General features: G+C 65.9%; 105 protein-coding genes and 3 pseudogenes (2 of these 108 running past the window's edge). 35 read left to right on the forward strand and 73 right to left on the reverse strand.

Translation table 11 applies throughout. From position 1 onward, the window contains the following. From LMQ14_RS15925 to LMQ14_RS15935, 4 genes and pseudogenes are all read right to left on the reverse strand, one after another. Window positions 1-388, reverse strand: the beginning of a protein-coding gene (locus tag LMQ14_RS15925) for an NAD-dependent epimerase/dehydratase family protein (RefSeq protein ID WP_267730535.1). Its footprint begins 575 nt before the window's first position; 388 of the gene's 963 nt are visible here — the first part of the coding sequence; it begins with the start codon at window positions 386-388; its stop codon lies beyond the left edge, outside the window. A gap of 409 nt (window positions 389-797) precedes the next feature. Next, window positions 798-1,376: a dTDP-4-dehydrorhamnose 3,5-epimerase family protein gene (locus LMQ14_RS28295; protein WP_420714521.1), complete on the reverse strand. Its 579-nt coding sequence runs from the start codon at window positions 1,374-1,376 to the stop codon at window positions 798-800. Between the two features lie 15 nt (window positions 1,377-1,391). Then, window positions 1,392-2,627, reverse strand: a complete 1,236-nt coding sequence (locus LMQ14_RS15930) for a class I SAM-dependent methyltransferase (RefSeq protein ID WP_267730536.1) — start codon at window positions 2,625-2,627, stop codon at window positions 1,392-1,394. A 165-nt stretch (window positions 2,628-2,792) separates the two neighbouring features. Further along, a pseudogene (locus LMQ14_RS15935) lies at window positions 2,793-3,081 on the reverse strand (IS256 family transposase); the annotation flags it as partial. 496 nt (window positions 3,082-3,577) lie between these two features. Here LMQ14_RS15935 and LMQ14_RS15940 point away from each other — a divergent pair. Further along, a complete protein-coding gene (locus LMQ14_RS15940; protein ID WP_267730537.1) occupies window positions 3,578-4,339 on the forward strand; it encodes an NAD-dependent epimerase/dehydratase family protein in 762 nt (253 codons plus the stop codon). Window positions 4,340-4,873: 534 nt separating this feature from the next. Beyond that, a complete protein-coding gene (locus tag LMQ14_RS15945; RefSeq protein WP_267730538.1) occupies window positions 4,874-5,671 on the forward strand; it encodes a cephalosporin hydroxylase family protein in 798 nt (265 codons plus the stop codon). Between the two features lie 22 nt (window positions 5,672-5,693). Here the strand turns inward: LMQ14_RS15945 and LMQ14_RS15950 are convergent, their stop codons facing one another. Beyond that, complete coding sequence (locus LMQ14_RS15950) at window positions 5,694-6,563, reverse strand: glycosyltransferase family 2 protein (RefSeq protein WP_267730539.1); 870 nt, start codon at window positions 6,561-6,563, stop codon at window positions 5,694-5,696. Window positions 6,564-6,565: 2 nt separating this feature from the next. After that, entirely contained in the window at window positions 6,566-6,793 is a 228-nt protein-coding gene (locus LMQ14_RS15955; RefSeq protein ID WP_267730540.1) for a hypothetical protein, read from the reverse strand. Window positions 6,794-7,366: 573 nt separating this feature from the next. Here LMQ14_RS15955 and LMQ14_RS15960 point away from each other — a divergent pair. Beyond that, window positions 7,367-8,626 carry a glycosyltransferase gene (locus tag LMQ14_RS15960; protein ID WP_267730541.1) on the forward strand — a complete coding sequence of 420 codons (1,260 nt, stop codon included), beginning with the start codon at window positions 7,367-7,369 and terminating at the stop codon, window positions 8,624-8,626. Between the two features lie 50 nt (window positions 8,627-8,676). Next, window positions 8,677-9,951 (forward strand): glycosyltransferase, encoded by a 1,275-nt coding sequence (locus tag LMQ14_RS15965; protein WP_267730542.1) that lies wholly within the window; start codon window positions 8,677-8,679, stop codon window positions 9,949-9,951. A 5-nt stretch (window positions 9,952-9,956) separates the two neighbouring features. Here the strand turns inward: LMQ14_RS15965 and LMQ14_RS15970 are convergent, their stop codons facing one another. From LMQ14_RS15970 to mutA, 12 genes are all read right to left on the reverse strand, one after another. Next, window positions 9,957-10,745, reverse strand: a complete 789-nt coding sequence (locus LMQ14_RS15970) for a TylF/MycF/NovP-related O-methyltransferase (RefSeq protein WP_267730543.1) — start codon at window positions 10,743-10,745, stop codon at window positions 9,957-9,959. A gap of 185 nt (window positions 10,746-10,930) precedes the next feature. Continuing rightward, on the reverse strand, window positions 10,931-11,731 hold the full coding sequence (locus tag LMQ14_RS15975) for a TylF/MycF/NovP-related O-methyltransferase (RefSeq protein ID WP_267730544.1): 801 nt from the start codon (window positions 11,729-11,731) through the stop codon (window positions 10,931-10,933). A gap of 273 nt (window positions 11,732-12,004) precedes the next feature. Further along, complete coding sequence (locus LMQ14_RS15980) at window positions 12,005-13,282, reverse strand: glycosyltransferase (RefSeq protein ID WP_267730545.1); 1,278 nt, start codon at window positions 13,280-13,282, stop codon at window positions 12,005-12,007. A 296-nt stretch (window positions 13,283-13,578) separates the two neighbouring features. Beyond that, complete coding sequence (locus LMQ14_RS15985) at window positions 13,579-14,847, reverse strand: glycosyltransferase (RefSeq protein WP_267730546.1); 1,269 nt, start codon at window positions 14,845-14,847, stop codon at window positions 13,579-13,581. A gap of 21 nt (window positions 14,848-14,868) precedes the next feature. Further along, complete coding sequence (locus LMQ14_RS15990) at window positions 14,869-15,675, reverse strand: TylF/MycF/NovP-related O-methyltransferase (protein WP_267730547.1); 807 nt, start codon at window positions 15,673-15,675, stop codon at window positions 14,869-14,871. Window positions 15,676-15,860: 185 nt separating this feature from the next. Next, window positions 15,861-16,961: a class I SAM-dependent methyltransferase gene (locus tag LMQ14_RS15995; RefSeq protein ID WP_267730548.1), complete on the reverse strand. Its 1,101-nt coding sequence runs from the start codon at window positions 16,959-16,961 to the stop codon at window positions 15,861-15,863. A gap of 179 nt (window positions 16,962-17,140) precedes the next feature. Further along, window positions 17,141-18,262 (reverse strand): NAD-dependent epimerase/dehydratase family protein, encoded by a 1,122-nt coding sequence (locus tag LMQ14_RS16000; protein WP_267730549.1) that lies wholly within the window; start codon window positions 18,260-18,262, stop codon window positions 17,141-17,143. A gap of 173 nt (window positions 18,263-18,435) precedes the next feature. Then, window positions 18,436-19,431 carry a sulfotransferase family protein gene (locus tag LMQ14_RS16005; protein ID WP_267730550.1) on the reverse strand — a complete coding sequence of 332 codons (996 nt, stop codon included), beginning with the start codon at window positions 19,429-19,431 and terminating at the stop codon, window positions 18,436-18,438. Window positions 19,432-19,693: 262 nt separating this feature from the next. Next, window positions 19,694-20,980 carry a serine hydrolase domain-containing protein gene (locus tag LMQ14_RS16010; protein WP_267730551.1) on the reverse strand — a complete coding sequence of 429 codons (1,287 nt, stop codon included), beginning with the start codon at window positions 20,978-20,980 and terminating at the stop codon, window positions 19,694-19,696. 63 nt (window positions 20,981-21,043) lie between these two features. Next, on the reverse strand, window positions 21,044-22,033 hold the full coding sequence (meaB, locus tag LMQ14_RS16015) for a methylmalonyl Co-A mutase-associated GTPase MeaB (RefSeq protein WP_267735541.1): 990 nt from the start codon (window positions 22,031-22,033) through the stop codon (window positions 21,044-21,046). Window positions 22,034-22,205: 172 nt separating this feature from the next. Continuing rightward, a complete protein-coding gene (gene scpA / locus LMQ14_RS16020) occupies window positions 22,206-24,458 on the reverse strand; it encodes a methylmalonyl-CoA mutase (protein ID WP_267730552.1) in 2,253 nt (750 codons plus the stop codon). Between the two features lie 4 nt (window positions 24,459-24,462). Then, complete coding sequence (mutA, locus tag LMQ14_RS16025; protein WP_267730553.1) at window positions 24,463-26,334, reverse strand: methylmalonyl-CoA mutase small subunit; 1,872 nt, start codon at window positions 26,332-26,334, stop codon at window positions 24,463-24,465. Window positions 26,335-26,524: 190 nt separating this feature from the next. Here mutA and LMQ14_RS16030 point away from each other — a divergent pair, with 190 nt between their 5' ends. The 3 genes from LMQ14_RS16030 to LMQ14_RS16040 are packed head-to-tail and all read left to right on the forward strand — an operon-like array spanning window position 26,525 to window position 28,665. Then, on the forward strand, window positions 26,525-27,283 hold the full coding sequence (locus tag LMQ14_RS16030) for a TVP38/TMEM64 family protein (RefSeq protein ID WP_420714522.1): 759 nt from the start codon (window positions 26,525-26,527) through the stop codon (window positions 27,281-27,283). 49 nt (window positions 27,284-27,332) lie between these two features. After that, window positions 27,333-28,331, forward strand: coding sequence for an endopeptidase (locus tag LMQ14_RS16035; protein ID WP_267730554.1), 999 nt, complete (start codon window positions 27,333-27,335; stop codon window positions 28,329-28,331). Window positions 28,332-28,380: 49 nt separating this feature from the next. Next, window positions 28,381-28,665: a hypothetical protein gene (locus tag LMQ14_RS16040; protein WP_267730555.1), complete on the forward strand. Its 285-nt coding sequence runs from the start codon at window positions 28,381-28,383 to the stop codon at window positions 28,663-28,665. 29 nt (window positions 28,666-28,694) lie between these two features. Here LMQ14_RS16040 and LMQ14_RS16045 read toward each other — a convergent pair whose 3' ends face one another. Genes LMQ14_RS16045 through LMQ14_RS16055 form a run of 3 tightly spaced genes read right to left on the reverse strand, consistent with a single transcriptional unit; the run spans window position 28,695 to window position 30,677 of the window. Continuing rightward, on the reverse strand, window positions 28,695-29,051 hold the full coding sequence (locus LMQ14_RS16045; protein WP_267730556.1) for a DoxX family protein: 357 nt from the start codon (window positions 29,049-29,051) through the stop codon (window positions 28,695-28,697). A 9-nt stretch (window positions 29,052-29,060) separates the two neighbouring features. After that, a complete protein-coding gene (locus LMQ14_RS16050) occupies window positions 29,061-30,197 on the reverse strand; it encodes an SPFH domain-containing protein (RefSeq protein ID WP_267730557.1) in 1,137 nt (378 codons plus the stop codon). 48 nt (window positions 30,198-30,245) lie between these two features. Continuing rightward, window positions 30,246-30,677: an NfeD family protein gene (locus LMQ14_RS16055; RefSeq protein WP_267730558.1), complete on the reverse strand. Its 432-nt coding sequence runs from the start codon at window positions 30,675-30,677 to the stop codon at window positions 30,246-30,248. Between the two features lie 57 nt (window positions 30,678-30,734). Between LMQ14_RS16055 and LMQ14_RS16060 the strand changes: the two genes are divergently transcribed. Continuing rightward, entirely contained in the window at window positions 30,735-31,679 is a 945-nt protein-coding gene (locus LMQ14_RS16060) for a hypothetical protein (RefSeq protein WP_267730559.1), read from the forward strand. Here LMQ14_RS16060 and LMQ14_RS16065 read toward each other — a convergent pair. Genes LMQ14_RS16065 through fabG1 form a run of 3 tightly spaced genes read right to left on the reverse strand, consistent with a single transcriptional unit; the run spans window position 31,676 to window position 34,301 of the window. After that, complete coding sequence (locus LMQ14_RS16065) at window positions 31,676-32,713, reverse strand: ferrochelatase (protein ID WP_420714523.1); 1,038 nt, start codon at window positions 32,711-32,713, stop codon at window positions 31,676-31,678. The genes LMQ14_RS16060 and LMQ14_RS16065 overlap by 4 nt on opposite strands. Window positions 32,714-32,719: 6 nt before the next feature. Continuing rightward, the gene (gene inhA / locus LMQ14_RS16070) at window positions 32,720-33,529 is read right to left on the reverse strand and encodes an NADH-dependent enoyl-ACP reductase InhA (protein WP_267730560.1); all 810 of its coding nucleotides are present in this window, start codon (window positions 33,527-33,529) and stop codon (window positions 32,720-32,722) included. A 16-nt stretch (window positions 33,530-33,545) separates the two neighbouring features. Continuing rightward, a complete protein-coding gene (gene fabG1, locus LMQ14_RS16075; protein WP_267730561.1) occupies window positions 33,546-34,301 on the reverse strand; it encodes a 3-oxoacyl-ACP reductase FabG1 in 756 nt (251 codons plus the stop codon). Between the two features lie 92 nt (window positions 34,302-34,393). Here fabG1 and LMQ14_RS28300 point away from each other — a divergent pair. After that, window positions 34,394-34,474, forward strand: a pseudogene (locus LMQ14_RS28300) (hypothetical protein); the annotation flags it as partial. Window positions 34,475-34,534: 60 nt separating this feature from the next. On the opposite strand, the gene LMQ14_RS16080 reads toward LMQ14_RS28300, so the two are convergent. The 6 genes from LMQ14_RS16080 to LMQ14_RS16105 all read right to left on the reverse strand — a co-directional run bounded on the left by LMQ14_RS16080 (window position 34,535) and on the right by LMQ14_RS16105 (window position 40,853). Then, entirely contained in the window at window positions 34,535-35,542 is a 1,008-nt protein-coding gene (locus LMQ14_RS16080; protein WP_267730562.1) for a VWA domain-containing protein, read from the reverse strand. A gap of 46 nt (window positions 35,543-35,588) precedes the next feature. Then, entirely contained in the window at window positions 35,589-36,551 is a 963-nt protein-coding gene (locus tag LMQ14_RS16085) for a DUF58 domain-containing protein (protein WP_267730563.1), read from the reverse strand. Then, a complete protein-coding gene (locus LMQ14_RS16090) occupies window positions 36,548-37,681 on the reverse strand; it encodes an AAA family ATPase (RefSeq protein WP_267730564.1) in 1,134 nt (377 codons plus the stop codon). Before LMQ14_RS16090 ends, LMQ14_RS16085 begins: the two co-directional genes overlap by 4 nt. Window positions 37,682-37,873: 192 nt before the next feature. Next, a complete protein-coding gene (gene ripB, locus LMQ14_RS16095) occupies window positions 37,874-38,599 on the reverse strand; it encodes an NlpC/P60 family peptidoglycan endopeptidase RipB (RefSeq protein WP_267730565.1) in 726 nt (241 codons plus the stop codon). A 10-nt stretch (window positions 38,600-38,609) separates the two neighbouring features. Then, window positions 38,610-40,049 carry an NlpC/P60 family peptidoglycan endopeptidase RipA gene (gene ripA / locus LMQ14_RS16100; protein ID WP_267730566.1) on the reverse strand — a complete coding sequence of 480 codons (1,440 nt, stop codon included), beginning with the start codon at window positions 40,047-40,049 and terminating at the stop codon, window positions 38,610-38,612. Window positions 40,050-40,289: 240 nt separating this feature from the next. Continuing rightward, entirely contained in the window at window positions 40,290-40,853 is a 564-nt protein-coding gene (locus LMQ14_RS16105) for a DUF6676 family protein (protein WP_267730567.1), read from the reverse strand. A 200-nt stretch (window positions 40,854-41,053) separates the two neighbouring features. Here LMQ14_RS16105 and LMQ14_RS16110 point away from each other — a divergent pair, with 200 nt between their 5' ends. Both LMQ14_RS16110 and LMQ14_RS16115 read left to right on the forward strand, forming a co-directional pair. Beyond that, the gene (locus LMQ14_RS16110) at window positions 41,054-43,888 is read left to right on the forward strand and encodes an aconitate hydratase (RefSeq protein WP_267730568.1); all 2,835 of its coding nucleotides are present in this window, start codon (window positions 41,054-41,056) and stop codon (window positions 43,886-43,888) included. 25 nt (window positions 43,889-43,913) lie between these two features. Then, window positions 43,914-44,489, forward strand: coding sequence for a TetR/AcrR family transcriptional regulator (locus LMQ14_RS16115; RefSeq protein WP_267730569.1), 576 nt, complete (start codon window positions 43,914-43,916; stop codon window positions 44,487-44,489). 24 nt (window positions 44,490-44,513) lie between these two features. Here the strand turns inward: LMQ14_RS16115 and LMQ14_RS16120 are convergent, their stop codons facing one another. From LMQ14_RS16120 to trxA, 4 genes are all read right to left on the reverse strand, one after another. Further along, on the reverse strand, window positions 44,514-44,705 hold the full coding sequence (locus LMQ14_RS16120) for a helix-turn-helix domain-containing protein (protein WP_267730570.1): 192 nt from the start codon (window positions 44,703-44,705) through the stop codon (window positions 44,514-44,516). Between the two features lie 103 nt (window positions 44,706-44,808). Beyond that, entirely contained in the window at window positions 44,809-46,437 is a 1,629-nt protein-coding gene (locus LMQ14_RS16125; RefSeq protein ID WP_267730571.1) for an ABC-F family ATP-binding cassette domain-containing protein, read from the reverse strand. A gap of 24 nt (window positions 46,438-46,461) precedes the next feature. Further along, window positions 46,462-47,307: an enoyl-CoA hydratase gene (locus LMQ14_RS16130; RefSeq protein ID WP_267735543.1), complete on the reverse strand. Its 846-nt coding sequence runs from the start codon at window positions 47,305-47,307 to the stop codon at window positions 46,462-46,464. A gap of 13 nt (window positions 47,308-47,320) precedes the next feature. Beyond that, window positions 47,321-47,671: a thioredoxin gene (gene trxA / locus LMQ14_RS16135; RefSeq protein WP_267730572.1), complete on the reverse strand. Its 351-nt coding sequence runs from the start codon at window positions 47,669-47,671 to the stop codon at window positions 47,321-47,323. A gap of 279 nt (window positions 47,672-47,950) precedes the next feature. Here trxA and LMQ14_RS16140 point away from each other — a divergent pair, with 279 nt between their 5' ends. Then, window positions 47,951-49,780 (forward strand): acyl-CoA dehydrogenase, encoded by a 1,830-nt coding sequence (locus tag LMQ14_RS16140; RefSeq protein WP_267730573.1) that lies wholly within the window; start codon window positions 47,951-47,953, stop codon window positions 49,778-49,780. 10 nt (window positions 49,781-49,790) lie between these two features. Here the strand turns inward: LMQ14_RS16140 and LMQ14_RS16145 are convergent, their stop codons facing one another. Next, window positions 49,791-50,762: a YihY/virulence factor BrkB family protein gene (locus LMQ14_RS16145; protein ID WP_267730574.1), complete on the reverse strand. Its 972-nt coding sequence runs from the start codon at window positions 50,760-50,762 to the stop codon at window positions 49,791-49,793. 48 nt (window positions 50,763-50,810) lie between these two features. Here LMQ14_RS16145 and LMQ14_RS16150 point away from each other — a divergent pair, with 48 nt between their 5' ends. Next, window positions 50,811-51,695, forward strand: coding sequence for a DUF5666 domain-containing protein (locus LMQ14_RS16150; RefSeq protein ID WP_267730575.1), 885 nt, complete (start codon window positions 50,811-50,813; stop codon window positions 51,693-51,695). A gap of 6 nt (window positions 51,696-51,701) precedes the next feature. Here LMQ14_RS16150 and LMQ14_RS16155 read toward each other — a convergent pair whose 3' ends face one another. From LMQ14_RS16155 to LMQ14_RS16185, 7 genes and pseudogenes are all read right to left on the reverse strand, one after another. Continuing rightward, entirely contained in the window at window positions 51,702-52,049 is a 348-nt protein-coding gene (locus LMQ14_RS16155; RefSeq protein WP_085221810.1) for a metal-sulfur cluster assembly factor, read from the reverse strand. Next, a pseudogene (gene sufU / locus LMQ14_RS16160) lies at window positions 52,030-52,492 on the reverse strand (Fe-S cluster assembly sulfur transfer protein SufU); the annotation flags it as partial. The pseudogene sufU and the gene LMQ14_RS16155, both read right to left, overlap by 20 nt. A gap of 18 nt (window positions 52,493-52,510) precedes the next feature. After that, window positions 52,511-53,764, reverse strand: coding sequence for a cysteine desulfurase (locus tag LMQ14_RS16165; RefSeq protein ID WP_267730576.1), 1,254 nt, complete (start codon window positions 53,762-53,764; stop codon window positions 52,511-52,513). 2 nt (window positions 53,765-53,766) lie between these two features. Then, complete coding sequence (sufC, locus tag LMQ14_RS16170) at window positions 53,767-54,540, reverse strand: Fe-S cluster assembly ATPase SufC (protein ID WP_267730577.1); 774 nt, start codon at window positions 54,538-54,540, stop codon at window positions 53,767-53,769. Next, on the reverse strand, window positions 54,540-55,715 hold the full coding sequence (sufD, locus tag LMQ14_RS16175; protein ID WP_267730578.1) for a Fe-S cluster assembly protein SufD: 1,176 nt from the start codon (window positions 55,713-55,715) through the stop codon (window positions 54,540-54,542). The genes sufC and sufD overlap by 1 nt, the downstream gene beginning before the upstream one ends. Beyond that, window positions 55,712-57,163 carry a Fe-S cluster assembly protein SufB gene (sufB, locus tag LMQ14_RS16180; RefSeq protein ID WP_267730579.1) on the reverse strand — a complete coding sequence of 484 codons (1,452 nt, stop codon included), beginning with the start codon at window positions 57,161-57,163 and terminating at the stop codon, window positions 55,712-55,714. Before sufB ends, sufD begins: the two co-directional genes overlap by 4 nt. Before the next feature lie 55 nt (window positions 57,164-57,218). Next, a complete protein-coding gene (locus LMQ14_RS16185; protein ID WP_267735544.1) occupies window positions 57,219-58,010 on the reverse strand; it encodes a helix-turn-helix transcriptional regulator in 792 nt (263 codons plus the stop codon). Between the two features lie 69 nt (window positions 58,011-58,079). On the opposite strand from LMQ14_RS16185, the gene mptB reads away from it, so the two are divergent. Genes mptB through LMQ14_RS16205 form a run of 4 tightly spaced genes read left to right on the forward strand, consistent with a single transcriptional unit; the run spans window position 58,080 to window position 62,546 of the window. Beyond that, window positions 58,080-59,804: a polyprenol phosphomannose-dependent alpha 1,6 mannosyltransferase MptB gene (mptB, locus tag LMQ14_RS16190; RefSeq protein ID WP_267730580.1), complete on the forward strand. Its 1,725-nt coding sequence runs from the start codon at window positions 58,080-58,082 to the stop codon at window positions 59,802-59,804. After that, window positions 59,801-60,763: an ABC transporter ATP-binding protein gene (locus tag LMQ14_RS16195; protein WP_267730581.1), complete on the forward strand. Its 963-nt coding sequence runs from the start codon at window positions 59,801-59,803 to the stop codon at window positions 60,761-60,763. The genes mptB and LMQ14_RS16195 overlap by 4 nt, the downstream gene beginning before the upstream one ends. Further along, window positions 60,760-61,545 carry an ABC transporter permease gene (locus LMQ14_RS16200; RefSeq protein WP_267730582.1) on the forward strand — a complete coding sequence of 262 codons (786 nt, stop codon included), beginning with the start codon at window positions 60,760-60,762 and terminating at the stop codon, window positions 61,543-61,545. Before LMQ14_RS16195 ends, LMQ14_RS16200 begins: the two co-directional genes overlap by 4 nt. Window positions 61,546-61,574: 29 nt before the next feature. Continuing rightward, on the forward strand, window positions 61,575-62,546 hold the full coding sequence (locus LMQ14_RS16205; RefSeq protein WP_420714524.1) for a COX15/CtaA family protein: 972 nt from the start codon (window positions 61,575-61,577) through the stop codon (window positions 62,544-62,546). Here the strand turns inward: LMQ14_RS16205 and LMQ14_RS16210 are convergent. After that, on the reverse strand, window positions 62,496-63,188 hold the full coding sequence (locus LMQ14_RS16210; RefSeq protein ID WP_267730583.1) for a hypothetical protein: 693 nt from the start codon (window positions 63,186-63,188) through the stop codon (window positions 62,496-62,498). The two genes, LMQ14_RS16205 and LMQ14_RS16210, sit on opposite strands and share 51 nt — an antisense overlap. Before the next feature lie 19 nt (window positions 63,189-63,207). Here LMQ14_RS16210 and LMQ14_RS16215 point away from each other — a divergent pair, with 19 nt between their 5' ends. Then, a complete protein-coding gene (locus LMQ14_RS16215) occupies window positions 63,208-64,182 on the forward strand; it encodes a quinone oxidoreductase family protein (RefSeq protein ID WP_267730584.1) in 975 nt (324 codons plus the stop codon). A 9-nt stretch (window positions 64,183-64,191) separates the two neighbouring features. Here the strand turns inward: LMQ14_RS16215 and LMQ14_RS16220 are convergent, their stop codons facing one another. After that, window positions 64,192-64,593, reverse strand: coding sequence for a hypothetical protein (locus tag LMQ14_RS16220; RefSeq protein WP_267730585.1), 402 nt, complete (start codon window positions 64,591-64,593; stop codon window positions 64,192-64,194). A gap of 185 nt (window positions 64,594-64,778) precedes the next feature. Next, window positions 64,779-65,705, reverse strand: coding sequence for a heme o synthase (locus LMQ14_RS16225; RefSeq protein WP_267730586.1), 927 nt, complete (start codon window positions 65,703-65,705; stop codon window positions 64,779-64,781). 264 nt (window positions 65,706-65,969) lie between these two features. On the opposite strand from LMQ14_RS16225, the gene tkt reads away from it, so the two are divergent. From tkt to pgl, 5 genes are read left to right on the forward strand one after another with little or no spacing between them, the layout of a single operon-like run. Beyond that, window positions 65,970-68,060, forward strand: coding sequence for a transketolase (gene tkt, locus LMQ14_RS16230; RefSeq protein WP_267730587.1), 2,091 nt, complete (start codon window positions 65,970-65,972; stop codon window positions 68,058-68,060). 15 nt (window positions 68,061-68,075) lie between these two features. Beyond that, a complete protein-coding gene (gene tal / locus LMQ14_RS16235; protein WP_267730588.1) occupies window positions 68,076-69,194 on the forward strand; it encodes a transaldolase in 1,119 nt (372 codons plus the stop codon). Continuing rightward, complete coding sequence (gene zwf / locus LMQ14_RS16240) at window positions 69,191-70,732, forward strand: glucose-6-phosphate dehydrogenase (RefSeq protein ID WP_267730589.1); 1,542 nt, start codon at window positions 69,191-69,193, stop codon at window positions 70,730-70,732. Before tal ends, zwf begins: the two co-directional genes overlap by 4 nt. Further along, window positions 70,729-71,640: a glucose-6-phosphate dehydrogenase assembly protein OpcA gene (opcA, locus tag LMQ14_RS16245; RefSeq protein WP_267735546.1), complete on the forward strand. Its 912-nt coding sequence runs from the start codon at window positions 70,729-70,731 to the stop codon at window positions 71,638-71,640. The genes zwf and opcA overlap by 4 nt, the downstream gene beginning before the upstream one ends. Beyond that, window positions 71,637-72,386 carry a 6-phosphogluconolactonase gene (gene pgl / locus LMQ14_RS16250; protein ID WP_267730590.1) on the forward strand — a complete coding sequence of 250 codons (750 nt, stop codon included), beginning with the start codon at window positions 71,637-71,639 and terminating at the stop codon, window positions 72,384-72,386. Before opcA ends, pgl begins: the two co-directional genes overlap by 4 nt. 56 nt (window positions 72,387-72,442) lie before the next feature. On the opposite strand, the gene LMQ14_RS16255 is transcribed toward pgl, so the two are convergent. After that, window positions 72,443-74,710: a PPE family protein gene (locus LMQ14_RS16255; protein ID WP_420714525.1), complete on the reverse strand. Its 2,268-nt coding sequence runs from the start codon at window positions 74,708-74,710 to the stop codon at window positions 72,443-72,445. 472 nt (window positions 74,711-75,182) lie between these two features. Here LMQ14_RS16255 and LMQ14_RS16265 point away from each other — a divergent pair, with 472 nt between their 5' ends. After that, window positions 75,183-75,581, forward strand: coding sequence for an ATPase (locus LMQ14_RS16265; RefSeq protein WP_267735548.1), 399 nt, complete (start codon window positions 75,183-75,185; stop codon window positions 75,579-75,581). 3 nt (window positions 75,582-75,584) lie between these two features. Continuing rightward, entirely contained in the window at window positions 75,585-76,883 is a 1,299-nt protein-coding gene (locus LMQ14_RS16270; protein ID WP_267730591.1) for a cytochrome P450, read from the forward strand. Here LMQ14_RS16270 and ppc read toward each other — a convergent pair. The 8 genes from ppc to LMQ14_RS16310 all read right to left on the reverse strand — a co-directional run bounded on the left by ppc (window position 76,867) and on the right by LMQ14_RS16310 (window position 86,892). Beyond that, entirely contained in the window at window positions 76,867-79,680 is a 2,814-nt protein-coding gene (ppc, locus tag LMQ14_RS16275; RefSeq protein WP_267730592.1) for a phosphoenolpyruvate carboxylase, read from the reverse strand. The two genes, LMQ14_RS16270 and ppc, sit on opposite strands and share 17 nt — an antisense overlap. Window positions 79,681-79,753: 73 nt before the next feature. Next, complete coding sequence (gene secG, locus LMQ14_RS16280; protein ID WP_085221793.1) at window positions 79,754-79,987, reverse strand: preprotein translocase subunit SecG; 234 nt, start codon at window positions 79,985-79,987, stop codon at window positions 79,754-79,756. 10 nt (window positions 79,988-79,997) lie between these two features. Further along, the gene (locus tag LMQ14_RS16285; protein WP_267730593.1) at window positions 79,998-81,800 is read right to left on the reverse strand and encodes an FUSC family protein; all 1,803 of its coding nucleotides are present in this window, start codon (window positions 81,798-81,800) and stop codon (window positions 79,998-80,000) included. Beyond that, a complete protein-coding gene (gene tpiA / locus LMQ14_RS16290; protein ID WP_267730594.1) occupies window positions 81,784-82,569 on the reverse strand; it encodes a triose-phosphate isomerase in 786 nt (261 codons plus the stop codon). Before tpiA ends, LMQ14_RS16285 begins: the two co-directional genes overlap by 17 nt. After that, on the reverse strand, window positions 82,566-83,804 hold the full coding sequence (locus LMQ14_RS16295; protein ID WP_267730595.1) for a phosphoglycerate kinase: 1,239 nt from the start codon (window positions 83,802-83,804) through the stop codon (window positions 82,566-82,568). The genes tpiA and LMQ14_RS16295 overlap by 4 nt, the downstream gene beginning before the upstream one ends. A gap of 2 nt (window positions 83,805-83,806) precedes the next feature. Beyond that, complete coding sequence (gap, locus tag LMQ14_RS16300) at window positions 83,807-84,826, reverse strand: type I glyceraldehyde-3-phosphate dehydrogenase (protein ID WP_267730596.1); 1,020 nt, start codon at window positions 84,824-84,826, stop codon at window positions 83,807-83,809. A gap of 171 nt (window positions 84,827-84,997) precedes the next feature. Further along, a complete protein-coding gene (locus tag LMQ14_RS16305; protein WP_267730597.1) occupies window positions 84,998-85,468 on the reverse strand; it encodes a hypothetical protein in 471 nt (156 codons plus the stop codon). A gap of 176 nt (window positions 85,469-85,644) precedes the next feature. Next, complete coding sequence (locus tag LMQ14_RS16310; protein WP_324291138.1) at window positions 85,645-86,892, reverse strand: helix-turn-helix domain-containing protein; 1,248 nt, start codon at window positions 86,890-86,892, stop codon at window positions 85,645-85,647. A 257-nt stretch (window positions 86,893-87,149) separates the two neighbouring features. Between LMQ14_RS16310 and LMQ14_RS16315 the strand changes: the two genes are divergently transcribed. The 3 genes from LMQ14_RS16315 to LMQ14_RS16325 are packed head-to-tail and all read left to right on the forward strand — an operon-like array spanning window position 87,150 to window position 90,778. Beyond that, window positions 87,150-87,890, forward strand: coding sequence for a lysophospholipid acyltransferase family protein (locus tag LMQ14_RS16315; RefSeq protein ID WP_267735549.1), 741 nt, complete (start codon window positions 87,150-87,152; stop codon window positions 87,888-87,890). A 3-nt stretch (window positions 87,891-87,893) separates the two neighbouring features. Then, window positions 87,894-89,522 carry an acyl-CoA ligase FadD12 gene (gene fadD12 / locus LMQ14_RS16320; protein ID WP_267730599.1) on the forward strand — a complete coding sequence of 543 codons (1,629 nt, stop codon included), beginning with the start codon at window positions 87,894-87,896 and terminating at the stop codon, window positions 89,520-89,522. Continuing rightward, the gene (locus LMQ14_RS16325; protein ID WP_267730600.1) at window positions 89,522-90,778 is read left to right on the forward strand and encodes an alpha/beta hydrolase; all 1,257 of its coding nucleotides are present in this window, start codon (window positions 89,522-89,524) and stop codon (window positions 90,776-90,778) included. The genes fadD12 and LMQ14_RS16325 overlap by 1 nt, the downstream gene beginning before the upstream one ends. Here the strand turns inward: LMQ14_RS16325 and LMQ14_RS16330 are convergent. From LMQ14_RS16330 to uvrC, 5 genes are all read right to left on the reverse strand, one after another. Further along, window positions 90,775-92,163, reverse strand: coding sequence for a WS/DGAT/MGAT family O-acyltransferase (locus LMQ14_RS16330; RefSeq protein WP_267730601.1), 1,389 nt, complete (start codon window positions 92,161-92,163; stop codon window positions 90,775-90,777). The genes LMQ14_RS16325 and LMQ14_RS16330 overlap by 4 nt on opposite strands. Before the next feature lie 115 nt (window positions 92,164-92,278). After that, the gene (whiA, locus tag LMQ14_RS16335) at window positions 92,279-93,256 is read right to left on the reverse strand and encodes a DNA-binding protein WhiA (protein ID WP_267735550.1); all 978 of its coding nucleotides are present in this window, start codon (window positions 93,254-93,256) and stop codon (window positions 92,279-92,281) included. Further along, on the reverse strand, window positions 93,253-94,329 hold the full coding sequence (locus tag LMQ14_RS16340) for a YvcK family protein (protein ID WP_267730602.1): 1,077 nt from the start codon (window positions 94,327-94,329) through the stop codon (window positions 93,253-93,255). Before LMQ14_RS16340 ends, whiA begins: the two co-directional genes overlap by 4 nt. Further along, window positions 94,326-95,258, reverse strand: coding sequence for an RNase adapter RapZ (gene rapZ / locus LMQ14_RS16345; RefSeq protein ID WP_267730603.1), 933 nt, complete (start codon window positions 95,256-95,258; stop codon window positions 94,326-94,328). Before rapZ ends, LMQ14_RS16340 begins: the two co-directional genes overlap by 4 nt. Continuing rightward, complete coding sequence (gene uvrC, locus LMQ14_RS16350; protein ID WP_267730604.1) at window positions 95,255-97,216, reverse strand: excinuclease ABC subunit UvrC; 1,962 nt, start codon at window positions 97,214-97,216, stop codon at window positions 95,255-95,257. Before uvrC ends, rapZ begins: the two co-directional genes overlap by 4 nt. Window positions 97,217-97,390: 174 nt before the next feature. Here uvrC and LMQ14_RS16355 point away from each other — a divergent pair, with 174 nt between their 5' ends. Further along, a complete protein-coding gene (locus LMQ14_RS16355) occupies window positions 97,391-97,729 on the forward strand; it encodes a hemophore-related protein (RefSeq protein WP_267730605.1) in 339 nt (112 codons plus the stop codon). Between the two features lie 7 nt (window positions 97,730-97,736). On the opposite strand, the gene LMQ14_RS16360 is transcribed toward LMQ14_RS16355, so the two are convergent. The 7 genes from LMQ14_RS16360 to LMQ14_RS16390 all read right to left on the reverse strand — a co-directional run bounded on the left by LMQ14_RS16360 (window position 97,737) and on the right by LMQ14_RS16390 (window position 102,496). Then, window positions 97,737-98,420: a hypothetical protein gene (locus tag LMQ14_RS16360; RefSeq protein ID WP_267730606.1), complete on the reverse strand. Its 684-nt coding sequence runs from the start codon at window positions 98,418-98,420 to the stop codon at window positions 97,737-97,739. A gap of 36 nt (window positions 98,421-98,456) precedes the next feature. Beyond that, a complete protein-coding gene (locus LMQ14_RS16365) occupies window positions 98,457-98,918 on the reverse strand; it encodes a PH domain-containing protein (RefSeq protein ID WP_267735551.1) in 462 nt (153 codons plus the stop codon). A gap of 5 nt (window positions 98,919-98,923) precedes the next feature. Next, complete coding sequence (gene ribH / locus LMQ14_RS16370; protein WP_267735552.1) at window positions 98,924-99,355, reverse strand: 6,7-dimethyl-8-ribityllumazine synthase; 432 nt, start codon at window positions 99,353-99,355, stop codon at window positions 98,924-98,926. Window positions 99,356-99,399: 44 nt separating this feature from the next. Further along, the gene (locus LMQ14_RS16375; RefSeq protein WP_267730607.1) at window positions 99,400-100,677 is read right to left on the reverse strand and encodes a bifunctional 3,4-dihydroxy-2-butanone-4-phosphate synthase/GTP cyclohydrolase II; all 1,278 of its coding nucleotides are present in this window, start codon (window positions 100,675-100,677) and stop codon (window positions 99,400-99,402) included. A gap of 348 nt (window positions 100,678-101,025) precedes the next feature. Further along, window positions 101,026-101,388 (reverse strand): hypothetical protein, encoded by a 363-nt coding sequence (locus tag LMQ14_RS16380; RefSeq protein ID WP_267730608.1) that lies wholly within the window; start codon window positions 101,386-101,388, stop codon window positions 101,026-101,028. A gap of 227 nt (window positions 101,389-101,615) precedes the next feature. After that, window positions 101,616-101,891 (reverse strand): hypothetical protein, encoded by a 276-nt coding sequence (locus LMQ14_RS16385; RefSeq protein WP_267730609.1) that lies wholly within the window; start codon window positions 101,889-101,891, stop codon window positions 101,616-101,618. Then, window positions 101,888-102,496, reverse strand: coding sequence for a riboflavin synthase (locus tag LMQ14_RS16390; RefSeq protein ID WP_267730610.1), 609 nt, complete (start codon window positions 102,494-102,496; stop codon window positions 101,888-101,890). The genes LMQ14_RS16385 and LMQ14_RS16390 overlap by 4 nt, the downstream gene beginning before the upstream one ends. Before the next feature lie 131 nt (window positions 102,497-102,627). On the opposite strand from LMQ14_RS16390, the gene LMQ14_RS16395 reads away from it, so the two are divergent. Together LMQ14_RS16395 and LMQ14_RS16400 are read left to right on the forward strand one after the other, a co-directional pair. Then, on the forward strand, window positions 102,628-103,332 hold the full coding sequence (locus LMQ14_RS16395; protein WP_267730611.1) for an LppX_LprAFG lipoprotein: 705 nt from the start codon (window positions 102,628-102,630) through the stop codon (window positions 103,330-103,332). Between the two features lie 5 nt (window positions 103,333-103,337). Continuing rightward, complete coding sequence (locus LMQ14_RS16400) at window positions 103,338-104,885, forward strand: MFS transporter (protein WP_267735553.1); 1,548 nt, start codon at window positions 103,338-103,340, stop codon at window positions 104,883-104,885. A gap of 8 nt (window positions 104,886-104,893) precedes the next feature. On the opposite strand, the gene ribD is transcribed toward LMQ14_RS16400, so the two are convergent. From ribD to fmt, 4 genes are read right to left on the reverse strand one after another with little or no spacing between them, the layout of a single operon-like run. Further along, complete coding sequence (gene ribD / locus LMQ14_RS16405) at window positions 104,894-105,883, reverse strand: bifunctional diaminohydroxyphosphoribosylaminopyrimidine deaminase/5-amino-6-(5-phosphoribosylamino)uracil reductase RibD (protein WP_420714526.1); 990 nt, start codon at window positions 105,881-105,883, stop codon at window positions 104,894-104,896. 32 nt (window positions 105,884-105,915) lie between these two features. Further along, on the reverse strand, window positions 105,916-106,614 hold the full coding sequence (gene rpe, locus LMQ14_RS16410; RefSeq protein ID WP_267735554.1) for a ribulose-phosphate 3-epimerase: 699 nt from the start codon (window positions 106,612-106,614) through the stop codon (window positions 105,916-105,918). Between the two features lie 30 nt (window positions 106,615-106,644). Further along, window positions 106,645-108,045 carry an RsmB/NOP family class I SAM-dependent RNA methyltransferase gene (locus LMQ14_RS16415; protein ID WP_267730613.1) on the reverse strand — a complete coding sequence of 467 codons (1,401 nt, stop codon included), beginning with the start codon at window positions 108,043-108,045 and terminating at the stop codon, window positions 106,645-106,647. Further along, window positions 108,042-108,974: a methionyl-tRNA formyltransferase gene (gene fmt, locus LMQ14_RS16420; RefSeq protein WP_267730614.1), complete on the reverse strand. Its 933-nt coding sequence runs from the start codon at window positions 108,972-108,974 to the stop codon at window positions 108,042-108,044. The genes LMQ14_RS16415 and fmt overlap by 4 nt, the downstream gene beginning before the upstream one ends. A 166-nt stretch (window positions 108,975-109,140) precedes the next feature. Between fmt and LMQ14_RS16425 the strand changes: the two genes are divergently transcribed. Beyond that, window positions 109,141-109,959 carry a class I SAM-dependent methyltransferase gene (locus LMQ14_RS16425; protein ID WP_267730615.1) on the forward strand — a complete coding sequence of 273 codons (819 nt, stop codon included), beginning with the start codon at window positions 109,141-109,143 and terminating at the stop codon, window positions 109,957-109,959. A 7-nt stretch (window positions 109,960-109,966) separates the two neighbouring features. Here the strand turns inward: LMQ14_RS16425 and LMQ14_RS16430 are convergent, their stop codons facing one another. Then, window positions 109,967-110,449 carry a MarR family winged helix-turn-helix transcriptional regulator gene (locus tag LMQ14_RS16430; protein WP_267730616.1) on the reverse strand — a complete coding sequence of 161 codons (483 nt, stop codon included), beginning with the start codon at window positions 110,447-110,449 and terminating at the stop codon, window positions 109,967-109,969. 269 nt (window positions 110,450-110,718) lie between these two features. Here LMQ14_RS16430 and LMQ14_RS16435 point away from each other — a divergent pair, with 269 nt between their 5' ends. Then, complete coding sequence (locus LMQ14_RS16435) at window positions 110,719-111,372, forward strand: hypothetical protein (RefSeq protein WP_267730617.1); 654 nt, start codon at window positions 110,719-110,721, stop codon at window positions 111,370-111,372. 43 nt (window positions 111,373-111,415) lie between these two features. On the opposite strand, the gene LMQ14_RS16440 is transcribed toward LMQ14_RS16435, so the two are convergent. Both LMQ14_RS16440 and LMQ14_RS16445 read right to left on the reverse strand, forming a co-directional pair. After that, window positions 111,416-113,371, reverse strand: a complete 1,956-nt coding sequence (locus LMQ14_RS16440; RefSeq protein WP_267735555.1) for a primosomal protein N' — start codon at window positions 113,369-113,371, stop codon at window positions 111,416-111,418. 134 nt (window positions 113,372-113,505) lie between these two features. Next, window positions 113,506-114,246, reverse strand: coding sequence for a lysoplasmalogenase (locus LMQ14_RS16445; RefSeq protein WP_267730618.1), 741 nt, complete (start codon window positions 114,244-114,246; stop codon window positions 113,506-113,508). On the opposite strand from LMQ14_RS16445, the gene LMQ14_RS16450 reads away from it, so the two are divergent. Both LMQ14_RS16450 and LMQ14_RS16455 read left to right on the forward strand, forming a co-directional pair. Further along, window positions 114,245-115,204, forward strand: coding sequence for an alpha/beta hydrolase (locus tag LMQ14_RS16450; protein WP_267730619.1), 960 nt, complete (start codon window positions 114,245-114,247; stop codon window positions 115,202-115,204). The two genes, LMQ14_RS16445 and LMQ14_RS16450, sit on opposite strands and share 2 nt — an antisense overlap. A gap of 22 nt (window positions 115,205-115,226) precedes the next feature. Continuing rightward, on the forward strand, window positions 115,227-115,343 hold the beginning of the coding sequence (locus LMQ14_RS16455) for an alpha/beta hydrolase (RefSeq protein WP_267730620.1). The gene runs 849 nt beyond the window's last position; 117 of the gene's 966 nt are visible here — the first part of the coding sequence; it begins with the start codon at window positions 115,227-115,229; its stop codon lies off the right edge, out of view.

Below are 115,343 nucleotides of genomic sequence, written 5' to 3' on the forward strand. Positions count from 1 at the left end.
CATGTTTCGCTGCAGCGACGGCGTTCGCTGTGTAGATCGCGTTCACGAACTGATCGCGAAAGTCACCGTCTACCAATTTTTCCCGCCCGCTCCATGCGAAGTGATAAAATACGCAAGAGTCGCCTGGGTTCCAATGAATCTGATCCATAGCGTCCGCTAAAGTTTGGATAGTTTCCATTCCGATTGCCAAATATCTGGTATTTTCTGAGCCGATTACAGCTGCCGCCTCGGTCTCCGTAAGCTGCTTTCGACCCAAGCACAGAACCTCTACCCCTCGAGCGGCGAGATGTTTCGCGACTGCTGAGCCGACCAGTCCAGTCGCGCCCGTGATAATTGCCTTTCTCACGATAGCCGATCTCGGGGGGCCGCATATTCGGACGCTGAGCATTGGGCCGGCGCTGGGTTAATCAAGGAAAAGGTCCTCCTAGCTCCCCGTGCCGTGCTATCGGGTCGTCGCGGTACCAACACGCGCTGAACGTACCCGACCAAGTATATGGCTAGGGCAACTGGGCCACCGCGCCGAGGACGTCGTAGGGCAGCCGGGAACTGGTCGCCGCAGTGCCTCCTGACCCTACCGGGGCCCCCTTGGGGCAGCCGGGGCCGGGATCAGCGTCGAGGTGCGCCAATCCGGCACATCCTCGATGCGTTCGGGACGCGCCGGCACCGCGGCGGCGGCCTCGACCGGCGGCCTCGTGGCCGGATTTGGTGAACCGCCAGTGGAACGACGGCATATTTACTGCGGGCGTTAATCTAGATCTAAACTGCGGCCGCCCGAGCCTGCTGAAATCGGCAAAGACTTACCCGGTCTCAAAGGCTTCGCCAAAACCTGAGTCAAGTTCGCTAAGGCGATCAGCAACTAGGCCCCATTCGAGGTCCTTTTCGGACAACACTTGCGGAGCGATTGGCCATTCTATCCCCAACATCGGATCGTCGAATCGAATACCCGACTCATGATCTGGGGCGTATGCAGCAGATACCACGTAAACAACGGTCGAATTTGGCTCCAACGTGATGAACCCGTGCCCAAAACCTTCCGGTATCACTAGACTAACGCCATTTTCAGGCGTCAAGACTGTCCCGGACCATTGAAACCTAGTTGGTGACTGAGGCCGAAGGTCAACGCCGACGTCCCAGATAGCGCCTGCAGCACAAGAAACGATCTTGGCTTCCATGTGCGGTGGAAACTGGAAGTGGAGGCCCCGCAGCGTGCCGACCTCAACTGAGGTTGACGAGTTAACATGAATCGCCGCAGTAGGACGACCAGCGGCAGCGAGTTCGTCGGCACCGAACAATCGGCTAAAAAAGCCGCGCCGATCCCGCCTAACAGGCCGTTTAAGCACGAACAGGCCTTCTAAAGCAGTGGTCTTAAGTTCCAAGATAAATAACTCCGTTCAAATCTGCCGCATCGACGGTTGGGCCACCCAAATACGTGCCTGCGGAGCAAGTACCTCTATACGTTTCGCTAGCTCCGGGGCGATATTCCAAGGCAAAATCAGCACATCAGTGGGCTTTGCTGCATTGAGTTCATCAGGTGGGAGAACTGGCACTTGGGACCCCGGAAGGAACTTGCCGTGCTTCTCCTGGCTAGCGTCAACGACGTAGACTAAGTTCTTCGATGCTTCGCCCACTGCATTCAAAAAGGTGTTACCTTTGTGCGCAGCCCCGTAGCCAGCCACGACGTCTCCTGCCTGCTTCCGTTCGGTCAGCCACTCACGAAGCCCAGAAATAGCGGTCCTGGACCGCTGCGAGAAAGACTCCCACATTTCAGGCTCAAATAACCCATCCTTGACTTCGGCATCTAACGTTGCTTTAACAGTTTCATCCGGCGGGCGATTCCGGCTTAGCCAATATCGATTCGAACCGCCATGAGTCGGCAAATGGTCCACATGAAACAAATCGAGTCCGTGTGACTGTGCGACGGCCCTGACAGAATGCGCGGTTAAATAAGAGTAGTGCTCGTGGTAGATCGTGTCGAACAACGCCTGCTGCAAAAGAACTGAGAACGAAGGGTTTTCAATTGTTATAACGGTCTCGTCGTCAGCAAGAATCGCCATCCCTTCAGTGAAATCATGCATATCAGGGACATGGGCAAACACATTGTTTGCAACAATCAGTCGCGGATGGCCGTGCTCAGAAACCAGCACTTTCGCAAGTTTCACACCAAAAAATTCGGAGATGGTTGGAACACCCGTTGCCTGGGCAATTTCAGCCACGTTAGCCGCAGGTTCGACTCCGAGCACCGCTACGCCCAACTGGCGAAATTCGGACAACAAGTACCCATCATTACTGGCTAGTTCCACGACAAGGCTCGAAGCGTCGAGTGAAAGCTTTTCTGCCATCACCGAGGCGTACTGTTTCGCGTGCTTCACCCACGTCGAACTTGCCGAGGAAAGATAGGGGTATTTGGCATGGAAGATTCGCTCAGGTAAAACGTACTCGCCCAACTGCCCAAGTCCACAACGGGGACAAATGCGTAGGTAAAGCGGGAAAGCATCTTTCACTTCATCTTGGCTGTATCCGTATTCGGCTGGCAGGGGTTGTGCACCGAGGTCCAAAACGTTAACAAGATTGTCGGAATCGCAGACACGGCATTCGGAAGACCCACGTCTTGAAATCAACTCAGCCATGCTTACTCCCTAGATACCGATTTCCAAGAATATTATGTCGTCTTTTGCTATTCATCCATGTTGCAGCCAGATAGTAGGTTACTACGATGTCCTGCGGAAGTCGGTGTGACGATCTGGCGAGGTTGTCCCGAGTTCCGTGGAACTTCGGTGGCGGTCCGGTGAGCATCAGGCTGCGCTCACCTGGTCATTGTGCACTACAGGTTCGGCGGTTTCGCGTTCGAGTGCAGCGCGGACTGTTGGGAAGGTGCAGGTGGCCGTTGACGCGGCGGAACTGTTTGCCGGCTTCGACCATGCCGGCGGCGCACCAGCGCAGCGCCATCTGCCCGTCGCGCCAGCGTTTGACGTTGCTTGCGTGTTCGCGGCAGACCGAGATCATCGACTCGATGGCGTTGGGAGAGCGCAGCGTGCGCGCCAGCGTGGGTGCTACACCCAATCGCAGCGACGTCGACGTTTGCGCCCCGAGTCACTTCTGCACTGATGCTGTTGACCAGGCGCGAGTTTCGTGATGCCGGTTCCTGAATTGAGTTTCCTATGAAGCCGCGTATCGCGTACACCAAGCCATCGATCACCGAGCTCGAGGTGCGCTAAGCCACCGATGCCGCTGGAGCGACACGGCAACCCGGCCGACTACTCCGAACCCCCGAGGCCGACGACTAATCGTGGCGCACCAGCCATGGAGGTGGGTTACTATCCCGACCCATGGAGTCTGTCGCCGACATCTACGGCTGCCAGCTTGCTCGGCTCCCCGACTGCGACGGAGCCTGCCCCCACTGTTCGACTCCCTGCCAAGATCCTGGTGGCGCCGGCATCGGTTACCGGCATGAGTGTTCCTGTATCTGCAACCAAGGTCACCCGCATGATTCTCAGCGACCCCACCGTTGTGGCTGCGGCCCTGTGTGGACGTGACTGTCGCTGTCACCGGGGCAACCGGCTTCGTTGGAAGGCATGTAGTGGCCGACCTGCTCGACCGCGGCATACCCGTGCGCGCAATCGGGCGTAGCACCACCAACCTGCCCACCCATACGCTGCTCACCACCGTGCCTACGCGAGACCTGTTCACAGAGAACGTGTCCGACTTGACCGAACTCGTCACCGAATCCAGCACCCTCATCCACCTCGCCTGGTACGCCGAACCAGGCAAATATCTCAACTCACTGCACAACCTCAACTGCCTCACCGGCACCCTACGACTGGCCGAGGCGTTCGCCGACACTGGTGGCCGGTTCGTCGGGATAGGCACATGCGCTGAATACGATTCGGCCCCAGGTGTTCTCACTACCGACACGTCATTGATACCCACCACGTTGTATGCCGCGTGCAAAGCGTCTGCCTACATGACCCTGCTCAACTACTTCGCCCTCAAAGACAACAGCTTTGCCTGGTGCCGACTGTTCTACCCGCACGGCGAAGGCGAGCCTGAACAGCGGTTGGTGCCCTATGTACGCCGGCAGCTGGCCGCGGGCGAAGACGTGCTTCTGTCGCGCGGCAACCAGGTCAGGGATTTCATGGACGTGAAAGACGCAGCCCGGATGATCGTCGACACAGCGCTAAGTGATCGCGAGGGCGCCGTCAACATCTGCTCAGGACACGGAATCACCGTGCGAGAACTCGTGGAAGAGATAGCCGCCGAGTATGGACGTAGTGACCTACTGCGGTTCGACGCCAAACCGGACAACGCTTTCGATCCTCCGAAAATTGTTGGCGTGCCATGAAAGAGATAGCGCAATGGGAATGATATTACACCGATATATCTGCACGTTGCCCATGGCGATACCGGACCCATCGAAGTGTGCCTCCTCTCATTGAATTCACGATCGCCCGCCTGCCGTTCAAAAGGCACGTTCGCGAACACCCGGGCTATCTCGACGACTTACGAAAAATGAATCGGATCTAACACATCCAGTCCGAAATGATCTCTACATGAACGAACTGGTGGAGCGAGTCGCGAAGCGATCTGGGTTGCCGGCTGGGACTCAAGCCCCGGACTACGTCCACTGCGCAGATTTCTGCGGCGGTGCAAGTGACCGGCGCTTACGCCAGGCCTGTGCAGCGGTCGACATCATCCTCAGTACATGGTGAACACTCCCCGATGCGTCCCCTAATCGCGACCTTCGGGTCCAGACACCCGGCTCGAATCACCGGCGTCTCGGGCAAGAAGACACTGAAAATCGACACAAATATCTTCCTCTGCGGCGGGCTCGGCTCTCGACTCCGCTCGAGCTGGGGCCCTGAATCACCTTAGGAGCATGAACGTGGCCGAACGAATTCAGACCGACCATCAGCGGAGCGTGATCGAGAATGTGGAGGCTCTCGCCAAAGACCAAGAAATGGCTCGCCTGTCTGCGGAATGGACCAATCAAAGCGTTATGCGTCGCTACTCGTACAACTTCGAGTGGCTCGGCCGGCCGATCATCCAATACCCGCAGGACATCGTCTGTCTACAGGAGTTGATTTGGAGGATTAAGCCTCGTGTGATCGTCGAGACGGGAATCGCACATGGAGGTTCATTGATCCTCAGTGCTTCCGTCCTCGGGTTGCTTGACTTATGTGACGCGCTCGCCAATGACGTACCGCTTGACCTGCAGGCTCCCAGCCGGCAGGTCATCGGCGTCGATATCGACATACGGCCTCATAATCGGACCGCGATAGAAGCCCATCCAATGTTTAAATACATTACGATGATCGAAGGATCTAGCATTGAGCCGAACATAATTCAACAGATTCATGATCTGGCGCGCGGCGATGGCCCTGTACTGGTCTGTCTCGACAGCAACCACACGCATGAGCATGTGCTCGCCGAATTGTGGGCCTATGCGCCTCTGGTGACGCCGGATAGCTATTGCGTGGTATTCGATACCGCCATTGAAGACTTGGGCGGCGACGCGGGCAATTTTCCCGACCGGCCGTGGAGTCGGGGCAACAACCCGAAGACGGCAGTCTGGGAATTCCTCAAATCGCATTCCGAGTTCGAGATTGACCGGAAAATTCCGCAAAGATTACAAATAACCATGGCGCCGGACGGTTTTCTCCGCAGGATCCGGTGACGTGGGCTTCTTAGCTGTTCAGTTACCCCTCAGCATTGGGTGCAGACCGGCCGGCCTTGTACCGCTGATACAACGCGGTGAATGCTTTCCCATAGGCCCCGCGCCAGTTGAGTACCATAAGCCGAGAAAATAGTGACACTCTTTCGGTCAGAGGGAAAGATTTGGCCAATTTGAGCGCATAGGCCGAGAAAGTAAAGAACGGCAGTACAGCTTCGATGCGGCCATTACTGAGAACACGCCATGCGTCCGCGCGGCTACTGTCTCCCGACGCACCGAGTTCTAACCAGCCGTCATCGGTTCGATTTATGTTTCCACGCGAGGCAAGGAACAGATCGATCGCCCAATCTGCCGCCCAGAATGGCTGACCGATGAAATCACATTGGCGCAGGATTGCGGTCCGAACGACAGAGTAGTACACAGCTTGAGATTGCCAGCAGTGGTCCAAAAAGCCCGCAAAGCGTTCGCCCGGAGTGCCGACAAGCGAGAAGGTGACATTGTCCGCTTCAGCCTGCCCTTTGAACCTGTTCGGGCAGGTTGACGCTACATAGTCGACATTTTCCTCCAGGAAGTTGATATTCAATTCCAAGAAATTGTCTGACCGCGTATCGTCTGCAGCGAGCCAGTGAAAATATTCACCGACTGCTTTATCCAATACGAACTTAAAATTGGCATGAGGGCCAATATTATTTGGCTGGCGGAAGTATTTAATTCGCGGATTAATTGCAGCCATTTCTCGACAAATTTGCGCCGTATTATCCGTGGACGCATTGTCAGAGATGATCACCTCATAGTCACGGAACGACTGAGAACTTATAGATCTGAGAGCCTGCTCAAGAGACGCCTCGCCATTGTAGACGGGAATGCCGATACTTATTCGAACTTGGCCATTCACGTTCACATCTTCCTGCGCAGGAACCCGCGTGGCGCCACTGAGATCGGCAGGTCTTCGACAATCGTCGCCGCAATATCCTGAGGGCGGTTAAGCGCGGCGAAATGGTATGAGTATCGAGCACTAGTAGACGCGGAAGTCCATTGAGAAGAAAGGTGCGTAAGCTCTTGGGTTTTGCCCTGTTCGGCGACTTCCTCGGCACATTCAGCGCAAACTTTTTCATGCTCGTTCACGGGCGCTTTCCTATCTTAATTCGCACTTCATACTCTTCTCCCTATCCCGAAACCAACATCCTCGACCGGCCCAGCATGACTTCGCCGCACAAACGCCTGCGCCGCCATGTGGATCACCAGAGCCGGTTTGTGCGATGCGCAATGACTCCACGAGTTTAAAGGATCGCGGATGTCCGCAAGCGTTTCCCCGGAGAGTAGTTTGCGCGCCGACGCCAATTCGAACAGGCTCGGTTTCCCTTTGGGGGCAGGACATAGCCATACACGTCGCATCCCAACCGCTTAAGCAGCGCCGTCATCCAACTGCCCTCGAACCCCGTGTGACCCGACGGTTACCTGCGTTGCGTGTGCTAAAGCCGTAACGCCGATCAGCGGCCGTCCGGTCGCATCACGAGATGCATTTCGGTCATACCATGGTTTGCAATCAGGGGACAGCGAGCGTCCGCTGGTGCCACTGTTGGTAACCAACGGCCAGCTGGGCGGGGCCACCCAGCCAAAGCGCATCTGAGAGTCGAGGACCAGTGTCATGGCAGCGGCGTCGTCCTACTGTTCGACACACGGAAGGCAGGACAGGTTGTGAAGTTTGCTCTGGCGAGCTATGGAACCCGCGGCGATATCGAACCCAGCACCGCTGTCGGCCGTGAACTGCAACGCCGAGGGCATGAAGTCCGCTTGGCCGTGCCGCCCAACCTGGTGAGCCTGGTCGACTCGGCCGGGCTCGAGACGGTCGCCTACGGGCCGGACCAGCAGGAGGGGTTCTGGGACGTGGACTTTCTCGGCAAGTTTTGGAAGATCCGGGAGGTGATCGACTCCTGGCGCAAAACCCAGGAGCTATTGACAGTCTCGCTGGCCGAGATGAGCAAGACGCTGGTCACGCTTGCGGGCGGAGTCGATCTGTTGTTCAGCGGCCCTGGTTTCCCTCAGGTGCCCGCCAATGTCGCTGAGTACTACGGGATTCCGTTCGCCACCATGCACTACTTTCCGATGTTGCCCAACGGCCAGCTCTCTCCGGGCGCGCCGGCACCGCTGGTCCGCACCGCAATGAAGGTGCTGGACTGGCCGCAACGGTTCGTGACGAAGAAGGCCGAGGACGCGCAACGTCGTGACCTGGGCCTGCCGAAGGCAACGGGTCCGGCGCCCCGACGGATCACCGCACGCGGATCTCTCGAGATCCAAGCCTACGACCAGGCGTGTTTCCCAGGGCTGGCATCCGAATGGGCCAAATGGGGCGACCAACGGCCGTTTGTGGGCACGCTGACGATAGAGATGTCCACCGAGGCCGACGACGAGGTCGCGTCGTGGATCGCCGCCGGCACTCCCCCGATCTTCTTCGGCTTCGGCAGCACTGCGGTCAAGTCTCCCGTCGAGACGGTGCAGATGATTGGCGCCGCCTGCGCGCAGCTGGGCGAGCGAGCCTTGGTGTGCTCGGGTTGGAGCGACTTCAGCGACGTGCGACCTGTCGACCACGTCAAGGTGGTCGGCCCGGTGAACTATGCGACGGTCTTTCCCGCCTGCCGCGCCGTGGTCCACCACAGCGGTGCCGGCACCACGGCCGCGGGCCTGCGCGCAGGAGTTCCCACGCTGAGCCTTTGGAGCCTGGGCGATCAGCGGATCTGGGCCGGCCAGGTCAAACGACTGAAGGTGGGCACCGCCCGGCCCTTTTCCGCCACCACTCAAGAAACGCTCGTCGGCGACCTGCGGGAGATCCTCGCCCCGGACTACGTCACCCGAGCCCGCGAAATCGCCACCCGGATGACCACACCCGCGGAAAGCGCCGCCAAGACAGCCGATCTCCTAGAAAATTTCGCACGCATACCGGCAGCGAAAACTAGCTGAAGCAATCCCGGATGGCGCCGTCGGACGGCAACTGAAAGGCTTGGCTCCTGATGAAATTTGTCCTGGCAAGCTATGGAACCCGCGGCGATATCGAGCCATCCGCCGCCGTCGGCCGCGAACTGCAGAGCAGGGGGCACGAAGTGTCCCTGGCCGTCCCTCCTGGACTGCTGGACTTCACCGAGGCGGCAGGGCTGCAGGCCGTGGCTTATGGGCCACCGATAGAGGAATTCCTGGACGAGGACTTCCTGCGCAATATGTGGACGGATTTCTTCCGCAGCGCCTGGACGATCACCGGTCCGATCAAGGTGGTCCGCAAGGTGTGGGAACCCATCATCGTGCACTGGGACCAGGTGAGCACGACGCTGATGTCGATGGCGGACGGGGCCGACCTGCTGTCGACCGGCATCAATTTCGAGCAGGCCGCGGCCAATGTGGCCGAGCACTACGACATCCCGCTGGCCACCTTGCATCACTTCCCGATGCGGGCCAACGGCGAGCTCGTCCCGACCATGCCGGCACCGCTGGTCCGCTCGTCGATGACGGCGATCGAGTGGCTGTTTTGGCGCTCGACGAAGAAGGCCGAGGACCAGCAGCGCCATGAACTCGGCCTGCCCAACGCGACATGTCGCTCACAGCAACGGATCGCCGCGCGAGGATCCCTGGAAATTCAGGGTTACGACGAGGTGTGCTTTCCCGGGTTGGCGGCCGAATGGGCGAAATGGAATGGCCGCAGACCCTTTGTCGGTGCGCTGACGATGGAATTGGCCACCGATGCCGACGACTCGGTCACGTCGTGGATCGCCGCGGGAACACCCCCGATCTGCTTCGGCTCGGGCAGCATCCCGGTTGAATCTCCGACCGAGTTGGTCGAAATGATCGGCGCGACGTGTGCGGCGTTGGGTGAGCGAGCATTGGTCTGCTTCGGCGGAACCGACTTCGCCGACGTGCCGCATCCCGACCACGTCAAGCTGGTGGGCCCGGTGAACTACGCGACGGTTTTCCCCGCCTGCCGCGCGGTGGTTCACCACGGCGGATCGGGCACCACCGCGGCAAGCATGCGCGCGGGCATTCCCACGCTGATTCTGTGGAGCTCGGCCGATCAGCCCTATTGGGGAGCTCAGGTGAAACGGCTGAAAATTGGTGCCGCCCGGCGCTTTTCGACCGCCACGCAGGAAACGCTGATCGCGGATCTGCGCGAGATCCTGGCCCCGCAATACGCCACCCGCGCCCGCGAACTCGCTACCCGGATGACCAAACCCGCCGAAAGCATCGGCCGCACTGCCGATCTGTTAGAAGACGCCGCCCGCAGAAACGCCTCCGCCTGAGCCGGTCACTGGGCCGGCTTGATCAGCAGGCCCTGCCCGGTGGGTAGTGCGCAGATGACCACGCCGACTTCGGCTGCGACGGCATCCATGGCGGCACGCTGCTCGTCGCGCCCTCGATTCGCGTAGTCGTCGAGGAGCACAAAGGCGCCCGGCGTCAGTCGCGGCCAGAAATGGCGCAGCGCGGCGACTTCGGGTGGCGCACAGTTCATGTCGAGATGGAGGTAAGCGATCGTGCGCGCCTCGACTTGGTCGAGGGTCTCCGGAACCGCGCCGACGATGATGCGCTGGTTTTTCCACTGGGCGAAGTTGGCCCGCACACCCTCGACGCCGCTGACGTACATCCCATTGCGCAGCTTTAGCTGGCTTCGCTCAAACTCCCCGGATTGCAGTTCCGTGTCAGTGACGAAGCGCGAATCGATTCCGGCGAAGGTGTCGAGCAGATAGAACGTTTTGCCCAGCCGATCCCAGTCCAGGTGCTCCATGATGGCGCTGCTCAAGAACCCATAACTGACGCCACACTCGACGAAATCGCCGTCCAGCTTGCTCGCGCTCTCCGCCGCCCAAAGCCCGACGTGCACCCGCCACTGCCACTGGTACCAATCCTGGTCAGGGAGGGCACGCGCGCCACGTTTGTAGGCGCGCTGGAACGCGGGGTTGTCCAGGAACGCGTCATTGTGAAAGCTGATCAGGCCGTCGCTCGCGTAGACGTCGGGCAGCACCGTGCGGGCGAGCCAATACTCACCGCGCACCCACCACATCAGCAGGCGAGTCTTAACGTCTAGACCGTTTGCCACGGCGGCAACCATAACATTGGCGCCCACCGCGTCTCCGGCGAATCGGATGGGTTCGCCACCTAGTCACTTGACCTATCGCGCGGCACCTAGTACAGCAAACACGTTCGTAGGCATGGATTTCCGGCGAACGACACTTGCCGTTCGCACTTTTGGGAACCGGACCAGGTCTTAGGGCTGTCTGGTGGTCAGGGCTTGCGCCAGAGCACGCCGGTGCCGTCGATTTCCACGATCTCGGCGGTTATTCCGTGCTTCTCGCGGTAGTCAGAGACCGCTTGCTCACACGCTTTCAGGGCGTAGTAGTCGTCGATGATGCAAAAACCCCCCGACGACAAACGCGGGTAAAGCGCATCGAGAGCCTGAATCGTCGATTCGTACAGATCACCGTCAAGCCGCAACACCGCGATCTGCCCGATCGGAGCATCGGCCAACGTGTCCTTGAACCACCCCGGCAGAAATCGGACCTGCTCATCGAGCAACCCATAGCGCTCGAAATTCGCCCTGACTTCCGCCTCTGGAATCCCTAAGACGTTCGCATGCCGGTGTAGCCTAATGCCCTTGTCCGCCTTGTAATTCGCCGTATCCGGGGGAGGCACACCCGCAAACGAATCAGCAAGCCAGACACGCCGCGTCTGGTCCCCGTAGGCCGACAGGACCGCACGCATCAAAATCGAAGCCCCGCCACGCCACACACCACACTCGACCAAATCACCGGGAACCCCGTCGGCCAGCACCGTCTCCACACACTGCTGCAGGCTGGCCAGCCGCTGCATACCAATCATGGTCAAGGCATCAGCCGGCCAATCCAAGCCGCGATCTCGCGCATATTGATTGAACGGGCGCTTGCGCACCAGCATGAAATTCCGCGCATTGAACAGTGGTCGCCCCAGCCGATACCACCCGACCGGTACCAGCTCATCCTGACCATATCGAGTGAGGTCACGACGAAGCAGGTCGAGATAAGCAGACCGCGAGTCGTAATCAGTCACGGTCGAAACGCCCTCTCCTCGCATGCCACTACTTCCAATCATCGAGCCTAGAGGCCCTTGTACGTCACCGACGCGTTCCACAGTCTTTCGTCAACTCCCCGCTCGACCAGTCATCCCGATCCCGCATTGCCACCCAAGGGTTCAAGATGCCGTCCGTACCGACCCCCCAAAGCATGTTAGCTGAGTACCGGGCGCATGACTCCCGAACCGCGGTGCTGAAGAGCGATTTCGACGCCGCTTACCCGGACGCGCCCCGCCTCGCCGTAGCGCCGATCACGCAAAACGCCCGTTGTGAGCGAAACTTTCCAGCAGATCGGCTGAGCGGCTGACGCTGTCGTCCGCCGACGTCATCTGGGCGGCCAGTGCCCGTGCTTTGACCGCGAATTCCGGGGTAAGGATCTCTCGCAGATCCTCGATCAACGTGTCCTTGGTGGTGAGCGAAAACTTCCGGGCGGCACCGACTTTCAGCCGTTTGAGGTGACCGCCCCAGAACGGCTGATCGCCCGCCGTCCAGAGGATCAGCGTGGGGATCCCGGCACGTAGCCCTGCGGCCGTGGTGCCCGAGCCCCCGTGATGCACCACCGCGCGGCAGCTGGGGAACACCTTCGCGTAGTTCACCGCACCGACCACCTTGACGTGATCGAAATGCGGCACTTCGCTGAAGTCGGCCCAACCGGCGCAGATCAACGCCCGCTCGCCCAACTGCTCGCAGGCCGCGGCGATCATCTCGACCGTGTCGGTCGGCGTTTCGCTGACCGGCATGCTGCCAAAGCCGAAGACGATCGGCGGTGTTCCGGCGTTCGCCCACGCCGCGACCTCGTCGTCGATATCCGTCGTCAACCCCATCGTCAACGCGCCGACAAACGGCCGTCGCTCGCCCCATTTCGCCCATTCGCGCGCCAGGCCCGGGAAGCACACCTCGTCGTAGGCCTGTAGTTCCAGCGATCCGCGTTTGGCGATCCGCTGCGGGGAGGCGCAGGTGGTTTTCGGCAGGCCGAGCTTGCGGCGCTGCGTGTCCTCGGCCTTCTTGTTCATCCGCCAGACCATCCAGTCGTACGCCGCCATACCAGTACGTACCAGCGGCGACGGCAGGTTCGGGATGAGCTGCCCGTTGGGCCGCATCGGGATGTAATGCAGCACTGCCATCGGGATGTCGTAGTACTCCGCGACGTTCGTCGCCAGGTCCTGGTAGAGCTGGCCGGTGAAGAGCACGTCGGCCCCGGCGGTCAGCGCCGTCAGGGTCTCGCTCATATCCGTCCAGGACCGCAGCACGGGTTCCCAGGCTTCTTGCACCAACTTGATCGGACCCTTGACGGTCCAGAACGTGCGACGGAATCTGGACCAGAAGTTGCGCAGGAACTCGTCGTCCCAGAACGCCTGCATATCCGGTCCATAGGCAACCGCGTCAAGTCCGGCCGTCTCGGCCAGGCCAAGCAGGTTGGGCGGGATGGCCAGGCGAACTTCGTGCCCTCTGCGCAGCAGTTCGCGCCCCGCAGCGAGCGAGGGCTCGACATCCCCCCGGGTTCCATAACATGCCAGAGCAAATTTCATCGCGAGGCAAGACCTATCACTTCCCGTCGGCCTAAGCAAGCCCACGCTCGCGTGTTTACTCCCGGTTCACACCGTTCTTTCACCGTCCGGGGCCGAACCGAAATTCGCCACCGCCGCGCACACATCGCCGTTCCTAGGTAGCCAGCTACTCTGGGCCATCAGAGGACGTGATGGGAAGACCAAAGGTGGTCTGTGGATTTAATATTCAACAATTCAAAGCCTCGGCAAAGTTTGTGCATTTGCAGCAAACGAGACGAATGGAACGTTGCCTCGGGAGGGAAAGCCGCGCTCGCCGATTAGGCAAAATGCTTCGCGCGAGCGAACTCTTCCACCAGATCGGCAGCGGTGCTGACACTCTCGGCGGGTTTTGTCATCCGGGTGGCGAGTTCACGCGCTCGGGTCGCGTATTCCGGGACAAGGATCTGGCGCAGGTCCGTGATCAACGATTCGCGGCTGGTACTCGAAAAGCGGCGGGTGGTCCCGACTTTCAGTCGTTTGAGCTGCGCGCCCCAGATCGTCTGGTTGGGGTCCATCGAGAGAATCAAGGTGGGAACCCCCGCGCGCATGCTGGCGGCCGTGGTTCCCGAGCCGCCGTGGTGCACGACGGCGCGGCAGGCGGGAAAGACTTTTGCGTAGTTCACCGCGCCCACCACCTTGACATGGTCGAATTGCGGGACGCCGCTGAAGTCGCTCCACCCGGCACACACCAATGCCCGCTCGCCCAACTCCGCGCAGGCCGCACTGATCATCTCGATGGTCTCGGCTGGAGATTCCACCGGCATGCTGCCGAAACCAAAGCAAATTGGCGGCGTGCCCGCGGCAATCCAAGATGTGACCTCGTCGTCGACCTCGGTCGTTAGCTCCATCGTCAGCGTGCCGACGAAGGGACGGTGGCCGTCCCATTTCGCCCACTCGGCTGCCAGTCCGGGAAAGCAAGCCGCGTCGTAGCCCTGGATCTCCAGGGATTGCCGTCCAGCGATCCGTGCGGGAGACGGGCCGCTTGCCTTCGGCAGGCCGAGTTCACGGCGTTGCGCGTCCTCGACCTTCTTGTTCAGCCGCCAGCAGAACCAGTCGAACACCGTCATCGAATAGCGGGCCAGCGGCGGCGGCAGGAACGAAACGACTTGGCCGTTGGGCCGCATCGGGACGTGATGCAGCGTGGCCAATGGAATGTCGTAATACTCGGCGACATTGGCGGCGGGCTCCTGGTAACTCAACCCGGCGAACAGCAGGTCGGCACCATCGGCCAGGGACACCAGTGTCGTGTTCATCTGTCTCCAGCACTGGTCGCTGAGCTCCCACATCTCGCGCCACAGCCGTCTCAGCTGCCGGACCCGCCAGAACCTGCTGAAGAACGTCGTCCAGAGGTTGCGGTACACGTCCAGCCAGCTCCGCGTGTCCAGCCCGTAGGACACCGCCGGAAGCCCGGCCGCCTCGACGAATTCCATCAGGTCGGGCGCGACGGCCATCTGCACGTCGTGGCCTCTGCGCTGCAGCTCGCGTGCGACAACGAGGGAGGGCTCGACATCGCCCCGAGTTCCGTAATTTGCCAGCACGAATTTCATTGCGAACTCAGGCCTTAGGTTTTATGGCTTGCGCCAGAGCACACCGGTGCCGTCGATTTCTTCGATCTTGGCGGATATCCCGTGCTTCTCGCGGTAGTCGGCGACAGCCTGCTCACACGCTTTCAGCGCATGGTAGTCGTCGATAATGCAATAGCCTCCGGACGACAAGCGCGGGTAAAGGGCATCGAGGGCCTGAATCGTCGATTCGTACAGATCGCCGTCCAGCCGCAGCACCGAGATCTGCTCAACCGGAGCATCAGCCAACGTGTCCTTGAACCAGCCGGGGATAAAGCGGACCTGGTCATCGAGCAACCCATATCGCTCGAAATTCGCCCTGACTTCCGCCTCCGGGACGCCCAATATTTTCGCGTGGCGGTGCAGCTTAATCCCTTTATCGGCTTTGTAGTTCGCAACATCTGGGGGTGGCACACCGGCAAACGAATCGGCCAGCCAGACACGTCGCGTTTGGTCTCCGTAAGCCGAAAGAACCGCACGCATCAATATCGAAGCGCCGCCGCGCCACACACCACACTCGACCAGGTCGCCCGGAACCCCGTCGGCCAGCACCGTCTCGACGCAATGCTGCAGGCTGGTCAGCCGCTGCATTCCAATCATCGTCAGGGCGTCCGTCGGCCAATCCAGGCCCAACTCCCGCGCATGCTGGTCAAAGGGATATTTACGGACCAGCATAAAATTGCGGGTATTGAGCACGGGCCGGCCCAGGCGGTACCACCCGACGGGCACCAACTGGTCCTGACCGTATCTGGTGAGATCGCGACGGAGCAGGTCGAGATACGCCGATCGCGAGTCAGTTTCGGTCGCGGTCAAAACTGCCCCTTACTTGCCATACCTCTTACTCCCATGTTGTCAATCGGTTGTTCAGCCTAGACGTCCACCGATGCCGCCAACGCGTTTCGCGGTTATCCTTCGAGCCTCCGGCGCGGCCGGCCATCACGCTCGCGAACTTACCGAGCCCCACAGCGTGTGGCAGTCTACCGCCAATCGCCCGTTAGCTAGCGCGTCCGTTCGAGCTTACCCAGACCGGAAATCTCGAGACTCACCGACTTCCGCGACCCGGCGGCACCAAGCAGGAAAGCCATGTCGCCTATCGGAGCACCCAGCCAAAATCGCCAAAACGGCTTGCGCAAGAACTTCACGGCGAAGCTACCCTCCCCGATCAGCCAATACACCGGAATCGCGACCATGCGATAGAAGGCGCGTTTCCATCCGGCAGTAACCATCTCGAGATTCATCTCCATCATCTCGAGGCCCCAAGCTCGGTATTGCCATTCCAGTTCGTAGCGTGACTGAAACTCGAAGAAGGCCCGCATTTCGCCGTTGGTGACAAGGTATTCGTCGAAGACAAGAATCGACCCCGGGACGAAGTGCTCCTTGCACGTTTCTAGCGCGTGCAGGCAACTCTCATAGGTGTCCAAATCCATATGAAAGAGCCTGATCGGCGCATTTGGCCGCTCAGCGAGAAATGGGGCCAGCGTGTCATAGGTACTTCCCTTGATGAACTGGACTTTACGACCCAGGGCATCGGGCAGGCCCTCGTGGAAACTCACACCGGTAGCGTGCATAAAACGTTGCGCGAACGGATCTGACAAAGAAAATGTTCCGCGCTTGACGACATGGTCCTCAAGTTTCCAGTCCTCGACGAGGCCCTCGAAGCTGTCGAAACCGTAAACCATCCGGTCGCTCGCATCCGAGATGAGCCTTGTCGACCATCCGATCCAGACGCCGAGGTCGAGGATTAGTTCGTCGGAGTCCCCCAGAGATGGCCCCGCCAGGCTCGAAGCCTCCGACAACAATGTGTGGCTTCGAATTCGGCGCCGACGCAAATCCGACATCGTGTGATGAATGAACTCACGGTAGGCGTCGTCATAAATCCTGGTGTCACGGGCATACAGGTTGGGAATGTAGCGATCCCGCCCCGGATAAACGATTCGTCCCACTACCAGCAACAGCAGCAGTGCGCCGATTGGGATGAGCAGAGCCGGCACGAAGAAGCATGCCGTAACCACGACGAGCGCACTGCCAATCAGGACCGCTTTCCACAGACGATGAACTGCCGTCCGCTCCACTGGCTGCCTGTCGACCCCAACGCCCACCGGTTCACCTCCCTCTCCTGGCTAGATTAAGGCGAATCCCTCTAAGTTAATGAATGAATCACACGATTGCCCATAAATCGCCCTGGGTCGCCAGCGAACCCGGCTTCATCGCATCCAAGCCACCGGGGCGCCTGACCACTGGCCGGCGGCAGCGGAGGCGCCAGCAGGTATTCGACCTGTTAGTTCCGTCCGGCATGTTCCGCTACCGAGCGGTTTGATTCGGGTGCGTGATCGGTTGCTGCGGAAGGGTTTTCGCTCTGCTGCCCAATCCATTCCAGCAGTTTTTGCAAACCGTCATCGAGCGTCCACTTCGGGCGCCAGTCCAGCGCTTCCTTGGCAGGCTCGATGTCGCAGCTCGCGGCCCGCACATCGCCGTCGCGGAATTTCGATACGACGACCGGTTCGGGGGCCCCGCAAACGGCGCTGATCGTTTGCGCCAGCTCATGAATCGTTGTTGGGGTGCCCGATCCGATGTCCAGGCAACGTTGCTCGGCCGCGGGTTGCTGCACCGCCGCGAACAGGGCATCGATCACGTCGTCGATATATACGAAATCGCGCACGATCCGACCGTCTTCGTAAACCTCCAGCGAATGCTGCTCGCGCGCCAACCGTGCGAAGAGAGCAACAATTCCGGTATACGAATTGGTCAGCGACTGGCCCGGCCCGTAGACGTTCTGCAGGCGCAGCACACTCACATTCGTGTCGTGTGCGGCGGTCCAGGCTGCCAACGTGTGCTCCTGGGCGAGCTTTGTCGCCGCGTAGACGTTGGTCGGCCGGGGCTCGGTTCGGCCCGCGCGGCTCGGAAGTGGCACCGCCGGTTCACCCGTGGGGCTTTGCGGATCCCAGATACCCGCGACCAGCTGCGCATGACTGCGCGGCCGCGGATAGAAGATTTGGGCGCCGCACTGCCAAGCGCCCTCGCCGTAGACAGCCCGCGATGACGCCACGACAAGCTGATCGGGCACTAGTCCCGAGCGGCTCAAGGCATCAAGAAGCTGCGTGGTACCGACCACGTTGACCGAACCATGGCGGGTCGCCTCGGAGAGCGACTGTGCCGTTCCCGTCTCGGCCGCCAAATGGACGATCTGCGACGGACGGAACAACCGAAGCACCGCATCCCAGTCAGGTGCGTGGGTGACGTCGCCGGTTAATAACCGCACGGATGTCGGCAAATCGATCGCCTGACCTGGGGCGTGCACCTGCGGGTGCAGGACATCCATCACAGCGACGTCATAACCGGCTGTGACCAGGCGGCGCGACAACGCAGACCCGATGAATCCAGCTCCACCAGTGATAAGCACGGATTGTGACAAGAGCTAACGTCTCCCGTTCGTCAATGGGTCCGGTCGATCATATCGAGGGACCGTCCGCCCACTGGCGGCATTCCGGATATACGCAGCAATTCCGATGTGGCCCACATCCCATGGCGACTATGGGTCTGCAGGACAACGTTTTTCGGCAGGCCGGCGAATCGCTAGGCCCAGGTCCCCCGGCGCCGGTGTGCCATCGCGACAAACTCCATCATCGGCATCGCGATCGAGGGCCGCAGGAAGCGGTACAGGGCTCTCTTGGAAAGGGCGCGGAAATCCTCGAAGGCCGAGCGCAACTCATGTTCGTTCGCGCGATACGACTCGTAAATGCGATCGAGTGGGGCCCCGTCCAGCGGCTCGTCGTGCGCACTTGCGCAGAGCGTGTCGTGGACGGTGGAAATCCAGTCCGCGCCGCCGAGCCCTTTCACGCATCCCGAGTGTCGCTGGCGCCGGAGATCAGCAGAGAGGAACTCCTCGATTGCGGCCTCTTGCTGGGTGTTCAGCTCGACATCAAGTGTCGTGGAGATCCGTTTTATTTCCCGGCGCCAGTTGTCAAGGAAGTCGGCGTAGTCGACGAAAACGCGCGGCAGGTCGCGTGTGTATCGCTCTGCCAGCAGGCTGTATTTCAACCACAAGGCACCCGAGAGCTCCCGCGAAACTTGCCAGGTCGCGGCCACGGACGAGATCACCTCCATGGGATGGCGTACCGCGATTACGGCCGCAACCTCGAACCCGGTCCGCCGCGCGGCTTCGAACCAGAGGTGCGACAGCGTGGTTATTCGGGGCTCCTTGATCACCAGCAGCGGTGCGGTAGGCAGCCCGGTGAGATAGTCCTCGATCTGAGCGATGCAGGCAGCCTTCTCGTTGGCGTCAAGCACGTCGTCGTCCATCGAACGCAGTGACGGGTCGAACCAGGCGCTCTTGTGGCGATAGAGGATGGTTTCGTTGATGGCGATGGCTTTACGCGGTTCCCAATAGCCACGCGGATTGCCCGCGTCCGCGCCCAGCATCCCGGCGGGCAGCGCACCACCGGAGAGCGAAAGAACGCGCGTGATTGCCGACGTTCCCGACCGTTGCGGCCCGAGCACGAACAGGACGACCCTGCGATATGCGCTCTTGGCCTGGCGCGCGTTCTCGGCCCGGCCGACCGTCGCCGTCACGAACACGGCTCCAGGCGGGATACGGCGCGGATCACTGTCCTGTGCGCCGCGGCGCTACATCGGCTTCTACTCATCGCGCGGGTAATTGACGGGTTGGCAAGAAAATAAACATGGGCAGGTCGGTTGCGTATTTGGCTATGCGCACCGGAAAGCCTTTCGCTCGGCCCCTAACCTCGTGGTTCGTTGGCTGGCAACCGGGCGTTCACCACCGAGGGTTCGATGATGTTATCGCCGGAACCGGAATTTTGCAGGGAAACGCGCCTCAGCCGACGGCGGCGTCGGGCTCGCTGAACGGTGCCCCGAACTCGGTGACAGGCCGGAAACCGCGCTTGCGGGCCTTGCCGACACCCACCCGGAGCAGATTGCCCAGCGTGGCCACCCCGGAGTGATCCAGCACCAGGAACGGCGACAACAGCCGGTTGTGCACGAACGCGAATGCCAGCCCCGACGCGGGGTCGGCCCAGCCGAACGACCCGCCCATCCCGACGTGCCCGAAGCCCGGCATCACATTGCCGAACGGGACGCTGTGATAACCCAGGTGGAATGACAAGGGCACCATGATGTTTCGGTCCCGTTTCAGGCTGCGCCGCCCGGTCAGCCCGGCGACGATCTCCGGCGACAAGAACCTGGTGCCGTCGATCTCACCGCCGTTGGCGATGGCGCCGTACATCCGCGCCAGCCCGCGAGCCGTCGCCACCCCGTTCGCTGCCGGCATCTCGGCGTCCAGCAGTGGAATATCGCCCTGTACGGCAGCCATGACGCCGCGGAAGTACAACGAACGGAATCCGGGAGACAGTTGGGTGGCGACCTTGGTTGCCACCGAGCCGACTACCGGGTTACCGATGATGCTCTGCGGCATGATGATCTCGGCTACGCGCGTGGGGGACCCGGCGGGCGGCCGGCCCAGGTGCATGCCGTCCGTGCCCAGTGGCTCGGCCAGCTCCTCACGAATCAGCTGTCGCATGCCTTTGCCGGTTACTGCCCGGGCCAGGCCGGACATCAGCCAGCCGAAGGTCAGCGCGTGGTAGGCCGGTTTGCCCAGCAGGCGACCGGGCGGAGCCGCGGCCAGGCGCTGTTCCATCACGAGGTGATCCAGCAAGTCTTCCTGGGTCGCGCCCCGCAAGCCCGACAGTCCGGCCCGGTGCCTCATCACCTCGCGCACGGTGAGAGTCGATTTCCCGTTGGCCCCGAACTCCGGCCAGTACTCGGCAACGGGGGCTTCGTAGTCGATCAGCCCCCGATCGGCGAGCCGGTGGATAACCGTCGCGGCCATGCCCTTGGTCGCGGAGAACACCATCGGCGCCCGGTCTGCCGTCCAGGGCACCTGGCCCGCCCGGTCCGACCAGCCCGTCCACACGTCGACAACCGGTTGGCCATCGAGGTAGACCGCCAGCGCTCCACCGCCGAAGCGGCGGCCGGGGAACAGGCTCGAAAAACCGCGTACAACGCAAGAGAAGTTTGGGTCCACCGCACCGAACACACGATGACCTGCGTCAGGGACATCGTGGGAGGGGTTCGTGCGGCGAGCGACCCCGTTGTCTACCGTCACGAATTCAAATTTACTTGCATTTCACAGTGCCCAAGTGCAGAACTTCAATAATTGACCAGACCGTTAGCGAGACGCAGCGTCTAGTATTTGCTGGGCCGCCATCGCGGGTGTCAGCTCGCCCGCTTTGACTTGCCGCTCCAGGTCGGCGCGCATCTTGCGCACCGCCGGGTTGGACAGCACCCGGTCCAGGACCGTGTCCCGGACCATCTGCCAGGTCCAGTCGACCTGCTGCGCGCGTCGTCGGGCTTCGAACTCTCCGGCCTCAGTGAGCACCTCACGGTGCCGCTCGACGGTGTCCCACATCTCGGTCAGACCACTCCCCTCCATCGCGCTCATCGTGAGAACCGGTGGTCGCCATAGGGTTTCGCGCGGGTAGATCAGCCTGATCGCCGACGAGAGCTCCCGGGCGGCTTTGCGCACCTCGGCCAGGTGCTCGCCGTCGGCCTTGTTGACCACGACGATGTCGGCCAGCTCGAGCACGCCCTTTTTGATGCCCTGTAGCTGGTCCCCGGCGCGGGCCAGGGTCAGCAGCAGGAAGGTGTCGACCATGTTGGCCACGGCCACCTCGGACTGGCCGACACCGACGGTTTCGATCAGGATCACGTCGAAACCAGCGGCCTCAAGGAGGACGACGGTCTCCCGGGTGGCCTTTGCTACGCCGCCCAGGGTGCCCGACGTCGGCGATGGCCGGATGTAGGCGTCGGGGTGCGCCGCCAGCCGCGACATCCGGGTCTTATCGCCGAGGATGGAGCCGCCGGTCCGCGTCGACGAAGGGTCGACCGCCAGGACCGCCACCCGATGGCCGCGGTCGATCAGATGCATGCCCAGCGACTCGATGGTGGTGGACTTTCCAACCCCGGGGACCCCGGTGATGCCCACGCGATGGGCGTTTCCGGAGTCGGGCAGCAAATCCAGCAGCAACTGCTGCGCGCGCTCGCGATGGTCGGCGCGGGTGGACTCCAGCATCGTGATAGCCCGTGGCAGCGCCGCACGATCGCCGCCGCGAATAGCTTTGGCCAGTTTGTCGACGGTGTCTTTGCCCTCGGATGTCATCGGGCCCGCCAGCGAACGGCGGGATACGACGTTGTGCCCGCCTCCGAGCGACAATTCGGGCGCGAAGGTCCGCGGCACTCAGCGCTCCCGCCAAGTAGTCGCTCAGAGGCGGGCAAAATCGGTGTCCTCGGCGCGAAGACCAGTGTGGCTGGTGTGACCATTGCGATCCGACCTAACTGAGGTCGTAGCCCAACCGCTCGGCGAGCTTGTGCAGCAAGCCGATCGCGGCGTCGGCGATCACCGTCCCGGGCGGGAAGATGGCGGCGGCCCCCGCGGCGTAGAGCTCGTCGAAGTCGCCGGGCGGAATGACGCCACCGACCACGACCATGATGTCGGACCGACCCACCTCGGCCAGCGCGTCGCGCAGTGCGGGCACCAGGGTCAGGTGTCCGGCGGCCAGCGAGGACACCCCGACCACATGCACGTCGTTGTCGGCGGCCTGGCGGGCCACTTCCTCGGGTGTGGAGAACAGCGATCCGACGTCCACGTCGAACCCGATGTCGGCGAATGCCGTCGCGATCACCTTCTGACCGCGGTCGTGGCCGTCCTGGCCCATCTTGGCCACCAGAATCCGGGGCCGGCGGCCGTCGGCCTCGGCGAACTTCTCGACTAGTTCGGTGGCGGTTGCCATGTTCGGAGCCTTTCCGGCTTCGTCGCGATAGACGCCGGCGATCGTACGAATTTCCGCCTGGTGTCGGCCGTAGACCTTCTCCAGCGCATCCGAGATCTCCCCCACCGTGGCCTTGTGCCGTGCCGCGTTGATGGCCAGCGCCAGCAGGTTATTGCCCAGCCCATCTTCCCCGGCGCGGCCGTGCGCTCCAGCTGCCCGGGTCAACTCGGCCAGAGCGGCTTCGACGGCCTGCGAATCCCGGCTTGCGCGCAGGTCTTTCAGCTTGGCCAGCTGTTCGGTGCGCACCCGGCTGTTTTCGACCTTGAGGACCTCGACCTCCTGGTCCTCTTCGACCTGGTACTTGTTGATCCCGACCACGGGCTGGATCCCGGAGTCGATCCGGGCCTGGGTTCGCGCGGCGGCCTCCTCGATGCGCAGCTTGGGAATGCCGTCGTCGATGGCCTGGGCCATACCGCCGTGCTCGGCGACCTCGGCGATGTGAGCACGTGCCCGCTGCGCGAGCTGATGGGTCAGCCACTCCACGTAATAGGAGCCGCCCCAGGGGTCGATCGGCCGCGTGGTGCCCGACTCCTGCTGCAGCACCAGCTGGGTGTTACGAGCGATCCGGGCGGAGAAGTCGGTGGGCAGCGCGAGCGCCTCGTCCAGCGCGTTGGTGTGCAGCGACTGGGTATGGCCCTGGGTCGCGGCCATCGCCTCGATGCAGGTTCGGGCGACGTTGTTGAACGCATCCTGTGCGGTGAGCGACCAGCCCGAGGTCTGCGAATGTGTGCGCAGCGACAGCGATTTCGCGCTCTTCGGGTCGAATTGGCTGACCAGTTCGCTCCACAGCAACCGGCCCGCGCGCAACTTGGCGACTTCCATGAAGAAGTTCATCCCGATGCCCCAGAAGAAGGACAGCCGCGGCGCGAACTTGTCGATGTCCAGGTCGGCGTCCAGACCTGCCTTGATGTAGTCGACACCGTCGGCCAGCGTGTAGGCCAGCTCCAAATCGGCTGTGGCGCCTGCCTCTTGGATGTGGTAGCCGGAGATCGAAATGGAGTTGAACTTCGGCATCTTGGCGCTGGTGTAGCCGAAGATGTCGGAGATGATTCGCATCGACGGCTTCGGCGGGTAGATGTAGGTGTTGCGCACCATGAACTCTTTGAGGATGTCGTTCTGGATGGTGCCGGCCAGCTTCTCCGGCGGTACCCCCTGCTCCTCGGCGGCCACCACGTATAGCGCCAGAATCGGCAGCACGGCGCCGTTCATCGTCATCGACACCGACACCGTCGACAGGTCGATCCCGTCGAACAGCTGCCGCATGTCCAGGATGGAATCGATTGCCACGCCCGCCATTCCGACATCACCCTGCACGCGGGGATGGTCGGAGTCGTAGCCGCGGTGAGTGGCCAGGTCGAACGCCACCGACAGACCCTTCTGCCCGGCGGCCAGGTTGCGGCGGTAGAACGCGTTGGACTCCGCGGCGGTGGAGAAACCGGCGTATTGCCGGATTGTCCACGGCTGGTTGACATACATCGTCGGGTACGGGCCGCGCACGAACGGCGGTTCACCCGGGAAGCTGTTCAGCGGGTACCCGTCGGCCTCTGCGGCGGCCCGATCGGCGGCGATGTAAACGGGTTTGACGGCAATGTCTTCCGGCGTATGCCAGACCAGCTGATCCGGCGTGTACCAGTGCGCGGCGGCGGCCGCGGCGACGTGCTCGTCCACCGCGGCTTCGGTGGGTTGGCGCCCCTCACGATCGCCGTGCAGTGGAATGTCGGCGAAACTGCCGATCACAGGAGTAGACGTGGTCATCGTGTTACGCCCCCAACCGAGTGAGCAGATCCGAAAGGGCTTCGATCGCATTGATTTTGGCTGTCAGGTATTCGTCGGGCCGGTGCTCCGGATCGGTATCGGCGATCGCTTTTTCCGGTCCGGCCAAGTAGACCCGCGATACGCCGGCGTTGCGCGCCGCGTCGACGATTGCGGCCACCTCGGTTCCGTAGCGCTTGTCGGTGCCGCAGATCACCGCCACGGCAGGCGATCCCGCATCGGACACCGCCGCGGCGATCCCGTCGGCGTCGAGCGTTCCCGGGTTGACGGCCTCGATGCCGCCCGACGCCAGCAGGTTCGCCGCGAACGTGGTGCGGATGTTGTGCTCGGCCAGCGGGCCCAGCGGAAGCAACAGCGCCTTGGGGCGGGAATCGGTGCGCGCCAGGAAGGCATCCGAGCGATCACGCAGCGCCTCGAATCCCGCGGCGTAGCGCTGCAAGTTCCCGACATCGGGCTGGCCGATCGAATCGCTTTGCGGCAGTGCAGGTTCGGCTAGATTCGGAAATTCGTTGACGCCGGTGATCGCAGTGCGGCGATGCGCGATGTCGTCGGCACGTCGTGCGGCAGTATCGGCGATCGCCTCGGCGATGTAGTCACGCGCGTTGACGAATCCGCCGCGGCCCTCGATGGCCTGAAAATGCTCCCAGGCGCCCTCGGCAAGCCGTTTCGTGAGGTCTTCGACGAACCACGATCCGCCGGCGGGGTCCAGCACCCGGCCGACGTGCGACTCCTCCAACAACAGCAGCTGGGTGTTGCGGGCGATCCGGCGCGCGAAGCTTCGCGCCGTGCCGGGAAACCCGCCCGGGATCGCGATGTCGAACGGGAAGACCAGCACGGTGTCGGCACCGCCAACGCCGGCGCCGAAGGCGGCCAGTGTGCTGCGCAGCATGTTCACCCACGGATCGCGCTGGGTCATCATCGGCAGCGACGTCTCGGCGTGCACGATCGCCCCGCCGGCGTCGGGCTCTCCAACGACATCCGCTACCCGCGCCCACAGTTGGCGCACGGCACGCATTTTGGCGATCGTCAGGAACTGGTCATCGTCGGCGGCCAGCCGGAAACTGATCTGGCCCAGCGCCCGGCGGACCGGGATCCCCGACTCGGTGAGCACCCGCAGATACGCGACCGCGGCCGCGATGCCGCCGGCCAGCTCCCACGTCGCGTTGGCGCCAAGGTTGTGGAACGCGGGTCCGTCGACGGTGATGGCCCGCACGCCGCGATCGTCGGTCACCCGCGACGCGACCGCGACGACGTCGTCGATCGTCGGCGCGGGACGCTCGCTCAGTGCCGCGGTCAACGGGTCGGCGCCCAGGTCTATCGACAAGGTGGCGCGCTGGTCGGATTCGACCTCGGCGACCAGAGCCAGCATCGCGTCGGCCGCCGCCGCATAGTCGGCGCCGGCCTCCAGGATGATCGGCGCCATGCTCAGGTAGACACCCGCGAGCAGCCCCTCAAGCTCCTGCGGTGCGACGCCGTCCGCCCCCACTCGGAGCAGCAGCGCGCTGACCCCGTCGCCGAGCGCCCCCAGCACGGCCGCGTTGGTTTCAGCGGCGGTGGCTCCCGCGGACGGGAACGCCTCGAGGACCTTCCAGCCGGACTTAACGTCGCGGAAGGGGTCGGAGCCGCGCAGGTAGGGCCACTCGCCGGGCAGTGACGGCTCGGGCAGCTCGTCGAACGCGGTGTAGAGCGGGCGAACCGCGAACCCGTCGTAGGTCGGTGTGTCCAGCAGCTGCTCGGGTTGTTCGCCCAACTCGGCGGGTTCCTTGCGGGTGCTCTTGGCAAGCACACCGGCAACCGCGGTGCGCCAGCGCTCGCGGACCTGTTCCAGGCCGGCGAGCTCGGGTACATCAATGGACACCGACTGCTCCTGTTTTCGCAGCTATTGGCAACGTTGCTTGAGGTTGGCGAGCAACACTCGACTTGCTAATCAGGCTAAATGATTGCCTCCGTCGCAAAAAACCGCGGGTGACGGGATCGGGCCAGGGTATGCGCGAAACACCAGGCTCGGGATACAAGTTATTCATTTCCTGCCCGTAACGTGGAGTGACGTGACGGGTCCCGCCACCACAAAAACAGCCAGCATGCTGCGCAGTCTCTCGCGCGCGCTGGGCGCGAGCGTGCGCCAGCTGTCCCGGCCGCGCGCCATCGCGGCAGTGGTCGGTATCACAGTCTTGGTCGTCGTGGCGCTGTGGGTTCCGCTGCCCGGCGCGCTGCAACTGCGCGATTGGGCCCAATCGCTGGGGCCGTGGTTCCCGTTGGCATTTCTGGTGGCGCACATCGTCGTCACGGTGGTGCCGGTTCCCCGCACGGCGTTCACCCTGGCCGCGGGGCTGCTGTTCGGTCCGGCCCTGGGTGTGCTGATCGCGGTGGTCGCCAGCACGGCGAGCGCGGTGCTGGCCCTGGTCTTGGTCCGCGCCGCGGGATGGCGGCTGGGCCGGCTGGTTCGCTATCGCGCGATCCAACGAGCTGACCAGCGCCTGCGCGAGCGGGGCTGGGTGTCGGTCTTGTCGCTGCGACTGATTCCGGTGCTGCCGTTCTCCGTGGTAAACTATGCGGCCGCCGCGTCCGCCGTCGGCATCCTGCCTTACACGCTGGCCACGCTGGCCGGCCTGCTGCCCGGGACCGCCGCGGTCGTTTTCCTCGGCGACGCGCTGGCCGGTCACCCCAGCCCGCTGCTGTTCCTCGTGTCGTTGGTCACCAGCGCTCTCGGGCTGACGGGGCTGTTTCTCGAAATACGTCATTACCGCCGGCATCACCACGCGCGGCATCCCGAGGAGCCTGCCTCCGAGCCGGTCATTTTTAGCTAACTGCGCCGCACTGTTGAGTGCGCCGCTAGTTGCCTGAAAGATCTACTCAATGGAGCGGGTCTACGCGCAGCAGCTTGCGAGCTTCGGCCTGCAGCCGTCGCGGGCCGGCCTGCTGATGCTTCTGCTCGGCGCCCTCGCCTCGGTGGCCGTCGCGGTCTTGTCCTTCCTGCTCGACCGAATCAAGCTGAATCGCGTTCCGTCCGGCGGCGTCCTGGCCGCACCGGTCGTCCTTCACCCACCGGCACCGCGGGAACGGGCGCATACCTCGTGGCTGACGATCGGCGCGGCGTTCGCCGCTGTCGTGTGTATGGCTGCCATCTGGCTGACGCCCAAGAATGTCGAGTACACCCAGGAACCATCGCAGCCCGACCTGACGCCGATTGCCTTGCCCGCGTCCGCTGCCGTGGGCCCGGGTGCGGGCATCTACGTCGAATACCCCGACGGTTCCGGCGGAATGGGTTGTACGGCTGGGTTTTTGGTGCGGACCAGCGCCGGAGTGGCCGGTGTACTGACGGCCGGCCACTGCAATCGGTCGCGCAAACTAAGCAAGGTGGTGATGAACCTCGGCGGGGTCCTGCCGTACGCAACGCTGGGCACGTTCATCCAGACCGTCAACGAGGGGGTTCACAACGAGCAGCACGACATCGGCCTGATTCTGCTCGACGGCGACAAAGTCCCGCAGAGTCCGGCCGTCGCTGCCACGTTGCCGATCACGGGGGTCACCACCGCCCTGTCGATCGGACAGGAGCTGTGCAAGTTCGGCATGAGCAGTGGTGAGGCCCAATGCGGGGCGATCTTCGACATCACCGACAGCAAGGTGTCGTTCGCGGCGGGCGGCCAATGCGGCGATTCCGGCGGCCCGGTGTATCTCATCCAAAACGACGGCACCGCCGCCGCGGTCGGCATCGACATCCGGGGCAGCAATCCCGCCAATCCCACCGCGGGATGCCTGGCCCCGGCTAGATTCTCGGTTGCCGAGCTTGTGCAGCCGTGGCTGGACAAATGGCACCTGACCGTCGTGACCGCACAACAACCCGGACCGCGCTGACGGCCGGCGCACTACCGCCCTCAATACGACGAGCAACGTGGGGACCGACATGACCTCCGACAACACTCACACCGGCGCGCCCGGACGGCGCTTTTCCACTGCGGCGCTGGTCGCTGCCGGGCTGGTTGGCCTGATCGTCGGCGCGATCGCCGCGTTCGCGATCACAGGGTTGGTCTTCACCATCCGGGTGCAGCTGCCGCCGCCGCCTTATCCGCCGCCGTTCTCGTCAACATCGGCGCCGGCATATCCCGCGCCGCCTGCCGCTCCGGCCAGCGTCGCGCCGGCGCCGGCACCGAGCGCCGTGCCTGTGCCGCCGTTACCGCCGGGACCCTAAGCAGCACAAGCACATTCGCGATAGCCGGACTAGCTCTGGTCCGGTCCCTTCACCGTCATCGCGGCGACCAGCGTCAAAAACAGCGCGGCCGGAAGGCCGTTGACGACCTTGTCGCGCACTCGCACATGCGCGCCCACCGCCAACACGAAGTACAGCGTCAGCATCGCCGTCGTGAGCCTGGCGAGGCCGGGAAAACGGGTGACCGACAACAAGCCGACCGCGGCGGCCGCCTTCACCACCGGCAACACGGGCCGAATGTTGTCCGGAAGTCCCACGTCGTCCAAAACCTTCTTGATGGGCGGCACCTGGATGCCACACAACACCGCATCGACGGCGTGGAACGCGCCCAGCGCCGTGTAGGTCTTCGGAGATGTCAAAGCACTCATCCGGCGATCCTATTGGGTCAATTCCGGCGGCTGGCCGTCGATCGCCTGGCCGGCTATCGCCTCGGCCTTGGCGACCACCTGGGCGATCTTGGGATCGGTCTCGGTGGAGAACCAATCGGCCACCTCGGCGTCTTCCGCGTCGGCCGAGTGTTTGGGCACGTCCTCGACGGGTGACGGCTGGAAGCGGAATACCCCGTCCTCACCCGGCGTGCCCAGCAGCCTGGTGAAACCCTGCAGCGCCGCGCTGAAGTCGCTGGGCACCACCCACACCTTGTTGGCGTCACCGCGGGCCATCTCCGGCAGCGTCTGCAGGTACTGGTAGGCCAGCATCTCCGGGGTGGGCCGGCCGGCCTTGATCGCGGCGAACGTCTTCTCGATGGCCTTGGCCTGCCCCTGCGCCCGCAGATAGGCCGCGGCGCGCTCACCTTGGGCCCGCAGCATGCGCGATTGCCGGTCGGCCTCGGCGGCCAGGATCGCGGCCTGCTTGGCGCCCTCGGCGGCCAGGATCTGCGATTGCTTGGCGCCTTCGGCCTGGGTAATCGCGGCCTGCCGGGTGCCTTCGGCGGTCAGGATCATTGCCCGCTTCTCCCGGTCGGCCTTCATCTGCTTTTCCATCGAGGCCTGAATCGACGGTGGCGGGTCGATGCTGCGCAGCTCCACTCGCGCGACCCGTAGACCCCAGCGGCCGGTCGCCTCGTCGAGCACGCCACGCAGCTGGGCGTTGATCTTGTCGCGCGAGGTCAGCGTCTGCTCCAGCGTCATGCCGCCGACCACGTTGCGCAGCGTGGTCGTGGTGAGCTGCTCGACGCCGACGATGTAGTTGCTGATTTCGTAGACGGCCGCCTGTGGCACGCTGACCTGGAAGTAGACCACGGTGTCGATGTTGAGGGTCAGGTTGTCCTCGGTGATCACCGGCTGGGGCGGAAACGACACCACCCGCTCGCGCAAGTCGACTCGCGCCCGGATCCGGTCGATGAACGGCACCAACAACGTCAGCTGCCCGCTCACCGTGCGGCTATACCGGCCCAGCCGCTCGATCACCGCCGCCTCGGCCTGCGGGATCAACGCAACGGACTTGGCCACCACGATGATCGCAAAGATCACCAGGACGGCCAGCAACACCAAACCTGCAACCGCACCTTCCACCGGAGTTCCTTTCTCTCGCAGCGTCTTCGCAGCGTCTGTGCCGGTCGGCTACTCGTGTTTGAGTACCATCGCCGTCGCGCCGTCGATGTGCACGACGGTGACCGATTCGCCTGGCTCGTAGACGTCGCCGTCGTTGAACGGCCGCGCCGTCCACACCTGGCCGTCCAGCTTCACCCGGCCCTCATCGCGGGCGACCCGAGCAAGCACCAATGCGGATTTGCCTTCGAGCGCCTCGATGCCCGTCGGCAGCGACTTCGGGGTCATTCGCTGGCGCAAAGCCGGCCGGACCAGCACGACCAGCAGGACCGAGACGACCAGGAACACCGCGCCGTCGGCCAGGATCGGCCAGTCCGTGAGCCACGCGGTGGCCGACGCTGCGACCGCACCGCCCCCCAACATCAACAGGAACATATCGCCCGTCAACGCCTCGGCACCGGCAAGGGCCAGCGCGAAGATTAGCCAGCTCAGCGCGATCGCCATGCCGTCACAATACGCGTGATCCGCCTTTGCCGGACCGAACAACTACACTGCGTGATCATGTGGTGTCCGAGTGTTTCGCTGTCCGTGTGGGCCAACGCCTGGCTCGCGGGCAAGGCCGCGCCCGACGACGTGTTGGACGCGTTATCTCTTTGGGCGCCAAAGCAATCCGTCACCGCGTATGATGCCGTCGCAGCCGGTCACACCGGGCTGCCGTGGCCCGACGTCCACGACGCCGGAACCGTCTCGTTATTGCAGACGCTGCGCGCCGCGGTTGGCCGGGTGACGCTGCCGGGGGCCGCCGCGGCCCCGGGCCCACTGCCCGGGACGATCAACGTGGTGTTGCCGGTTCCCGGCGACGTGCGCGGCCTGGCCCCTGGGACACAGTTCGAGCGCGACGCCCTGGCCGCGGGTGAGGCGGTGATCGTCGCCCACCCCGACGATCCCACCGCGGCCGTCGGCCTGGTCCCCGAGTTCTCCTACGCCGATCTCGAAGAGGCCGGCGACGACGACCCGGGTGCATCGGAACTGTGTGCGTTGGCATGGACGGTGTATTCATTGCCGGGCGCACCGGTGTTCGATCACCACGAGCTGGGCGATGCCGAATACTCGCTGCGGTCGGCGGTGCGTTCGGCCGCCGATGCGCTCGGCGCCATCGGACTGGGATCGGCCAGCGACATCGACGATCCGCGCGGACTCGTCGAGCAGTTGCTGGAATCCGCACGGCAACACCGGATTCCCGACCACGCGCCGTCGCGCGCATTGCGGGTGCTGGAGAACGCCGCGCATGTCGACGCGATCATCGCGGTCAGCGCGGGGCTCAGCCGGGCCGACTCGCCCGACCGTTCCACCGCGCCCATCGCCGCCGGCTTGGAGCCGGTAGGCACCCAATCGTCGTCGGAGGCACGGATCGCCGGCGACGCACTGCGGCCGCTCAACGCGGTGGTGCGTTCCGCGCGAATGGCCGCAGTGAACGCGATCCTGCACTCGGCCTGGGCCGACTAACCGTCTACTCGCGCAACGCAATGCGGCGGACCGCACGCCGCACCGTTGATGCTGGCCAGGCAGCCCGCCACCGGGTCGGGACCACTCGCCCGCTCGGGCGCGCGGCCGTACCGCAGTTCGTCGATCAGGTCGGCGGCCAGTTGCGCGAAACGTGGATGGGCGTTGGGCGTCGAAGCCCGCACCAGGGCCACGCCGGCCGCCTCGGCCTGGGACGCCAACTCGTAGTCGAGGTCCCACACCACCTCGATGTGGTCGGCCACAAAACCGATCGGGCAGATGATGACCGCCTTGGTGCCCGCGGCGGCCAGCGTGGTGAGATGGTCGGCGACATCGGGTTCCAGCCACGGCACCTGCGGCGGACCCGAGCGAGACTGCCAGGCCAGGTCGTAGTCGGTGTATCCGGCGGCCGCCGCGACAAGGCTTGCGGCGTAGGCAACTTGGCGGCTGTACAGCCGCGGCCCGAGACGCTGGTCGGCGGCATCCGGAATCGAATGTGCGGTGAACACCAGACGCGCACCGGCCTGTTGCTCAGCGGTCAAGGCACCGGAGGCCGCACCGATGGTGTCGGCGAAGATCTGCACGAACCGCGGGTGGTCGAAATAGGGTCGCAGCTTGACCAACTCGGGCGCATCGGGCCCGGCGGCCGCACGGGCGCGGGCGATGTCTTCGGAATACTGCGTGCAGCTGGAATACCCGCTCCACGCCGACGTAGTGAACACCGCGGCCCGACGAACGCCGTTGTCGCGCATCGCCGTTACTGTCTCTTCGACGTACGGCGCCCAGTTGCGGTTGCCGAAATACACCGGCAGCTGCAGGCCGCGGTCAGCCAGCGCGGCTTCCAATTGCGCGATCAGCGCGCGGTTGATGGCATTGATCGGTGAGACGCCGCCAAAATGCAGGTAGTGCTCGGCGACGTCGTCGAGCCGTTCCGGCGGCACATTGCGGCCCCGGGTCACGTTCTCCAGGAACGGCCGAACCTGCTCAGGGCCCTCTGGTCCGCCGAAGGACAGCAGCAGGACTGCATCGAAATCCATTGCTGTCTATAGCAATTGGGTGCTGGCGCCGCCGTCGGCGTAGATGATGGTGCCGGTGGTCGCCGGCAGCCAATCCGAAAGCAGCGCGCAAACCGTCTTGGCGACCGGTGTCGGATCCTTCATGTTCCAGCCGATCGGGGCGCGCTGATCCCAGCCCTCCTCGAGCAGCTGCATCTGCGCACCCGCCTCCTCGCCGAGCGCGCCACCGACGATCGCGCTCATTGCGAGCGTCCGGATCGGTCCGGCAGCAACAAGATTCGAGCGCACACCGGACTTGCCGGCCTCGCGAGCCACGAATCGGTTGACCGACTCCAGCGCGCTCTTGGCGACCGTCATCCAGTTGTAGGCCGGCATCGCCCTAGTCGGGTCGAAGTCCATACCGACGATGGAGCCGCCCGAATTCATAATCGGCAGTACCGCTTTGGCCAGCGAGGCGTAGGAGTACGCCGAGATGTGGATGCCCTTGGCCACGTCCTCGTAGGGCGCGTCGAAGAACGGGTTGATGCCCATCCCCGTCTGCGGCATGAAGCCGATGGAGTGCACCACACCGTCGAGTTTGTTGCCTTCGCCGATCTCGGCGCTGACCCGGTCCGCGAGAGAAGCGAGATGCTCCTCGTTCTGCACATCGAGTTCGATCAGCGGGGCCTGCTCCGGCAGCCGGTCGGCGATGCGCTGAATCAGCCGCAACCGGTCGAACCCGGTCAGCACCAGCTGCGCGCCGGCCTCCTGCGCCGCCTTGGCGATGTGAAAGGCGATCGACGAGTCGGTGATGATCCCCGTGACGAGGATCCGCTTGCCTTCGAGTAGTTCTGCCATTTCCGTCCTTCGTCTCTCAGTGGCCCATGCCCATGCCGCCGTCGACCGGGATGACCGCACCGGCGATGTAGCTGGCATCTTCGGACGCCAGGAAGCTGACTACCCCGGCAACCTCCTCGGCGGTGCCGACCCGCTTGGCGGGGATGAACTCCAGCGCGCCCTCCTGGATCCGCTCGTCCAGGGAACGAGTCATCTCGGTGTCGATATAGCCCGGGGCCACCACATTCGCCGTGACCCCGGCCTTGGACAGCTCGCGGGAAATCGAGCGGGCCATGCCGATCAAGCCGGCCTTGGCGGCCGCGTAATTGGCCTGGTTGCCGATGCCCCAGCTGCCGGAGACCGAGCCGATGTAGATGATCCGGCCGAAACGCTTTTTCTGCATGCTGCGTGACGCACGCTGAGTCACCCGGAACGCCCCGGTGAGGTTGGCGTTGATGACCTCTTCGAACCGTTCCTCGGTCATCCGGATGAGGAACGCATCCTTGGAGATGCCCGCGTTGGACACCAGTACCTCCACCGGACCTTGGTGCTCCTCGACCTCCTTGAAGGCGCGGTCGACGGCCTCGTTGTCGGTGACGTCGCACTCGACGCCGAACAGACCCTCGGGCGCCCCGGATCCGCGGTGCGTGACGGCTACCTTGTGGCCGTCGGCTGCCAGCCGCTGCGCGATAGCCAGCCCGATCCCCCGGTTTCCACCGGTGACCAGGACCGAACGGGATACGAATGCGGGTTTGCCGCTGCCGGCGGCGAGCTCGGTGGCTGTTTCAGTCACTTGGCCAACTTATCGTCTCGGCGCGGCGGCACCGCAATCGGCTTGCTGAGACGAGGCCGCATCACCGGCTCGCGTTCTCGCCGCGAACCTAGATCGTGGTTCGGGTCGTTGCCGAGAACCATCCCGACGACATCATTCATCGAGTGCGGGAAGCGCGCGCCTCGCGAGGCTAACCGCACTGCGAAAATCCGGGCCGAAAATCGCAGCCAGGTTAGGTTCGCGAGGAAAGGACGCTAGGTCGGCAGTCTTCGGTTAATCAGCAACGACGCCAGCGCTGCCAGCGCCAACACCAGCGCACCCAGGCGCAGCCAGCCCACGCTGGCATCCCCCTTGATCGTCTCGTAGCCGATCTGCTGCTGCAGCGACGAGTAGACGGCCTTGAGCTCCTGCAGGGTCGCGGCGTTGTAGAAATTGCCGCCGGAGAGCTGGGCGACCTTGCGCATCGTCTCGTCGTCGACCGGCACCGGCTGGCGCTGGTCGTTGATCTCGACGAAGCCGTACGGCGTGCCGAACGAGATCGTCGAGATGGGCACACCCTGGTCCTTGGCGGTGCGCGCAGCGGTATAGGCGCCCTTGGGGTTGTCCGGGTTCGTCGGCATCGTCTCCTTACCGTCGGAGAACAGCACGATGCGGGCCGGGGGCGGCTTGTCGCCGCCCCCGATGACCGCACCGACCGTGGCGATGGCCTGCAGCGCGGTGAAGATCCCCTCCCCGGTGGCGGTGCGGTCGGCGAACTGGAGCTTGTCGAGCGCGATCTTGGTCGCCTCGCGGTTGGTCGTCGGCGACACCAGCACCGTCGCGGTCCCCGCGTAGGCGATCAGCCCGAGGTTGATGCCCGGGGTGAGCTCGTCGGCGAACTGCTTGCCCGCCTCCTGCGCGGCGGCCATCCGGTTGGGTTCGACGTCGGTGGCACGCATCGATTGCGATACGTCGATCACCAGCATCACCACCGCGCGGTTGCGGGGAATCCGGACGTCGTTCGTCGGTCCCGCCATCGCGATGGTGAACAGCACCAGCGACGCAACCAGCAGGATCGCCGGCACATGCCGCCATTTGGCGGGCCGCTTGGGGGCCACGCTTTCCAGCAGCTCCATGTTGGCGAATCGCAGCATCCGCCGCTGGCGGGCCAGCTGCATCAGCACGTACAGCACGGCCAGCGCGACGACCACGAGCAGGAAAAGGAAGAACCACGCGTGAGCGAAACCGGACAGCGACATCGTGCCGAGCAACGGCATTGTCATCGCAGACCCGTCTTGCTGTGGATGACCGCCTCAGGAAAAGCGCGAGTCACTGGCGCCCCGCCATAGCCCCGCGCCGGCGGGACTCCACGAAGCGGACGATGTCGGCGATCCAGTCGCGGTCGGTGCGCAGCGTCAAAACCGGTGCGCCACAACCGCGCACCGTTCTGGCCACGTCGGCACGATGCGCCGCGGCCGCCTTGGCGAAGTCGTCCCGCAGTTGCGCATCGACGGTGAATTCACGGGTCACACCGGTCTCGGCGTCCTGCAGCACGACGTCGCCCACGTCGGGCAGTTCGACATCGCGCGGGTCGAGCACTTCGATGGCCAGCACCTCGTGGCGGGCCGCGATCGCACGCAGCGGGCGCATCCAGTTGATTGGACCCAGGAAATCGCTGATGATCACGGCCATCCCGCGTCGGCGTTCCGGCCGGCGCAACGCGTCGATGGCCACCGCCAGGTCGCCGCGCACTCCCACCGGGGCCTTGGGCATGGTCGCGATCGTGCGCAACAGCGTCTGCTCGTGTTGACGCCCGGACCGCGCCGGCACCCGCACCGTCGTTGCCCCGTTGGTGACGAGGGCACCGAGCCGGTTGCCACCGCCGCTGTTGAGGAACGTGATCGCGGCCGCGGCCGCCACCGCCAGGTCACGCTTTTCGCAGACCGTGGTGCCGAAGTCGAGGCTGGCCGACATGTCGACCACCATCCAGGTTTCCAGCTCGCGGTCGGCGATCATCTGCCGAACGTGCGGGTGGGTGGTGCGCGCGGTGACCGCCCAGTCCATCCGCCGGACGTCGTCGCCGGGCTGATACTCGCGCGACTCCCCCGGTTCCGAACCCGGCCCGGGGATCAAGCCGAGATGGTCACCGTGCAGGACACCGTCGAGCTTGCGCCGGACCGTGAGCTCGAGCGTGCGCAGCGCCGCCGACAATTTCGGGTCGTCGAGCTGCCCGCGCTGAAACGACGGCGGATGTAGAGCCGCGGACTTGGCGGCGGGTTTCGGATCGGTCACCGATTGCTAGCCGCGCCCGCAGCCTGCATCACCGGCGGTACCGAATGCCCTTGCTGCGGAACGGCATTCACTTGCGGAAGGGAAACCGTCTGCAGGATACGGTTGATCACGATCTCGGGCGAGATCTCGTCGGCCAGCGCGTCGTAGGTCAGCACCAACCGGTGACGCAGCACGTCTGGAATGACCTCGACGACGTCTTGCGGGATCACGTAGTCACGACCCCGCACCAACGCCAGCGAACGGGACGCCGCGATGATGCCCAGCGAGGCCCGCGGCGATGCGCCGAACGAGATCCAGGTCTTGACGTCGTTCATGCCAAGCTGCTCGGGATGGCGGGTGGCGGTGACGACGCGCACCACATAGTCGACCAGCGCGTGGTGGACGAAGTTGTTGGCCGCGACATCCTGCAGCCGCAGCAGGTCGCCGGTGTCCAGGATCTGCTTGGGCTGTGGCGGCTTGACGCCCATCCGGTAGATGATCTCGCGCTCTTCCTCGGGCGTCGGGTAGCCGACGTTGATCTTGAACAGGAAGCGGTCGCGCTGCGCCTCGGGCAGTTGGTAGACGCCCTCGTGCTCGATCGGGTTCTGCGTCGCCATCACCAGGAACGGGTTGGGCAGCGGGAATCGCTTGCCACCGATCGACACCTGACGTTCGGCCATGACCTCCAGCAGCGCCGACTGCACCTTGGCAGGCGCACGGTTGATCTCGTCGGCGAGCAGGAAGTTGACGTGGACCGGGCCGAGTTCGGTGTCGAACTCTTCCTTGCCCTGCCGGTAGATGCGGGTACCGATGATGTCGGTGGGCACCAGGTCGGGGGTGAACTGGATACGGGCGAAGGTGCCGCCGACGACCTTGGCGAACGTTTCGACGGCCAGCGTCTTGGCGACGCCGGGCACACCTTCGAGCAACACGTGGCCCTTGGACAGCAGGCCGACCAGCATTCGCTCGACGAGCTGGTCCTGACCCACGATGATCCGCTTGACCTCGAAGATGGCCCGTTCCAGGGTGTGTACTTCGGCAGCCAATCCGTCGCCGCCACCTGACGGCGCGGCATGGGCTCCGGGACCAGACTGCCCGCCCGGACCCGAGTAACCGCTGGCGCCCGGGGGCGGCCCACCTGCTGCTGTCATCTACTACATCCTCTTCCCGGTTCAACCGACAAAGCTCAATCAGACACAACTGCCATCACGACGAATGTCGTGCGGCAACGACGTGCCTTTGTCCAACTATTCCAGGCCCCTGGGATTCCGTCGACGTCGCGCTTCGCTGACGAGCAAATCAAACCCGCCAGGTCCGGCCGCGATCCCGACGGCATGCCAGGGTCAGTACTCGATGATCCTAGTCAGGTACGGCGTCATGCCGGGCTTGCGCACGGCGCTCACGGTCACCTTGCCCGCGCTTCCGGAGGCCTCCAGCATCTGGCCGTTGCCCAGATACATGGTGACGTGCTGGCCGCCGCCGGGGCCGTAGAAGATCAGGTCGCCGCGCCGTGCCTCACTCGGAGGAATGTGGCGCCCGGCGTTGTACTGGTCACCGGAGAACCGCGGGATCAGCACGCCCACCCCGGCGAACCCGTACCGCATCAGCCCCGAGCAGTCGAACCCGGTGATGTTGGCGCCGTCGTCGATGCCCTTGCTCGGGCCCTGTAGCGAACCGCCACCCCACGAATACGGCACACCCATCTGGGCGCCCATCCGGCGGATCACGTACTCGATGGCCTGACGGCCATTCGCCCGCGGAATCTTTGCGCCCGGGTTGCTGGGCGTGGCAGCGGCGGCGGGCGCATCCCCGCCGAGGTTGATCCCGAGCCCGCTCAGAAATTGCTTGCCCAGGTCCATCGTGGTCTGGGTGGCCTGCGCGGTGGCCTGCAGCGAGGCGTTCGCCACCGCCAGCGGGTCGCCGGGGGCGCCGGCACTGATGGTCGCCGGCAGCGTCGGATCCCAGGCGCCGGGGTCGGCGTTGGACGGAGCGGCGACGGACAACATCAGCCCGGTCACCAAAGTGGTGACCCAGGCCAGGTTGACCAGGCGAAAACGCTTCTGCCGCATAGCTCCTCGTTTAGTAGTCGATGTAGCGGATCACGTATGGCGTCATGCCGCTGGTGCGCACCGGCGCAACGCGCACCTTCAAACCGATGTCGGGAGCCTCGAGCATCTGGCCCTGACCGAGATAGATCGTCACGTGCTGGCTTCCGCCCGGGCCGTAGAAAATGACGTCGCCGCGGCGCATTTGGGAGGACGGGATCTTGCGGCCCATGCCGTACTGCGAACCCGAATAGTGCGGCAACTTGATGCCCACCCCGGCGAACGAGTACAAGACCAGGCCCGAGCAGTCGAAGCCGGTGATGCCGGCGCCGGAGTCGATTCCGTGGCTTGGGCCGGCCGCGTTGCCGCCGCCCCACGAGTAGGGCACGCCGATCTGCGACATGCCGCGGCGGATCACGTATTCGGAGGCCTGCCGACCGTAGACCCGCGGAATACGTCCCCCGACCCCACCCGGTGTGGCGTTGGTGATCCCGGTGTCGTCGGGCTTGAGAATGCCGAGTGATTGCAGGAAGCCCTTGCCCATGCCGGCGGTGACCTGCGTCGAGGTGGCCGAGATGCCCAGGACCTGGTTGATCACCGCGACTGGGTCACCCGGGATGTTGGCACTCGGCACCATCGGAAGCGTGGGATCCCAACCGTCCCAATGCCGTCCGCCGGACGGAGCCGTCCCGGCCGGCGCTCCCGGATCCCACCGGTCGCCCGACGTCGGCGCACCGGGGTCTCCCGCGCCGGTCGACCAATGCGCGGACGCGAGTTGCGCCTGCTGGAGCTTGGCCTCGGCCTCGTCCCGCTCGGCGGCCAGGCGGGTGATCTGCTCACGCTGTTCTTCGAATTTCTGCTTCGAGTTGGTGAGCGCGGCGACGGCGGCATCCTGGCTGGATTTTGCGTCGGCAGCGGCCTTTTCGGCTTTCTGCTTGGCCAGCCGCGCCGCGGACTCCTTGTTCACCTGCTCGGTGCGCGCCCGCTGCAGGTTGTCCATCACCGTCTGGGAACTGGCCGCCAGGGTCCTCGAGGCGCTTTCGGTGGCGATGATGTCCTCGGGACTGCGCGCGGTCAGGTAGCTGCCCGACGGACCATTCATATAGGTAGCCGCCGCGAAGGTGTCGAAACGACGTTGGGCCGCAGCGATTGCCGCGTTGGCATCCTTGACCGATTGCTGGCTGACTTCGAGGTCGTGCTCCGCTGCGGTCACGTTGTCCCGTGCGGTCTCCACATCGACCAGGGCCTTGTTGACGGCCTCTTGCTCGCCTTGGATTTCGGCACTCAGGTCTTCCAGGCGCTGGTTGGCCTTGGCGACGTTGGCGATCAGCACGCCGAGGCTGTCGGCGTTCGGATCAGCCTGCGCCAGACCCGGTGTGGTGAAGAGCACGGCCACACTCAGGACCGCCGGAATGACCGGACGAACCAGCCTGGCGAACGGTCGCGCGGCAGAGCCCCGGCGTGTGAGTCTCATTCGACTTTGCTCCCCTTGGGCTTAACGCGGACGGCGGCGCCAGCCCCATTTTTCTCTACAAGCGCCAAAGACAACACGAGCATCATTTGCACCGTACGTCACACGGGTCGCCGGGGAAATGCTCGTCACAAATCGCAACCCTCTACGTGCGTTTAATGTGACCGAACGGTGATCTGCCCGATTTGCGGTGGAACATCGGGGGTTTGCCCCCACCCAATCGGCCGAGTCAGATATGCGTGCTTAGACGCCCTTAGCGGGCTCTGCGGTATGAGTTTCTGCCGCATTCACCGAGGTTGCTGCCCGCCTGCTGCGCAGCTGCAGGAACCGGGCGCCGACGGCCGCGGCGAGCACGCCGATAAGCAGGAAAATAGTCAGCCCGGTCCAAGGAAATTCGGGGGTTTTCAGCTCGTGCAAAAAGTGCTGCGCCGAGACCACCGGGTTGCCCGTCTTGGCGATGTCTTCGCCGGCTTCGAGGGTGACGCGCGGGAACTGCGTGCTGTAGGTGCCGACGAAGTTCGGGCTGAGCGTCAAGACCGTGGCGTCGTGATAGTCGGCGCCGACCACGGTGGAGATATCACGTAGCGGCGTGTCGTTCGGCGGGTTGTGGTCGAGCAAAACGATTTTCAGGTTGATACCCGCGGCATGAGCCTGGTTGACCACGTCGAGCAGGGCCGGCATCGCGTCCGGCGGCGCACTGACCCCGGCGGCGGCAACCTGCGCTTTGACCGCCGTCATATCGACGTCTTGGGGGATGTAGGCGGGCAGGATCGGAACGGTCTGAACGAAAGAGTCGTGCCCGGTCATGGTGCCCTCCTGCCCTCCAAACAGCCCAGCGCTACAGGCACCGTACGCGAACAGTCGGCAAAAGGGGTTTCAACCCGGCCCCGACCCGACGACACTGAAAAATTGGAGTCCCGCTTTATATAGGACAAGCGTACTGTTAGAGTTGCACCGCACCGCCGACACGGCCCGTCGGCGGCAGAACTTAATCCCAGGGAGTTGATGTGACTAGCCAAGAATCTGTGAACTCGTTCGGAGCCCGCGACACCCTGAAGGTCGGCGAGCAGAGTTACCAGATCTATCGTCTCGACGCCGTTCCCAACACCGAGAAGCTGCCCTACAGCCTCAAGGTTCTTGCCGAGAACCTGCTGCGCAACGAAGACGGCGCCAACATCACCAAGGAACACATCGAGGCGATCGCCAACTGGGATCCGAAGGCGGAACCCAGCATTGAGATTCAGTACACGCCCGCCCGCGTCGTGATGCAGGACTTCACCGGGGTGCCGTGCATCGTCGACCTGGCCACGATGCGCGAGGCGATCGGCGACCTGGGCGGCAACGCGGAGAAGGTCAACCCGCTGGCGCCGGCCGACCTGGTGATCGACCACTCGGTGATCGCCGATCTGTTCGGCACCCCCGACGCGTTCGAGCGCAACGTCGAGATCGAGTACGAGCGCAACGGCGAGCGCTACCAATTCCTGCGCTGGGGCCAGGGCGCGTTCGACGACTTCAAGGTGGTGCCGCCGGGCACCGGCATCGTGCACCAGGTCAACATCGAATACCTCGCCAGCGTGGTGATGGAGCGCAACGGGGTCGCCTACCCCGACACCTGTGTGGGTACCGACTCGCACACGACGATGGTCAACGGGCTCGGCGTGCTGGGCTGGGGCGTCGGTGGTATCGAGGCGGAGGCCGCGATGCTCGGCCAGCCGGTGTCGATGCTCATCCCGCGGGTCGTCGGCTTCAAGCTGACCGGCGCGATTCAGGCCGGTGTCACGGCCACCGACGTCGTGCTGACGGTCACCGAGATGCTGCGCAAGCACGGCGTGGTCGGCAAGTTCGTCGAGTTCTACGGCAAGGGTGTGGCCGAGGTGCCGCTGGCGAACCGCGCCACCCTGGGCAACATGAGCCCCGAATTCGGTTCCACCGCAGCGATTTTCCCGATCGACGCAGAGACCATCAAGTACCTGGAGTTCACTGGCCGCAAGCCCGAGCAGCTGGCGCTGGTCGAGGCCTACGCCAAGGAGCAGGGCATGTGGCACGACCCCGAGCACGAGCCCGTGTTTTCGGAGTATCTGGAACTGGACCTGTCCGAAGTGGTGCCCTCGATCGCGGGCCCGAAGCGTCCGCAGGACCGAATCGTGTTGTCCGAAGCCAAGTCCACGTTCCGCAAGACGATTCCCAGCTACGTCGGCGACGACCCCGACAAGAACGAGTACTCGAAGCTCGACGAGGAGCTCGACGAGACGTTCCCGGCCAGCGACCCGGGTCAGGTGGCCAACGGCCACGCCGACGACCGCGCTCCGGTGCAGTCGGCCGCCGCGTACTCGAAGGGCCGGGTGAGCAACCCGGTGTCGGTGAAGACGGAGGCGTACGGCGACTTCGTGCTCGACCACGGTGCGGTGGTGATCGCGGCGATCACGTCGTGCACCAACACCTCAAACCCCGAGGTGATGCTGGGCGCCGCGCTGCTGGCCCGCAACGCCGTCGACAAGGGACTGGCATCCAAGCCGTGGGTGAAGACCACGATGGCGCCGGGCTCGCAGGTGGTCAACGACTACTACGACAAGGCCGGCCTCTGGCCATATCTGGAGAAGCTCGGCTTCTATCTGGTCGGCTACGGCTGCACCACCTGCATCGGCAACTCCGGCCCGCTGCCCGAGGAAATCTCAAAGGCGATCAACGACAACGATCTTTCGGTGTCGGCCGTGCTGTCCGGCAATCGCAACTTCGAGGGCCGCATCAACCCCGACGTGAAGATGAACTACCTGGCGTCGCCACCGCTGGTCGTCGCCTACGCGTTGGCCGGCAGCATGGATTTCGACTTCGACACCCAGGCACTCGGCCAGGACAAAGAAGGCAACGACGTCTTCCTCAAAGACATCTGGCCGTCGCAGCAAGACGTCTCCGACACCATCGCCGCCGCGATCAGCCAGGAGATGTTCGTCAAGAACTACGGCGACGTGTTCAAGGGCGATGAGCGCTGGCAGAATCTGCCGACCCCGAGCGGCAACACCTTTGAGTGGGCCGAGGACTCGACGTACGTGCGCAAGCCTCCGTACTTCGAGGGGATGTCCGCCGACCCCGAGCCGGTCAAGGACATCAGCGGAGCGCGGGTGCTGGCACTGCTCGGCGATTCGGTGACGACCGACCACATCTCCCCCGCGAGCAGCATCAAGCCGGGCACCCCGGCCGCGCAGTACCTCGACGAGCACGGCGTTGAGCGCACGGACTACAACTCGTTCGGATCGCGCCGGGGCAACCACGAGGTGATGATTCGCGGCACGTTCGCCAACATCCGCCTGCGCAACCAGCTGCTCGACGACGTGTCCGGTGGCTACACCCGCGACTTCACCCAAGACGGCGGGCCGCAGGCATTCATCTATGACGCGGCGCAAAACTATGCGGCAGAGAACATTCCGCTGGTGGTGCTGGGCGGCAAGGAGTACGGCTCCGGGTCGTCGCGGGACTGGGCGGCCAAGGGCACGGCGCTACTGGGCGTGCGGGCGGTGATCACCGAATCGTTCGAGCGCATCCACCGGTCCAACCTGATCGGCATGGGCGTGATCCCGCTGCAATTCCCCGAAGGGGAGTCCGCGGGCTCGCTGGGACTGGACGGCACCGAGACGTTCGACATCACCGGGATCGAGGCGCTCAACGACGGCAAGACGCCAAAGACGGTGCACGTCAAGGCCAGTAAGGCCTCCGGTGGTGACGCCGCCGGAAAGGTCACAGAGTTCGACGCGGTGGTGCGCATCGACACCCCCGGTGAGGCCGACTACTACCGCAACGGCGGCATCTTGCAGTACGTGCTGCGCAACATGCTCAAGTCCGGCTAGCCCAAGCCGACCCACGCCCGGGCCCATGCCAAAAGTCAGCGAGGACCATCTGGCGGCTCGCCGTCGTCAGATCCTTGACGGCGCTCGTCGTTGCTTCGCCCAACACGGCTATGACCGAGCCACGGTTCGCCGGCTGGAGCAGTCGATCGGGATGTCGCGTGGTGCGATCTTCCACCACTTCCGGGACAAGGACGCACTGTTTTTCGCACTGGCGCACGAGGACGCCGAGCGGATGGCCGACGTTGCGTCGCGCGAGGGTCTCATCCAGGTGATGCGCGACATGCTCGCCGCGCCCGAGCAGTTCGACTGGTTGGCCACCCGGTTGGAGATCGCGCGCAAGCTGCGCAACGACCCCGCGTTCAGCCGCGGATGGTCGGAGCGTTCCGCGGAACTGGCGGCGGCGACACACGATCGACTGCAACGGCAGAAGGAAGCACACCGGGTGCGCGACGACGTACCGGGCGACGTGTTGCAGTGTTACCTGGAACTGGTCCTGGACGGATTGGTGGCCCGGCTGGCCTCCGGGGAACATCCGCAGCGGCTGTCCGCCGTCCTCGACTTGGTGGAGAACTCGGTGCGCCGCAACGATTCTGGGCCCTAGCGGGCCGCGGCCCGAGTGCGCGCTCTAGCGGTGTCGCGACGTGTGATTTGGTCCGCCCCGGCTGCGCATCGTGGTACCCGACTCGCGCAGCATGCTGTGAATCGACCCGTACGACCTGCCGGTGTTGGCGACGAGCTTGCGAATGCTCGCTCCGCTCTCGTAGGCATTGCGCAGCTCGTGCAACAACTCGGCGCGCATCTCTTTCGACTTTGCCACTGACCCCTCCACGCTTGAATCTCAAACCCAAGCACCAAGGGTAAGAACTCGCTGTCGTGCGCGTGTCGATTTCGCAGAATTCGCGTGTGATGAGTTAGGGGGCTCAGGCGAGCTCGATCAGATCCCGGTATTCCTCGGACCAATAATCCTCGGTGCCGTCCGGCAATAGGACAACGCGTTGCGGGTCGAGTGCTTCGGCCGCACCCGGATCGTGGGTCACCAACACCACCGCGCCTTGATAACTGCGCAGCGCATCGAGCACCTGTTCCCGCGACGCGGGATCGAGATTGTTCGTCGGTTCGTCGAGCAGCAAGACGTTCGCCGTGGATGCGACCAGACCGGCCAGCGCGAGCCGCGTCTTCTCACCACCGGACAGGGTGCCCGCCGGTTGGTCGAGCTGCGCACCGCTGAACATGAATGCTCCCAGCAGGCCGCGCAGGTCCTGCTCGCCCGAGGAAGGTGCGGCGTGCCGGATGTTCTCCCACACGGTCGCGTCGTTGTCGATGGTGTCGTGCTCCTGCGCGAAATAGCCCATGCGCAAACCGTGTCCGGGCTCCAGCCCTCCGGTGTCGGGCGTCTCGGCGCCGGCCAGCAGCCGCAGCAGCGTCGTCTTGCCCGCGCCGTTGAGCCCGAGCACCACCACCCGCGAGCCCCGGTCGATAGCCAGGTCGACCCCGGTGAACACCTCGAGCGAACCGTAGGACTTGCTCAGCCCCTTGGCCACCAGCGGGGTGCGCCCGCACGCGGCCGGGGTGGGAAACTTGATCCGGGCCACCCTGTCGGCGACCCGTTCTTCGTCGAGAGCGGCCATCATCCGATCGGCGCGCCGCAACATGTTCTGGGCCGCAACGGCTTTGGTGGCCTTCGCACCTAGCTTGGCCGCCTGCGAGCGCAACGCGGTGGCCTTGCGTTCGGCATTGGTGCGTTCGCGGCGGCGGCGCTGTTCGTCAGTGGCCCGGGCGTCGAGATACTTCTGCCACGTCATGTTGTAGACGTCGACCTCGCCGCGCACAGCGTCCAGAAACCACACCCGGTTGACGACGTCGGCGAGCAAGTCGACGTTGTGGCTGATGACCACCAGGCCGCCGGTGTGGGACCGCAAGAAATCCCGCAGCCAGCCAAGCGAATCCGCGTCGAGGTGGTTGGTCGGTTCGTCGAGCAGCAGCGTGGTCGACGAACCCGCACCGGTGTCGGAGGCGGCGAACAGGATTCGCGACAGCTCCACCCGGCGGCGCTGGCCGCCGGACAGGGTGCGCAGTTGCTGCGTCATGACCCGTTCCGGCAGGCCAAGACTCGCGCAGATTCGTCCGGCTTCGCTCTCGGCGCCGTAGCCACCCAACGCGACGAACCGTTCCTCCAGCTGACCGTAACGACGGATCGCACGGTCGCGCGCTTCATCGTCGGCTACCTCGGCCATCAACGCCTGCTGCTTCTCCAGATCGGTGAGCAGAACGTCCAATCCGCGAGCCGACAGCACCCGGTCGCGGGCCAGCACGTCGAGATCGCCTTCTTTGGGATCCTGTGGCAGGTAACCGATTTCGCCGGTGCGGGTGAGCGATCCGGCGTACGGTTCGCTTTCCCCGGCCAGGATGCGCAGGGTCGTGGTCTTGCCCGCTCCGTTGCGCCCGACCAGGCCGATGCGGTCGCCGGGCTGAATCCGGAGGTCGGGGCCGTCGGGTGAGAGCAGGATGCGCGCACCAGCGCGGACCTCAAGGTCCGTAGCCGTGATCACGATCGCTCTCCTCGATACCAGTAGTTATTTGTCGTCGGTGAACACCGGGGGACGCCGCTCTGCACGCGCAGTAACCGCTTCTTCGAAGTTCGCGGTGAGCAGTCGGACAAAAAGCTGTCCCAAGCCTTCGGCTTGCATGTGCCCTTCCAGGCTACCGGCGTCCAGTCCACTCCACAGTGTGCGTTTGGTCAACTCGATTCCGGGCCGGGAGAACGCGGCGATCCGCGCGGCGATCGCATAGCAAGTGTCCAGCAGCTGGCCCTCGGGCACCTGGCAGGACACCAGCCCGATGCGCTCGGCCTCCTCGGCGGTGACGTCGCGACCGGTCAGCATGATCTCGAACGCCCGCGACGCTCCGATGGCCCTGGGCAGCAGGTAGGACAGACCCAGTTCGCTGGCGGTCAACCCGTTATTGATGCCCGCGGCCCGAAAATAGGCGTTGGTGGAGGCCACCCGAATGTCGGCGGCCAGCGCCAGACACAGCCCGCCGCCGATGGCCGCGCCGTTGACCGCGGCGATGACCGGCTGATGCAGGCGCCGCAGCATCAGGATGACGTCGTCGAGGAGCTCCATCGAGCGCAGCGCATACGTCGGGCGGGTCAGCCCGTCCACATTCGGCACCGTGCCCGCCGACTTGTGATCGGCACCCGAAGAGAAGCCTCGACCCGCCCCGGTCAGCACGACAACCCGCACGGAGTTGTCGTAAGTGACCTCTTCCAGGGCCGCCTTCAACGGCACCATGACGTCGAACGCCATGGAATTCATCCGCTCGGGCCGATTGAGGGTTACTAGGGCGACGCCGGGCCGCGGGTGTTCAACGAGTACCAAACTCACCCGTGAACGGTATCGCGACCGTTGCCAGCGACCTATTCGGCGGCGCTGGTCAGGCTTGCTCTGCTTGAACCGCGTCGATGTCGAAGTCCCTGACTTGCTGCACCAAATCCTCCAGCGCCGCCGGCGGCAGGGCCCCCGGCTGGTTGAACAGCAGTTTGCCCTTTTTGAATGCCATCAGCGTAGGGATGGACCGAATCTGGGCCGCGGCGGCCAACTGTTGTTCGGCCTCGGTGTCGACCTTGGCGTGCACGATGTCTGGGTGCTTCTCCGACGACGCCTGGAAAGTCGGCCCGAACTGGCGGCATGGCCCGCACCAGGAAGCCCAGAAGTCGACCAGCACGATGTCGTTGTTCTCGATGGTCGCGTTGAACTGCTCCGCAGTGAGATCCTGTGTTGTCACATTTCGCCTAACGCCGGCTACTGCTCGGATGTTCCCGCGCGAATGTCGGCCAGTCGCGCACCCATATACTGCCCCCGCCAGGAGTGATTGGCCAGCGCAACGGTGTGCACCGCGTTGTCGAGGGAGTAACGCGGGCCGATCTTCCCAATGAACAGTTGGGATTTCGTTGGCGGGCGACGACGGCCAGTGCCCCGAGGTTACGGTTGCGGAGGGTTTCGGTGCTCGGAGACACTTAGGGCTGATGATCCGTCGCCGGACGGGCCAGCCGAGGGAGATGTCTTGGGCCACTACATCGCCAACGTCCGTGATCTCGAGTTCAACATCTTCGAAGTTCTCGAGGTAGGCGCCGTTCTCGGCGCCGGGCAGTACAGCGAGCTGGACGCTGACACGGTGCGGACCATCTTGTCCGAAGCCGCTCGCCTGGCCGAAGGCCCGGTCGCCGAAACCTTCGCGTTCGCCGACCGCAACCCGCCGGTCTTCGATCCCAAGGCACACACGATCAGCGTCGCGCCCGAGCTGGCCAAGACCGTGCAAGCGATCAAGGACGCCGAGTGGTGGCGCCTCGGCCTGGCCGAGGACATCGGTGGCATGCCCGCACCGCCGCCGCTGGCATGGGCGGTCAACGAAATGATCTTTTGCGCGAATCCGTCGGCGAGCTTCTTCTGCCTGGGTCCCTTTATGGCGCAAGCGCTTTACGCCGAGGGCGATGAGGAGCAGAAGCGTTGGGCGGCAGAGGGCGTCGAGCGCGGCTGGGCCGCCACGATGGTGCTCACCGAGCCCGATGCGGGCTCCGACGTCGGCGCGGGCCGGAGCAAGGCCATCGCGCAACCGGACGGCACCTGGCACATCGAGGGCGTCAAGCGGTTCATCTCGGGAGGTGACGTAGGCGACACCGCCGACAACGTCTTTCATCTGGTGTTGGCGCGCCCGGAGGGCGCCGGCCCGGGCACCAAGGGGCTGAGCCTTTTCTATGTGCCCAATTACCTCTTCGATCCCGACACGTTCGAACTCGGTGCCCGCAACGGGGCTTTCGTCACGGGGCTGGAACACAAGATGGGCATCAAGTCCTCCCCCACCTGCGAGGTGACATTCGGCGCCACGGATGTTCCCGCCGTGGGCTATCTGGTCGGCGGCGTGCACAACGGGATCGCGCAGATGTTCACCGTGATCGAGCACGCTCGCATGACGATCGGCGTCAAGGCCGCCGGCACCCTTTCCACCGGCTACCTCAATGCACTTGCCTACGCCAAGGAACGGGTGCAGGGCGCCGATCTGACCCAGATGACCGACAAGGCCGCACCGCGGGTCACGATCATGCACCACCCCGACGTGCGCCGCAGCCTGATGACCCAGAAGGCGTACGCCGAAGGACTGCGAGCGCTGTACATGTATGCCGCTGCACATCAGGATGATGCTCTCGCACAACAAGTTTCGGGTGCCGACCACGAGATGGCGCACCGCGTCGACGATCTACTGCTGCCCATCGTCAAAGGCGTGAGTTCCGAACGGGCGTACGAGATCCTGACGGAGTCGTTGCAGACGCTGGGCGGCTCGGGCTTCCTGCAGGACTACCCGCTCGAGCAGTACATCCGCGATTCCAAGATCGATTCGCTCTACGAGGGCACCACCGCGATCCAGGCCCTGGACTTCTTCTTCCGCAAGATCGTTCGCGACCACGGCGCGGCCCTGCAGTTTGTCACCGCGCAGATCAGTCAGACCATCGACAACTGCGACGAGGCACTGAAATCGCAAGCGCAGGCAGTGCAATCCGCCCTCGACGAGGTCACCTCGATGACGGGCGCGTTGACCGGTTACCTGATGTCCGCGAGCCAGCACGCAGGCGAGATTTACAAGGTGGGACTCGGCTCGGTCCGCTATCTGCTCGCGGTCGGCGACCTGCTCATCGGCTGGCGATTGCTGGTGCAGGCCGGGGTTGCGCACGCCGCTCTGGCCAGCAATCCCGGCGGGAAGGACGAAGCCTTCTACCAGGGCAAGATCGCGACGTCGGCGTTCTTCGCCAAGAACATGCTGCCGAAGCTGACCGCGCTGCGCCGCGTCATCGAATCCCTCGACGACGACATCATGCGCATTTCCGAAGACGCGTTCTGACCTATTGACGCTAGGGCGTCACGGGTCTGTTGACGTCGTTGAACCTGACGATCACGCGCTCGAGCCGTTTGACGCGTTCGGCTTTCGCCTTCTTGGCGTAGACCAGACGATCCGCCGGCGTGAGTTCGGCGGCGTCGCTGAATGCGCTCAGCAGTGCACGCGGGTACAGCTGCTCCGCCAGGACGACGTTCAGCTCGGCACAGAGCACCAGCGTGGTCGACACCAGATACAGGAAAGCAAGCAAGCCCAGCACCAACGCGAAAATACCGTTGGTGGCACTGGCGGTCCTGACGGTGTGCTGGATATAGCCGGCGCCGAACCACTGCAGTATCTGCCAAATGAACGCTGCCGCAACGGCTCCCGGCAGCACCTGCCGGTAGGTGAGTTCTTTTGCCGTGGTCATGCGAAAAACCGCCAGGCAGATCAGCGCGTTGATCGCCACAGCGGCCAGCGTGACACCGATCTTTCCGGATACGCCCAGCGCCCCGGTCGTCTGAGCGATCCCGGACACGACGGTGGCCGCGATCACCGCCGAGCCAAGAACGAGCAACAAAACGAAGCTGCGCACGCGTGCCCGAATCAGGTTGCGACGCTTGTTCTTCGGCACCGCCCACACCGAGTCCATCGCGTTCTGCACGGCTTGGCCGACGCCCAGACCGCCATAGAGCGCGCCCAGGATCCCTACGACAACGGCGACCGTCCCCCCGCTGAGCCCCGCGGGCTCATGCAGCTGACTGCCGATCACCGGGAACTGGCTCAGGGCGCTGTGCAGCACCTGCTCTTGCAGGTCGGGGCGACCGGCGAGCACCACACCCAGCCCGGTGGTCAACAACAGCAGCATCGGGAACAGCGACACGAAGCCGTAGTAGGTGATCAGCGCGGCCAGGTAGCCGCCTTGATCATCGAGGTATTTATAGATGACGGAAACGGTCACACTCACGCCGCGGTTTCGTCGCTGCAAATCATCCAACCAGCCGACCATTGCCGATCACTCATCCCCCCGGAAAGCGACACCCCAATCGAAACACCGATGAGCAGGGCATACCCCGATTCGCCGCCGGCCAACCGCGCCGGGCAGCCCGCTCGACTCATAGGTCCGGCACAGGTGGATCCGGTAGACCCGTCGTTGGGACGTTGGGACCATCCCACGATTGGAGACACGTTGATATCTGCCAGCTCTCACCGGCTTACCCGATTCGCGATGCTTGGGGTCACCGGAGTCACCGCGCTATCCGTCGTGGCGTGTGGTTCGTCGACCACGTCAAGCCCCAGTTCGTCGCCGGGCCCCACAAGTTCGGCGATGTCGTCGGCGCCGCCGTCCACCTCGCCGCCGGCGACCGGCCAAGCCCGGGTGCGTGGCCTGATCGCGTCGGTGTCGGGAAACACCGCCCAGGTCACGCAGGAAAAGGGCAATGCCGCCGTGGTTTTCACGACGTCGACAAAGGTCACTGAGGTCACTGCGGGCGCGCTGGGTGACGTCACCGTCGGCAGTTGCGTCACCGTGCGGCCCGCCCACCAGGAATCGCAGCCCGGCCAACCGCTCACCGCGGCGTCCGTGCGCGTGAGCCCCGCCGTCGACGGGAAATGCCCGCCCGTCACACCCGGCGGCACACCCAAACGAGCGCCCGTGCGGGGCGCCGTCGCGTCCGTCGCGGGTTCCACGATCACCGTGACGAGCATCGACCCCAGCGGCGCCGGCTCGCAGACGGCGGTGACGGTGACTGACCAGACGCGATACACCAAGCAGGCCGGCTCCGACACACAGGCCATCGCGCAAGGCAAATGCATGACGGCACAAGGCATTCGGGACGGCAACGGCACGCTGCAGGCGACAACTATCGACCTGCGACCGGCGCGTGACGGCAAATGCGGGGGCGGCCACAAGCCATCGGGCCACCGCGGGCTCGGCGGCTAGCGGCGCTCAGACGGTGAAGCCCAGGGCGCGCAACTGTTCGCGGCCGTCCTCGGTGATCTTGTCCGGGCCCCACGGCGGGTTCCACACCCAGTTGATCCGCAGATCGTTGACCAGACCGCTGCCGACCAGCGCGCTGCGCGACTGGTCTTCGATCACGTCGGTCAGCGGACAGGCCGCCGACGTCAGCGTCATGTCGATGGTTGCGACCTTTCCTTCGTCGCCCTGTTCGACGTTGAGGCCGTAGACCAACCCCAGATCGACGACGTTGATCCCCAGCTCGGGGTCGACGACGTCGCGCATCGCCTCTTCGAGGTCGGCGAGAAATTCCTCGTCGGGTGCGGTGGTTTCGCTCATCGTTGGTCCTCCTCGAAAGCATGGCTGGCTTGGGCCAGTGCGTCTTTGCAAGCCATCCACCCCAGCAGAGCACATTTCACCCGCGCCGGGTACTTGGCTACTCCGGCGAACGCGATTCCGTCGCCCAGCACATCCTCATCGCCCTCGACCGTTCCCCGCGACGACACCATTTCGGTGAACGCCGTGATGGTCTTGAGCGCTTCCCCCACGCTCTGACCGATCACCTGCTGGGTCAGCACCGAGGTGGCCGCCTGGCTGATCGAACAGCCTTGGCCGTCATAGGAAACGTCGGCGACGGTCTGGCCGTCGCCGGACAACGTCACCCGCAGGGTGATCTCGTCGCCGCAGATCGGGTTCACGTGGTACACCTGCGCACCGAACGGCTCGCGCAGACCGCGGTGCTGCGGGTGCTTGTAGTGATCGAGGATCACGTCTTGATACATCTGCTCAATGCGCACGGCTCACGCTCCGCCGAAGAATTCCACGGCCCGGCGCACACCGGCCACCAGCCGGTCGACCTCGTCGGGGGTGTTGTACACCGCGAACGACGCCCGCGCCGTGGCAGCCACCCCGAACCGGCGGTGCAGCGGCAACGCACAGTGATGGCCGACCCGCACCGCGACACCCTCGTCGTCGAGCACCTGTCCGACGTCATGCGCGTGCACGCCGTCCACGACGAATGCGACTGGCGAGCCACGGTTTTCCATCGACGTCGGTCCGATGATGCGCACGGCCTCGATACCGGACAGGCCCGCCAGCGCCGCGGCCACCAGCTCGTTTTCGTGGGATTCGACGGCGGCCATGCCGATGTCGCCGAGATAGCGTGCGGCGGCGGCCAACCCGACGACCTGAGAGGTCATCGGAGTACCGGCCTCGAACCGCTGCGGGGGCGCGGCGTACGTCGTGCCTTCCATCGTGACGGTCTCGATCATCGAGCCGCCGGTGATGAACGGCGGCAGCGCCTCAAGCAATTCGCGGCGGCCGTAGAGCACTCCGATTCCGTTGGGGCCCAGCATCTTGTGTCCGGAGAAGGCACCGAAGTCGACGTCGAGGGCACGAAAGTCGACCGGCTGGTGCGGCACCGACTGGCAAGCGTCGAGCACGGTCAGCGCGCCCACCGCCTTGGCCCGGGCGACCAGCTCCCGCACCGGAGCCACCGCGCCGGTCACATTCGAATGATGGCTGAAAGCAACAATTTTGACGCGCTCATCGAGTTCCAGCGAATCCAGGTCGATACGTCCGTCGTCGGTCAGGCCGTACCAGCGCAACGTCGCCCCGGTCCGCCGGGCCAGCTCCTGCCACGGCACCAGGTTGGCATGGTGTTCCAGCTCGGTGATGACGATGACGTCGCCCGCACCGACGGCACCGTCGAAACGCTTGTCGCCCAGCACATAGGACACCAGGTTCAGCGATTCGGTGGCGTTCTTGGTGAAGACCAGCTCGTCGGCGTCGGCACCGACGAACGCCGCGATGTCGGCCCGGCCCTGCTCGTAGGCGTCGGTGGCCTCTTCCATCAGCTGGTGCGCACCGCGGTGCACGGCGCCATTGGACGTCAGCAGAAATTCCCGTTCGGCGTCGAGCACCTGCAACGGGCGCTGCGACGTGGCGCCGGAATCCAGGTACGCCAACTGATTTCCGCTGCGCATGATGCGCTTGAGGATCGGGAAGTCAGCGCGGATCGCCGCGAGATCCAGTGGAGTCACGGAGGCCGACATCGTTACGCCCCCGTGGCAGCCGATTGCGCAAAGCGCTCGTAGCCGTGCGCTTCGAGCTCGTCGGCCAGCTCGGGGCCGCCGGCCTCGACGATGCGCCCGCCGACGAAAACGTGCACGAACTGCGGCTGGATGTAGCGCAGGATCCGGGTGTAGTGCGTGATCAGCAGGACACCGCCATGCTCGGCTTCGGCGTAGCGGTTCACGCCCTCGCTGACCACCCGCAGCGCGTCGACGTCGAGCCCGGAATCGGTCTCGTCGAGGATCGCGATCTTGGGCTTGAGCAGCGACAGCTGCAGGATCTCGTGGCGCTTCTTCTCGCCACCGGAAAAGCCTTCGTTGACACTGCGTTCGGAGAACGCCGGATCGATCCCGAGGCCCTCCATCGCGCCCTTGACTTCCTTGACCCAGTGCCGCAGTTTCGGTGCCTCACCGCGCACGGCCGCGGCGGCGGTGCGCAGGAAGTTCGACATCGATACCCCGGGCACCTCGATCGGGTATTGCATGGCGAGGAACAAGCCGGCCCGCGCCCGTTCGTCGACGCTCATCGCCAGCACGTCCTGGCCGTCCAGCGTGATAGAGCCGGACGTCACCTGGTACTTCGGGTGCCCGGCGATCGCATAGGACAGGGTGGACTTGCCGGACCCGTTCGGGCCCATCAGCGCGTGCGTCTCCCCCGACTTCACGGTGAGATCAACACCTTTGAGGATCGGGATGGCCTCGGCATCATTGGCGGGCGAGACGCTGACGTGCAGATCCTTGATTTCGAGCGTGGTCATCAGTTCTTGATTCCTTCGGTTAACTCAAGTTCGTGTTCAATCGCCTCGGTCAGCCGATCCCGCACCGAAGCCACAGCGATCTTCTGGATGATCTCGGCGAAGAAGCCACGCACGATCAATCGGCGGGCCTGGTCTTCCGGGATACCGCGAGCCCTTAGGTAAAACACCTGCTCGTCGTCGAATCTTCCCGTGGCACTTGCGTGTCCGGCGCCGACGATCTCGCCGGTCTCGATTTCGAGGTTGGGCACCGAGTCGGCGCGGGCGCCGTCGGTCAGCACCAGATTGCGGTTCGCCTCATACGTGTCGGTGCCAGTGGCCTCCGCGCGGATCAGCACATCGCCGATCCACACCGTGTGGGCGTCGGGCCGGCTGGAGTCCGGATCGCCTTGCAGCGCACCCTTGTACAACACGTCCGAGCGGCAGTTCGGGTGCGCGTGGTCGACGAGCAACCGGGATTCGAAGTGCTGGCCGTCGTCGGCGAAATAGGTGCCGAGCAGCTGCGCGTCGCCGCCGGGCGCGGTGAACCGCACCGTCGTCGTGGTACGAACCAGGTCGCCCCCGAGCGTCACGTTGACGTGACCGAGCACCGAATCCTTGCCCAGCCGTGCGTGATGCGCGCTGACGTGGACCATGTCGTCGGCCCAGTCGGCGATCCAGATCACCCCGAGCGCCGCCGAGTCACCAACGATGATCTCGACGTTGTCGGCGTAGGTGCCGCTGCCGCGCAGGTCGACGACGACGATGGCCCGGGCGAGTTCTTCGACGCGGATCTGCAGATGGCCGTAGGCGACCGCGCCCTCGCCGGGCCCGGTGACGACGATCTCGATCGGCTTGGCGACCTCGGTGTCGCGCGCCACGGTCACCACCGTCGCGGAGTTGAATGACGAGAATGCTTGGGCCGCAACACGGTCGGCGGGAACGCCGCCCTGACCCAGCCGCTCGTCGCCGCGGCGCACGATATCGGTTTTTACGCCGGGCTGTTCGCCGACAGTGATCTGTGCCTTGCCGTTGGCGACGGCCGAGCCGTCGTGCAGGCCGCGCAACCGCTTCAGTGGGGTGAACCGCCAAATCTCGTCGCGGCCGTGCGGCACCTCGAACGCGTCCACGTCGAAGGACGCGAACAGCTCGCCCTTGTTCAGTGCCGAGCCTTCGATAGTTGTTGTCCGCGCGGTCATCCGACCGCGCCCTCCATCTGCAACTCGATCAGCCGGTTGAGCTCCAGCGCGTATTCCATCGGCAACTCTTTGGCGATCGGCTCGACGAAGCCGCGCACGACCATCGCCATCGCCTCGTCCTCGGTCATGCCGCGGCTCATCAGGTAGAACAGTTGGTCCTCGCTGACCTTTGACACGGTGGCCTCGTGACCCATCGTGACGTCGTCCTCGCGGATATCGACGTACGGATAGGTGTCACTGCGGCTGATCGTATCGACAAGCAGCGCATCGCATTTCACGCTGGAGCGCGACCCGTGAGCACCCTTGTTCACCTGCACCAGGCCGCGGTAGGACGCGCGGCCGCCGCCACGTGCCACCGACTTGGAGACGATGTTGCTCGACGTGTTGGGCGCCAGGTGCAGCATCTTGGCGCCGGTGTCCTGGTGCTGGCCCTCGCCGGCGAACGCCACCGAGAGCACCTCGCCCTTGGCGTATTCGCCGGTCATCCAGACCGCCGGGTACTTCATCGTCACCTTCGACCCGATGTTGCCGTCGACCCACTCCATGGTGGCGCCGGCTTCGGCTCGGGCCCGCTTGGTGACCAGGTTGTAGACGTTGTTCGACCAGTTCTGGATGGTCGTGTAACGGCAACGGCCACCGGGCTTCACGATGATCTCGACCACTGCCGAGTGCAGCGAGTCGCTCTTGTAGATCGGCGCGGTACAGCCCTCGACGTAGTGCACGTAGGCACCTTCGTCGACGATGATCAGCGTCCGCTCGAACTGGCCCATGTTCTCGGTGTTGATCCGGAAGTAGGCCTGCAGCGGGATGTCGACGTGCACACCCTTGGGGACGTAGATGAACGAGCCACCCGACCACACCGCGGTATTGAGCGCGGAGAACTTGTTGTCACCGGCCGGGATGACCGTGCCGAAGTACTGCCGGAACAGCTCGGGGTGTTCCTTCAGCGCGGTGTCGGTGTCCAGGAAGATGACGCCGAGCGCCTCGAGATCCTCGCGGATCGAGTGGTAGACCACCTCGGACTCGTACTGCGCCGCGACGCCCGAGACCAGGCGCTGCTTCTCCGCCTCCGGGATGCCGAGCTTGTCGTAGGTGTTCTTGATGTCGGCGGGCAGGTCGTCCCACGTGGCCGCCTGCTTCTCACTGGAACGCACGAAGTATTTGATGTTGTCGAAGTGGATGCCCTCGAGGTTCGAGCCCCAGTTCGGCATCGGCTTCTTGCCGAATGTGCGCAACGCCTTCAGCCGGATCTGCAGCATCCAATCCGGCTCGCTCTTTTTCGCCGAGATGTCCCGCACGACCGCCTCGGACAGGCCACGCTGCGCGCTGGCACCCGCGACGTCGGAGTCCGACCAGCCGTAGCCGTACTTGCCCAGGGATGCGATCGCCTGCTCCTGGGTCAACGGCGCTTCGGTAACCGGCTTGGTTGCCTCTGGCGTGAGTGTCATTCGGACGCTCCTTTGGTGCTCGAAGGTGCTGGCGCGGGCTGGGCGCCGCTTGATGCTAGGTCTTGCTTGCTGCCTTGCTCGCAACCGGTGCGAGTGGCACGTGGGTGGTACAGGCGCAATCACCGTTGACGATCGTCGCCAACCGCTGCACGTGAGTGCCGAGTACCTCGGCCATCGCCTCCCGCTCGGCCTCGCACAGCTCCGGGAATTCCTCGGCGACATGCGATACCGGGCAGTGGTGCTGGCAGATCTGCACGCCGTGCAGCGGCGGGCCCACCCGAGTCGTGGTGGCGACGTAGCCGGCCTTGGTCAACGCGCCGGCCAGCCGCTCGGCGGCGGCCTCGACGTCGGCGTCGTCGGCACTATCGGCGGGCTGGACATCGGCCAGGATCGTGTCGATGCGGCGCCGGGCGAACGTCTGCACCGCGCCCTGTCCGCCGATCTCGCGCAGCTGGCGCATCGCCGCGGCCGCCAGGTCGTCGTAGGCGTGGTCGAGCTTGGCCCGGCCGGCCGACGTCAACCGGAAACGCTTCGCGGGACGCCCGCGTCCGGCCTGCTGCCAGGCCGCGGCCGCCGCGGACTCCGCGTCGCCCGCTTCGATCAGCGCGTCGAGATGACGGCGCACGCCGGCGGCCGCCAGGCCCAGCCGGTCACAGATCTCACTGACGGTGATCGACCCGGATTCCAGCAGCAGCCGCACAATGGCGCGGCGGGTGTGACCATCCGGCAGCACAGCAGGAGCCGCGGCGCCGATTACGGGCGCGGCAACGGCTTCGTCAGCGGTCCGGATTTTCACAACACCAGTGTGACTCAATTCCGGAAATCGGTCTAGCAAGGCTGCCCTCAGTCGCGGGTTGTGCCGACCCCACGGCGAGCACCGGGCCGCGGCTTGTCGACATGTCGCTACGCTGCACTGATGGCAGTGCGCCACCACACGCTGAGCTCGTCGATCGCCGCCCTGCACGGCGACGAGAAGCCCGTGGGCTCACCGCTTAATGAGACCGAACTCACCGCACTTCGGCGCACCCGCCTGTTCGGCGCCACCGGAACGGTCCTGATGGGGATCGGCGCCCTGGGTGCCGGGGCCCGGCCCGTCGTGCAGGACCCCACCTTCGGCGTCCGGCTGTTGAACCTGCCGTCCCGGATCCAGACGGTGTCGCTGACCATGACCACGGTCGGGGCGGTCATGATGGCGCTCGCCTGGCTGATGCTGGGCCGATTCGCACTGGGCAAGCGGCAGATGTCGCGCGGCGAGCTGGATCGCACGCTGATGCTGTGGATGTTGCCGCTACTGATCGCACCGCCGATGTACAGCAAGGACGTCTACTCCTACCTGGCGCAGAGCCAGATCTCGCTCGAGGGTCTGGACCCCTACAAGGTCGGTCCCGCGTCCGGGCTTGGTCTCGGCCATGTGTTCACCCTGTCGGTGCCCAGCGTGTGGCGGGAGACGCCGGCGCCCTACGGTCCGTTGTTCTTGTGGATCGGCCGCGGGATCTCGGCGCTGACCGGCGAGAACATCGTCGCCGCGGTCCTCTGCCACCGCTTGGTCGTGCTGGCCGGCGTGGCGATGATCGTGTGGGCCGTGCCGCGGCTGGCCCGGCGCTGCGGCGTCGCCGAGGTGAGCGCGCTGTGGCTGGGCGTCGCCAACCCGCTGCTGCTGATGCATCTGGTCGCCGGCATCCACAACGAGGCACTGATGCTCGGGTTGATGCTGATCGGCGCCGAATTCGCGCTGCGCGGTATCGATTCGCCGCGGCTGTGGCCCACCTCGTGGCGCCACCTCGGCCCGGACTGGGAGCCGCTGGGGATGCTGCTGGCCGGCTCCATCCTGATCACCCTGTCCTCGCAGGTGAAGCTGCCCTCGCTGTTGGCGCTGGGGTTCGTGACGATGGCGCTGGCCTACCGCTGCGGCGGCAATCTGCGGGCGCTGCTGCTGGCGGGCGGCGGGATTGGCTCGTTGTCGCTGGCGGTGATGGGCCTGGTGGGCTGGGCCAGCGGACTGGGGTTCGGCTGGATGTTCACGCTCGGCACCGCCAACGTGGTGCGCAGCTGGATGTCGCCGCCGACGCTGCTGGCCCTGGCCACCGGGCAGGTGGGGATTCTGCTGGGCCTGGGCGATCACACCACCGCCGTGCTGGCACTGACCCGTTTTATCGGCGTGCTGATCATCATGGTGCTGGTCAGCTGGTTGCTGTACGCGGTGTTCCGCGGCCGGCTGCATCCGATCGGTGGCCTCGGTGTCGCGCTGGGCATCTGCGTGCTGCTGTTTCCCGTCGTGCAGCCCTGGTATCTGCTGTGGGCGATCATTCCGCTGGCCTGCTGGGCGACCCGCACCGGCTTCCGCGAGACGGTCATCGTGATCACGCTCGTCGTCGGCATCTTCGGACCGACGGCCAACGGCGACCGCTTTGCGCTGTTCCAAATCCTGGATGCCACCCTGGCCAGCGCCGCCGTGATGGCCGTGCTGGTCGCGCTGACCTACACCCGGCTGCCCTGGCGACCGCTGCAGTCCGCGCCGACCGGCAGCGGCGAAACGAACGGCGACGGGCCGCCCGGCGCCGGGGCCCCCGCGACCCCGGAGACCCCACGGGCCACCCCTAGATCCGAGTCGGCACCCGACGCCTACGCTGACTCGACGTGAGTTCGGGCCAGCATGTCCCTTTAGATGTCCCCCAAGCCCCCGAAACAGTGGTGCGGCTGCGCGGGGTGAGTAAGCAGTACGGCTCGACGACAGCTGTCTGCAATCTGGATCTCGAAGTTCGCGCCGCCGAGGTGCTGGCCCTGTTGGGCCCCAACGGCGCCGGCAAGACGACGACGGTCGAGATGTGCGAGGGCTTCGTACGCCCGGACGCCGGCACGATCGAGGTGCTGGGGCTGGACCCGGTCGCCGACAACGCCCGGCTGCGCGCGCGCATCGGGGTGATGCTGCAGGGCGGCGGCGGCTATCCGGCGGCCCGCGCCGGCGAAATGCTCAATCTGGTCGCGTCCTACGCCGCCGACCCGCTGGACCCGCAGTGGCTGCTGGCCACCTTGGGCCTGACCGATGCGGCCCGCACCACCTACCGGCGGCTTTCCGGCGGGCAACAGCAGCGGCTCGCGCTGGCCTGCGCGCTGGTCGGGCGTCCCGAACTGGTGTTCCTCGACGAGCCGACCGCCGGCATGGATGCGCATGCCCGGTTGCTGGTCTGGGAACTGATCGACGCACTGCGCCGCGATGGAGTGACGGTGGTGCTGACCACCCACCAACTCAAGGAGGCCGAGGAGCTGGCCGACCGGATCGTCATCATCGACCGTGGGGCGACGGTGGCGGAGGGCACTCCGGCGGAGTTGATGCGCTCCGGCGCGAAAGGCCAGGTGCGGTTCACCGCGCCGCCGCGACTTGACTTGTCGCTCTTGGCTTCTGCGCTGCCGGAGGACTACAAGGCCACCGAGGTGACGCCGGGCGAGTACCTGGTCGAGGGCTCGGTCGACCCGCAGGTGCTGGCGACGGTGATGGCGTGGTGCGCCCAAATCGATGTGTTGGCAACCGATGTGCGGGTCGAGCAGCGCAGCCTCGAAGATGTGTTCCTGGAGCTCACCGGCAGGAAGTTGCGGTCGTGACCGACACCAACAGCCCGGTGTTTCCGCCGGGGACCTTCACCCCCGATCCGCGTCCCAGTGCCGTGCCGAAAATGCTTTCCGCCCAATTCGGGCTGGAGCTGAAGCTGTTGCTGCGCAACGGCGAACAGCTGCTGCTGACCATGTTCATCCCGATCACACTGCTGGTCGGACTGACGCTGCTACCGTTCGGCTCGTTCGGCCACAACCGCGCCGCGACGTTCGTGCCGGCCATCATGGCGCTGGCGCTGATCTCGACGGCCTTCACCGGGCAGGCGATCGCCATCGCGTTCGACCGGCGCTACGGCGCGCTCAAACGCCTTGGCGCCACGCCACTTCCCGTCTGGGGGATCATCGCCGGCAAGTCTCTGGCCGTGATCACCGTCGTGTTCTTACAGGCAATTATCCTGGGCGCCATCGGTTTTGCGCTGGGCTGGCGCCCCTCTCCGCTGGCTCTTGTACTGGGCGCGGCGGTTATCGCGCTGGGCACCGCCGCCTTCACGGCGCTCGGCCTGCTGCTCGGCGGCACGCTGCGCGCCGAGATAGTGCTCGCGGTCGCCAACCTGATGTGGTTCGTCTTCGCCGGGTTGGGCGCGCTGACTCTCGAGACGAACATGATCCCGACGGCCGTCAAATGGGCGGCCCGGCTCACCCCGTCCGGCGCACTGACCGAGGCACTGTCGCAGGCGATGACGCTGTCGGTCGACTGGTTCGGCGTCGTCGTGCTCGCGGTGTGGGGCGCGGTGGCCGCGCTTGCCGCGCTGCGCTGGTTCCGCTTCACCTGACGATGCCGTACTACAGGCCGTAGTTTTCGTTGGCCTACGATCGGGCGGTGGCAAGACGAGTGCTGATGCGGTTGGTGGACCTGCTCCCCGACCCCAGCCTGCGCGTCCAGCGGATCATTGCCGCCACCGTGATCGTTTCTCAGGGCGGTATCGCCGTCACCGGCTCGATCGTGCGGGTCACCGCGTCGGGACTCGGTTGCCCGACCTGGCCACAGTGTTTTCCCGGCAGTTTCGTCCCGGTCGCGGTGGCGGAGGTGCCGCGGGTGCATCAGGCGGTCGAGTTCGGCAACCGGATGTTCAGCCTCGCGGTGGTGGTCACCGCGGCGCTCGCCGTGCTGGCGGTTTACCGCGCCCGCCGGCGGCCCGAGGTGCTGACCTATGCGTGGCTGATGCCGGTGTCGACGGTGGTGCAGGCGGTGATCGGTGGCATCACGGTGCGCACCGGGTTGCTGTGGTGGACCGTGGCGATTCACCTGCTGGTGTCGATGACGATGGTGTGGCTGTCGGTGCTGCTGTACGTCAAGGTCGGCGAGCCGGACGACGGCGTGGTGCACGAGCGGGTGGCCAAGCCGCTGCGCCTGCTCACCGCGCTCACCGGGGTGAACCTGGCGGTGGTACTGGTCACCGGCACGCTGGTGACCGCGGCCGGCCCGCATGCCGGAGACCGGAGCCCGAGCCGGACGGTGCCGCGGCTGAAAATCGAGATCACGACGCTGGTGCACATGCATTCGTCGCTGCTGGTCGCCTATCTCGCACTGTTGGTCGGGCTGGGCTTCGGGCTGCTCGCGGTCGGCGCGACGCGGGCGATCATGCTGCGGCTGGGCGTGCTGCTCGCCCTGGTGTGCGCCCAGGCCGCGGTCGGTACCACGCAGTACTTCACCGGCGTCCCCGCCGCCCTGGTCGCCGTCCACGTCGCGGGCGCCGCGGCCTGCACCGCCGCCACCGCGGCGCTATGGGCGTCGATGCGAGAACGGGCCGAGCCCGAGCCGCTCGCAGGCTGACTCCACGGCCAGCGCGAACTCGCGCTGGGCCAGGCCGCGGGTGTCGGGATCCAACCGCCGCCAGCCCAGCGACGGGTCCACCACATCGAGCCCGGCCACCCGGATCCCCGCGGGCCCGCCGGTGACGTCGACACGCGCGTACAGCAGCTCGCCCGTGCGGATTTCGGCGCGTTCGGCCACCGCGGCAATGGCGGCATAGCCGACGTCCCAGAACTCGAACTCCGGCTCGACCGCGTGCTTTTCGGTGAACGCATGCGACTGCTGGCCGCCGAAAAAGATCAATGCCACCGATTTTCCCGGTGCGCGGGTGCGCACCGTCGGCACACCCGCACCCTCCAGGTCACCCAGGTAGCCCGCATCGACATTCCAGGCGACCACGTTCGGTGCGTTCAGCAGATTCTTGACGCGGGTGGTCCAGCCCAGGAACTCCTCCAGCCGCCCGTCGTGGTCGTCAGTGGCGCGCAGGATCACCAGATCCGCCTCGCGGGTGCCGGGGTCATCCCAGGACAGCCAGCGCGCGTGCAGACCGCGCTGCCGCAGCGCGGCGACCAACCCCGCGTCGTCGCCGTCACCGGCGGGATGCTGGGGACATCCGGCCAGCACAATGCGGGGGTGAAAGACGTCCGGGCGGGCAAGCTTCATCCCCGGGCATGATAGCCACATGCACGCAATCCAAGTCAGTGAAACTGGCGGCCCCGAGGTCCTGCGCTACGTCGACACGTCACAACCGTCTCCGGGCCCCGGCGAGCTGCTGATCGAGGCCGAGGCCATCGGCGTCAACTTCATTGATACGTATTTCCGGTCCGGGCAATACCCGCGCGAGGTTCCGTTCGTGCTCGGTTCCGAGGTGTGCGGCACCGTGGCGGCCCTGGGCGAGGGAGTCGAGGACTTCCTTGTCGGCGACCGGGTGGCCTCCGCGGCGGCATCCGGCGCCTACGCTGAATTTGCTACCGCGCCAGTGCATTTGACTGCCAAGGTGCCCGACGGCGTCAGCTCCGAAGTGGCGGCCTCGGTGCTGTTGAAGGGCCTGACCGCGCACTACCTGCTGAAGTCGGTGTATCCGGTGCAGGCCGGCGACGCCGTGCTGGTGCACGCCGGCGCCGGCGGCGTCGGGCTGATCCTGACCCAATGGGCGCACCTGCTCGGCGTCCGGGTCATCAGCACCGTCTCGACGCCGGAGAAGGCCGAACTGTCCAAGAAGGCGGGCGCCGACGAGGTGCTGTCCTACCCCGACGACGCCGCGCAGTTCGGCCAGCGGATTCGTGAGCTCACCGGGGGTGTCGGCGTGGCGGCGGTGTACGACGGCGTCGGCGCCACCACCTTCGACGCCAGCCTGGCCAGCCTGGCCGTCCGCGGGACCCTGGCCTTGTTCGGCGCCGCCAGCGGACCCGTGCCACCGGTGGACCCCCAGCGGCTCAACGCCGCGGGCTCGGTGTTCTTGACCCGCCCGACGCTGGCCCACTTCATGCGCACCGGCCAGGAGTTCAGCTGGCGCGCCGATGAATTGTTCGAGGCGGTGGCCGGCGGCGCGATCAATATCGAAGTCGGAGGCCGCTATCCGCTGGCCGAAGCGACTCGCGCCCATACCGACCTGCAGGGCCGCAAGACCGCCGGCTCGATTGTCCTACTCCCGTAGTCGAATTCGTCAGGCCTTGGGACAGAAGATACCGAGGATCTGCTGGCAGTTGTCCTTGTTGATCAGACCCGGCGGCGGCGGTGGGGGTGGCGCCGGCGGATTGTCGCCGTCCCAAATGTTTTGCGCCACATTGCCTTGCCCGAAGTAGACGTAAAAGTAGGTGTGGCAAATGTTGTTGTCCCACACCACTGGGTTGGTGACGTGATTTCCGGTCGGCGGCAAGGGTTGCCCCGGACACCAGTGGCATGGCCCCGCCGGGTGATCGTTCGGACAGCCGGGCCAGGCATCCAGCGGTACGGGCCCGGGTTGAGCCCCGGCGATGGCCGCGGTCAGGCCGAAACCGGACAGCGCCAAACCGCCCGACAGCAACGCCGCGGCGGTCAATTTCTTGACGAAGTGGTGGTGTGCCATGGCCTCGAGTCCTTTTCTGCACCCTTTGCTGCTGAGGGTCAGTATTGGGCCGCGCCCTTTGCGCTGCCTGGGTTTTGGCTATGCGAATCAGCCGGACCCATTACATCCGCGGCGGTTTGCTACCGATCCCAACAAAAGAAAGCGATATCGAATGCGCTATCGCCGTGAAAACCCGGGCGAACGGGTCAGAGCAGCGTCGGCAACGCGATCACCGAGTCGACCGCCAGCGCGCAGAACACCACCGCGAGGTAGTTGTTCGATTGCAGGAACAGCCGCAGCGGCTTGACCGGCTCGCCGGCCCGGACCCCGGCGTACAGCTGGTGGGCCATCGCCAGGAACCAGACCCCGGCGAGCACGGCGACGGCCGCGTACAGCCAGCCGGCGGCCAGCGCCAACACCATCGTCGCCAGCACGGTCAGCCAGGTGTAGATCAGGATCTGCTTGGTCACCTGACGCTCGGTCGCCACGGCGGGCAGCATCGGGACGCCGGCCGCCTTGTAGTCGTCCTTGTACCGCATCGCCAACGCCCAGGTGTGCGGCGGCGTCCAAAAGAAGATGATCGCGAACATCGCCAGCGCCGGCCAGCCGATGGTGCCGGTGACCGCCGACCAGCCGATCATCACCGGCATGCAGCCGGCCGCGCCGCCCCAGACGACGTTTTGCGAGGTACGGCGCTTGAGCAGCAGCGTGTAGACGAACACGTAAAACGCGATGGTGGCGATCGCGAGCAGCCCCGACAGCAGGTTCGTCGTCCACCAGAGCCAGAAGAACGAGCCCACGGTGAGCACCAGCCCCAGTATCAAGGCGTTGCGCGTCGACACCGCGGCCCGCGCCAGCGGCCGGCGCGCGGTCCGCTTCATCAGCTTGTCGATGTCGGCGTCGGCCACGCAGTTGAGCGTGTTGGCCCCGCCGGCCGCCAGCATTCCGCCGACCAATGTGTTGAGGATCAGCAACGGATCGACATGGCCGCGGTGCGCCAGCAGCATCGCGGGTATCGCCGTGACCAGCAGCAGCTCAATGACCCGCGGCTTCGTCAGCGCCAGGTAAGCCAGCACCGTGCCGCGAATTCGGCTCGGCGCTCGGGTTGACTCGAAGCGCCCGCGAACGCTCACGCAATAACTCCTCGGGGTCGCAGCGGGGCGCAGGATCTACTACGCACGATGGTAGACCGCGTTGCCCCCGCGGCCAGCCTCCAGGGTCGATTCACACAGAATTTCCCGGCGGCGGCACTGATCGCAAGCTCTGCGACGCCTGGATGTCATATCCAGCGAGGGGCCGAGGAATACCCCCAATCCCGCACTGCAAACGCTGGCACTCCCGCACTAGGGTGAGAATTGATCTGCGCATGATTACGGCCACCCCAAGGACTGACGCCTGTGACCACTCTGGAAGAGATCTCCTCGCTGACCCGACCGCAGCACCCCGACGATTGGACCGACATCGACTCGGCCGCAGTCGATACCGTGCGGGTGCTGGCCGCCGATGCGGTGCAAAAGGTCGGCAACGGCCATCCCGGGACCGCGATGAGCCTGGCCCCGTTGGCCTACACGCTGTTCCAGCGCGCCATGACCCACGACCCCAGCGACCAGCACTGGCTGGGCCGCGACCGGTTCGTCCTGTCGGCCGGGCACAGCAGCCTGACCGTGTACCTGCAGCTCTACCTGGGCGGGTTCGGCCTCGAACTCTCCGACATCGAGGCGCTGCGCACCTGGGGCTCCAAGACTCCCGGTCACCCGGAGTTCCGGCACACCAAGGGTGTTGAGATCACCACCGGTCCGCTGGGCCAGGGCCTGGCGTCGTCGGTCGGGATGGCGATGGCATCGCGCTACGAGCGCGGCCTGTTCGACCCCGACGCCGCGCCCGGCGAGAGCCCGTTCGACCACTTCATCTACGTGATCGCCTCCGACGGCGACATCGAAGAGGGCGTGACCTCCGAGGCGTCGTCGCTGGCCGCGGTGCAGCAGTTGGGCAACCTGATCGTGTTCTACGACCACAACCAGATCTCGATCGAGGACGACACCAACATCGCGCTGTGCGAGAACACCGCCGCTCGGTATCGCGCCTACGGCTGGCACGTGCAAGAGGTGGAGGGCGGCGAGAACGTCGTCGGGATCGAGGAGGCCATCGCCAACGCGAAGGCCGTCACCGACAAGCCGTCGTTCATCGCGCTGCGCACCATCATCGGCTACCCGGCGCCGAACATGATGAACACCGGGAAGGTGCACGGAGCTGCCCTCGGCGAGGAAGAGGTCGCGGCGGTCAAGAAAGTTCTCGGATTCGATCCCGACAAGAACTTCGAGGTCCGCCACGACGTCATCACCCACACCCGGGGCCTGGTCGCCCGGGGCAAGGAGGCCCACGACCGCTGGCAGATCGACTTCGAAGCGTGGGCGCAACGCGAACCCGACCGCAAGGCGCTGCTGGATCGGCTGCTCGCGCAACAGCTGCCCGACGGCTGGGACGCCGATGTCCCGTACTGGGAACCCGGATCCAAGGCACTGGCCACCCGCGCCGCCTCCGGCAAGGTGCTCTCCGCCCTGGGACAGAAACTGCCCGAGCTCTGGGGCGGCTCGGCCGACCTGGCAGGCAGCAACAACACCACCATGGATGGCGTCAAATCGTTTGGGCCACCGTCGATTTCGACCGATGACTACACCGCCGAGTGGTACGGCCGCACCCTGCATTTCGGGATCCGTGAGCACGCCATGGGCGCGATCCTGTCCGGCATCGTGCTGCACGGGCCCACCCGCGCCTACGGTGGCACCTTCCTGCAGTTCTCCGACTACATGCGGGGCGCGGTGCGGTTGGCGTCACTGATGGACATCGACCCCATCTACGTGTGGACGCACGATTCGATCGGGCTCGGTGAGGACGGGCCCACCCACCAACCCATCGAGCACCTCGCGGCGCTGCGGGCCATCCCGAACCTGTCGGTGGTGCGTCCGGCGGATGCCAACGAAACCGCCTACGCGTGGCGCACGGTGCTGGCCCGCGGTTCCAGCACCGGTCCGATCGGGCTGATCCTGACCCGGCAAGGCGTCCCGGTGCTCGAGGGCACCAGCATCGAGGGTGTCGCCCGCGGCGGCTACGTGCTGAGCGATGCCACAGAAGAGGAACCCGATGTCGTCCTGATCGGCACCGGCTCCGAGGTCCAGCTTGCGGTAGAGGCCGCAAAGCTGTTGGCGGACAAGGATATTCTCGCGCGGGTCGTATCGATGCCCTGCGTGGAATGGTTCGAGTCGCAGCCGGCCGAGTACCGCGACAGCGTGCTGCCGCCGTCGGTCTCGGCGCGGGTGGCCGTCGAGGCGGGCATCGCGCAACCGTGGCACAAACTGGTCGGCGACACCGGGAAGATCGTCTCGATCGAGCACTACGGCGCATCCGCCGACGCCAAGACATTGTTCCGTGAGTTCGGCTTCACCGCGGAGGCCGTCGCTGCCGCCGCGGAAGAAGTAGTCGACAACTGAGAAAGGCTGATTCACATGACCCAGAACCCGAACCTTGCGGCCCTGGCCGCCGCGGGCGTATCCGTGTGGCTTGACGACTTGTCGCGGGAGCGGCTGAAGTCGGGCAACCTGCAGGAGCTGATCGACACCAAGAGCATCGTCGGGGTGACCACCAACCCGTCGATCTTCCAGAATGCTTTCGCCCACGGCGACTCCTACGACGGCCAAATCGCCGAGCTGGCCGAACGTGGCGCCGACGTCGATGCCACCATCCGCACCATCACCACCGACGACGTGCGCACCGCGTGCGATGTGCTGGCACCGCAGTGGGAGGCCTCCGGCGGGATCGACGGCCGGGTTTCCATCGAGGTGGACCCGCGGCTGGCCAACGAAACCGACAAGACTGTCGCGCAGGCCATCGAGCTGTGGAAGATCGTCGACCGGCCGAACCTGCTGATCAAGATCCCGGCCACCAAGGCCGGTCTGCCGGCCATCACTTCCGTGCTGGCGGAAGGGATTTCGGTCAACGTCACGCTGATCTTCTCGGTCGAGCGGCACCGTGAGGTGATCGACGCCTACCTGGCCGGCCTGGAGAAAGCCCGCGAGGCAGGACACGACCTGTCCAAGATCCACTCGGTCGCATCGTTCTTCGTCTCCCGGGTGGACACCGAAATCGACAAGCGGCTGGAGAAGATCGGTTCCGCCGAGGCCCTTGCCCTGCGCGGGCAGGCCGGCGTCGCCAACGCCCGGCTGGCCTACGCGGCGTACCAGGAGGTCTTCGAGGGCGGCGAGCGCTACCAGGCGCTGCAGGCCGACGGCGGCCGGGTGCAGCGCCCGCTGTGGGCGTCGACCGGTGTCAAGAACCCCGACTACTCCGACACCCTCTACGTCACCGAGCTGGTCGCGCCAAACACGGTGAACACCATGCCGGAGAAGACAATTGACGCTGTCGCCGACCACGGCGTGGTCACCGGTGACACGATCACCGGCACCGCCGACGCGGCCCAGCAGGTATTCGACAACGTCGCAGCGGCCGGCATCGACCTGACCGACGTGTTCGTGGTCTTGGAGAACGAGGGCGTGGAGAAGTTCATCGCGTCGTGGACCGAGTTGCTCGACGAGACGCAGAAGCAGCTGAGCTCTCTTTCCAAATGACCCCGGGCGCTGAGGGCGCGCAATGGCGTAACCCATTGCGGGACAAGGACGATAAGCGGCTGCCCAGGATGGCCGGACCGTGCGCCATGGTACTTTTCGGCGTCACCGGCGACCTGGCGCACAAAAAGGTGGTGCCCGCGGTCTACGACCTGGCCAACCGCGGGTTGCTGCCGCCGACCTTCTCGCTGGTTGGCTTCGGCCGCCGCGACTGGGATCACGACGCCTTCGCCCAGGTGATCCACGAAGACGTCAAGCAGTTCTGCCGCACCCCCTTTCGGCAGGCCATCTGGGAGCGGTTGGCCGAGGGACTGCGGTTCGTGTCGGGCGCCTTCGACGACGACGCTGCGTTCGCACGGCTGGCCGAGACGCTGGACAAGCTCGACGCCGAGCGGGGTATCGGCGGCAATCACGCGTTCTATCTGGCGATTCCGCCGAAGTCGTTCCCGGTGGTGTGTGAACAACTGCACAAATCCGGGCTGGCCCGGCCCCAAGAGGATCGATGGAGCCGGGTGGTCATCGAGAAGCCGTTCGGCCACGACCTGAAGAGCGCGTGCGATCTCAACCACGTGGTGAACTCGGTCTTTCCGGAGGAGTCGGTGTTCCGCATCGACCACTATCTGGGCAAGGAGACGGTCCAGAACATCTTGGCGTTGCGCTTCGCCAATCAACTGTGGGACCCGATCTGGAACGCGCATTACGTCGACCACGTGCAGATCACGATGGCCGAGGACATCGGGCTGGGCGGGCGCGCCGGTTACTACGACGGCATCGGGGCGGCCCGCGATGTCATCCAGAACCACCTGATGCAGCTGTTGGCGCTCACCGCGATGGAGGAGCCGGTCAGCTTCAATGCGCGCGCGTTGCAGGCCGAGAAGATCAAGGTGCTCTCGGCCACTCAACTCGCCCTGCCGATCGACCAGACCACCAGCCGCGGCCAATATGCGGCCGGCTGGCAGGGCGGCGAGCAGGTGGTGGGACTGCTTGACGAGGAAGGTTTCTCGAAGGACTCCACCACCGAAACCTTTGCGGCGATCACGCTCGAGGTGGACACCCGACGCTGGGCCGGGGTGCCGTTCTATCTGCGCACCGGAAAACGCCTGGGCCGCAGGGTGACTGAGATCGCCCTGGTCTTCAAACGTGCGCCGCATCTGCCGTTCGACGCCACCATGACCGACGAACTCGGCACCAACGCCCTGGTTATCCGGGTGCAGCCCGACGAGGGCATCACGCTGCGGTTCGGCTCCAAGGTCCCGGGCTCGATGGAAGTCCGCGATGTCAACATGGACTTCTCCTATGGCGCGGCGTTCGCCGAAGACTCCCCCGAGGCTTACGAACGGCTGATCCTGGACGTGCTGCTGGGTGAGCCGTCGCTGTTCCCGGTGAACGAGGAGGTCGAATTGGCTTGGCAGATACTCGATCCCGTCCTCGACCATTGGGCAACAGACGGAAAGCCCGACCCGTATGAGTCGGGCACCTGGGGGCCGGCGTCGGCGGATGAGATGTTGCGCCGCACCGACCGGGAATGGCGGCGGCCGTGATCGTCGATCTGCTCGACACCACCACCACCGCGGTCAACAAGAAGCTCGACGCGCTGCGCGAAGAGGCCGGCGTGGTCATGATGGGCCGGGTCGGGACGCTGATCATCAAGTCGGACAACGACACCCTGCTCGAAGAGGCCATCGAGGCGGCCAACGCCGCCAGTCACGAACACCCGAGCCGGGTCCTGGTCGTGGCGGCCGGTGATACCGACGGCCGCGATGCGCGCCTGGATGCTCAGGTCCGGGTCGGTGGTGACGCCGGTGCCGGCGAGGTCGTGGTGCTGCGGCTGTCCGGCCCGTTGGCCGGCCACTCGGCGAGCGTCGTCATTCCCTTTCTGCTTCCCGACATCCCGGTCGTGGTGTGGTGGCCCGACGTCGCCCCCGCGGTTCCCGCCCAAGACCCGTTGGGCAAGTTGGCGATTCGCCGCATCACCGATGCGACCAACACCGACGACCCGCCGTCGGTGATCAAGAGCAGGCTGCCCGGGTACACCGCCGGGGACACCGATCTGGCCTGGGCGCGGATCACCTACTGGCGGGCGTTGCTCACCTCCGCGGTCGACCAGAAGCCGCACGAGGAAATCGAATCGGCGCTGGTTTCGGGTCTGCGCACCGAACCCTCGCTCGACGTGCTGGCGGGCTGGTTGGCCAGCCGGATCGACGGGCCGGTACGCCGGGAGGTCGGCGAACTGAAGGTCGAACTGGTGCGCAAGAGCGAAACCATCACCCTGAGCAGGCCGCAGGAGGGAACGACGGCCACCCTGAGCCGGACCGGCCGACCGGATGCTCTAGTTCCGTTGGCGCGCAGGGAAACCCGCGAATGCCTGGCCGAAGACATGCGCCGCTTGGACCCCGACGAGGTCTACTTCAGCGCGCTCGAAGGAATCGATAAGGTGCAATACGCGTGAGTACAACCGTTGAAGTCTTCCCGGACAGCGACACCCTGGTCGAGGCCGCCGGCCGCCGGCTGGTCGAGACCATCCAGGCCGCCGTGGCGGCGCGCGGGCGCGCCCAGATCGTGCTGACCGGCGGCGGCAACGGCATCGGGCTGCTGAAGTATCTGCGCGCCCAGGCCGACCAGGTCGACTGGCCGAAGGTGCACCTCTTCTGGGGCGACGAGCGCTATGTTCCTTTAGCCGACGGCGAGCGCAACGAGAAACAGGCCCGCGAGGCCCTGCTCGATCACATCGACATCCCGTCGAGCAACGTGCACCCGATGGCCGCCAGCGACGGTGAATTCGGCAGCGATCTCGTCGCCGCGGCACTGGCCTACGAACAACTGCTGGCGGCCAACGCCGAACCCGGCGATCAGGTCCCGAATTTCGACGTTCACCTGCTGGGCATGGGCCCCGAGGGGCACATCAACTCGCTGTTCCCCGACACCGCGGCGGTGCGCGAGACCACCCGCATGGTGGTGTCCGTCGACGATTCCCCCAAGCCGCCGCCGCAACGAATCACCCTGACGATCCCGGCGATCCGGCGTTCCCGTGAGGTGTGGCTGATGGTGTCCGGGGCCGCCAAGGGCGATGCGGCCGCCGCCGCCATCGGTGGCGCGCCGCCCGCCGAGATCCCGGCCGCGGGGGCCGTCGGGCTCGAGACGACGCTCTGGCTGCTCGACGAGGACGCCGCCGCCAAGCTGCCCGCCGGACAGTAAGCAGGGTTTCCCAGACCGAGTTTCGATCAAAATTGCGGTAGCTCAGAGCAATTCGGCTATGACGTGTTGTGCCACGCCGGGTCCGTCGCCTGCGATATGACGACTTGACCGGTGATGCCGGTAGTAGCCCCGTAGGAGCCGCCGGTGGAGACGGTGACGGTTTCGCCAGTCCCGATGCTGAGGACGCCCCCCGAGGCGACGGGCACGCTGCCTCCGGAGTCGACCGTGAGGGTGGCGCCGGTGTTGATGGTCAGGGTGCCACTGGAGGAGACTTGGAGGGTGCCGCCCGAGTCGACGGTAATGGTGCCGGAATCGGTGAGCAGACCGGAGTCGGTCACGGTGGCGCCGGATTCGACCACCATGGAGCCACCCGAGTTGACGGTCACCGTGCCGGCATCGGTGAGGGTGGAGTTGACGTCGAGGAAACCGTTCTCGGTGAGGGTGCCGCCGTGCGCGACCGTCAGGGTTCCCCAGTCGGTGAGGGTGCCGGAATCGGTCACGGTGCCGCCGGATTGGACCGTGAGGGCGCTGCTGTCGTAAAGGGTTATGCCACCGCCAGTCTGGTCGGTGAGGGTGCCACCGGACTCGATGATGTAGGACCCATCGCCCAAGCCGTACAAGTTGCCGCCGGACTGGATGTTGATGGTGCCGTAGTCTGCGACGCCGCCGTAGCAGTTGAACGTGCCGGCGTTCTCGACGGTGAAGGTGCCGTAGTTGGAGAGGGTGGCACCGTCCTCGGTGGTGAAATAGGCGCCGAACTGGATGTCGACGGTTCCGCCGGAGTTGACGGTCATGGTGCCGGCGTTGGTGATGTTGCCACCGTAGGCCTCGATGGTGATGTGACCGGAGTCGATCAAGGTGCCCTCGGGTCTGATGGCCAGATAGCCGCCGGAGTCGACGTTCAAGGTACCGCCGTTGGTGAGGGTGCCACCGTCGAGGGACAGATAGCCGCTGGGGCTGATTTCAAGAGTGCCGTGGGGGGCGACGGTCAGGGTGCCGCCGGACTGGATCAGGGTGCCCGTGTCGGTGAGGGTGCCGCCGGATTCGACGGTGATGCTACCGCCGGTGTCGAGGGTGACAGTACCGCCGGAGTCGATGGAACCGAAAGCGCTGTTGTCGATGGTGAGAGCGCCGTAATCGGTGATGGGACCGGAGTTGGTCAGGGTGCCGGTGACTTCGACTTCGAGGGTGCCACCGGCGTTGATAGCGATGGAACCGGAATTGGTGAGAGTACCGGCGTCGGTGAGCGTGCCGCTGATGCTGAGGGTGCCGGTGTTGGTGAGCGTGCCGTTGACGGCGAGGGTGCCGGTGTTGGTGAGCATGCCGGCGTTGGTGAGCATGCCGGCGTTGAGCGGGCTGCTGGCGGCGTCGACGGTGAGGGTGCCGGCGTTGGCCAGGGTGCCGCCGGAGTCGACCGTGAGGGTGCCGCCGGAGGCTACTTCGAGGCTGCCGCCGGAGTCGACCGTGAGGGTGCCGCCGGAGGCTACTTCGATGGAGCCGCCGTTTTGGATGACGACGGCTTGGTTGGTTCCGATGGTGTAGCTGGTGGTGACTGTCATCGGGGTGTTGATGTAAGTGGTTGTGACGGGGCCATTGGTGGTGGTCGTGAGGCCGCTAGTGGTGCCGCTGAGCGTGGTGTTCGTGGCGCTTGTGGTCCCGGTACCGGTGGTGCTCCCGGTGGAGGTTGTTGGCCCAGAGGGGTCGCCCGGGGCGACCTGTATGGGGCCGCCGGAGCGGCGGCTGGCGGTGTTAGTGACGGATTGTGCCACCGCGCGGGCCTGGTCGGTCTGCCCGTTCTGGTTGGTGGTCTGCGGCGGTTGGTCGAACGACGTGAGGGTGGTCGCGGCCTGCGAAGCGCTGGCATAGCCGTACATCGCGGTGGCGTCCTGAGTCCACATCTCCATGTATTCGGCTTCGGTAGCCCCGATCGCCGGGGTGTTTTGCCCGAGGAAATTGGTGGCGATCAACGCCATTAACCGCGCGCGGTTGGCCGCGATCAGCGGCGGGGGCACGGTCATCGCATACGCCGCGTCGTAGGCCGCGGCCGCCCCGTAGGCCTGGGCGGCGGTCTGCCCGGCCGCGGCGGCACTGGCCTGCAGCCATTCCACGTAGGGGGTCACCGCGGCCGTCATCAGCTCCGAGGAAGGGCCAACCCACGCCTGTCCCGTCAGCTCCGTGACCGTCGAGGAGTAGCCGGCCACAGTGGACTCCAGCTCGGCAGCCAGTGCCTGCCAGCTGGCCGCGTTCGAGAACATCGGCGCCGACCCGGGCCCGGCATACATCAGCCCGCTGTTGACTTCCGGCGGCAGCAACCCAAAGTCCATGCCCGTTATCTTTCTTTTGCGATTGCTTTTCAGTTGAGCGCGGTGATGGGTCGGCAGGATTGCCGCCATGTATCCGGTGGAGCTGGCTGGAATCATATGAATCTAATTTGAAATCAACCTAAGATAATGCTGCAAGCGACATGTTTCAACTTGAAATTCCATGAAAGCAGCAGCGGCCGGCCAAGGATCAATCCGGGATAAAGCGATGGGCGAGCGGATGTTTCGCTTCCGCCATTTGATCTTGACGCGGAACGCTTTTCGGTGCTCGAACTCACGGCGGGCAGCCCACGATGCAATACCTGGGTGCCGCTGCTGCCCTGCTTGTCCGATTCGAAACCCGCCAGCCCGGTCGCGTACGGCCGCAACAGCTGCTGACGCCGGGGCGGTTACGGTTCCGGTTGGCGACGGTGGGCCGGTAGCTCGTTGCCGCCAGCAAGCTGTGGTGGTTTTCTTCCGCTGAGTTCTGGTCATAATTACCGTCATGGCAGACAGAACGGTGCGCAACGGGCCTGAGCGAAACCGGATCAAAACGCTCACTCAGGCAGCTCTGAACGCCGACAAGACGGTCGAGCAGGTCGAGGACGTCCTCGACGGCCTCGGCAAGACGATGAACGAGCTGAGCAGCTCCCTGACCCGGTTGAACGGCACGGTCGAGCGCTTGGAGGGCGGCCTGGACCACCTGGAAGGAACCCTGGAAAGCCTCGACGAGCTCGCCAAACGACTCATCGCGGTGGTCGAGCCGGTGGAGTCGATCGTCAAGCGCATCGACTACATCGTGAGCGTGGGCGAAACGATCATGTCGCCGGTATCGATGACCGAACACGCGGTCCGCGGTGTGGTGGACCGGCTGCGGATCCGGACGCCGCGGTAGATCGTGACCGGCGCCGAGCCGGTGCCCGCACCGCCCTACGCCGAGAGCACGGGTCTGCCCTGGGACGTACCCGTCACCGATGCCGTCGCGGTAATCGCCGCCGCCCGCGCCCGACACGGCGATACCTTCGCCGTGAAAAGCGGTCGCGATCGCTATCTGCTCACCTTCTCGCCCACCGGCGTCGAGTCGTTCTACGCGCTGACCGAGGAGACCGCCAGCAAGGGCGTCGCCGACTACCTGATGCTGCGGCGCAAGCTGCCCGACGAGATCTTCGCCGGGCGACGCACCTTGCCGAACATGCTGTTTCGCCGCGACGACGTGGCCGGTTATCTGGTCAACCTGGACCGGGCGCTTGGGCAGACGACGGTCGAGCTGGCAGCGGCGGGATCGGTCGATGTGTTCGACCTGATGCGACGGCTCGGACATCGGATGGGGCTGGCCTCGTGGGCCGGACCCGGGTCGGCCGACGGCGAAACCTTCGAACGTCTGGTGCGCGCGTTCGACACCCTGGATGGCTCCGACGCGTTTGTTCACCCCGATCGGATGGCCGCGGTGGCGGCAACGGACAAGCGGGCCGAGCGCGCCGCGCTCGACGAGATCGCCGAGGCCATCGCGGCCGCGGTGCACAGCTTCGACGACGGCGACACACAAGATCATGCGCTCTTCGGCCGGATCGTGGACGCCTGGTCGACGGAGCCGCAGCCTTCCCGGTTGCATGGCATCGCGTTCGACGTCGCGCTGATCCACATCGCATCCATGTCGAACCTGGCTGCGGCGTTGGGCTGGGCGTTGGTCGATCTGCTCGAGCACCCGGCGCAGCTGCAGCGAGTTCAGTTGGGCGACAATGCCTTTGCCCAGAGCTGTGCGCTGGAATCGACGCGCATCGCGCAACGCTCGATCATGTCCCGCAGTGTGCTGTCGCCGGTCTCGCTGGACACCGGCGCGATCACCTACCAGGTGCCGCCGGGCTGGACCATCGCCACCTTGCTGCCACTGCTCAACACCTCGGCGGCACCGGGCCTACAGCTTTGGGATCCCGATCGATGGACTCGCCACCAGCTGACCGAAAAGGACGCTCTCCCTTCGCCCATGCTCGTCACGGCGTTCGGGCACGGCAAGCATTCTTGTCCGGCCCAGCCGTTCTCGCTGTCGGCGATGACGGCGGCCATGACGCACCTTTTGCGTGAGTACGAGATGACGCCGAAGTGGACGTCGCATCCGCAACCAGTCCCGGCTCAGATCGGCGGTGTCGCACGGGCGGCCGGGCCGTGTCCCGTTGACTATGTCAGCCGCTGTTCCTGAGCGCGCTTGCCAACCCGTTCATCGTCAGCAGAATCCCCCGCTGCACCAATTCGTCGTCGTCACCCGAGCGGTAGCGCCGCAGCAGCTCCACCTGCAGGTGATTCAGCGGCTCCAGGTAGGGGAAGCGGTTGAACACCGAACGGGCCAGCGCCGCGTTGTCGGCCAGCAGGTCATCCTGACCGGTGATCAGCTTGTGCATCGCGATCGTGCGCTGATGCTCATCGGCGATCTTGTCGAAAACCCTGCGCCGCAACGATTCATCGGCCACCAGTTCCGCGTAGCAAGCCGCCAGCCCCAGGTCGCTCTTGGCCAGCACCTGCGCCATGTTGGACAACACGCTGCGGAAGAACGGCCACCGCTCATACAGGTCGTGCAGGATTGCGACTCGCTCATCCTCGTCGCCGGCGGCGATCCACTGCTCGAACGCCGATCCGGTGCCGTACCAACCGGGCAGCATGACCCGCGACTGGCTCCAGGCCAGCACCCACGGGATGGCCCGCAGGTCGGCGATCGACTCGGTGGGCTTGCGTGAGGTGGGACGGCTGCCGATATTCAACGACCCGATCTCGCTGACCGGCGTCGAGGCCTTGAAGTACTCGACGAAACCCGGTGTGTCATGGACTAATTCGGAGTAGGCGTCACGTGCCAGCGTGGCGATCTCGTCGAGGACAGCGTAGGCAGGCTCCGCCTCGTCGCCGAGGCCCTCCATATCCAGCAGCGTCGACTCCAGAGTGGCCGCCACCAGGCTTTCCAGATTCCGTTGCGCCAACAGCGGTTCGGCGTATTTGGCCGCGATCACCTCGCCCTGCTCGGTCAGGCGCAGCGAACCGTTCACCGCCCCGGGCGGCTGCGCGAGGATCGCCTGATAGCTGGGCCCACCACCACGGCCGACGGTACCGCCGCGGCCGTGGAAGAGCCGCAATCGAATTCCGGTCTTGCGGGCCACCTCGGCCAGCTCCAGCTCGGCCCGGTAGACCGCCCAGTTCGCGGTCAGATAACCGCCGTCCTTGTTGGAATCGGAGTAGCCGAGCATCACCTCCTGGCTGTCGCCACGGGCAGTCACCACCGCCCGGTAGATCGGGAGCTCCAGCATCGCGTGCAGTATCTGCGCCCCGTTGTGCAGATCGTCGATCGTCTCGAACAGCGGGGAAATGCCGACAGGACAATAGGGTTCGGGCCCGGAGACATCCAGCAGGCCCGTTTCCTTGAGCAGCAGCGCGGCCTCCAGGACGTCCGAGACGGACTGACACATCGAGATGACGTAGTTGGGCACCGCCGCCGGACCGTATCGGTTGACGGCGTGCGCGGCGGCCTCGACCACACTCAACTCCTTATGGGCCAGCTCGGATAGCCGCGCGCGGTCGCTGAGCAACGGGCGCCGGGTGGTCAGCTCCTCCGCCAAGAGCTCGACTCGCTCGTCTTCGGGCAGCGAGCCGTAGTCGGCGTGCACCCCGGCCCAGGCCAGCAGCTCGGCGACCACTTCCTCGTGCACGTCGGAGTTCTGCCGCATGTCCAGGCCGCTCAGGTGAAACCCGAAGACGTGCACACCTTCTCGCAACAACCCGAGCCGATCCTCGGCCAGCAGCGCGCTGCCGTGGCTGCGCAGCGAATCGTCGACGATGTCGAGATCGGCCCGCAGCTCGTCCGGCGTGGCATACGGCTCCAACCCCAGGTCGAGCAGATGCAGAGGTTCGTCGTCCAGGATCTGGGCGGCCGTCGCACTGAGCCGGCCGCGAATCACCCGCACGGCCCGCCGATACGGCTCGTCGGCCCTGGCCTGCTCGGGACAGCTCTGCTCCAGCGTCGTCAATTCCGGTGTGACGCTGATCAATCGCGCCGACATCGAGAGCTCCTGCTCGAGGTCGGTGAGCTCGGACAGATAGTGGGCCAGCGCGGTGAACGCGGCGCTGGCGGTGGCCCGCCGCACGACCGCGGCGGTCACGTTCGGGTTCCCGTCGCGGTCGCCCCCGATCCACGAGCCCGGCTGCAGAATGGGCGCGGACAGCAGCTCGGCGTCGGGCCAGCGAGCGCGCAGCGCGTCCCGAACCCCGGAGTTGACCTGCGGGATCACCTCGAACAGCGCGGCCTGGTAATACCGCAGTCCGACGTCGATTTCGTCGGTGATCTGCAGCCGGTGCAGCCGGATCAGTGCGGTCTGCCACAGCGTGAGCACCTGACGGCGCAACTCGCGCTCGACGCTGCGGCCGTCGCTGGTCTCCCGGAGGCCCTCGGCGTGCAGTCGCATCAGCTCGGTGATCCGGTGCTGGACGACAAAGACGGTGCGCCGGCGAGTCTCGGTGGGGTGCGCGGTGATTACCGGTGAAACCAGCGCACCCTTGAGGGCCTCGGCCACCGTTGCCGAATCCAGTTCTGCGGAATCCAGTTTCGCGTACGTGGCGGCCAGGCTGCTGTCCTGCGGTGGTTCGCCGGCGTCGACGTGAACATGACGCCGGCGCTCGCGGTGGATGTCCTCGGCGACGTTGGCCAGCAGCGCGAAGTGGCTGAACGCCCGGATGATCGGAATCGCCAAATGAATGTCGATGCCGTCGAACATGTGCGAGATCTCGGCGCGATCGATCTCGGAGCGACGCACCCGGAAGGATTCCACGCGGGCGCGTTCGACCAGCTCGAATACCTCGTCACCGTTCTGCTCGCGCACGGTGTCGCCGAGGATGGTGCCGAGCATCCTGATGTCGGCGCGCATCGGCTCGGTCGCCTCGCGACCGACCCGGGTCCGCTGCACGGCACCGATCGGCGCCAGCGCGGCTTCGGAAACGGGCTCGAAGACCTCAACCATGCGTTCCAGTATCGGCGCGGACGGCGTTACCCGCCCGCCGAGAGGTCAGTGGGTGAGCGCTAGTTGAGCAACGTCACTTGTATTTGATCTGCAGGGCCATGCCGATGATGCACACCAGCCAGATGCCGACCACGAATACCGTCAGCCGATCCAGGTTCTTCTCCACCACCGTGGACCCGGACAGGCTGGACTGCACACCACCGCCGAACAGCGTGGACAGGCCGCCGCCCTTGGCGCGGTGCAGCAGCACCAGAAGCACCACCAGGATGCTGGTGACCACCAGGGTGATCTGTAGGCCCAAAACCATGACCGACAGCTTACCGGCTACCGCTGGACCGGCCGTAACCGCTGCTTCCCAAGGGTCCCGATGCCCACGCGGTCGCGGTCTGATCGAGGTTTTCCAGCCGGCGTCGCACCTGGACGATCAGCGCCGCCGGATCCTCGCCGGCGTCCACCGCCGAGCTGACCGCGGTGATCGCGTCCACGGTGTCTTCCAGGTCGATCGCGGCGGGAATGACCCGCAGGGCCAACGAGCTCACCGGCGGCGGTTCCAGGGCGGCGGCTTCCGCGGTGCCGCGTACTTGATGCGCCAGCCGGTAGGCATCGGCCCGGATCGATTGCCAGTGCCGCCGCTGCGTCGCGGGTTTGACCGCCTCGGTCAAGTAGCTGTGCGAGGCCGTCAGTCCGCGGACCAGCTGGGCGTATGCGGGGAACCGCCTCGCTTCGGGCCACAACAGGTAGCCGAATACCACCGCCACCGCGGCTCCGACGAAGGTGTCCCACAGCCGCACCGCGGGCGCGACCGGGTCCGGCTGGCCGATCGACTGGGACAGCAGCGCCGAGGTGGTGATTCCGATCACAGCAAGGCCGTACAGCTTCGGCACCGAGAGCACAACGAAACCCAGCGCCAGCGCGGTGGCCACCACAAGCGGCAGGCCGGGCGAGAGCACCGCCAGCACGGTCGTTGCCACCAGCGCGCCGATCAGCGTGCCGAATATCCGGTTCACCGTGCGTACGAAGACCGAGGCGTATTCGGGCCGCACGATGACGGCCGTGGTCAGTGGCAGCCAGAACGAATGGGTTGGCTGCCGCATCGCGACCGTGAGCGCGGTGGCCACCGCCATGCATAGGCCGAGCCGCACCCCGTTGGCCAGGCCGGCACGTGAGGTAGCCGTACGCAGCAGGCCCGACAACCCCGGAGCCTCGGGCTTCACCGTGCCCGGCCGCTGCGGCTGCCGACTCAGCGCATCGGCCAGCTCGACCAAACCCGGATCGCCATCGGCATCCGCTTCCGAAAATGGGACCGAAACGGGTATACCGTCCCAAATCTGTTGTCCTGCTTGGCGAATCGCCGCGATCGCGGCCGGGGGCACGGGTCTGCCCTGAGCGTAAAGCGTCGCCGCCGCAAAGGCCACCAGATCGGCCCTGCGGCGGTTTCGCGCAGCGCGGGCAACGGCCGACGCGGCGGCCAGCCGGCCACGCGCGGCACCGGCCTGCTCGGTGCCGATCGCAGCGCACAAGTCCGCGGCGGCGAAGTACACCGCCGCCTGCGCCCGGCGCTCGGGTTTGTCGCGATGAAAAGCCCACGGCGCCAATACCGAAACCGCGGCGACCGATGTCCCGGCCAGGTACCACACCGCCTGCTGCCACCAGGGCAGCGACGATCCACCGAACTGGCCGAAGGCCACCCCGATCGAAAGCATCAGCCCGAATGCCGGTGCGCTGGGCCCGGTTCCGCCGACCATGCCCGAGATCGCCCCGGCGACCGCCGCGGTGAGAACTTGCCCGACGCCGAAGCCCGGCCACAGTTGCGCACCCACGCTGATGCCCACCGCCCCACCGATGGCCTGGGCGACCCAGGCCCACCACCGGGCGCGGTAGAAGCCGCGGACCAGGAAGATGACCGCGCAGGCGGCTCCGAGGTAAGCCAGACCGACCAGCTGCAATTGGCCGAACAGGACGCCGGTCCCCGCGATCAGTGCCGCTGTACCCGTCGCCCAGAGGGCGGGCCCCACGGCCCAGGGTGCCTTGGACGGGCGTAGCGATCCGGCGATGCTGCGGCCGAGTGCCGCCGCCAGCGAACCCATCGTGGCAGCGGCGTTGTTACGGCAGCGGCCCACCGGCGGCGATGGCCGCCAGGGTCGCGAATTGCTCGCCCTCCAGCGACGCGCCCCCGACCAGCCCGCCGTCGACGTCTTCCTGCGCGACGATCTCGCCGACATTCTTCGCGTTCACCGAGCCGCCGTAGAGCACCCGCACGGTCTCCGCGATCTTCGATGACGCCAGTTCGGCCAGCTGCCGGCGGATCGCCCCGCAGACCTCCTGGGCATCCCCGGAGCTGGCCACCCGGCCGGTGCCGATCGCCCAGACCGGCTCGTAGGCGATGACAACCTGGCCGATCTGCTCGGCGGAGAGCCCGGCCAGTGATTCACGGACCTGCTTCTCGCAGTGGCTGACGTGCTCGCCCGCCTCCCGAACGTCGAGATGTTCGCCGACGCAGACGATCGGGGTCAGGCCGTTCTTGAGCGCGGCGGTGGCCTTCGCGGCCACCAGCGCGTCGTCCTCGTTGTGGTAGGTGCGCCGCTCCGAGTGGCCCACCACGACGAAGGTGCAGCCCAGCTTGGCCAGGAATGTTCCGCTGATGTCGCCGGTGTAGGCGCCGGAGTCGTGCTGGGACAGGTCCTGGGCGCCGTAGGTCAACCGCAGCTTGTCGCCGTCGACCAGGGTCTGCACGCTGCGCAGGTTGGTGAACGGCGGCAGCACCGTGACGTCGACCTTGTCGAAGTACTTGTCCGGCAGCGCGAATGCGATCTTCTGCACCAGCGCGATGGCCTCGAAGTGATTGAGGTTCATCTTCCAGTTGCCGGCGATCAGCGGCTTACGGCTCACGACTCTCCTTCGCTCGGCTGCGGGCGGCCCAACACCTCGATGCCGGGCAGCTCCTTGCCTTCCAGGTATTCCAGCGATGCGCCACCACCGGTGGAGATGTGCGAGAAGGCGTCCTCGGGGATCCCGAGCGCACGCACGGCGGCCGCGGAGTCACCACCGCCCACCACACTGAATGCACCCTTGGCCGTCGCCGCGGCGATGGCCTCGGCGACACCCTTGGTGCCCGCGGCGTATGCCGGGAATTCGAAGACGCCCATCGGCCCATTCCAGAAGACGGTCTTGGCGTTGGACAGCAGCGTGGTGAACCGCTTGACCGAACCCGGGCCGATATCCAGACCTATCAGATCGTCCGGAATCGCATTGGCGGCCACGAACTGTGGGGGCGAATCTGCGCTGAAGTGCTCGGTCACCACGATGTCGCCGGGCAGGCGCAACACGTCGGCGTAGGTGTCCAGCAGGTTGCGGCAGGTCTCGACCATGTCTTCTTCCAGCAGCGAATCGCCCACCGAATATCCCTGTGCGGCAAGGAATGTGAAGCACATCCCACCACCGATCACGATGCTGTCCGCCTTGGTTGCCAGCGACTCGATGACGCCGAGTTTGTCGGACACCTTGGATCCGCCGAGCACGACGGCGTAGGGCCGCTCGGTGGAGCTGCACAGCCGTTCCAGCACCTCGATCTCGGCGGCCACCAGTGTGCCCGCGTAGTGCGGCAACAAGGTGGCGACGTCGTACACCGAGGCCTGCTTGCGGTGCACCACTCCAAACCCGTCGGAGACGAAAGCCCCTCCCGGCGAGACCAATTCGACCAGCTGCTTGGCCAACGCCAGCCGCTCACCGTCGACCTTGCTGGTCTCGCGCGGGTCGAAGCGGATGTTCTCCAGCAGCAGGATGTCCCCGTCGGTCAGACCCTCAGCACGCGCCAGCGCGTCGGTACCGACGACATCGCCCGCCAGCTGCACGTGCCGGCCCAACTGCTCGCCCAGCGCGGCCGCGACCGGCGCCAGCGACAACATCGGATCCGGTCCTTGCGTGGGACGCCCCAGGTGCGCGGTCACCACGACCTTGGCGCCGGCATCCACCAGCGCCTGCAACGTCGGCACCGACGCGGTGATTCGGCCGGGGTCGGTAATGACGCCGTCGCCGTCGAGCGGCACATTCAGATCGGACCGGACCAGCACGCTGCGACCCGAAACACCTTCGGACAGAAGGTCTTCGAGGTTTGGGACGCTCACGGTTACAGCGACTTGCCGACCAGCGAGACCAGGTCAACGAGCCGGTTGGAGTAACCCCACTCGTTGTCGTACCAAGAGACCACCTTGGCCTGATTGTCGATCACCTTGGTCAAACCGGAGTCGAAGATCGAGCTGTGCGGGTCGGTGACGATGTCACTGGACACGATCGGCGCGTCGTAGTACTTCAGGATGCCCTTCATCGGCCCCTCGGCCGCCGCCTTCATCGCGGCGTTGATCTCGTCGGCGGTGCCCGCCTTCTTCAGCTCCGCAGTCAGGTCGGTGACCGAACCGGTGGGAATCGGCACCCGCAGCGCATAGCCGTCGAGCTTGCCCTTCAACTCGGGCAGCACCAGGCCGATGGCCTTGGCCGCACCGGTGGAGGTCGGCACGATGTTCAGGCCGGCGGCGCGGGCGCGGCGCAGGTCCTTGTGCGGCCCGTCTTGCAGGTTCTGGTCCTGGGTATAGGCGTGGATGGTGGTCATCAGGCCCTTGACGATGCCGAACTCGTCGTTGAGCACCTTGGCCAGCGGACCGAGGCAGTTCGTGGTGCACGACGCATTAGAGATGATGTTCTGGCTGCCGTCGTACTTGTCGTCGTTGACGCCCAGCACGATGGTGATGTCCTCGTCGCTGGCTGGCGCGGAGATGATCACCTTCTTGGCGCCGGCGTCCAGGTGGCCCTGCGCCTTGGCACGGGCGGTGAAGAGACCGGTGGATTCGACGACGACGTCGACGCCCAGGTCACCCCACGGCAGTGCGGCCGGGCCCTCGCGGACCGCCAGCGCCTTGATCTTGGCCGGGCCCACCACGATGGTGTCCTCGCCTTCGAGGCTGACGTCGTGCGGCAGCCGGCCCAGGATGGAGTCGAATTTCAGCAGGTGCGCCAGGGTGCTGTTGTCGGTGATGTCGTTGACCGCCACCACTTCGATGTCGGCGCCGCCCTTCTCCTGCTGGGCCAACAACGCACGGTAGAAATTGCGTCCGATTCGACCGAAGCCGTTGATGCCTACTCGGACTGTCACTTGTGTCTCCCTCGTCTGCGAGTCTGGTGTTGAAACCCTGGCCGTCAGCCTAGATCAGTAGTGGCAACGGTTGCTGAGTCGGTAACAGTCCCGAAACCGCGAGAACCAAACGCCGAGCTAAACGGCCACCCGTCGAGTCGGGCGGCGCGAATGCCGTAGGTCGTTGCGGCCCTAGCGGACCACGAGCCGCGGCCCCCGGGCAGCGTCAGCTGTGGGCTGCGCCACAAATCGGCGCTGCAAGTTTTCGACCAGGCCGTCGAGTGCCTTCCGCTCCTGCTCCTCGACGCGCGCGGTGCGCCGGAAGACGCACGCACTTTCGGCGTCACCTCTGGCTTCGGCGACGGCAATCGCCTTGTAGTAGCCGTCGATCCGTTGGTCGATCAGGCGGCGGTTCTGAGTGAGCAGACGCAGAAAGTAGTCGGCCTGGCGTTGATCCGCTGTGTCGGCCGCAACCGTGGCGCGATCGACAGCACCGGCGGGACGGCCTGCGGTCACCGCCGATCCCGATTGGTGAACATGCCCCGTGCCGGGACGGACTGCGGTGCCGCGAGCCTGACGCCCGCGCCGGTCACGGGCACCACTCGACCTGTGCGCTGCGACCGAGCGTGCATCACGCTCGTCAGACGAACCAGCGAAGTCCATCTCTTCTTCTCTCAACTGGCAGTTCAGTGTTTAGCGCGGTAACCATAACCCCGCGAATCCGGCCAGCGCCATATGCTTCGGCGACGAAGACTAGGTCGCTTTTGCTAGCACGGCATAAATGCCAGGTCAGCCGCTCAGAGGCCGTGACTACTTCGGCGGCTCAGAGGTGGTGGCTACTAAGGACATTCGTGGGCCATGTGCAGCAGCGCCGGAGCCATCCACCGACAGGCCTCCAGCGCGATCTGCACCCGGAACATCGCGTCGGGGTCGCCGAGACTTTGACCGCACAGCTGCATGGCCCGAGTCACGGCTTCCTGAATTATGTTGGGGGGCAACTGCATTGCGTCAGCGGTCGCGACGTGGCTGCGATTGCGGGACAAGAACTCCCGCAACGTCTCGCGCAACCACCGGGTGCGTTCGTCGTCGTGGCCGAGGTCGCCGAGCACGTCGGCGACAAAGGAGCGCAGCTCGTCCAAGTCGCCTGCCATCAACGCAATTGGGGCGACCTCGGTGTAGAAAACCACCCGGGCATCGCAGCGGGCGCCGCCGGCAAAAGCAACCGCCTTTACCCGTTCCGCCTGTTTCAACGATGCCCGGAATCCGCTTTGGCCGTCTTCCACCCGGCCAACCGCCAGACCGGCGCGAACACCCGCAGACTCGAAAGCGGTGCGCACCCGCGACTGGTCGATGTCCCGTTTGCCAGATCCGTCGAGCGCAAACCACAACCGGGCCTCGCGGTCATGCGTCGGCACCATCAAGGTGCCGTTCACCGCGCCCACCGCCGCACCCAGCGCGCGTCGCACCCGATCGAACGCCGCCGCCACGTCGTGGACCGGTACCGCCTCGTCCACCCACAACGCCGCGGCGATGTGCACGCCGCCCAACGGGTAGGTCAACACGCTGTCGGCCACCTGGGCGGCGACCGGGATGTTGTCCGCCATCTCGCCGACCGCGAGCGGCTGCCGGCCGCCGGGAGCGCTTCCACATTCGTCGCGCTCCAACTCGTAGGAGACCGTCAGTTGATCGGCGACCGCGTCGACGAAGCTCGCCGACCGCGACACCAGGTCGACGACCGTCGGCACCTGCCGGGCCGGCTCCACCAGCGCCACGAACCGGATCGCCGCCTCCAGGAAGCGCGAGTGCACGATGCGGTGTGCCCGCACCAACACCGACAGTGGAACGTCGCGCTGCGCGGCCGCGCGCACGTAGGCGACCGACGCCGCCGGCGCCTCTAACCACTCGGCCGTCGCACCCTGGGCCAAGAATTGGATACCGGCGACCACGCTGTCGGTGAGGCTGGCCCGCCACAAGTCGACCATCACGGCGTCGTAATTGAGGTCCCGATTCTCGGCCTTGATCTCCTCGAAGACTTCGGCGATGAAGTCATCGCGAATGCGGTCCATCTCCCGGGCGATCACCGACATGGGATCCGCAATGACGTCGACCACGCCGGCCACCTTCCATCCCGTCGTCCCCCACCCATCACTGTGCGCGACCGGGAGTCCGAAGGTAAGAGAGTTTGCCTGTTAGCCATCCAATGCAAAGCCCTAGCTACCATCTAGGGACTCAACGCGGGAATTCTCCAGCGACGCCAAAGGGGGCAACGGTGAGCGAAGTGCGCGATACCGGCAGTGACGATCCCGAGCTCGGCAAATTCGACCCCGGCCTGACCCAGCGCCTGATGGGGGTGCTGCGCCCGGTATTGAAGAGGTATTTCCGCTCCGAAGTGCACGGACTGGAGTCCTTCCCGCCCGGCGGCGCGCTGGTGGTCGGTAACCACTCCGGCGGCATGTTGCCGATGGACGTCCCGATCTTCACCGTCGACTTCTACGAGAAGTTCGGCTACGACCGCCCGGTGTACACCCTGAGTCACGACATCTTGTTCATGGGCGTCACCGGCGGGCTGTTCCGGCGGCTCGGCTACATCCGGGCCAACCGCGAGAACGCGGCCAGCGCCCTGCGCTCCGGTGGCGTGGTGGTGGTGTTTCCCGGCGGTGACTACGACGCGTACCGGCCGACGGCTTCGGAGAACGTCATCGACTTCAACGGCCGCAAGGGATATGTCCGCACCGCGATCGAAGCCGGCGTGCCGATCGTTCCCGCGGTGTCCATCGGCGGCCAGCAGACGCAGCTCTATCTGACCCGCGGCACCTGGCTGGCCGAGCGGCTGGGCATCAAGCGCTTGCTGCGCAGCTCGATCCTGCCGGTGTCGTTCGGCTTCCCGTTCGGGTTGAGCGCTGTCGTCCCACCCAATGTGCCGCTACCTACCAAGATCGTCACGCAGGTGCTAGAGCCCATCGACATCGTCGCGCAGTTCGGCGAGGACCCCGACATCGACGAGGTCGACGAGCACGTGCGCTCGGTGATGCAGGAGGCCCTCAAGGACCTCGCCGCCAAGCGTCGCTTCCCGATACTGGGCTGAGAGATGCCCTCTCCCCTGGAGCAGGCCCGCGGCGTCTTGGGCGTCGTGGCCACGCTGCAACGCGCCGGAATGATCGCGCCGATGCGGCCCGATCGCTACCTGAAGATGGCCGCGGCGATGCGCCGCGAGGGCATGGGCATGACGGTCGGTTTCGCCGGCGCCGCGCAGCGCTGCCCGGACCGCCCCGCCCTGATCGACGAACTCGGCACGCTGACCTGGCGGCAGCTCGACGAGCGGATCAATGCGTTGGCGGCCGCGCTGCAGGCCCTGCCGACGGGCCAGCCACAGGTCATCGGGATCATGTGCCGCAATCACCGCGGCTTCGTCGAGGCACTGGTGGCCGCCAATCGGATCGGCTCCGATGTCGTGCTGCTGAACACGTCGTTCGCCGGGCCGGCAATGGCCGAAGTGGTGAACCGTGAAGACGTCGACGCCGCCATCTACGACGAGGAGTTCACCGCGACGGTCGACCGTGCGCTGGCCGATAGGCCGGACGCCACCCGCATCGTGGCCTGGGCCGACGCACCGCACGAGTTGACCGTCGAGAAACTCATCGACGACCACCTCGGCGCGCAGCCGCAGCGCACCGGGCGCAAGGGCAGGATGATCCTGCTGACCTCCGGGACCACCGGAAGTCCCAAGGGCGCCAAGCAGTCTGGAGGCGGCGCCGGCATCGGCACGCTCAAGGCGATCCTGGACCGCACGCCGTGGCGCACGGAGGAGACGATCGTGATCGTGGCGCCGATGTTCCATGCGTGGGGGTTCTCACAATTGATCTTCGCGGCGTCGATGGCGTGCACGATCGTCACCCGGCGCAAATTCGACCCGGAGGCCACGCTCGAGCTCGTCGACCGCCATCGGGCGACCGGCCTGGCGGTGGTACCGGTGATGTTCGACCGCATCATGGAACTGCCCGACGACGTCCGGAACCGCTACAGCGGCAAGACATTACGGTTTGCCGCCGCATCGGGTTCGCGGATGCGCCCCGACGTGGTCACCGCGTTCATGGACCAGTTCGGCGACGTGATCTACAACAACTACAACGCGACCGAGGCGGGCATGATCGCGACGGCCACACCGGCGGACCTACGCGCCGCACCCGACACCGCGGGCAAGCCGGCGGGCGGAACCGAGATCCGGATCCTGGACCCGGAATTCAACGAGATGCCCACCGGCGAGGTCGGCACGATCTACGTCCGCAACGACACCCAATTCGATGGTTACACCTCCGGCAACACGAAGGATTTCCACGCCGGGTTCATGTCGTCGGGCGACGTCGGTTATCTCGACGAGGCCGGACGGCTGTTCGTCGTCGGCCGCGACGACGAGATGATCGTGTCCGGCGGCGAGAACGTCTACCCGATCGAGGTGGAGAAGACGCTTGCCGCGCACCCGGAGGTGGCCGAGGCCGCGGTCATCGGTGTGGACGACGAACAGTACGGCCAGCGCCTGGCGGCGTTCGTGGTGCTGGGCCCCGGCTCGGCCGCTACCCCCGAGACGCTCAAACAGCACGTTCGCGACAACCTCGCCAATTACAAAGTGCCACGCGAGATTTCGGTTCTCGACGAGCTGCCCCGCGGCAGCACCGGCAAGATCCTGCGCGCGGAGCTGCAATCCAAGGTCGGTGGCTGATGCGCCGCCTCAAGCCCAGGCCGCTGGCGCGCGCGGCGCTGGAATTGGCCAACGCCGCCAACGGATTACGGCCGCTGGCCCGCAAGGGCTACACCACCGTGCTGGTGTTCTGGTTCGGCTGGCCGACCTCGGAAGTGCCCGGCCTGTACGCGGGTGCCTCGTTGCTGGACGTGCTGCGGCGCGGCCGCCGCGGTGACTTCGCCGGGCGCCGGGGCAAGGCGGCGCTGGCCCTGACGGCGGCGTCCTGGGCGATCCTGGCGGTGATCCGCTATCGCAACGTCACCACCCCGGGCCCGGTGCTAGAGGCGGGGCTGCGCGAACAGCTGGGCCCCGATTACGCCGAGGCCGTGGCGTCACTGCCGCAGACCCAGCCGGAGCGCCGAGGGCGGCTCAGCCTGCCGCGGGGCATCGCGGTGGCGCGCCGGCGCTATGTCGAGAAGACCAACGTCGTGTCCTACGGGCCGCATCGCGCCAACCGGGCCGATATCTGGCGGCGCCGCGACCTGCCGCGCGACGGCAAGGCGCCGGTGTTGGTACAAATCCCCGGCGGTGCCTGGGTGATCGGGATGCGACGCCCCCAGGCCTATCCCCTGATGAGCCATCTGGCCGCGCGCGGCTGGATATGCGTGTCGGTCGGCTATCGGGTTTCTCCGAAGCACACCTGGCCCGATCACATCGTCGACGTCAAACGGGCGCTGGCGTGGGTGCAGGAGAACATCGCGGCCTACGGCGGCGACCCGGATTTCGTTGCCATCACCGGCGGCTCCGCGGGCGGGCACCTTTGCGCGCTGGCCGCGCTGACACCCAACGACCCCGAATTCCAGCCGGGTTTCGAGGACGCCGACACGTCGGTGGTCGCCGCGGTTCCCGTGTACGGGCGCTACGACTGGTTTTCCACGACCGGCGAGGGCCGCCGCGAGTTCGTCGAGCTGCTCGAAAAGTTCGTGGTGAAGCGCAAACTCGACACACACCGCGACGTGTTCGTCGATGCGTCACCGATTCGGCAGCTGCGCGCCGACGCGCCACCGTTCTTCATCCTGCACGGCCATGACGACTCGCTGATCCCCGTCGGCGAGGCGCAGGAGTTCGTCGAGGAACTGCGGGCGGTGTCGAAGTCGCCCGTCGCCTATGCCGAATTGCCTTATGCGCAACATGCTTTCGACATCTTCGGCTCCCCGCGGGCGCACAAATCGGCCGAGGCGGTCGCGCGCTTTTTGTCCTGGGTGTACGCGACGACCTACCTGAACCGCGACTAGCCCAGCTCACTCGCTTTCTCGAGCTCGGTCAGCGCCGGCTCGATGGCATCGGCCATTTGGTCGATGTCATTGGCGATCTCGGGGGTGGTGACAAATCCGAAGTCCAGGGAGTCCTGGTAGGAGAAGCAGGTGATGTTCAGGGCGACGTCCATCACGGGCGGTCCCAGCGGCGCCAGCATGTCCAGTTTTGCTCCGGCCATGTACAGCGGCATCGGCGGACCGGGAACGTTCGACACGACCAGGTTGATCGGGGCGAGGTTTCGCGATAGCCCGCTGGCGGTGTAGGCACGTGCGGCCAGCTGCAGCAGCCCGGGCGGCGTGGTTTCGGTGAGCCCCATGATCTGATGCGCGGACAGCGCCGCGGCCATTACCTTGGCGCTTTGCGTGCTTTCGTGGATGACCCGCAGCCGCTCGACGGGGTCGTCGATGTCGGTGGCAAGCGATGCCGTCATCGAGCTGATCTGGTTGCCGACGTCGTCCTTGCTCTCGTCGGTTCGGGTGGAGACCGGGATCTGGGCGATCAGCGGTTTGGCCGGCAGCTCACCGCGTTTCTGCAAATATTCGCGGGCGGCGCCGGCTACCAGCGCCAGCACGACGTCGTTGAGCTTGACACCGTAGGCGTCCTTGACGGCCTTGACCCGGGCCAGTTCGACGCGGGCGCCGGTGATCCGCCGGTGCGGCGAAACCGGTGCGTTGAACCGAGTCTTGGGCGCCTCGAAGAAGCGCGGCGGGCGACTGGTGAGACCCAGCGCGGCGATCTGCTGGCGGACCGTCTGCTCCACCAGCCGCGCGATCCGGAACGGTGTCTTGATGCCGACGTTGATCAGCGCACCCACCGCGCGCCGCTCGATCCCCGGAATCTTGATGCCCACCAGCGATCCCACCGTCTCCTGTTGCGGCGGACGGGGTTCCGGCGTGACGTCCAGCAGGATTTCACCCAGGCCGGCGCCGGAGACGCCGTCGACGATCGCGTGATGCATCTTGGTCAGCGTGGCGATCCGGCCGCCCTCGACGCCCTCGATCACCCAGAGCTCCCACAGCGGCCGGGAACGGTCCAGCTTGTAGGACATCAGCCGGCCGACCAGCTCCTCGAGCTCTTTGCGCCGGCCGGGGGCGGGGACCCCGATGCGGCGGACGTGGTAGTCGACGTCGAGGTCCTCGTCTTCGACGAACCACGGCCGGTCCAGGCCGAGCGGCGCCCCGGTGACCCGCCAGCGCAACTGGGGCAGCTCGGGCAGTCGCTCGATCAGCAACTCGCGCAGTCGCTGAAAGCTGTAATCCGGTGCATCGCTGGGATCGCAGATCGCCAGTGCGCCGACATGCATATGCCAACCCGCGGTTTCCGCAGACCAAAACGCCGCATCAACGCTCGAAAGCCGCTTCATGCGATGACCGTAGTCCTTGCCAGCAAACGAAGTCGAACAATCGCCAACAAACCCACCACGCCCCCCATATCGCCCGCCGCTTCGCGGCTGGGCGGTTACCCCCGAGCGCAGCTAGTTAAGCATCCTCGAGCAGATCTGGCGTCACCGCCGACTCGGTGTCGGGGATGCCTTCGACCTTCGCCTTGCGGTCGGCCATCGATAGCAAACGCCGAATACGGCCCGCCACAGCATCTTTCGTCATGGGAGGGTCGGCGAGTCGGCCCAGTTCCTCCAGCGAGGCCTGCCGGTGTTCAACGCGCAGCTTGCCGGCCGAGGCCAGATGGTCGGGGACGGTATCGCCGAGGATCTCCAGCGCCCGCTCCACCCGGGCGGCCGCGGCGACGGCGGCCCGTGCCGAGCGGCGCAGGTTGGCGTCGTCGAAATTGGCCAGCCGGTTGGCCGTCGCCCGCACCTCGCGACGCATCCGGCGTTCCTCCCAGATGAGCCGAGTGTCCTGGGCGCCCATCCGGGTCAGCAGTGCGCCGATCGCCTCGCCGTCGCGCACCACCACGCGATCGGCACCGCGCACCTCGCGGGCCTTGGCGCTGACCCCGAGCCGGCGGGCCGCGCCGACCAACGCCAGCGCCGCCTCCGGGCCGGGGCAGCTGACCTCCAGCGCCGAGGAACGTCCGGGCTCGGTCAGCGACCCGTGCGCCAAAAAGGCACCCCGCCACGCGGCTTCGGCGTCCCCGATGCTGCCGCCGACCACCTGGGCGGGCAGACCGCGTACCGGGCGCCCCCGCATGTCGAGCAGCCCGGTCTGGCGGGCCAGCGCCTCACCGTCGTTGGCGACCCGCAGCACGTATCGGGTGCTCTTGCGAATCCCGCTGGCCGACAACACATGCACGACCGCGTTGTAGCCGTAGAGGTCGAAGATGTCCTTGCGCAGCCGGCGGGCGATGTTGCCCAGATCCACCTCGGCCTCGACGACCACGCGGCCACCCACGATGTGCAGCCCACCGGCGAAGCGCAGCAGGGAGGTGACCTCGGCTCGACGCGCGCTGACCGATTTCACTACCAAGCGGCTCAGCTCGTCCTTGACTTCGGTCGTCATCGCCACGCGTCGTCACCCCTTGGTCCGCTGCCAGCCGGTCCGTTCACGCCCGTCGTTGAACTTTCACCGTCAACCCGAATCTCTGCGGTGGCCTTCGCCGAAGGCGCTGCCGGACCCGTGCGGCCCGTTCGGACCCCGTCCAGGGCCGCCGCAAGCTTGCCCGGATCATGTAAAGGTGTACCAGGTCGGGACACGTCGGCGAAGTGGACCTCGGCCTTTAGCAGGGTCGCGGTGCGGCGCAGTTGTTCGCGCTCGCGCTCGCTCGGCACTCGATCGGCGTCGATGATGATGTCGTTGACGGTGAACCCGGGTGCATGCTGGGCCAATACGTGCAGATGGCGCTCCACCGAGAACCCGGCCGTCTCCCCCGGCTCGGCCACCAGGTTGAGCACCAGGGCGCGGCGGGCCGACGTGGCACGCAGCGCGGCGACCAGCTCCGGGACCAGCACGTGCGGGATCACGCTGGTGAACCAGGATCCGGGCCCCAGCACCACCAGGTCGGCGGCCATGATCGCGTCGACGGCCTGCCGGGTCGCCGGCGGATCCGGCGGCAGCAGCCGCACCCGGCGCACCTTGCCCGGGGTGGTCGCGATCGCGACCTGACCGCGAATCTGCCGGAACATCCGCGGGTCGGCCTCCAGGCCGGACACATCGGCCTCGATCTGCAGCGCGATCGGGCACATCGGCAACACCCGCCCCTTGACGCCGAGGATGCGCCCCAGCTCGTCGAGGGCGGCGACCGGATCGGCCAGCACCTCCGACAGCCCGGCCAGCATCAGATTGCCGATCGGATGTCCGGCCAGCGCGCCGGTGCCGCCGAATCGATGCTGCATGATGGTCGCCCACAGTCGCCCGTATGGACTGTCAGATGCCAACGCCGCCAACGCCATTCGCAGATCACCCGGTGGTACCACGTCCAATTCGCTGCGCAGCCGGCCCGACGAGCCGCCGTCGTCCGCGACGGTCACCACGGCAGTGACGTACGGCGTCAGGCGGCGCGCCGCGGACAGCGTCGCATACAAGCCGTGCCCACCGCCCAGCGCGACGATGCCCTCGCTCTGTGGTGGATTCATTCGCGGCCCAGATCCCGGTGCAGCACCCGCACCGTGAGTTGCTCATCGGCCCGCAACAACTGCATCAATGCCTCCGCGATCGCGACACTGCGGTGTTTGCCGCCGGTGCAGCCGATCGCGACCGTCATGTAGCGCTTGCCCTCCCGGCGGTAGCCGTCGACAACCAGAGATAGCAGCCGATGGTAAGCGTCGAGAAACTCCGCCGCCCCCGGTTGGCCCAATACATAGTCGCGCACGGCGGGGTGCTGGCCGGTGTGCGGCCGCAATTCGTCGACCCAGTGCGGGTTCGGCAGGAATCGCACATCCATCACCATGTCGGCGTCCATCGGCAGCCCGTACTTGAAGCCGAACGACTCGACGGTGACGCTCGTCGACGTGGCCGCGTCACCACCGAAAGCGCGCTCGATGCTTTCCCGCAGGCCCCGCACCGACAGCGTGGAGGTGTCGATGATCAGGTCCGCGGTCGCGCGAACCGGTGCCAGCATCCTGCGTTCGGCCGCGATGCCCTCGGCCAGCGTCTGCTGGCCCTGCAGCGGGTGGCTGCGCCGATTCTGTTCGTAGCGGCGCACCAGCATGTCGTCGGACGCTTCCATGAACACCACGCGCGGGTTGATGTTGCGGGTGGCCAGTTCGTTGCGGACCTCGTCGAGGTCGCCGGTGAATCCGCGCGACCGCACGTCCATCACGACGGCGAGCTGGGTGATCCGCGATCCGGCCGCCAGCCCGAAATCCACCATCCGGGTGATCAGCTGGGGAGGCAGGTTGTCGGCGACATACCAGCCGAGGTCCTCGAGCACCTTGGCGGCGGTACCCCGCCCGGCGCCCGACAATCCGGTGACCAAGACGACGTCGATCCCGGCGGCATCCCCCGGGTGGCCGTCGCCGCGCTCCGCGTGCGCAGACCGCTGCTCGCTGTCGTGACTCGTCATGCCGAGGCTCCCGGTTGTTCGGGTTGCTCGGGTTGCTCGGGTCGCAGCGCCTCGAGGACGGCCGTGGCCGTTGCCACGCCGATACCCGGAATGGCGGTGATCTGGTCGACGGTGGCCTCCTTGAGGCGAGCTATCGATCCGAAGTGAGTGACCAGCGCTTTGCGGCGATGTTCTCCCAATCCTGGCACCGAATCCAGCGCTGAGGCGGTCATTCGCTTGGATCGCTTGCTGCGATGGTAAGTGATCGCGAACCGGTGCGCCTCGTCACGCACCCGCTGCAGCAAATAAAGTCCCTCGCTGTTGCGCGGCATGATGAGGGGATCCGGCTCGGACGGCACCCACACCTCTTCCAGCCGCTTGGCCAGCCCGATCACCGCGACATCGGTGATGCCGAGCTCGTCGAGAACGGCGCTGGCCGCATTGACTTGCGGCGCGCCGCCGTCGACGACGTACAAATTGGGCGGATAGGCGAACCTGCGTGACTTGCCTTCCGCGGAAAGCATATTCGGGTCGCTCTGGTCACTGAGGTGGCGCAGGAAGCGGCGCCGGGTCACCTCGGCGATGGAAGCAACGTCGTCGGAGCGCCCAAGACCCGCGGCCTCCCGGATTCCGAAGTGCCGGTAGTCCGACTTGCGCGGCAGGCCGTCCTCGAATACCACCAGCGAGCCCACCACATCGGTGCCCTGGACGTGGCTGACGTCGACACACTCGATGCGCAACGGCGCGTCGGCCAACCCCAGCGCGTCCTGAATATTCTGCAGCGCCGCGGATCTGGCGTTGAAGTCACCGGCTCGCTTCAGCTTGTGTTGCTGCAGTGCCTCTTTCGCGTTGCGCTGCACGGTTTCGGCCAGCGCCCGCTTGTCGCCGCGGCGCGGCACCCGCAGCACGACCCGGGATCCGCGCAGCCCGGACAGCCAGCTCGCCAACTCGTCGGCATTCGACGGCAGGCACGGCACCAGCACCTCGCGCGGAACCGGGTTGGCGGATTCGTCGGCGGCGCCACCCAGCTCCGCCTGGTCGCCGTAGAACTGCGTCAGGAACTGCTCGACCAACTGCTCTTCGCCGGAATCGCCTGGGTCAGCAGCTTTTTCAACGATCCACCCGCGCTGACCGCGGACCCGGCCACCACGGACGTGAAACACCTGCACCGCCGCCTCGAGTTCGTCGTCGGCGAAGGCCACCACGTCGGCGTCGGTGCCGTCGCCGAGCACCACGGCCTGCTTCTCCATCGCCCGCTTGAGCGCGCCGAGGTCGTCGCGAAGCCGTGCGGCCCGTTCGAAATCGAGCTGATCCGACGCCGCGTGCATTTGCTGTTCCAGCTCGCGAGCGAACCGGTCGGTCCGGCCGGACAGGAAGTCGCAAAAGTCGTCGACGATTTGACGATGTTGCTCGGCGCTGACCCTGCCGACACAGGGCGCCGAGCATTTGTCGATGTAACCGAGCAGACACGGACGGTCGATCTGCTTGTGCCGCTTGAAAACTCCGCCGGAACAGGTTCGCGCGGGAAACACCCGGGTGAGCAGATCCAGCGTCTCCCGGATCGCCCACGCGTGCGAGTACGGGCCGAAATAGCGCACCCCCTTGCGCCGCGGGCCGCGATAGACCATCAGCCGGGGAAACTCCTCGTTGAGGGTGACGGCCAGCACCGGGTAGGACTTGTCGTCGCGGTAACGCACATTGAAACGTGGATCGAATTCCTTGATCCAGTTGTATTCCAGCTGCAACGCCTCGACTTCGGTGTTGACCACTGTCCACTCGACCTTGGCCGCGGTGGTCACCATCTGCCGGGTGCGCGGGTGCAGATTCGCGATATCGGCGAAATAAGACGTCAGCCGGCTGCGCAGGCTCTTGGCCTTGCCGACGTAGATCACCCGCCCGTGCGTGTCCCGGAATCGGTAGACGCCCGGCTCGACCGGAATGGATCCGGGAGCGGGACGATACGTGGCGGGATCTGGCACGTATCCAGGCTAGTAGCCGCTAAACGGGCGGCGGCAGATCGGGATCGCGTGGCGGAAATCAGCCGCTTTTCGCCCGGCGCGAACACGTCGGACGGTTTGGGCGGACTCGGTTCGGGCTAAGCACCGGGTTAACTGTGCCGCTACAGTGGGGGCAAAGCTGGAGGGAGCTTACAAATGAGGAAACGACCGTTGGCCGGGCTGGCCGTTGGGGTTAGCTGTCTGGCATTGTCGTTGAGCGCGGGGGCGGGTGTCGCATCAGCTGTCCCCGATATCGGACCGATGGTCAACACCACCTGCACCTACGACCAGGCGATGCGGGCGGTGCACGCGGAAAACCCGATGGCCGCTCAGTACCTGGACCAATCGCCGCCCAACCTGCAATTTCTGCAAACGTTCATGGCTTCGTCGCCGGACCAGCGGGTCAACCTGCTGAAGCAGATTCAGAACAACCCGGGAGCCGACCAGGCGTTCCCGATCTTCAAACAGATGATGACCGACTGCAAGAACTACTGAGCAAACTTCAGGCAGGCCGGCTGTCGAGCTGCGCTCGTCGTTTCGCAGCCCAGTCGGCCATGGGGAATCCGGGTTTGAAGTCGCAGGCCGACAGCATCAGCGCGGTGCGCGGAACCACGACCAGCCCGTAATCGCAGGTCCAATCCGCGCGGGTCATGGTCCACACCAGGACTCCGCTCGACGGTGTGCCGAAGGAACTGAGCCGCATCGGCCGGAAGTCCCCGAGGGACGAATGGCCGATGGCGTCGCCGTGGCACTTCGACACGGCGCCGAACCCCTTCCAGACCACCTCATGGGCGTTCAACTTCTTGTCGTAGACGTCGGCCGATTCGGCGTAGAGCGCCGGACCGCCGAATTTGTATTCCGATTCGGCATGGTCCGACGAGCGGGCCGGTGGCAGCGGCGAACCCTTGAACAGCAGCGCCGCGGCGCATTCGGTTGGCTGCACGCTGGTGAAGTAGGTGGCGCCCACCGGGACCGCCCGCGCCACACCGAACGGAGTCGTGTCGCCGTCCTGCAGCAGCAAGTCGCGCGCCGGAATCCCTGCGGGCGACGGGGCGGCGGACGTCGTACCCCCGGGCGGGGACTGCTCGGGAGCCCGAATCGCACGGCCGCTGACCGATGTGGTGCACGCGCACGTCGTCAACGCGATCAGCAACGTCGCGACCGCCCCCCGCAATTGACGTGCCATCGGGCGATCCTACGACAATGTCGCCGCTCTCGTTGTTCAGCGCGCGCGCAGGTCAGGCCGATAGCGGGCCAGCAGCGACCGCACGGAGTCCATGGCATCCACGGCCCGGTCCTTGTCGACGGCCTGGATCGCCATCACCGGGATGTACTCGTCGTCGGGCAGGTCGATGTGCGCCCAGCGACTGCCGGCCGGAAAAGACACGCCAACCAGCTCTGACCATGGAACTAACCTGTCTCCCAACAGGTTTCGCACCGAAAGCCCGGCGGGCCCGACTCGCAGCCGGGGCCGGGCGAACAGGAGGATGAGGCCGGCAATGACGAGCCCCAGAACGGCCATCGCCACCTGGTCGGCGGTTTGGAAGATCACGCCACTGGAGCTCACCTTGAGCAGCACGCCGACGGCAATATGCGCCACGGCGATCAGAAATGCTGCACCGTAAGCAAATATCGGCGTCCAATGCGGACGCAGTTCAACATCCCATTCCGCACGGGACGACAGCCGAGTCACGACCGAGCGCGCAGGTCACGCAATGTCAGCGCGGCGGTCAACGCGGCCCCGGCGGCCTGAGCTCCCTTGTCCTCCGCGGACGTCGGCAGGCCGGCCCGGTCCATGGCCTGCTCCTCGGTGTTGGTCGTCAGCACCCCGTTGCCTACCGGCGTCGAAGCGTCCAGGGAAACCCGCGTCAGACCCTGGGTCACCGCATCGCAAACGTATTCGAAATGCGGTGTTGCACCGCGGATTATGACGCCGAGGGCAATGACGGCGTCGTGGTTGCGGGCGAGTTCCTGGGCCACCACCGGGATTTCGATCGCGCCGTGCACCCGGACCACCGTCGGGCTGTTGATGCCGGACTCCGCGGCCACTTTCTGGGCGCCGGCCAGCAGCGCTTCGCAGATCGTGCTGTGCCAGGTGCTGGCGACGATGCCGAGCCGCATGCCGGACGCGTCGAGCTCCCCCACCTCGGGAACGCCGACTCCACTCACAAAGCACCACCGAATTCGCCTGGCAGATGTACGGATTCGTGGAAGTCGTCCAACCCGGCCAAATCGTGTCCCATCTTGTCCCGTTTGGTCATCAGGTAACGAATGTTCTCCGCGTTGGCCCGCACCGGAAGAGAGACGCGCTCGATGATGTGCAGCCCGTACCCGTCCAGCCCAACCCGTTTGGCCGGGTTGTTGGTCAGCAGCCGCATCGAACGCACGCCGAGGTCCGACAGGATCTGCGCGCCGATTCCGTAATCCCTTGCATCGGCTGGCAATCCGAGCTTGAGGTTGGCGTCCACGGTGTCTTCGCCAGCGTCTTGGAGCTGATAGGCCTGCAGCTTGTGCATCAGGCCGATGCCGCGGCCCTCGTGACCGCGCATGTACAGCACCACGCCGCGCCCCTCCCGTGCGACCATGGCCATCGCGGCGTCGAGCTGGGGCCCGCAGTCGCAGCGGCGCGAGCCGAACACGTCGCCGGTCAGGCACTCGGAGTGCACCCGCACCAACACGTCGTCACCCTCGCCGTTCGGCCCGGCGATGTCGCCGCGCACCAAGGCAACGTGTTCGACTTCCTCGTAGATGCTGGCGTAGCCGATAGCGCGAAACTCGCCGTGCCGGGTCGGGATGCGGGCCTCGGCGATCCGCTCGATGTGCTTCTCGTGCTTGCGCCGCCACTCGATGATGTCGGCGATGGTGATCAGCGCGAGATCGTGTTCGTCGGCGAAGACCCGCAACTCGTCGGTCTGGGCCATCGAGCCCTCGTCCTTCTGGCTGACGATCTCGCAGATCGCACCCGCGGGTTGCAGGCCCGCCATCCGGGCCAAGTCGACGGCGGCCTCGGTGTGGCCGGGCCGGCGCAGCACGCCGCCGTCCTTGGCACGCAACGGAACCACATGGCCGGGGCGGGTGAAATCGTCGGCAACGCTGGTGGGATCGGCCAATAGCCGCATCGTGGTGGCGCGGTCGGACGCCGAAATCCCGGTGCCGACACCGTTTTTTGCATCGACGGTGACGGTGTACGCGGTCCCGTGCTTGTCCTGGTTGACCGCGTACATCGGGAGCAGGCCCAGCTTGTCGCAGATCGCGCCGTCCAGCGGGACGCAGAGGTAGCCCGAGGTGTAGCGCACCATGAATGCCACCATCTCCGGCGTCGCCTTCTCGGCGGCGAAGATGAGATCGCCCTCGTTCTCGCGTTCCTCGTCATCGATGACAACGACGGCTTTACCGGCCGCAATGTCGGCAACCGCCCTTTCGACGGAGTCCAACCTCGTCATCTGTGCTGCCTTGCTGTCGTGCCGAGCAACACGCGAAGCCCGCGCATTGCTTCAAGTATGAACCACGCGGGGCGCATCGTTATTGCCCCTACTTTGGGCACCACTTAGATAGTGACGTCGCGGATTCGCGTGACGTTCATCCCGGCTCCGGGCAACATGCGCCGTCGTGCCTGCGTGCACCGGGGTTCAGCCTCGTCACCACCCGCTTTGACCAGCGGTGATCGCGAGCCCGTCGGTCCCGAAGACAAGGCGCGTTGTGACGATTCTTACCGGAAATGTTGGGCGCACGACGATCGATATCCACGCGATGCCGCGGCTGCGCCGAAGCCATGCGGCGGGTGGGAATTGCTAAACGCTGCGCCTCAACGGCATCTGGATAACCTGGCCGCCACCACAATCGACCGCGTAGTGGGCCAGCCACCTGCCGACCGAGCCACCGACCTCGATGAAGTGCGTCCACTTGCTGACCGCGGCGGTGGCGGCGGGGTAAGTGGAAAACCGCCCGAGCGACACGTCGCGCCCATCGTCACCGACCAACTCGTAACTCGTGTAGTCGCGCACCCGGTGCTCAACGATCGTCAGCGTGGTGTCGTTGACTTCCTTGCTCCATACCGCTCGCGATTGCGCTTCGGCCTTACGGCCGGCCAGTGTCGCTACCGCTTCAAATGCGAGGTCTTCGTAGACGGCCTCGGCCAACCTTTCGACGGACATATCTGCAGCTCCTTCGCTTAGTGAAGCCGGCCGGCCTATGCGCTTGAGTATGGACCCGCGAAGGGCTGCGTGGGGATTTAGAACAGGCGTGTCGCCATGGTGTAGTGGGATCGTGACTATTGTTACCAAGATGTAATCTTTGGGCACCGGCCCTGCCCACCCCTAGTAGCCGCCCGCACACCTACTTAAGGTCAGTTATTCTCTTGCGGCAGAACAGGTTTCGCTGCTTAACGCCAGCTGGCCGGCAAGTCGATTACGTGATTCGGGCAGAAGTCCTGTGTTGCGAGTGCGATCACGTTTCTGGCGTCCCCGGCCGTCATCTTGCCGCGCAAAACCATGAAGGCATATTCGGCGGGCTGATAGCCCAAATCATGTCCGGCGGGATCATCCATCAGCTGACACGCCTCTTGTTCCTGATTCGCGTTGGCATAAGCGGTGCCACCGCCGCACAGCGACGCGATCCACAGCAGGGCGCCGGCGACGATTGCGGCGACGACCCTCATTGGTTTCTTGCGGTCATCAGACGCTCGACATATTTCGCGATCACGTCGACTTCGAGGTTCACCTGGGTGCCGACCGGAGCAGCACCGAGGGTGGTCAGGTCCCGGGTGGTCGGGATCAGCGAGACCTCGAACCAGTCCCGCGGTTCGGCGCCGAGCCCGGACACCGTCAACGAAATTCCGTCGACGGTGATCGACCCCTTCTCCACGACATAGCGAGCGACCGCCGCGGGGATCTCGATGCGCACCACCTCCCAATGCTCCGAGGGAGTGCGGGCCACCACCTGGCCGGTGCCGTCGACGTGCCCCTGCACGATGTGCCCGCCGAGCCGGCTGTTGACCGCGGCGGCACGCTCCAGATTGACCCGCTTGCCCACCTGCAACCCGCCCAGGTTGGACCGGTCCAGGGTCTCGGCCATCACGTCGGCGGTGAATTGGCCATCGGCGAGCAGCTCGACCACCGTCAGGCACACGCCGTTGACCGCGATCGAATCCCCGTGGCCGGCGTCGGCGGTGACGACGGGTCCGCGGATGGTCAGGCGGGCGGCGTCGGCGAGCACGTCGCGGCCGGTGACCTCGCCGAGTTCCTCGACAATTCCGGTGAACATTCCATCAGGCTAATTCGCCGCTGCTTTGCCTGGTGAGCGCCCACGACCGACACGCGAAACGCCCACGTCGCAGCCCCGAGGAGACCCCGCGTCCGGGAGTCCGGTCATCCCGCTCCTCTACGATGCACGGTATGCAGACACGCCGCCGTCTCACGGCCGTCCTCGCTTCCCTGACTGTTGCCACCGCCCTGATCGCGGGTTGCTCGTCGGGTTCGAAGCCGAGTGGTGGCCCGTTGCCCGACGCCACAACATTGGTCAAGCAGTCCGCCGACGTCACCAAAACCGTCAAGAGCGTGCACCTGGTGCTGTCGACGCAGGGCAAGATTCCCGGACTGCCGATCAAGCAGCTGACCGGCGACCTGACCACCGTCCCGAGCACCGCCGCGTCGGGCAATGCGCAGCTGTCGATGGCGGGCTCCGACATCGACGCCAACTTCGTGGTCTACGACTCGGTGCTGTACGCCACGCTGACCCCGAACAAGTGGAGTGATTTCGGTAAGGCCTCCGACGTCTACGACGTCTCGGTGCTGCTCAGCCCGGACAGCGGCCTGGCCAACGTGCTGGCGAACTTCACCAACGCCAAGGCCGAGGACCGCGAAACGATCAACGGCCAGACCACGATCAAGATCAGCGGAAATGTCGCCGCGGACGCGGTGAACAAGATCATCCCGAGCATGAGCGCGACTCAGCCGTTGCCGGCCACCGTCTGGATTCAGGAGAGCGGCGACCACCAGCTGGTCCAGGCCAACCTGCAGAAGAGCCAGGGCAATTCCGTCCAGATCACGGTGTCGGACTGGGGCAAGCCGGTCACGGTCACCAAGCCTCCGGTGAGCTGATGAGCATGCGAGCCGGACGCGGAATCGCGATCAGCGCGGGCAGCCTCGCCGTACTGCTGGGCGCCCTGGACGCCTATGTCGTCGTCACGATCATGCGCGACATCATGAGCGACGTTCATATCCCGATCAACCAATTGCAGCGCATCACCTGGATCATCACGATGTACCTGCTGGGCTACATCGCCGCGATGCCGCTGCTGGGGCGGGCTTCCGACCGTTTCGGCCGCAAGCTGGTGCTGCAGATCAGCCTGGCGTTGTTCATCGTCGGCTCGGTGGTCACGGCGTTGGCCGGACATTGGGGCGACTTCCACCTGCTGATCGCCGGCCGCACCATCCAGGGCATCGCCAGCGGCGCGCTGTTGCCGGTCACGCTGGCCCTGGGCGCCGATTTGTGGGCGCAGCGCAATCGCGCCAGCGTGCTGGGCGGCATCGGTGCCGCGCAGGAGCTCGGCAGCGTGCTCGGCCCGCTCTACGGAATCTTCATCGTCTGGGTGTTTCACCAGTGGCAGTACGTGTTCTGGATCAACGTGCCGCTGACCCTGATCGCCATGGTGGCCATCCAGTTCAGCCTGCCGTCCCATCAACGCGCGGAGCAGCCGGAAAAGGTCGACGTCGTCGGTGGTGTGCTGCTGGCCATCGCGCTGGGCCTGGCGGTCATCGGGCTGTACAACCCGGCGCCCGACGGCAAGACGATATTGCCCAGCTACGGATTGCCGCTGGTCATCGGGGCGGTCGTCGTCGGCGTGGCGTTCATCCTCTGGGAGCGGTTCTCCCGCACCCGGCTCATCGAACCCGCCGGGGTGCACTTCCGCCCGTTCCTGGCCGCGCTGGGCGCATCGGTGGCCGCGGGCGCGGCGCTGATGGTGACCCTGGTCAACGTCGAGCTGTTCGGCCAGGGCGTGCTGCAGATGACCCAGACGCAGGCCGCCGGCTTGCTGCTGTGGTTCCTGATCGCACTGCCGATCGGGGCGGTGCTGGGCGGTTTCATCGCCACCCGGATCGGCGACCGTGCCATGACGTTCATCGGGCTGCTGATCGCGGCCTACGGCTACTGGCTGATCCACTACTGGCGGATGGACGTGATGACCCAGCACCACGACATCTTCGGGGTGAGCCTGCCGCTGGTCCACACCGACCTGCTGGTGGCCGGTCTGGGACTCGGCCTGGTGATCGGGCCGCTGACCTCGGCCGCGCTCCGGGTTGTTCCGTCGGCGCAGCACGGCATCGCGTCGGCGGCGGTGGTGGTGGCCCGGATGACGGGCATGCTGATCGGCGTCGCGGCGCTGAGCGCCTGGGGGTTGTACCGGTTCAACCAGATCATCGCGGGGCTGTCGGCGAAGATCTCGCCCGACGCGACGCTGCTGGAACGCGTCGCCGCCCAGGCCACGCTGTACCTGAAGGCGTTCGCCCTGATGTACGGCGACATCTTCGCGGCCACCGTCGTCATCTGCGTGGTGGGCGCGCTGCTGGGTCTGCTGCTCGGCAGCCGCAAGGAACACGCCGAGGAGCCGGAAGTCGCCGAGCAGGAAGCTGTGTCACTCGGGGAGCGCTAGCTGCGCTGTTAGCCGCGCTGCGGCACCAGGCTGAGCAGCAGATCCGGGCCGACCCGGTCGGCGCCGTCGAAGCGCCACCGCAACGCCCGCGCAATGGTGGGCACGCCGACGTCCCCGACCGCGGTGACGGGTCCGCCCAGCAGGATCGGCGCGACGTAGGTCAGGATCCGGTCGATCGCCTCTTCCCGCAGGAAGGCACTGGCCAGGGTGGGACCGCCCTCCAAGAGGACATCGGTGCGGTCCGAAAGCGCCTTGAGCACCTCCAGGGGATCGTGGGTACGAATCACCATGGTGCGCGAATCGTCGTTGAGAACCTTTGCCTCGGAATGTATTTCGCGCATGCCCACCACGACGCGCAGCGGTTGCTTGTCCGCCAGCGAGCCGTCGGGCAGCCGGGCGGTGAGCGCCGGATCGTCGGCCAGGACGGTGCCGGTCCCGACGATGATCGCGTCGGCCGCGGCGCGGCGGCGGTGCAGGTCCAGACGCGCCGCCTCGCTGGAGATCCACCGGCTGGTGCCGTCGGCGGCGGCGCTGCGGCCGTCCAGGCTGCTGGCGTATTTCCATGTCACATGTGGCAATCCGGTCCGCTGCTTGTGCAGCCACTCGCGCAGCGGCCCGCCGGCGACCTCCTCGGCCAGCACGCCGGATGTCACTTCGACGCCCGCTTCCGACAACCGGGTCGCGCCGCCCGCCGCGATCTCGTTCGGATCGGTGACGGCGTAGACGACCGTCCGCACGCCGGCGTCGATCAACGCGTTCACGCACGGCGGCGTCTTGCCGTAGTGGTTACACGGCTCCAGCGTGACCACCGCGGTGCCACCGACGGCCAGGCCGCCGGCTCGGCGCAGCGCCAGCACCTCGGCGTGGTCGCCGCCGGCCGGCTCGGTGCCACCGACGCCGACAACCCGGCCGTCGGCATCCAGAATCACTGCCCCCACCGGTGGGTTCGGATAGGTACTGCCCTTGACCAGATACGACTGATCGATAGCCAAACGCATTGCGGCGTCCAGGCTCTCGACAGGCTGAGCGCTCACTGTCGTAGATGCGGCGACGCGGCGGCGGCCTGGCGTCGCAGCGCCTCGATCGCGGCCTCGGGGTCCTGCGCGCCGTAGACCGCGGAACCGGCGACGAAGCAGTCGACCCCGGCCTCGGCGGCCTCCTCGATGGTGTCCGCGTTGATGCCGCCGTCGATCTCGACCAGGATCGTCAAATCCCCCGCGTCGACCATCTTGCGCACGGTGCGAACCTTGCTCAGCACCTCGGGGATGAAGCTCTGGCCGCCGAACCCGGGCTCGACCGACATGATCAGCAGGGTGTCGAACTGCGGCAGGATTTCCAGATACGGCTCCAGCGGGGTCCCCGGCTTGACGCTGATCCCGGCCTTGGCGCCGGCGGCCCGGATGTCGCGGGCCACCCCGATCGGGTTCGCGGTGGCCTCGGCGTGAAAGGTGACGTTGTAGGCGCCCGCCTCGGCGTAGGGCGGCGCCCACCGGTCCGGATTGTCGATCATCAAGTGGCAATCCATCGGAATGCTGGTGACGGCCAGCAGGCTCTCCACCACCGGCAGGCCGATCGTCAGGTTGGGCACGAAGTGGCCGTCCATCACGTCGACGTGCAGCCAATCCGCGCCGGTCACGGCGGCCGCCTCGTCGGCGAGCCGGGCGAAATCGGCGGCCAGGATCGACGGGGCTATCAGGGGTCCACCGGAGCTGCCAGCCATGTGCGACAGCGTACTGAGCCCGGCAGTCACTCGCTCCCGCTACTCCGCTACACGGACTAGCGCCGCCGCGAACATGGCATCGGTGCCGTGCCGGTGCGGCCACAGCTGCACGTACGGGCCTTGTGCAGATGGGCCGAGCTCGGCCGGCTCGAACAACGGCCGGGTGTCCAACGCCTGCACGGGATGACGGCGCAGCGCGTCGGCCACCACTCCTATTGTCTCGGCGAGATGCGGCGAGCAGGTCGAATAGAGCACCACCCCGCCGGGGCGGGTCAGCGCGATCGCGGCGGCCAGCAGCTCGCGTTGCAGCTTGGCCAGCGCCGGCACGTCGGACGGCTGACGGCGCCAACGGGCCTCCGGCCGGCGGCGCAGCGCGCCCAGCCCGGTGCAGGGCACGTCGACGAGCACCCGGTCGAAATCCGGCTCGAGGCCGGTCTCGCGCCCGTCGACCCGCTGCACGTCGACGTCGAGCCCGCGGGTGTTCTCGACGACCAGGTCCGCGCGTCCCGACGATGGCTCGACCGCGGTGACCCGAGCTCCGCTGTCGACGGCCAACGCGGCCAGCAGCGCGGTCTTACCGCCCGGGCCGGCGCACAGGTCGAGCCAGCGGCCGGTGTCACCGTCGACCGGCGCCAGCGTCAGCGCGCGGGCCACCAACTGGCTGCCCTCGTCCTGGACCAGGGCCCGGGCGTCGCGCACCGGCGCCAGCGCTCCGGGGTCACCGCCCGGCAGGTACACCGCGTACGGCGAGTAGCGGCCGACGGTGCCACCGACGGCCTCGGCCAGCTCCCCCGCAGTCAGCACACCCGGGCGCGCGGCCAGGTGCACCTGGGGCCGTTCGTCGTCGCTGGCCAGCACCGCGTCGAGTTCGCCGGCGTCGGCACCCAGCGCGTCGGCGAAGGCCTGGGCGATCCAGCGCGGATGGGCGTGCACGAATGCGGCGTGCCCGATCGGGTCCCGCGCCGGGTCGGGGGCCAGTTCGTCCACCCAGGACTTCTCATCGCGCCCGGAGATGGTCCGCAGCACGCCATTGACGAAACCGGCTCGCGCCGTATCGAATTCGATCCCGGCCTGTTCGACGGTGGTCGACACCGCGGCGTGCGCGTCGACCCGGGTGCGCAGCAGTTGGTAGGTGCCCATCCGCAGCAGATCGAGCAGCACCGGGTCGATCACCTCCGGCGGGCGTTCGGCCGCCGCCCCGATGACCGCGTCGAGCAGGCCGCGGCTGCGGCAGGTGCCGTAGGTCAGTTCGGTGGCGAACGCCGCGTCGCGTCCGGTGATGCCCCGATCGCGCAGCAGCGCGGGCAGGGCCAGGTTCGCGTAGGCGTCTCGCTCGCTGACGGCCCGGAGCACCTGGAGGGTGGCGGCCCGGGCCGGATCCAGCGGCTTGCGCCGCTTGGGCGGCGGAGCCGGCCGGCGCTGTCTCGGTGCCGGGCTCATGACGCCCGCGCGGCGGCATCGAGCCGGGCGCCGCGCGCCCAGTCGACGGCGTTCATGAGTTTCTTGCCGGGCGGCTGAATCTGGCCCAGCCGCACCGGTTCCGAGCCGGTGCCGACCCGCACGTTCTTGCGATCCACGTGAATTGCGCCGGGCGGCAACGACTCTGGAGCATCCGTGTCGATCTGCACCGGTCCCAGTTTGATCCGCAGATCATCGATCATCGTCCAGGCCCCCGGGTTGGGCGTGACGGCGCGGATCCGCCTCTCGACCACCGCCGCCGGCAGATCCCAGCGCACCCGGGCCTCCTCGACCGTGATCTTCGGCGCGATGCTGACGCCCTCGGACGGTTGCGGTCGCGGCGTCAGTGTCCCGTCGGCAATACCGTCCAGTGTGACCGAAAGCAGCGCTGCACCCGAAATAGCAAGTCGCTCAAGCAGATCGCCCGTGGTATCCGTCGGCTGGATCGTCTCGGTCACGACGCCGTAGACCGGTCCCGAGTCCAGGCTGGGCTCGATCTGAAACGTCGTCGCTCCGGTGATCGCGTCCCCCGCGGCGATGGCGGCCTGGACGGGCGCCGCCCCGCGCCAGGCCGGCAGCAGCGAGAAGTGCAGGTTGACCCAGCCACGCGGGGGCACCGCGAGCAGGCCGTCGCGCAGCAGCGCGCCGTAGGCCACCACCGGGCAGCACTCCGGCGCAAACTCCGACAGTTCGGCGACGAACTCTGCGGAGTTCGGGCGCGAGGGCCGCAACAACGGAATACCGCGGTCCAGTGCCTCGCGGGCCACCGGTGACGGCTCCGGCTTGCCGTGGCGCCCGGACGCGGCATCGGGCCGGGTCAGCACCGCGACGACCTCGTGACCGGGCGAGTCGATGAGGCGACGCAACGCGGGTAGCGCGGGTTCGGGGGTGCCGGCGAAGACGAGACGCACCGGGACAGTCTATGGAGCCGGATCCGGATCCACGGCGCGAGTGCATTCACAGCAGACATACAGTTGCGTATGCATACTATTTCTAGTGGACAGATTATCGTGGCCACTGTGCCGCTGGCGACGACGAGGTCGGGTGTGCAGCCCTTTTCCGACAGCAGGAGGACTGATGACTCTCGACGTGACCATCCCCGAAGACCTTGCGGCCACCCATCGCGCGATGTGGGCGTTGGGCGACTACGCGTTGATGGCCGAGGAGGTGATGGCCCCCCTGGGCCCGATTCTGGTCGCTGCCACCGGCCTTGGCCCTGGCGTCCGAGTACTCGACGTCGCCGCCGGCTCCGGCAATATCTCGCTGCCCGCCGCCCAAGCGGGCGCCACAGTGGTGTCTACGGACCTCACACCGGAGCTACTAGCGCGGTCCCGCGCGCGGGCCGCGGCGCAGGGACTGACGCTGGACTACCGGGAAGCCAATGCGCACGCGCTGCCGTTCGGCGACGGTGAATTCGGCGTCGTGATGTCCGCGATCGGCGTGCAGTTCGCGCCCGACCATCGGCGCGCCGCCGACGAACTGGCCCGGGTCTGCCGGCCCGGCGGGACGATCGGCGTGATCAGCTGGACCCCGGAAGGTTTCTTCGGCCGGATGCTGGCGACGATCAGGCCGTACCGGCCCAGCCTCTCACCGGCCGTACCACCGGCGGCGCTGTGGGGACGTGAAAGCTACGTCGCCGGGCTGCTGGGCGATCGAATCGGTCGTATCGCCACGGCGCGCGGCATGTTGGAGGTCAACCGATTCGACTGTGCCACAGCCGTTCACGAATACTTCAAGATTCACTACGGCCCGACGATCGAGGCCTACGCAAACATCGGCCACAATCGGGTACTGGCCGCCGAGCTCGACGCGCAGCTCATCGAGCTCGCCGAGGAATACCTGACCGGCACCACGATGCGGTGGGAATACCTGCTGCTCACCGCCGAAAAGCGCTGAGGCCCAGTTACAGATCGATGTCGAGGGTGGCGTCGGGCTCCCCGCCGGCGGCGGTGAAGGCCGTCAGGGCCCGTACCAGCCCGTGCCGCTCGGCCACTGGCATCTTCTCCACGATGGCGGCGATTTCGGCGCGCCGATGGGCGGTGACCCGCCGCACCACCTCGCGGCCCCGCTTGGTCAGGGCGGCGATCAGCTCCCGCCGGGAAGTCGGGTGCGGCAGCCGGTCGATCAGCCCGGCGGCGACGAGCCGGTCGACCATGCGTCCGGTGGCCGACGGCTGCACCCCCAGCAGGCCGGCCAGCGTGGCCAGGTTGACCGGCCCCCGGTTGGACAGGATCACCAGGGTGCGGAACTGCGCGATGGTGATGTTCTCGTCGACCTGTCCGATCGACCGGGCCGAAAGGCTGACCAGCAACCGCGAAGCGGTGAGCAACGCATCGGTGATGGCATCCAGCGACTCGCTGGCTTCCAGCGTGTTTTCCATGGACATCCTGGCTCCCCTTTCCAGGGCCCCTACGAATGTCGTAGGAAGGGACTATTGCTCATGAATACTATCGCTACGGTAGGCGATTCGCTCGGCAGACGGGAATATTGCTGTCCGGCCTACCCAACGCGGTGGCTAGCCGATGTGCAGCAGGTCGATCCGCACCGGCTGGCGAAATGCCGAGTCGGTTGCTGAGACGTATTGGCTCACACGGTTATAAGGTCTTCGGCAAACGGCGCGAGAAGAGACACGTCGCAACCGAAAGGGCCTTCACTATGAGAATTGCGACCACAGCACTGCGGCGATTCGGCCTAGGGAAGACGGCCGCCTTCGCCGCAGCGGTCGGGTTGGCACTCTCGGGGACGGTCGTCGCGCTTCCGGCGGTGGCCGCGGCCGACAACAGGTCGCAGACCTACGACATCTGGAATTTGACCAGCACCGCGCTCAATGTCACCGGCTACGAGAACGCCAGGGACTACAACAAGGTGCCGGCGGACAAGCTCCCGCAGACCAAGGTCATTCCGCTGGGCCAGAACTTCCAAATAACGATCGCGATAGGCCAAGGAGTGATCACCAGCTTCGCGGGCAGCCAGCCGGCCCAGCAGGGGGGCACGCAGACGTGGCAGGTCTCGACGCTCCTCGAAGATCTGGATTCTATGGTGCCGTATGTCCATCTGGTCTGCATTCCCGGCGACACCCGGATTGCCGCATGCGGTGTCACCAGCGGCAACAACGTCCGAGCCCTGGCCGACGCGCCGGGTACGACCATCAATGTCCCCGCCTCCGATAAGCAGAAGCAGGCCGAACTCCTTTCGGTGTTCTGCGACCATCCGTATCGCAAGACTCTGCAGATCCAATGCAAGGATATGGGCGGCTCCAAGTTCGTCATCGCGGGGAACACGACCTGGACCTGGCCAGCCGGCAGATGAAAAGCACAGCCGCGCAACAGAACTGGAGCGCGGCAAGGCGAATCTAACCGATTTGCAGGGGGTCGATCTGCACCCGCACCGGTTCGTGAGCTTGCCGCGCGCTGAGCACACCGACACCGCGGCGCAGGCTCGAGGCCAGCGCCAGGCCCTGCTCGCGGCGGACCCGCACCAGCATCCTGATCACCGGCACGCCGGACGGGGTTCCGGGCGGCCGGCGCACGCCCGGCGGCAGATCGACCGGGCCGAGCAACTCGGCTTGGATAGTTTCGAGGTCGGGCAGCGCCGCCTCGTCGAGCAATGCCGTCACCGCATCGGCGCTGCCGTCGATGGCTGCCATGTGCACACTGGGCGGCAGCCCGACCTCGCTTCGCGCCGCCAGCTCGGCCTCGGCGTGGCCCACCGGATCCCATCGGATCAGCGATTGCACTGTGGGAATTGATGATTCGGCGATCACCGTCACCACGCCGCCGTCGCCGCGGGCCCGCACCAGCGCCGCGGCGGTCATCCAGCGCCACAGCGCGTCCTCGGCGGCCCGCAGATCCTGCCGGCCCAGCAGTGCCCAGGTGTCCAGCAGCAGCGCCGCGCCATACCCGCCGTCCGCGCGGGGTTCGGCGCCCGGCGTGGCGACCACCAGGGCCGGGTGGGCGGCGACCTCGGCCACGATCGCATCACCCGACGAGGTGATGACCTGCGTGCCGGCGAAGGCGCGGCCCAGCTCCTCGGCGGTGCGCCGGGCCCCGACGACCACCGCTCGTACCGCATCCGACCCGCACCGCGTGCAACGCAGCGCCGGCTCGGACCGTCCGCACCACCGGCACACCGCCCCGGGTCCGCGCTCCTGCAACGACATTGGCCCGGTGCAATGCCGGCACCGAGCGATCGCGCGGCACCGCCCGCAGGCCAGCGACGGCACATAGCCGCGGCGCGGCACCTGGACCAGCACCGGCGCCCCGGCCTCCAACGACGAGCGGGCGGCCCGCAGCGCGATCGACGGAAGCCGCGCGGAGCGCGCCGCCGGGTCGCGTTCGTCGGCGTAGCCGGTGTCGTCGAGGGCGACCACCCGCGGCGTGCGGGCCCGCACCACCGGCCGCGTCGCGACGATGTCGTGGGCCCAGCCGCTGCGCACCAGGGCGTGGGCCTCGGCGGTGCGGGAGTAGCCACCGATCAGCGCGGCGCAGCGCGCCTGGTGCGCGCGCAGCATCGCTACCTCTCGGGCATGCGGGTAGGGCGCCCGAGGCTCGGCCAGGCTGTCGTCGGCGTCGGACCAGACCATGACCAGTCCCAGGTCGTTCAGCGGTGCGAAAACCGCGCTGCGCGTGCCGATCACCAGCCGCGCGTGGCCCCGGAGCGCCGCCAGCCAGCGCCGGTAGCGTGCGGCCGGTCCCAGACCGGCGGACAGCGCGACCACGCTGTCCTCGCCGATCCGGGCGGTCGCGGCCAGCCACAGCGCGTCCAGATCCCGCTGATCGGGCACGATCGCCAGCGCCGCACGCCCGGCGCGCACGGTTTGCGCCGCGGCCTCGGCGAACCGGTCCGCCCACTGTTCGCCCGGCAGCGCCTGCCACACGGCCCGCGCGGCGCGCGATTCGGCCAGCGCGCACAGGAACTGCTCGCCGCGGCCGTACACCTCCCAGCAGGACGGGTCGACGGGCGCGGGGGCCGGCGGCGGCGGGATCGCCGTGGGTTCCCGCTCCACCCGGGCGTGCCGGGCCGGGACGGCCAGCCGCAACACGTCCGGGCGGGTCCCCGCGTAACGCGCCGCGACGGCATCGACGAGCCGGCGGATTTCCGGGGTGAGCACCGGTTCGGCGGAGACGACGCGATCGAGCCAGCCCAGCTTGCCGACATGGTCGGTGTCGTTGCGGCGCTCCAGCACAAACGCATCGACAAGCCGGCCGTGGAACCGGACCCGCACTCGCACCCCCGGCTGGGCGTCGTCGGATTGCTCGGCCGACACCAGATAGTCGAACTCACGATCCAGGTGCGGCACCGACAGCATCGGCAGCACCCGGGCGATCGGTTCCACCTCGACGGGCGTGCGCACGGTACTCACCGCACCCTCGAATCACCAAAGGTGTTGTCAGCCAACATTGTTACCGTCCGTGGCCACACCGTAGCGGTGACCACCGACAGTTAGCCTTCGACGGGCCGGGGGTCATCGTCGTCGGCGGCGTCTCGACCGAAGAAGAACCCAGCCGTGATCAGGATCATCGCGGCGGCGTACAACCACCAGATCGGCACCGCCAGCGCCTCATGCCCCAGGATGAATCGGCTGATCGCGATCATCGCGTCCGATGTCATGAAGCACACCGCGCCCACCGGTACCCAGATCGTCGGCATCCGCGCCGCCAGCGCCGTGCACGCCATCGCGGTGAGCACGACGACGTAGACCGTCACCGGGAACGTCAAGTTGTCCTGACCCAGGTGCGGCCAGAACCACACCAGCAACCCGATCGCGGCCACGCACAGCGCCACCATGACGGCGACGCGAGTAGGCGACAGCGCCTCCTTGACGACCAGCGGCAGCATCGCGCCGATGAAGCACAGGTGCGCGCACAGAAATGCCGCCAGCCCCAAGACAAATGACATCGTCCACCACGGGATCGCCAGCAGCCAGTCGCCGGTGGCCGACAGCAGCAGCGCGGGCATCAGCCAGCGCCGCTCGCTGACGATGGGATGCGCGAACGCGGCAACGGTCAGCAGCAAGGCCATCAATGCCTTGAACGGCGGCTGCAGGATCCAATGTCCGGTGAGCTCGGTTCCCGGCGGGGATTGCACGGCGATCACGGTGAGGTAGACGCCGTAGGCGATGCCCGCCCAGCCCGCTGCCACCCAGCAGCCGGCCATCACGCGGGGTGCGTACGGTACCCCCATGCCCAGCTTTGACAAAGCCGACGAGAAACCTCCTATCGACCCCATTCTGCTGAAGGTACTCGACGCGGTTCCGTTCCGGCTATCCACCGACGACGGCATCGACGCTGCGCGCCAGCGGTTCCGCGATCTGCCGCGGCGGCCGGTGCATCCCGAGCTGCGCGTCGAGGACCGCACCATCGAGGGCCCGGGTGGTGCGATAGCCATCAGGATCTATTGGCCGCCAACAGATTCCGATGACAGCACGCTGCCCGTCGTTGTCTACTTGCACGGCGGCGGTTTCGTGATCGGCGACCTTGACACCCACGACGGCACCGCCCGCCAGCACGCGGTGGGTGCCGACGCGATCGTGGTGTCCGTCGATTACCGGTTGGCTCCCGAGCACCCGTATCCCGCTGCCGTCGAAGACGCTTGGGCCGCAACGTTGTGGGTCGTCGAGCACGGCGACGAGCTGGGCGCCGACCCGGCTCGGCTTGCCGTCGCCGGTGATTCGGCGGGGGGCAACATCGCCGCGGCGGTCGCTCAGCAGAGCCGCGACGAGGGCGGACCGCCGATCGTCTTCCAGCTGTTGTGGTATCCCTCCGTGCTCTGGGACCAGTCGCTGCCCTCCTTCGCCGAGAACGCCACCGCGCCGATTCTCGACACCAGGGCCATCGCGCAGTTCTCCCGTTGGTACGCAGGCGATGTCGACTTGTCTAACCCGCCGGTGCGAATGGCGCCGGGGCGGGCGAAGAACTTGGCCGGCCTGCCGGCGGCCTACATCGGCGTCGCCGGTTACGACCCACTGCGCGACGACGGCATCACGTACGGCAAGCTGCTGGCCGCCGCGGGCGTGCCCGCCGAGGTGCACAACGCCGAGACGATGGTGCACGGCTATCTCGGCTATGCCGGCGTGGTTCCGGCCGCCACGGCCGGGTCGGACCGGGGGCTCGCGGCACTCCGGAATGCGCTATCCAGGTAAACGGCAGGGGTACGGTGGACGAATGATCGAGCCGCCCCTCGCCCGACCTGAAATCGACCCGACGCTGAAGGCGTTGCTCGACGCCTTCACGATGACGTTCAACGCGGACGACGGCGTGGAGCTTGCCCGCACCCGACTG

The organism is Mycobacterium sp. Aquia_213 (assembly GCF_026625985.1).
GTDB lineage: Bacteria > Actinomycetota > Actinomycetes > Mycobacteriales > Mycobacteriaceae > Mycobacterium.

Excerpts from the sequence above, each read along its gene's own strand:
- scpA (WP_267730552.1), bottom strand. The coding sequence starts at position 24,458 with ATGACCACGTCTACTCCTGTGATCGGCAGTTTCGCCGACATTCCACTG.
- LMQ14_RS16060 (WP_267730559.1), top strand. The coding sequence starts at position 30,735 with ATGTGGTGTCCGAGTGTTTCGCTGTCCGTGTGGGCCAACGCCTGGCTC.
- LMQ14_RS16040 (WP_267730555.1), top strand. The coding sequence starts at position 28,381 with ATGACCTCCGACAACACTCACACCGGCGCGCCCGGACGGCGCTTTTCC.
- LMQ14_RS15980 (WP_267730545.1), bottom strand. The coding sequence starts at position 13,282 with ATGAAATTTGCTCTGGCATGTTATGGAACCCGGGGGGATGTCGAGCCC.
- LMQ14_RS16425 (WP_267730615.1), top strand. The coding sequence starts at position 109,141 with ATGACTCTCGACGTGACCATCCCCGAAGACCTTGCGGCCACCCATCGC.
- LMQ14_RS16090 (WP_267730564.1), bottom strand. The coding sequence starts at position 37,681 with ATGACAGCAGCAGGTGGGCCGCCCCCGGGCGCCAGCGGTTACTCGGGT.
- ribH (WP_267735552.1), bottom strand. The coding sequence starts at position 99,355 with ATGCGGCTCGGCATCGTCGCCAGCACCTGGCACAGCACGATCTGCGAA.
- ripA (WP_267730566.1), bottom strand. The coding sequence starts at position 40,049 with ATGAGACTCACACGCCGGGGCTCTGCCGCGCGACCGTTCGCCAGGCTG.
- LMQ14_RS16395 (WP_267730611.1), top strand. The coding sequence starts at position 102,628 with ATGCAGACACGCCGCCGTCTCACGGCCGTCCTCGCTTCCCTGACTGTT.
- LMQ14_RS16430 (WP_267730616.1), bottom strand. The coding sequence starts at position 110,449 with ATGTCCATGGAAAACACGCTGGAAGCCAGCGAGTCGCTGGATGCCATC.
- LMQ14_RS16330 (WP_267730601.1), bottom strand. The coding sequence starts at position 92,163 with ATGAAGCGGCTTTCGAGCGTTGATGCGGCGTTTTGGTCTGCGGAAACC.
- LMQ14_RS16150 (WP_267730575.1), top strand. The coding sequence starts at position 50,811 with ATGAGCAGGGCATACCCCGATTCGCCGCCGGCCAACCGCGCCGGGCAG.
- inhA (WP_267730560.1), bottom strand. The coding sequence starts at position 33,529 with ATGGCAGAACTACTCGAAGGCAAGCGGATCCTCGTCACGGGGATCATC.
- LMQ14_RS16355 (WP_267730605.1), top strand. The coding sequence starts at position 97,391 with ATGAGGAAACGACCGTTGGCCGGGCTGGCCGTTGGGGTTAGCTGTCTG.
- LMQ14_RS16440 (WP_267735555.1), bottom strand. The coding sequence starts at position 113,371 with ATGCTGTCGGTGCCGCACCTGGATCGTGAGTTCGACTATCTGGTGTCG.
- ppc (WP_267730592.1), bottom strand. The coding sequence starts at position 79,680 with ATGGTTGAGGTCTTCGAGCCCGTTTCCGAAGCCGCGCTGGCGCCGATC.
- LMQ14_RS16065 (WP_420714523.1), bottom strand. The coding sequence starts at position 32,713 with ATGGATTTCGATGCAGTCCTGCTGCTGTCCTTCGGCGGACCAGAGGGC.
- LMQ14_RS16375 (WP_267730607.1), bottom strand. The coding sequence starts at position 100,677 with ATGACGAGGTTGGACTCCGTCGAAAGGGCGGTTGCCGACATTGCGGCC.
- LMQ14_RS16165 (WP_267730576.1), bottom strand. The coding sequence starts at position 53,764 with ATGTCGGCCTCCGTGACTCCACTGGATCTCGCGGCGATCCGCGCTGAC.
- LMQ14_RS16210 (WP_267730583.1), bottom strand. The coding sequence starts at position 63,188 with ATGAAGCTTGCCCGCCCGGACGTCTTTCACCCCCGCATTGTGCTGGCC.
- LMQ14_RS16220 (WP_267730585.1), bottom strand. The coding sequence starts at position 64,593 with ATGGCACACCACCACTTCGTCAAGAAATTGACCGCCGCGGCGTTGCTG.
- LMQ14_RS16115 (WP_267730569.1), top strand. The coding sequence starts at position 43,914 with ATGCCAAAAGTCAGCGAGGACCATCTGGCGGCTCGCCGTCGTCAGATC.
- fadD12 (WP_267730599.1), top strand. The coding sequence starts at position 87,894 with ATGCCCTCTCCCCTGGAGCAGGCCCGCGGCGTCTTGGGCGTCGTGGCC.
- LMQ14_RS16105 (WP_267730567.1), bottom strand. The coding sequence starts at position 40,853 with ATGACCGGGCACGACTCTTTCGTTCAGACCGTTCCGATCCTGCCCGCC.
- LMQ14_RS16380 (WP_267730608.1), bottom strand. The coding sequence starts at position 101,388 with ATGTCCGTCGAAAGGTTGGCCGAGGCCGTCTACGAAGACCTCGCATTT.
- LMQ14_RS16390 (WP_267730610.1), bottom strand. The coding sequence starts at position 102,496 with ATGTTCACCGGAATTGTCGAGGAACTCGGCGAGGTCACCGGCCGCGAC.
- LMQ14_RS16445 (WP_267730618.1), bottom strand. The coding sequence starts at position 114,246 with ATGGGGGTACCGTACGCACCCCGCGTGATGGCCGGCTGCTGGGTGGCA.
- LMQ14_RS16340 (WP_267730602.1), bottom strand. The coding sequence starts at position 94,329 with ATGAATCCACCACAGAGCGAGGGCATCGTCGCGCTGGGCGGTGGGCAC.
- sufD (WP_267730578.1), bottom strand. The coding sequence starts at position 55,715 with ATGACCGCGCGGACAACAACTATCGAAGGCTCGGCACTGAACAAGGGC.
- LMQ14_RS16415 (WP_267730613.1), bottom strand. The coding sequence starts at position 108,045 with ATGAGCCCGGCACCGAGACAGCGCCGGCCGGCTCCGCCGCCCAAGCGG.
- LMQ14_RS16315 (WP_267735549.1), top strand. The coding sequence starts at position 87,150 with ATGGGGGTGCTGCGCCCGGTATTGAAGAGGTATTTCCGCTCCGAAGTG.
- LMQ14_RS16310 (WP_324291138.1), bottom strand. The coding sequence starts at position 86,892 with ATGTCGGTGATCGCCCGGGAGATGGACCGCATTCGCGATGACTTCATC.
- LMQ14_RS16255 (WP_420714525.1), bottom strand. The coding sequence starts at position 74,710 with ATGGACTTTGGGTTGCTGCCGCCGGAAGTCAACAGCGGGCTGATGTAT.
- LMQ14_RS16385 (WP_267730609.1), bottom strand. The coding sequence starts at position 101,891 with ATGAGGGTCGTCGCCGCAATCGTCGCCGGCGCCCTGCTGTGGATCGCG.
- ripB (WP_267730565.1), bottom strand. The coding sequence starts at position 38,599 with ATGCGGCAGAAGCGTTTTCGCCTGGTCAACCTGGCCTGGGTCACCACT.
- whiA (WP_267735550.1), bottom strand. The coding sequence starts at position 93,256 with ATGACGACCGAAGTCAAGGACGAGCTGAGCCGCTTGGTAGTGAAATCG.
- secG (WP_085221793.1), bottom strand. The coding sequence starts at position 79,987 with ATGGTTTTGGGCCTACAGATCACCCTGGTGGTCACCAGCATCCTGGTG.
- tal (WP_267730588.1), top strand. The coding sequence starts at position 68,076 with ATGACCCAGAACCCGAACCTTGCGGCCCTGGCCGCCGCGGGCGTATCC.
- LMQ14_RS16450 (WP_267730619.1), top strand. The coding sequence starts at position 114,245 with ATGCCCAGCTTTGACAAAGCCGACGAGAAACCTCCTATCGACCCCATT.
- LMQ14_RS15930 (WP_267730536.1), bottom strand. The coding sequence starts at position 2,627 with ATGGCTGAGTTGATTTCAAGACGTGGGTCTTCCGAATGCCGTGTCTGC.
- rapZ (WP_267730603.1), bottom strand. The coding sequence starts at position 95,258 with ATGACGAGTCACGACAGCGAGCAGCGGTCTGCGCACGCGGAGCGCGGC.
- LMQ14_RS16360 (WP_267730606.1), bottom strand. The coding sequence starts at position 98,420 with ATGGCACGTCAATTGCGGGGGGCGGTCGCGACGTTGCTGATCGCGTTG.
- ribD (WP_420714526.1), bottom strand. The coding sequence starts at position 105,883 with ATGCGTTTGGCTATCGATCAGTCGTATCTGGTCAAGGGCAGTACCTAT.
- LMQ14_RS16215 (WP_267730584.1), top strand. The coding sequence starts at position 63,208 with ATGCACGCAATCCAAGTCAGTGAAACTGGCGGCCCCGAGGTCCTGCGC.
- meaB (WP_267735541.1), bottom strand. The coding sequence starts at position 22,033 with ATGACATCCGAGGGCAAAGACACCGTCGACAAACTGGCCAAAGCTATT.
- LMQ14_RS16435 (WP_267730617.1), top strand. The coding sequence starts at position 110,719 with ATGAGAATTGCGACCACAGCACTGCGGCGATTCGGCCTAGGGAAGACG.
- LMQ14_RS16045 (WP_267730556.1), bottom strand. The coding sequence starts at position 29,051 with ATGAGTGCTTTGACATCTCCGAAGACCTACACGGCGCTGGGCGCGTTC.
- LMQ14_RS16400 (WP_267735553.1), top strand. The coding sequence starts at position 103,338 with ATGCGAGCCGGACGCGGAATCGCGATCAGCGCGGGCAGCCTCGCCGTA.
- sufC (WP_267730577.1), bottom strand. The coding sequence starts at position 54,540 with ATGACCACGCTCGAAATCAAGGATCTGCACGTCAGCGTCTCGCCCGCC.
- LMQ14_RS15965 (WP_267730542.1), top strand. The coding sequence starts at position 8,677 with ATGAAATTTGTCCTGGCAAGCTATGGAACCCGCGGCGATATCGAGCCA.
- LMQ14_RS16035 (WP_267730554.1), top strand. The coding sequence starts at position 27,333 with ATGGAGCGGGTCTACGCGCAGCAGCTTGCGAGCTTCGGCCTGCAGCCG.
- LMQ14_RS15945 (WP_267730538.1), top strand. The coding sequence starts at position 4,874 with ATGAACGTGGCCGAACGAATTCAGACCGACCATCAGCGGAGCGTGATC.
- LMQ14_RS16145 (WP_267730574.1), bottom strand. The coding sequence starts at position 50,762 with ATGGTCGGCTGGTTGGATGATTTGCAGCGACGAAACCGCGGCGTGAGT.
- LMQ14_RS16080 (WP_267730562.1), bottom strand. The coding sequence starts at position 35,542 with ATGACAATGCCGTTGCTCGGCACGATGTCGCTGTCCGGTTTCGCTCAC.
- LMQ14_RS15985 (WP_267730546.1), bottom strand. The coding sequence starts at position 14,847 with ATGAAATTCGTGCTGGCAAATTACGGAACTCGGGGCGATGTCGAGCCC.
- sufB (WP_267730579.1), bottom strand. The coding sequence starts at position 57,163 with ATGACACTCACGCCAGAGGCAACCAAGCCGGTTACCGAAGCGCCGTTG.
- mptB (WP_267730580.1), top strand. The coding sequence starts at position 58,080 with ATGGCAGTGCGCCACCACACGCTGAGCTCGTCGATCGCCGCCCTGCAC.
- LMQ14_RS16155 (WP_085221810.1), bottom strand. The coding sequence starts at position 52,049 with ATGAGCGAAACCACCGCACCCGACGAGGAATTTCTCGCCGACCTCGAA.
- LMQ14_RS16325 (WP_267730600.1), top strand. The coding sequence starts at position 89,522 with ATGCGCCGCCTCAAGCCCAGGCCGCTGGCGCGCGCGGCGCTGGAATTG.
- zwf (WP_267730589.1), top strand. The coding sequence starts at position 69,191 with ATGACCCCGGGCGCTGAGGGCGCGCAATGGCGTAACCCATTGCGGGAC.
- LMQ14_RS16055 (WP_267730558.1), bottom strand. The coding sequence starts at position 30,677 with ATGGCGATCGCGCTGAGCTGGCTAATCTTCGCGCTGGCCCTTGCCGGT.
- LMQ14_RS16305 (WP_267730597.1), bottom strand. The coding sequence starts at position 85,468 with ATGGACTTCGCTGGTTCGTCTGACGAGCGTGATGCACGCTCGGTCGCA.